Genomic DNA, 113,120 nt, shown 5'->3' on the forward strand with positions numbered 1-113,120 from the left:
CGGTGGAATCCGCCAAACGACGACGGGGCGGCACCGCTTTCACTCGCGGTGCCGCCCCGTCGTCGTTGCCCCGCAGGGCTCTCGCTTAGTGGTCGAGCAGGCGGAAGTCGCCGTGCTCGCCCTGGAGCACCCGGCCGGAGTTCAGCAGCCTGGTGAGGCTGAGCCGCACGACGGCGACTCGCAGCCCGAGGTCGGCCGCGAGCTCATCGACGGGCGCCGGGCCGGAGGCGAGGCCGGTGAGCACCGAGCGGTCGGCGTCGGTGTCGAGCAGTCTGCTCACACGGTAGAGGGCGAGGGCGGAGACGCCGCACGCGGTCAGTCCGACGGCGGCTCCGGCGTTTTCGTGGCCCAGACCGGCCGCGACGGCGATGGCGCCCGAGATGGTGGTGAGCGCGATGAACAGGACCGCAGCGCGGCGCAGGCCGCGGCGGGAGATGTTCGGGTTGGTGGTCACAGAGCCTCCTGGGGAAGTGGAGCGTAGCGGGATTGGGAGAAGAAGGTGCAGTCGGTGCGGGGCGGGCGGATCCGGCAGACCCGGCAGGGGCGTTCGGGGGTACCGGGGATGACGTGGTGGTGGCAGAAGGTCCGACCACCACCGTCGGCGCGCACCGGGTGGGCGACGACGAGTTCGGCGAGCCGGTCGGTGGTGCTCCACCCGCAGTGGCCCTCGCGGGAATGGGGTCGACCGTGTCCGCCGTCGATGCCGCCGACGGCCAGCAGGTAGCGGTCGGACGGGGCGAGGTAGGCCAGCACGTGGTAGCGGGTCCGCTCACCCGCACTGTTCGCGGGACCGTAGGCGGTGCCGAACGCGCGGGCGATGTTGCCGACGCGGTCGCCGAGCGGGTGGAGGGTTTCGGGTTCCAACGGGCCTCCGTGGTCGTGGTGCTCGACGCAAGGCGCGCGTCGATGACTGGGCCGCCGTGCCGGGCCACGGCGGCATGCGAGGGAGGCGAAGGTCAGTGGTGCGGGCGGCGCTGCTGGGGAATCCGGCCGGACGGCTCGTCAACGGCGGGGACACGTACGAGCAGGACCCGCGCGACGATCAGCTGGAGAACGATCAGGAGCAGGCCGATGCGGGTGGCGGCCTGTTCGTCGACCAGCAGGGCGTGGAAGGTGAGGCCCACGGTGGCGGCGCTGATCAGGTATTCGGCGAAGGTGAGGCGGCGACGGGCGGACAGGCGGGGAGCGCGGGGGATGGCGCGTCCTTTCAGGAGGTCGACGAGGTGGTGGTGGGCGGGCGCGGGGTGGAGCGGTTGACCATGGAGGTGAGGAGGTCGATGACCAGCTCGGCGGGGGTGTGCCGGTTGAACGTGGCGCGCCAGCCGGGCTGGCGGGCGGTGCCGTGCAGCGCGATGATCCAGGTGTCGACGTGCCGGTTGTCCGGCTGGTAGCCGACGTACACCTGGGTGCACGGCGACGCGGCGTGCAGGCCGCCCTCGGCGTCGATCACCCACGACCAGCCGTGTTCGTAGAGGAAGGCGCTGATGGCGTTGGGGTTGCCCTCGCCGAGCGGCCAGGTGCGGTGCGGGATGGCGTCGCCGGGACGGGGACCGCGGACAGCGGGGGCGGAGATCACGACGGACAGAGGGGGCCTCCTTCGGGCAGGCGCTGCGGGGTCGTCCATGTTGACTTGGACTGCCCCGATTTGCGTAGTCCGTTCGAGGGTTCGTCTGCCACAGGCGAACACGCCTGTGCCCGGACCGAGTTGGTCCGGGCACAGGCGCGTTGTGTCGGCGGGGGTGGCGCGGCGGAGGGTCGCCGGCCTGGTGGGGGAAGGAGAGCGCGGGATGGCCGGCCTCGGTCCGGACCGGGAGGCTGGCGAACCTGGTGACGAGGTCTGCCCGCCCCGAGCCCAACGCTCCAGTCGGCGGCTCAGCGTGTTTTGCGGATGGCGTCGGTGGCGGCCTGGGCGATGGCGGCAGGGGCACTGGAGGGCCGGGGCAGGTGGAGCAGGGTGGTCCCCGGCAGGTGTAGGGAGTTCGCGCTGAGGGTGAGCTGGAGTACGGCGCAGCCGGCGGTGGTGAGGCGGTTGATGCGGGTGAGCGCCTCGGCGGTCTCGTCCGGGTCGTAGTGGGCGTCAGTAACGACGACGAGAAGGCGGCCGGTGCCGGGGCGGCTGAGGTCGAGGCCGTGGTCGAGCGCGTCCAGGGCATCGCCGAGGTTGTGGCTGGCGCCGCGGGCGGCGAACGTTGTCACCTTGTCCGGAGCCCGGTGGGTGGGGCGGGTCAGCGCCGTCAAGTTGTAGTCGTACGCGACGGTGGCGGTGCGGGAGTCGGGGCCGGTCAGGGCAGCGGCACGGGCCACGATCCAGGCAGCGGACGCGACGGGTCCGCAGGCGGCCGACATGGAGCCGGAGACGTCCACCGCGATGCCCACCCGCAGCGGCGGGGTGGCGCTGCTGCGGCGGCGGGTGGCGGTGAACGGCTCTGCTGTGGGGATCGACCCGCTCGCGCGCTGGGCATCGCGGGCGAGGGCCTGGCGGACGTTGAGTCGGCCGGGCGGGGTGGGGCTGGTAGTCCGCTCTTCGGTCCGCTCTCGAAAGGCCGCAGCTCGCAGTGCGCGGCTCAGGTGCGCGGCGGCGGTCTGCTCGGCGGCGGTCGGCTTGCGGGTACCGGTCACCGGGCTGTGGGATGGCCTCGATGTGCCGCCGGGGCTGACGGTGGTGCCGTTGGGGTTGAAGACGGACCTCGCGGTGGCGGCGGCCTTGCGTCGCTGGCCAGCCTGCTGGGCGCGGCCCTGGGCCTTTGCCTCCGCCCGCGCGGCCAGGGCGTTGGTCGCGGCGGCCTGTGCCGCGGCGTCGGCGGCGTCGTTGGCGTCCATGCTGTCCATGACGACCCCCGCGGCGTCGGACAGTAGATCGGTGAGGCCCTGCGGCAGGGGCAGGGAAGGGGATGCGGTGTCCAGGGCGTCGCACCACGCTTTGCCGTGCGCGAGCATGGTGGCGTCGTCGTGGTCGGCGACCTGGTGGGCCGCGGTCCAGATGCCGGTGAGGGTGGCCAGCAGCTCGTCGCCCAGCACCCTCTCGCACAGGTCGGCGACGGCCCGGGTCTCGCCGGCATCGAGGATGCCGGCGTCCCGGCGGCCAAGGATCAGGGCCGCCACGCTGGCGGCGTGCCTGATGCCCTGGACGCGGGGGTTGGCAATGTCGGGCATGACCAGGGTCCGGGCGCTGGTGCGCAGATACCTGCGGTCGGTGGGCCGCCTGATCAGGTGGGCGCCCTCGACCCGGCTCTCCTCCAGCAGCAGCGCGGCCTCGACGACGCGGGGGTCCGCGCCGGCCGGCTGCTCCCATACGGAGTGGGCGGAGTGGGCGGCCTCGTGGACGAGCACTCCCCAGGCGGCGGGATAGCGCTCTTCGTCGCCCACGATCTGCGGGTGGATCTCGTGGGGCTGGAGGGGGGCGAACAGGCCGGAGTCGAACTCGATCTCCGCGAGACGGGGGTAGTAGGCGGCCGGCGCGCCGCTGCGGGTGCCGGGGCGGCAGGTGACCAGCAGATCCTGGCGGCCGGACAGCGCGACCAGCCGGTCGCCGAGCTCGGCACCCACACGCAGCCACGCGGCCGGGGAGGAGGAGGGCTGCGCGGGCGGGGCGCCGTCGTCGTCCCAGCGCGCGAGGTCGGCGTCGTCCTCGGGCGTGGTCGCGGGGGGCAGGACGTGGTGATGGGCACTCATCGCTGGCGGCCCCGGTTCTTGGTTCCGGTGGGCTGCTGGGCAGTCGGGGTGGTGGTGGCGGGCAGCTGCCGGCCGAGGGTGAGGGGTTTGACGTTCTTGACGCCGGCGATCTTGCTGACGGCGGCGGCGACGACGTCGCGGTCCTCCAGGGGAGCGATCCCGATCAAGTTCGCCCACGCGGCCGGGCTGCCGAGGACAGCCTCGGTCTTCTGGAAACTGAGCAGCTCCCGCAGCTGGGGGGCCCAGCCCAGCTCACCCAGTTCGACCTGGCCGGCGAGGTGCCGGGCGACGCGCACAGCCCGCGCATCGACTCGCAGCGCCTGGGCGAGGTCATAGTCCGTCCCGACCTGGATCTGCACCGAGAACCGGCTTGCGAGCGCCTCCGTCAGGACCGCCCCGTGGACGCCGGGATTGTGGCCCGCGACCACAAAGAAGCCGGGCTGGGCCGTGACGGTCTCGCCCCGGTGGGCCTTGACCTGGATCTGGCGTCGCCCGTCCATCGCCGGATACATCGCCGACAGGACCTTGGGCGAGATCAGGGTGGCGTCGTCGATCAGCAGGGCGCGGCCCTCGGTCATCGCGGTGACCAGCGGACCGTACTGCCAGACGTAGCCCCCGCTGTCGTCCAGCGTGTAGTCGCCGATCAGGTCGCCGACCGTGGTGTCGCCATCGCCGGCGATGGTGATCAAGTCGGGGAACGCAGCCTCCACCAGCGAGGTTTTGCCGGTGCCCGGGGGGCCGTAGAGCAGTACCGGCACGTCGGCGGCACGCAGCCGCGCCAGCGCCTCGACGTCGGGCAGGGAGGCCAACTCGCGGGGGTGGTAGAGCTGGCCGCCCGCGCGGCGGATCGGGCCGACCTGCTTGGGTGCCTTCGGTGCGGGCGGGGCCGTTCGGGCCGTGGCCGCCTGGGCCCGGGGAGAGTGGGTGCCCGGTGGACTGATCACCACGACTGCCGCGGCGAGGGCGGTCTTCCCGTTCGCGCGGAACTGCCTTCCGGTGCCGAGCTGGTCGGCCTCCCCGCGCTGGACCAGGGTGTTGACCGCCTGCTGGACAGCACCGTGGGAGTGACCCAGCGCCCGCGAAATCTCCCCGATGGTGAGCGGGTCCGTCGGCCGGTCAGCCAGCAGCTTGGCGATCTTGGCCCGCAGTTCGCCGGGCTTGGCGTGTGGTGGCGTGGCGGGCGGTGCGGGTGTGGTCAAAGCGAGGAACCTCCAACGGGTTCGCGGTCAGGCGGGGTTGGCAATGTGCCGGGATGGCGGGGCCGCTCCCGGAGCGGATCACGGGCGGGACGATCACCGGGGCGGTGGGGGCGCGGCCGGCCCGCTCACGGGCTCTGCCCGGACCAGTTCGCCCGGGGCCTCGGCCAGGTCAGGTGCCTCCTCGAAGCCAGCCCGGAGCAGGATCCGCAACGCGGCGGCGTTGTAGCTCGTGGTGGTGGTCTCGCCGTCGGCGGTGCGCCGGATCGGCACGAACTGCTGGGCTGTGCGCTCTGCGGGTGCCCCCGCCTCGTGGACGGGCGAGGGCCCCTGGGCGGAGTCGAGAGGATGCGAGGTCAGGGCTTCTCCGTGGTGTTCGGGTCGGGGTTTGGGCGGCGGGTGCCGGCCGTGTTCCGGGGTGCGGGACTCGACGGTCAGCGGGCGCGGCGCTGCTGCGGCAGCGTCCGCGGTGCAACCGAGGCCGGCTGCGGGGCTGGCCGCAGGCGCCTGGTCGTGGTGCGCGTACGGGCTGCGTCCGCACGGCGGCTCTCCGCCGGGGTGGTGAACAGCTCGTCGCTCGCGTAGCGGAACGCGCCGGCGGCGTCCTCCAGCAGCTCGGCCTGGATTCGCTGGGGTGCCTGGGCGGCGTCGGCCAGGATCTCGGGGATGCGTGCGTCCAGCAGGCCGGCCTCGCGGGGTAGCCCGTACGCGGAGGCGACGGCATGGCGGGCGGTCGCCTCGATCGTGGCGGACCACGCCGTCGGCAGGTTCGGGCCCTCGGGCACGATGCCGCGGACCGTCGGGCCCAGGTTGGCGAGGGCCCGAGGCAGGGGGCCTCGTCGTCGATGGCGGTCATGAGGGCCACCTCAAGGGCCGTGTACGATGCGGCCCCCAAGCGGGAGAAGAGGTGCCCGTTGTGTAGCCAGGCGACAGCCTGCTGCTGCGGGCCGGAGGTGGGGGCGGGCAACTCCGGTAGCTCGATCACCAATTCGTCGGGGCCGGCGGTCGTGGCGAGGGCCCGCCAGAAGCAGGCCAGCCGCGCCGTGCCCTTGATGGTGTCGGCGTTGGCCAAGGCGGTCAGCACGGCGGGGTCGAGCGGGTTCTGCGGACGCGGGTACACCTGCTGGGCGAGGCGGAAGCCGGCGTCGGCGAGGGCCAGGCAGCCCCTGGACGGCTCCAGCGTCCGGCTCGCGGCGACCAGCAGGTCGGCGATCGGGGCGCTGCCCAGGCCCTCGTAGGCGGCGTTCAGCAGACGGCGGCTGTCCAAGAGTGCGGGGTGTGGGGAGTCGGTCATGGTCGTCTCTACGTGGTGAGTTCAGCGCCGCTGGCTGGGGGCGGGGGCGCTGACCAGGGTGCTTGTGGTGGCGGCGGTGCCGGGCTCCGCACTCGAGCGGGGCAGCTGGGTGCCGTGGGCGAGGGCCGCAGTGCGCCGTTGGGCCGGAGCGGTGAGGGCCTCGGCACTCACCGGGGTGACGACGGCGATCTTCCGGTCGGTCGCGTCAAGGTGGAGGCCGGTGGTGCTGCGCAGCAGGGGCTCCGGGGAGGCGAGGTCGCGGCAGAGTGCGGCGGCGAGGCGGGAGGGGGTGTTCGCGCTGATCTCCGCCATCCAGTACCCGCGGGCCCGGTAGCAGCTGATTCGGGCGGCGGGCTTTCCGCGCAGGTCGTGGAGGGCACTCGGGACGTCGCAGTGGGCGTTGATGTAGCCGTCGGGCGAGCGGAAGGAGACGGAGCCGTGGGGCTCGACGGTGCTCTGCCACCCCGCCTCGGCAAGGGGCAGGAGACCGAGGGCCAGGACTCCGGCTTGGAAGGGCTGGCGGGAGTCCGGCCCGGCTTCGTCCAGCATGGCGTGCGCCTCGTCGACTACGCCGGCGATCAGCTCGGGCGGGGCCAGGTCGCCGCTGGTGATGCGCCAGGCGACGCTCGCTCCCCGGTGTTGGGCACCCCAGACCCGCCAGGCGGCGCTCTGCCGCGTCGGGGTGTCGGTACCGTCGGGCCAGGCGACGCCGAGCCTGCCGCACGGGCTGGTCATCGAGTTCGTGCCCAACGTCCAGCCCTGGGAGGCGAGATGGTCCTTGATCTGTTCGGCGCCGCCACGGCCGGGGCCGGCGTAGTGGCGGGGGGTTACGGTGACCAGCTCCGGTTCTGGTTCGGGGCTGAGGGCCGGTTCGACGGCGGTTCGGTCGGGGGTGGTCGGCAGCGGGTTCTCCAGGTCGGTCGGGGGCGCCAGCTGGGGGCGCCATCGCGGCAGGGTGGCGACGGCGGCGGGTTCGATCGTGACGCGGGCCAGGTGGTGGGCGGGGATCTCGCTGCGGCGGCGCAGCGCCGCGTCCGCGGCCAGCGTCACAGCGGCCATGCGCAGGAACGCCTCGGGAGCCCACGGCGAGGCGATGACCTCCCACGCCAGCTCGGAGCTGGTGTTGTTCATGCCGAAGGCGAGTGTGCGCTCCGGGTGGGAGGGCACCAGGAGGGTGGCGGCGCCGGGCGAGTGGATGAACGTCCGCCAGGGGCCCTGCTTGATCGTCCATCCGGCGTCGGAGAGTATCCGCGCGATGTCGTCACCGGCCCTGCGGTCGGCAAGGACGGTGGCCGGGTCGCTGTCGAGTCGGCCGGCCGCGTCCAGGACGAGGCCGTGGGTGAGTTCGTAGGGCGTCCTGGGGCTGAACCAGGCGCACCAGAGCTCCGTGGCGTCCGGCTCTCCGCTGTCGTAGGCGGAGAGCTTCCAGTGGTTCTGGAGGTTGCTGCGGCCGAGGGGGAAGTCGCCGCGCTCCAGGGCCATGCGGCGGCAGGGGCTGACGAGCAGGGGTTCTTCGGGGGTGCTGTCCGGGTCGTGCTCCCACCCGTACGCGGAGACGAGGTGGTCGCCCAGGTCGCTGGGCGCGGTGCCGGTGCCGGCCAGCTCCAAGGGGCGGACGGCGACCAGTTCGTCGGTGTCGGTGGGCAGGTCGGTCTCCAAGAACAAGGAAGGGGTGGGCCAAACGGTGCCGCGTCGTCCGGGGCGCCGTCGGCGGTCACCGCCGTGGGGCACCAGCGGTCGCGGGGTGAGCGGCGGCCGGGTTGCCAGCGGGCGCGCTGGTGCTCGTGGTGGACAGGCTGGGCAGGGAGCGGGTGATGGCGGCGGCCCGGCGGCTGGTAGCGGTAGTGAGGGACTGCGCGGTGACCGGGGTGACGACGACGACCTCCCGGTCGGTGGCGTCCAGGCACAGGTGGTCGGGATTGCGGATCAGGGGCCCGGGGTCGGCCGCGTCGCGGCACAGGGCGGCGGCCAGCCGCGAGGGGGTGTTCGCACTGATCTCGACCTCCCAGAATCCGAGCGCCCGTCGGCAGGAGATGCGGGCGGCCGGTCGGCCGCGGAGTTCGTACAGGGCGTTCGGGGGGCCGCAGCGGGCGCTGAGGAGTCCGTCGGGCGACTCGAAGGTGGCGGCGCCCTTGGGGGTGACCTCGCTGGTCCAGCCCGCGGCTGCCAGCGGTAGGAACCCCAGCGCCAGGACACCCGACTCGAACGGTGTCCGGCCGGCCTTGTCGGCTTCGTCCAGCATCATGGTCGCCTCGCCGATCAGACCCTCGATGATCTCCTGGGGGACCAGGCGCCAGCCGGTCACCCGCCAGGCGACGCCCGCGCCGCGGTGCTGGGTGCCCCAGACCCGCCACGGTGCGTACGACCGCTCGCGTCCCCAGCCTCGCGGCTTGTCCGACTCGGTGGGCCAGGCGACGCCCAACCGGCCGCACGCGCTGGTGAGGACGCCCTCCGCGCCGACCCATCCCTCGGCCTTGAGGCGGCGCAGAAGCTGGTCGACGGCGTCGACGCTGGGCCCGGCGTAGTGGCGAGGGGTGACCGCGACCAACGCCGGCGGTGGGCTGGGTCGTTCGGCACCGGCCTCGTCCGAGCCGGTGGGCGCGAGCGTCCCTTCGGCGCCGAGGCCGGGCAGCAGCGTCGTCCAGCGGGGCGGGAGGGCGGTGCTGGCCGGCGCGGTCGAGACCCGCCCGCGGTGGTGGGCGGGGATCTCGCTGAGACTGCGCACCGCCGAGTCCTCGACCAGCGCTGTCGCGACGACCCGCAACAGCGCCTCCGGTGTCCGGGGCGACATGGAGATCGACCAGGCCAGTTCGGAACTGGTGTTGTTCATGCTGAACGACAGGGCCCGCTCCGGAAGTTCGAAGGTGTGGGCCGCGCCGGTGTTGCCGGTGGGGGTGACCATGCGAACGCCAGGGAGAGGGTGGTTCTGCTCCAGCCAGCCGCAGGCGGCGAGCAGGTCGCCCGCGTCGTCGGCCACATCCCGGTGGACCAGGACGCTGTCGGGCTCGCTGCCCAGGCGCCGGGCGGTCTCCAGCACGAAGCCGTAGGTGAGTTCGTGCGGTGTCTGAGGGCTGAAGCACGCCCACCACAACCACGGCGCGAACGGGGACTCGCGGGCGGTGAGCATCCAGTTGTCGACCAGCGGGAGCTTGCCGGACAGGAAGTCGCCGTGCTGCAGCCGCAGCCGTCCGCAGGGGCTCTCCAACTGCGGGTTCTCGCCGTCGGAGACCACTCGCCACTGGTACTCGGCAGCGAGGTGGCGCAGAAGGTCGAATGACGCGGTGCCGGGGCCGGCGAGTTCCAGCGGGCGGACGGCGACCAGGTCGTCGGTGTCGGGGTCGGCAGGCAGCGAGGTCTCCAGGAGCGAGAGGGGCAAGGTCAGGACGGGCGGCGCCGCGGAGCAGGCACGGACGCGCTGCTGCCGGTGTGCGGCCGGTCGGACAGCGGCAACGCGGCGGACACCGGCCGGGCCGCGGTGCTCCGGGCGCGAGCCGCACCGGACCGTCCGGTGCGCGGCGGCCGTTCGGCGAGCGTCTGGGTGGTCAGCAGGTTCCGGTGGCGCGCCGGGAGCTGCCCGGCCCGGCGGACGACCGGGGCCAGAAGGGCGGCGGTCGCGGCAGTCAGCAGCGGCTCCGGGGCGGTCGCGCCGAACCGCACCGTCCAGGTGCCCTTCTCGGCGGCGCCGGTCAGCATCACCTCGCTGCCGGGGGCCTCCAGCGGGAAGGAGAGGGCGGCGCGGCGGTCGGGGGCGGAGACCAGCTCGTAGCCGTCCCGCTGATGGCCGGACCAGCCGGCCGCGAGCAGGGCCGCGCGGGCGTGGTGGCCGACGAGGCGGCCGGTGTCGGCGAAGCGGTCCGAACGGTGGAGGAGGCCGGTGGCGGCCTCGTCGAGCAGGGACTGGGTGATCTCGGCCGGCACCTGGTGGCAGAAGCCGACCGACCAGCCGATCCCGGTCAGGGACAGCGGGGCCGTGCCCGATCCGGTGGAGAGCGCGATGCCGGTGGTGCCGCTCACGAGGACTACATGGGTGGGCGAGTTGTAGGGGCGGAACCAGCCGTGCTCGGTGGTGAGGAGGGAGGGCAGGTCGGTGTCGCCGGGCCCGGCGAGGTGGGCGGGGCGGACGGAGAGGAGCGGGTCGGCGGACACAGGGGAAGCAGTGGGCACAAATCTCGTTCGGTCAGGGGGCCGGGACTCGGCCTCGGCCCGCAAGCGGGGTGGCTGGACGCAGGGGACCAGCGGAGTAGACGACGGCCGGTGGGGTGCCTGCTGGCACGCTCGTCCGGGCGGTGGCCGCGTGGACCCGGCGGCGCCCGTCGTCGGAAGGCGGTCCGGGATAGACCCCACGCTCCTCGGCCAGCAGCAGGGCGTAGTCGAGCCGGGGCAGCAGCCGGCGGCGGACCGCCTCGGCCGCCTGGGCCGGCGACCCGCTGACGGTGAGGCCGAACGGCGTCAGGTCCTCCACCGCGCCGGGGTCCGTGCCGGCCGGGACCAGCGGCGCGATCAAGTAGCGGCCTGCGCGGAAGGGACGGGGGACCACGACCAGCTCCCGGCCCTGGCCGTCACGCAGCATCCCGAGACGGTCGTTGACGAACTCCAGCAGGGCCCATTGGGTGATCCCGAGGTCCCAGAGCCGCTCGTACACCTCGGTCAGGGCCGCCGACGTGCGCACGTCCGCCAGCTCCGGCCGCCAGGCACCCGGAAGTCGGCCGGCCACCGCTTCGGTGAACGCCTCCAGGGCGCGGTCGTCCCTCACCGCCGCCGCCCCCGGTCCACGATGGCGGTCCGCAACGGGCCAGCCGGATTGGGCAGCGCGGCGCGGGGGGCGGGCGCGGTGCCCGAACGGGCGGCGTCGGCGCGGCCGGTGCCCGGCGAGACGACCTGCAGGAACGGCAGGTGCGTCTCGGGCAGCGACCGGCGGGCCCGTATCACCGGCACCGGGTCGACGGTGGCCAGCGCCGCAGCGGTGACCAGGTACGAGGGTGCGCCGCTGGTGAAGTCGGCGGACCAGGCGCAGAACCCGTCGTCGATGCCCGCAGTGAGTGTCCAGGAGGGAGGAGCTTGGCCCTCCAGTTCCTCGTAGCGGCCGAACTCGGCGGAGTTGTGCTGGAGTTTGACCTTCGGGTCCGGCGCGCTGAACACGGTCCACACGCCGGCGGTGAGACTCGTCCAGCCGCGCTGGTCCAGCTGGAAGGGCGAGGTGTACTCGGTGCCGGCCATCCCGTTGCTGCTGGTCTCGGCGACGAGCCGCGTCACCTCGCCGATGACCTCGGCCGGCGTCTTGTAGCTGAAGGTGGCCCTCCAGGTGGGCATGCCCAGCGGGTCGGCCAGCGCGGTGATCTGCCAGGCGTCCCGGGTCCGCTCCGGAAGGTGCGCGACGCGGACGGTCTGGCAGTCGCTCTCCCACAGCCGTCCGCTCCGGATGGCCACGGACCTCCAGCCGGCCTCGCCCGTCAGGGATGCCACCGCCCGCGCGACCGTGCCGGGCCCGGCCAGGTACAGCGGGCTCACGGCGACCGCAGCGTCCAAGCCGTTGCCATCGGCGAGGAGTTCGGCGGCGGTCGGCAGCGCTGTGCGGGCTTCTGCAGCGCGCCGGTCGACCTCGGCCTGCTCGGCGAGCGCTCGGGCGACCACCCGCTGCGGCAGGTCGTCGGTGGCGCGGACGACCGGGCTGCTGTCGGCGACGGCGCCGTTCACCGCGGCGATCAGGTGCAGCGGCGTACACGAGCTGAAGGCAGCACTCCAGCCCACGTCCGGGTCGCTCGGGGAGATGCGCCAGGTGAAGCCGCGCTGCACGTCGGCCGCCAGCTCGACTGGCGGGTCGACGAGCGGTGCGACGTCGTACTCGACCGCGCCGTCGCCCGACCTGGTCAGCCAGTGGCCGTCGGACCGGGTCGTCGGCCAACCTGCTTCGGCGAGAGACTCGTTGGCGTCTGCGAGCGTTCCCTCCAGCGACACGAAGGTGCCCGTGCTGTCGTCGACCTCGTCGTAGTGGAGGGAGTCGGCCAGCTGGCCGAGGAACGCTTTGACGATCTCCGGCGGGGTGGCCCGGCTGAATCCGCCGCGCCAGGCGGGGCTGGCGAACGGGTCCGGGGCTGCGGCGACCTGCCACGCCTGCGGCTGGTCGGGACGGTACCCGACACGGACACGGTGGCACGGGCTGGTGGCCATCACCTCGGTGAGGTACGGGCCGAGGGCCACGACCCGCCAACCGCGCAGCGGCTCGAAGGCGGTGTCGACGGACGCGCGGTCGCCGAGGCCGGCGAGGTAGCGGGGGCGGACCAGGGTTTCGACGTCGGGGTCGTGGTGCGGCAGGTAGGTGTCGGGCAAGGGCCAGAGCTCCAGAGTGGGGTGAGGGCGGTGTCAGCGACCGTGGGGGCGGCGGGGGAAGGGGGTGGCCGGCGGCGGTGTGGGGGTTTGCGCGGGCGAGGGCTGGATCGGTGCGGCGCGAAGCCGGGCGGCCTGGGCGCGGGCGGCGGCCGGAAGGGGCGTGGAGGTGTCCCGGGTCCACTCGTACGCGGCGTCGAGGTTGTCGAACTGCCCCCGGCGGACCGTGTAGGCGGGGCTCTTGTCGTCGGGCAGCCGCCAGAAGAAGACCTGCGCCGGGCCGGGAGCCTGCTCGTTGTCGGTGGCGATCACCCAGGTCTCGTACGGCGGTTCGTGGCGGCTGAAGGTGTCGTGGATCTCGAACCGCTCGCCGCTGCCGCGCAGGAAGTCCTCCAGCTGTCCGGTCTCGGCATCCAGCGGATCGCTCCACCCCTCCGGCTCCAAGACCTTGCCCGGGTCCGCTCCGCGGCCCACCAGCCAGTTCTGCGCGAGCGGGATCAGCGCGTGCGACGTCATGGTGGCCCGGACCGTGCGGGTGTCCGGGGCACGGTCGAAGTGGGCGGCGACGATCTGCGGCGCCCCGGGCCGCTCGTTGTAGGCGGCGTACGAGTCGAGCAGGAGGAAGTAGTCGTGCAACCGCGCCCCTGGGCGGCGCAAGGTGTCCGACGCCCACTGCTTCGCGATGATCCACAGCGAACTCTCGAAGTCGAAAAGCCGGTTGATGGTCCGGGCGGACTCGGGGTCGACCGCGTCGAACTCGTCGAGGTCCAGTTCGTCGCGGGCGTCGTGGAAGGAGGCGATGTACAACAGGCGGTCTTTCTGATCAGGTCAGTCGGCGTCGGTTCACCGGGTGTAGGTCGCGGCGGCGGCCCGTACCAGGGCCCGCTGCTGCTCGATCGGGAGGGCGTCGATCGCGGCGATCTTCGTCTTGATCGCCGGATCGAAAATGCCGCTGCCGGTGTCGGCCAGACCGGCCGCGGTGAGGACCCGGCCGATCACCTCGGCCTCGATCAGCCCCTCGCAGCTGTCGTGCACCTCGCAGTAGATCCGGACGTGGGTGGTGACGCCGACCAGGGCTTCGGACAGCGGTCCGCGGTGTCCCACCAGCAGGCCCAGAGCGGCCAGTACGTCTGCGGCGGCACAACGCAGCAGGTCGGTGTCCTCCGGGTGGGAGAGCCAGCGCACCCCCCTCATCTCGTACAGCTCCTGGGCCAGTTCGGGGTCGCCGGAGTGCTCGGCCTCGGCGGCCAGGCACGCGGCGATGCTCGCCTCGGTGGCGTCCAGGACGCCGACGACATGGTCGAGCATGGCCCGCAGCTCGCTCTCGTAGACGGGCAGCAGCGAGCCGGCGAGTTCGTCGGCAGCCGTCGCGGGGTCGGCGGGAACGACGACGGAGCTGAGCGGGGAGATGCTGGTGTACACGGGCACGTCGAAGGCGATGAGGGGGCAGATCAGGAAGGACCGGCCCGCTTCGGCCGCGGGCAGCACCAGGAGCCGGCGTCCGTCGAGGCCGTCGAGCACGGCAATCTCCGCCATGGTGTCGCGGTCCAGCCCCAGCTCCCGGGCACGGCGGCGGTCCCACACGCGGTAGTAGAAGTGGTGGCGAAGCTCGGCGTCGTCGCGCAGGTCCAGCTCGGTGGCCTCCCACCGGTCCGGGAGCCGCTCGGCCAGGGCGTGCGCGAAATCCGCCAGGGAGCTGAGGGGGTTCTGAGGGCTGGTCATGATCGGATTCCTTCGGCGGACTTCTTCGTGGACAAGTGGTGCAGGACGCGGGGAAGGGTCATCGCGGAGTCGAGGCGACCGGCGGCGAAGTGCACGGTCTGCCCTCCGGCGCCGACGTCACCGGGGCGGGCCAGGCTGTAGCCAGCGGCGGCGGCGTCGTCCTCGCCGCGCCGGACGCGGACGATGACCCCGCGTTCGGCCAGCGCGGCGAAGTAGCCGTCGAGGTCGGCCGCCTCGGACAGCGCCAGCTGCATCTGCCGCTGCAGCCACACGCGGGAGGGCTCGCTCCAACCGTGCCGCTCCGCCTTGATGATCTCGGCGGTGGTCGGGTAGCTCGTGCTGGTCCGCTCGCCGAGCCCGACGGGGCGCAACCCCCACTCGGCCTCGATGGCCCGGCACTCGGCCTGCGCCCGCATCGCGTCGCGGTGCATGCCGGGCCGGGCGCCGGAGGGCAGGACGGTGACGGCGGCGAGGTGGATGTGGTGGACGGCGTGGCGCACCGCCACCCACCGGCAGCCGGGGCCCTGTTCCGGTGCGAGGCCGGTGGCGCGGGCGACCCGGTGGGCCACCTGGGCCCACTGCTCGTCGCTGAGGAAGGGGTCCTCCGGTGCGGTGCGGACGGAGCAGTGCCACACCCGGTTCGGCGGCATCGTGCCCAGCTCGGCGGCGCGCAACTGGGCGTGCTGGTCGAGGCGGTCCGCGAGCCGGCCGACGCTCGCGCGCGGATGGCGTCCCGGGTCGGGGGCGCCGTGCAGGTCCCACGCGGCGACGAGGTGCGGGTCCTCATGTTCCTCGCGCCGACCGGGGCCGTAGAGGTAGGCCAGCAGCGGGCGGATGCCGTTGCCCCGGGAGACGTCGGGGATCACGACGACTCCAGCACGGTGTCCAGGACGGTGTACGTCCGCTCGGCGAGGACCGGCAGGAGGGCGAGCGCAGCCTCTCGCCCCGGCCCGTCGGCCGAGCTGCGGACGGTGGCGACGGCGGCGTTCAGCTCGCTCGCCACGCGGTCGAGGACTTCGACGAGCGGGCGGCGCGGGTCGCGGTCGGGCCGGTGGAGCGGGTCGCCGCACTGGGCGGCGGCCAGGGCGGCGTTGCCGATGAACCCGGCGATCGTGAGGCGCTCGGCGGCGGCGCGCTCGCCGATGGCGGCGATGGCGGCGGGGGTGAACCGCACCGTGGTCTGCACGCTGCGGCGCGCCGTCGTGCGCGGTCGCCGCTGAGGTCCGGCGGCGGACGGCGACTGGGCGCTGTCGGGCGAGGTGATACGCGGTCCTTCCAGGGAGTGAGGGGGCGTCAGCGGCGGTGCGGTCGAGAGGGGCGGCCCTCGGGCGTAGCGGGCATCGGAGTGGTGGGGGTCGACACGGTGACCGCGACCGAGCTGTGCGCCCCGGCGCCGGCGGCGCGGGCGCTGGGGGCACCGATCAGCGGTGGCAGCGGATTGTCCGGATGCCCCAGCCGGTCGACCCAGCTCCGGGCGGCCTCGACGGTGGCGAAGCCGCCCTGGCGCAGGGTGTACGAGTGATTCGCCGTGTCGATGTCCTCGTAGAAGACGCGGACGGGCTGCTGCCCCGGATCGGGTCGGTTGTCGGCGGCGATGATCCACGTCTTGTAGAAGTCCGGGCTGTCGTGGGTGTAGTCGTCCACGAGCCGGAAGCGGTCTCCCGATGCGGCCAGGAAGTCTTCCAGGCCCCGGGTGGCCGGGTCGGTGCTCATCGGGTCCTCGACGTCCACGATGAGCTGCTCCGGGTCGGCGCCGCGGACAGCGAGCCAGTTCTGTGCGAGGGAGGCAATGGGGTGGCGGCTGTAGTCGAAGCGGTACGTGCCGTCCCCGAGGTCGCGTTGGACGTGGATAGCCGCGTACTGGGCCAGGCCGGGGACGTCGTGCCAGGTCATGGTGCCGTCGTGCACGACATAGAAGCTGTCGCGGAGGAGCTCGGTGTGCGGATTCGTCGTGTGCTGGACCGCCAGGGAGGTGTACATGTCCAGGCTGAGGGAGAGGTGGTCGAGCTTCGACTCGTCGTCGGCGGTGACGGGCCGGAGGTCGTCGACGTCGAAGCGGGTGTCTTCGAGGGTTTCCAGGGTGGTGATGGGCGGTGTCCTTCTCGCGTCAGCGGCGGTGGGAGGGGAGTCCGGTGGTGGACACGGAGGAGGAGTCCTTACGGGTGGTGCGGACGGGTGGAGGAGGCTGGTGGTGCGGCTGTCGCCGGCGGCGGGCCTGCTTCGGCAGCGACCTGGGGTGCGGTCCGGGTTCGGGCAGCCGCCGTTCGGGCGGTACTGGCCTGGTCCGTCTGGGTGTTGACGGCGTACTCGTACCGGTTGGCCAGGTCCTGCAGGTCGCGGCTGGCGAGTGCGTAGCGGGCTCCGAGGGTCTCCAGTTCGACGCCGGTGAAGCGCAGGACGCCGTTGGTCTGGACCGCCGAGTGCTTGCCGTCGGCGACCTGGGCCAGCGTCTCGCCCGCGCGGGTGGCCGCCGAGCGCAGCTCCCGGTCGAGGGTGTCCACCTCGCTGGCCTGGCGCTCCAGCAGGTCGGCCAGAGCATGGGCCGTCGACCCCTTGGGATGCCGCTCGCGCAGGTCCCAGGCGTCCTCGACGCCGAACCGGTCCTGGAGGAGCTGCTGGCCGGCGAATACCTTCCGCTGCCGCCGGGGTGCCGCGGGCCCTGGGCCGGAGGCCGGGTCCACCAGGACGAGGCGGATCCGTTGCACGTTGCCGAGCCACTGCTCGCCTCGCTCCCGGACGTACCAGCGGTCCACCTCGGCATCGGCGTGGGCAAGGACGCGGTCGAGGGCTGCGGCAGCCTTCGGCCGGAGATCCACGGGCAGCGGAGGGACGGCCTCGCGTGGGCCGCTGCTGAGGTCGATGTCGCTTCCGCTCGGGCACTGCGAGGCGATGACGGCCGCGGCGGCGACGACCTCCTGGGCCGTGTCGGGGTCGAGCGGGCCCTCCGGCATGCAGACGGCGACATCGAAGAGGCGGTGGAGCCACGGCGGCAGCTCGCTGTCGAAGAGGCTGTCGAAGCGTTCGGCGGTGCCGACGGCGGCGTCGTTGTGGAACGGGCCGGTGTCCCAGCTACCGATGGAGGTCTCCTGAGTTGAGGTCTGAGGCGGGCCGGACGGGCGGGCTTGGGGTTGAGGGGCTGGTCAGCTTCGGGACCGGGCAGCTGGCGAGGACACGGCGACGGTGACGGCGGGGGCCGCTTCTGGGGCGGTGGGCAGGGCGACCGGCCGGGTGCGGGCGGCGGCCGAGCGGGCGGTGGGCCGTTGCAGTGCCTCGTACCGGGCCTGCCCCTCGGCGGTGAGGGTCAGGTCGTGGCCGCGGAACAGGTCCTTGCGGGCGTAGTGGTTCACCAGGCCCTTGCCGATCAGGGCATCGACGGTGGCGGCCTTGATGCCCGTGTCGGGGGTGACGATGATGACAGCCCCGGCGCGCATGCCGTTGTGGACGGTGACGGTGGTCGAGCCGATCTGCCGCAGCGCTTCCTCCTGCCGCGGCGGAAGCCGGGTGACCGCTGCTGCCGCCTTCGCCGTTGGCGCCGGGGGCGGAGGCGGGACGAAGGCGGGCAGTTCCTTGTAGATGCCGATCAGCACGGTGAGCGAGCGGTGCAGTTCGGTGCGGCGGGTGACCAGGAGGTCGATGTCGAGAGCGCTGTTGCGCAGGATGCCGTTGGTGACGGGCATGGTGGTGTCGTGGCCGGCCTCGATGCGCTGGAGGTCGTCGCGCAGGGGGGCTACGAGGGCGACCAGCCGGGTCTGGACGTCGTCGAGCTTGACGGCGGTGGTGGCGATCTGGTCGGCGACCGCGCCGTGGAGGGTCGCTGTGCGGAGCCCGGGCAGGTCGCGGACCCGCTCGACCTGGAGCTCGGACCACACCATCCGGCTGCCCAGGTCGGTGTTGCCGGGTACCCGGGGCCTCCACGCGGCGATCGGGCGTCCGCTGTTGGCGCTCACGCCGCGGCCAGCTGCCGCGAGGTGATGATGGCGATGCCGGTGGCGACGGCGTCCCGGATGGTGTCCACCAGCGGCACGCCGGCCGTGGCCAGGCGCTTCACGCCGTGCAGTCCTGCGGTGTGCAGTACCGGGACGGCTCCGACGGCGCGGGCGGCGACGGCGTCGTCCACGCTGTCGCCGATCACCAGGGTGCGGGCCGGGTCGACGGCCGGCCCGAGGGCCTGCAGGTGCGCGATCATGGCGGGCGCCTTGCTCGGAACCGCCGGCCCCGGCCGGCCGTCGACCCGCTCCAGCAGCCCGGTGATGCCGACCGACTCCACCTCGCGGACGAGCCGCTCGTGCGGCGCGAGCGACAGCAGGCTCTGACGTACGCCCTGTGCCCGCAGGCCCATCATCAGCTGCCGGGCCTCCTGTTGGAGCCGGACCGGCCGTCGGGCGAGTTCGGCGAGGAACGCCTCGTCGGCGCAGTGCCACTCCTCGTCGCCGAGCCGGCGGCCGAGCAGGTCGGCGTAGAAGTCGCGAATGGGCATCCGGTGGAGCGCCTGGTAGGTCTCCACGCTGATCGGCTCGCCGCCCAGGGAGGGCAGCGTGGCGTTGAGGGCGGCGACGTGGTCGCCGAGGTCGTTGCGAAGCGTCCCGTTCCAGTCCCAGACGATGGTGATCGGCGCGGGCTCGGCCGCCTTGGTGCGGTTGTGCAAGAAGTCCAGCTCCAGGAAGAAAGGGGAGAGATCAGGGAAGGGTGAGCCGACGTCGCCCCACACCGAGGACGGCGGCGGCCAAAGCCGCGCCGACCAGGGGGACGGCGGCCGTGGCGGCGTGGCCGGAGGCGGAGAGTTGGCCGGCGACGGCGGTGCCCGCGGCCTGCCCGAGACCGATCACCGCGATCAGCCAGGCGGCGGCCTCGGTGGCGGTGCCGCGGGGAGCCAGTGCGTCGCAGGCCACGAAGGCGGAGGCGAGCCACGGGGCGAGGAACAGCCCCGGCAGGACGCTCGCCGTGATCATCAGCCACGGCGGTGCGGGCAGCAGCAGGACAGCGAAGGCAGCGGCGTACGCGCCGCCGACCGCGGGCAGGGCTCGGCTGGGTGGCCACGGGCGCTTGAGCCGGGCCCACGCCGCGCCGCCGACGAGGCTGCCGAGCGACAGCGCCGCCGGGAGCAGGCCGGCGAGCCACCCTTCGTGGTGCCGGTCGGCGTAGGACAGCGCCAGGACGGTGAACGAGCCGAGCGTCACCCCGAAGAACACCGAGGCCGCGAGCAGGACCAGCAGACCGGTCGAGCGCAGCGGACCGAGCCAGTGCACCGCGCGTGCTACCGACCGGAAGCGGGCCGGAGGGCGGGCGGCGACGGCCAGGGTGCCCGCGCTGCCGGCCACCGCGCAGGCGACCAGCGCCACGTCGGGCGAGGCGAGCAGGCACACGGCGGTGGCCAGCAGCGGGCCGGCGACGAACACCACCTCCTGGGAGGCGGAGTCGAGGGCGAAGACCTTGTGATGACGGCGCGGTTCGACCAACCGGGTCCACATCGCCCTGAGCCCGGCCTCGAGCGGCGGCGTTGCCAGACCCGCGAGGACCGACAGCACGCCAGCGGCCAGCGGCTGTGCGGCACAGTCCACGAAGGCCACAGCGGTGAACGCTCCACCCGAGACCGCCGCGGCGGGCACGGCGACGGCGGCCAGGGTCGAGCGGTCGACCACCCGGCCGAGCAGCGGCTGACCCACCGCCCCGGCCACCGCGTACAGGGCAGCCAGGACGGCACCGAGCGCGGTGGAGGCGTGATCGGCCCGGGCCGTCAGGAGGATGGCGATCGGAGCCATCGCCGCCGGCAAACGGCCCACCAGGGTGCCTACCAACAGCGGGGTGACGTGTGGGGTTCGCAGAACGGACCGCTCACGGGACGGGCCGGCACCTACCGGAGACACCGGCTGGGAGCTGTCACCGTCGGCAGGGGTGGACGTGCTGATCGTGGGAACGGAGGACGGGGAAGACGTGATCATGGACCTCGGGTGGGATCGGCAGCCCGGTCGGGCGGGGGCTCGTCAGCGGCGGTGAGCCGAGGCGGCGACGAGCAGCGGAGCGGGCGGCTGCGGAGCCGGGGCGTGCGAGAAGGAGATGTGAAGGGTGATGGTGCGCAGGTCGGCCGCCGCCGCCCGGGCACTCACCGGGTGCTCGGCGCCCCGCGGCGAGGAGAACAGCTCGCCCTGCGCCGGGCTCTTCATGACGACGGCACTGGTGCCGGCGGCGGCCAGCGCAGTACCGGGCCGGGCCGGCGCGGCCAGGTGGTGAGCGGCGGAGGTCCAAGTCGACAGGTCGTTGTACACCCGGCCGACCGCCAGTCCCGCCTCGGTGGCGCTCCACCGGTAGACGCGGCGGGTGCCGCTGCGGGCCACGAGCCCGCGCTCCTCGAGGGAGAGCAGTCGCTGGTACGCCGCCGCCTTGTCGCGGGCATTGAGCGAGGTGACCAGCTGCGGGTAGGCCATCGGGTCGCTGCCGGCCAGCCCGCTCAGCAGCGGGACGGCGTGGGAGCTGGCCAGCAGGCCCAGAACTTCCTCGACCATCTCGGGCGCCTGCTCGCCCGCCACACCCGGACGGGGGTAGCGCTGGGCCCAGGCGAGGGCGGAGGCGTGCACGGGCGCCAGCGCCTGCCCCTTCGCAGTCAGCGCGACGTCGAACCGGGACGCGCCGGTCGCAATCCGCGTGACGACACCGGCCCCGGCGAGCGCACGGACGACCGCGTACGCGCTGCTCACCGGGATCATCGGGTCGGCCTCCAGGAGGTCGCCGCTGCTCGCCGCGCCCTGCCGCAGCGCGTGGACGATCCGGGTGGCCCACCGGATGGAGAGGAGCTCGGCGGCCCGCTGGACGGCGCTGGTGGAGGACTGCGACGTGACGGGCGTGGTGGCGGTGGCGGTCGACACTGGTTGATCTCCGATTCAGGCGTGCGGTTGGGCGGTTGGGCGACGTCAGCGCTGGCGGGCGGGCGGGGAGAGGGCGACGGCCGGTGACACCCCGGCCGGCGCGGAGACCGAGGCGGCGGACTGGGCCGGGGAGGTCCGGGTGGAGGCGGCGAGGGCGGCCTGGAAGCGGGCCGGCATCCCGCGCTTCACCTCGTGGCTGGCGGCCTGCCGCAGGCGGCGGGCCGCGGTCTCGTAGACCGCGACCCCCCGGCGCTCGCCGACGGCGACCAGGTGGATGCCCTGCAGGTGACGAGGGTTGTGGGGTGCGCGGCGTTCCACGTAGACGAGCCGGTAGTCCAGCGCCTCGTCGAGGTAGAGCTTCCTGGCGCCGCGCAGGTCGCGCTCGCCTTGCTCTTCGAGGAGGGGGCCGCGGACCTCTGCGCGCACCAGCCGGCCGAGGTAGCTCAGGGCGAGCATCCGCACGTGCTGCGGTACGGACAGAAGGTCGTCCAGAGCCTCGGGATGGGAGCTGAAGGCGGCGAGCGGCCGGGTGGTCGTCGTCACCGCGCGGCCCTTCGCGCAGCGGTCGTCGCCAGGGCGGTGACCGCGGGGGCGGGTTCCGTAGCGGCCGTCCGGCGCTGGCCGGATGCGGTGCGGGCGCGGGCGGCGTTGGCCTGCGGGCTGACCACGACGGCGACGGCTCCGTCGGCGACCGGAGGCAGCGACGTTCGCCGGTTCTCCAGCCACTGCTGGGCCTCCTGCGGCGAACTGAACGAGCCCTCGCGCAGCTTGTACCCGCGGTCCGGGTCGACGGTCTCCAGGTGCAGCAGGAAGGGTCGCTCGGCTCCGGCGGCGCTACCGTCGCGCAGCATCGCCCAGGTCTCACCGGGCTCGGCGCCGTGGTCGACGAGCCGGTAGCGGGAGCCGGACTCCAGCAGGCGGGCGGCAGCCGAGGCGCTGCGGGCGTCGGCCGGGGCGCCGGGGTGGCCGGACCGGTTGAGGAAGGCGTCGCTCTCCGCGCCGCGCTGGACGAGCCAGGCCGCGGCCAGGGCGAAGGTGGGCAGGGTCGCGGTGGCGAGGGTGAACGTCTCGCCGTCCTCGTCGTAGTGCAGGTGAGCGGTGACCGCGGAGTAGCCGGAGACGTCCTCGAAGAGGAGGAAGTCGTCCGAGTGGCCGTCGTGGTCGTGGTTGACCTCGGTCAGCAGCTCGTACGCATCCTCCGCGGCGAGGAACTGCACCTGGGCCTCGGCGGAGGCGGCATCCGCGGGACGCCATCCGGGCAGGTTGAAGTCGGGCAAGGATCGGCTCTTTCGGTCAGGTGAGGGGGCGGTCGGCAGGGGTGGTGTCGGTCAGCGCGGGGTGCGGCAGCACGCGGTGGCTGATGTGGCCACCGCTGCTGGTGCAGGCGGCGAACGGTCCGTCGGCGGACCGGAGCTTCATGAGCGCGGGTTCGAGGTGGTCGCGCTGCCAGGAACTCGGGCCGGCGGCTCCCGATTCGGAGTCGAGGGCGGCCTGCCAGGACAGCCAGAGGGCGTGCAGCCGGGCGACGGCCTCGGGGTGCTCCTTCCAGCGCGGGCACCAGGGCTTGCCGGCGGTGGTCTCGGGGCCGTAGATCTTGGTCCAGATTTCGTCTACCCATGGGGTCATCAGCTCCAGTTCCTGGTCGTACTGCGGGTCGTCGAAGGCGAGGATGAACAGCGGCTCTGCGCCGCCGATGGCGTCCAGATCGTCGCCGTCCTCTGGGGGAAGGGCGGTGGTCATGCTGGCCAGCTGCTCGGCCTGCAGGTCGAATCCCGCCGCGAGAGCGGACAGCTTCGCGGTCAGCACGTCGATCTGGGAGTTGGTGTAGCCGTCCGGCGCGGACGTGGGGTCGGGCTCGGGGGTGGTCAAAGGGGCGGGTGCCTCTCGTCGGCGGGTGATGACACGAGGATCTGCGCTCGACGGCCCGACGTATCGGGCCGAACTTGGTGTATAAGCCCCCTCCACTCACCGCCGCCCGCACCAGCGGGCGGCGGTGAGCAGATCGGCCACACCGAGCAACTGCAAGGCAGAGCTGGCCTGTTGGGGAACAACACCGTTGCCCAGTGCGGTCAGCTGTGCGGAGCGGGACAGACCCGGAACGGCTGTGACGTGGCCCTCACCCACGCCCATGATCCACTCGACGAAGGCGGGGGCGAGCCGGCCCCGCTCGTCGGTCGGCTCCGGTGCGGGTCGGGTGACGCGCTCCCACCGGGCGATGGCCGGCCCGTACGGGCCCCACCGGTTCAGTCCGAGCTGTCCTGCTCCCAGATCGGCAGGACCACCGCCGACAGCGGCGGACGGAACCCCGCCCCGGGTTTTCGTCCGGGCGTCCCGGTGTCCGAGGCCCTCGGCGTCGGCAGCAGCTGGGCCGCCGCCGACGGCAAGGTCAGATCGCCCTTGCTGCCACGGCTGTTGGGCCCGCCGTGCGTCCCGTCGGAGGCTTTCGGGGTCGGGAACAGCAGGTGCTCCACTTCGTCGCTCAAGTTCGGCCCGTGGCCGCCCTGGCGCCGCTTGTCCGGGTGCTGACTCCCGCCGATCACGCCCAAATTGCTGGTCGGGGTCTTCAGCAGGGTGACCGCATGCCCCAGGTCCTCCCGCTTCGCATCCGGCCCCTTCGCATCGCGGGCCTTCGGCGTCGGAAGGCCAGGCGACGAGGAACAGCCGCTCCCTGCGGTGGGGGGCGCCGACGGCGGCTGCGGGTAGCACCGTCCACCGCGCATCCATCCCGAGGTCGGCCAGGTCTCCGAGAACCGCGCCGAGTGCCCGCAGAGCAGGCTCACCTCCGCCGTCTCCCAGATCGCACCAGCCGCACTCCACGTCGCCATCGGCTGGCGAGGCAGCGGCTGCGCTGAGGATTCCGCGGACGTTTTCAATGATCACCAACCTTGGCTTGAGGACGTCGATCGCGCGGGCGATGGTCAGCCACAGTCCGGAGCGGGTGCCCTCCATCAGACCGGCCCTGCGGCCGGCGACGCTCAGGTCCTGGCAGGGGAAGCCTGCCGTGAGGACGTCGATCGGCTCGACGCTGCTCCAGTCAACTGCGGTTATGTCGCCGTGATTTGGCGTCTCTAGGCCAGTGGTGGGCGAGGATCGAGGCGGCGTTGGGGTTCATCTCGGCATGCCACGCCACGCTTCCGCCGACGACGGCCTGGACGCCCAGGTCCAGGCCGCCGTAGCCGGAGCACATGCTGCCGATACGCGGCCACCCGCCGCCCGGCGCCGTCATCGGCGGGCCCCGCTACGGGCGGTCGAGGCGCGCACAGCGGGCGCCGAGACCTGCACGGCGGCGCCGGGGCCGGCGGCCTTGCGAGACGTGACCGGCTCGGCCGGCCGCTGGTACAGGGAGGCGGAGCGGGTGAGGACGATCGCCTCCTCGCCGGTGAGGGTGAGGAAGTCCGGCTCCGGGCCGGTCAGGTCCGCCGCGACCTCCTTGATCTTCCAGACCGCTTCTTCGAGAACTCCCCGGGAGGACGACAGGGACTTGAAGTAGGCGGTGCGGTGCGGCCACCGGCCGGCCTCGGGGCTGATCCGCTTGAGCGTGACGGCGACCAGGGCGGGCTGGGCGCGCAGGATCGCCTTCGCGGTCAGCAGCCCGGCGTAGGCGTAGGCGAGCGAGCAGCGCCGCCAGGCGATGTCCTCGGGCCTGGTGGACTCGGCGGGGGCGTCGTCGAACTCGTCGACGGCATTCGCCAGCAGCCTCTTCTGTACTTCGGCCATGGAATCCAGGACAGTGCCGAGGCGGTCGGGGAGCGGATCGCGGTGGCAGTAGATGCTGAACAGCTCTTCGCTGAAGTAGTGCAGGTCAGCGGCGGTGCCGAGCAGCCACTGGGCCTGGGTCTCGGTGGAGGTGGTGGTCAGGGTGGGTCCTTGGGGTCAGCGGCGGGGCGCGGGGGCGCTGCTGCGCGGCAGCGCGGCGATCGGGAGGGGGGCGGTGCGGTGGCCGGGCAGGACGCGGCGAAGGCGCTGGGTGACGCTGAGCGCGGCGGACCGGCGTGGCTTGGCCGGGACGGCGGAGACGCCGGCGGAGGCGAGGTGGTCGGCGTCGATACGCAACTGCCCTGCGGTCCGACGCAGTTCTGTGGAGGCGGCACCGTAGACGGCTGCGGGGTCGACCGGCTGGGCGTCGGGCAGAGCCCAGACGTCGGCGCTCACGGCGTGCTGGAGCAGGTAGGACAGGTGCCGTGTGGCCTCGGTGACGCGGCCGTGAGCTCGGGCCAGCGACAGCGCGGTGAGCCGGGCCGCCGTCATGGTGGTGGGATGCGCCGGGAACTGGTCGGAGAACTCGGCCGCGGCGAGCGCGCTGGTCTGCAGCTCCTGCATCGCGCGTAGGTGCCCGGCGACGTCGCGGGCGTCTGGAACGCCGGCGGCGGAAGCGGCGCGAGCGGTGGGCAGCTTCACGGCGAGGGCCTCGGCCTGCTGCGCGACGTCGCGCAGGTGCCGCTGGTATGCCTTCACCTCGGAGGTGGAACGGGCGGTGGGCGTGGGGACTCCATCGGTTCGGGAGCTGCCGGGGCGGGCCGGCAGGTTCGGTGCGTCGTCGGAGGAGGCCGCAGTCGGAACTCGGGCGGGGCCGACGCGCGTGTCAGGTCCTCCGCAGCGGTACGACCGTCGCAGACGGAGTGCCGGAGCGGGCTGGCGGTGCGGGGGGTGAGGCAGGAGGGGAGAGCAGGACCAGGGCCGGCGAGCGGCGAAGGGCTGCGTCCACGCGGCGCTCGGCATCGCCCGCGGCCGGTGGGCGCTGCCCGGCCGGGATGACGGGGCGGCGGCGGGAGGCGAGGGCGGTGACCTCGGGAAGGCCGGAAGCGGTGTCCACCGCCTCGCCCAGCGCTTCGGCCGCCGAGCGGACGGTGCCGCGGGCGGTCGCGAGAGAGCGGCGGGCGCTGCTCAGCGCCTCGGGCGTCGGCGCCGGGTCGGCGAGCAGGCTCGCCGCCCGGGCCAGCGCGGCCTGGGCGAGGGTGAGGGCCGTCGTCGTGGCGGTGAAGACGCCGAGCCCGGCGTCGGGGCCCGCGGTGTTCGTCGCGCGGAAGAAGCTCTCGTCCAGCGGAACCGCGATCAGCTCGTGCAGGCGCACCATCGGCCAGGCCAGCTCCCTGACCTCGGGCAGCGGCTCGTGCGGGGCCGGCGCGGGGATGGCGTCGGCGAAGGCGGCCAGTTGCGCGGCGAGGCCGCCCAGCGTGTCGAGATCGTCCTGCCGTAGTCCGGCCGGGACGGGCGGCAGCGGAGGGTCGGTGCTCAACGGCGGCTCCTGGTAGGCGAGGTGAGGGGAGGAGCGGGAGCGTGTGCGGAGTCGGCGGGAGTCTCCGCCGGGACGGGCGCGAGTAGGTCGGTGAACGCGCGAATCTCCTCGGCTCCCTGGGCCGCGCACCGGTCCGCGGTCTCCAGAGCGATGACGGTGTGTTCGGCCTGGCGACGGCGCAGTTCCGCGGCGGGGCTGCCCGGTTTGGCCGGGGTGGCGGTCGCGCACTTGATCGAGAGATCGAGGGCGGCGCCCAGGTGCCGGTGGACGGTGGCGGCGCGGCTCATCGCGGCGTCGTACGCGCAGGCCAGCACGGCCGCGGACGGGTTGTCCGCCGGCGGCTGGCGGCGGTAGTGCTCGGCGTTGTCGCCGCAGTGCCGGATGAACGCAGTCGCCTGGCGGCACTGCTCCAGCAGGGCGTCGCGGTCGGGGATGCCGGGGACGGGCCCGGAGGGGGTCGCGGCGGCGTTGTGCCCGAGGGCGCGCAGCATCCCGGCGACCGCCGCCAGGTCGTTGCGGTAGGCGGAGGGAGTCGCGCCGGACACGGCGCCGCCGAGGGTCGACGGGCCGGCGGTGGGCGGCCTCACCGGCGTCGCCCTGCGACGGCGGCATGCTGTCCGGGAAGGGCGGGCAGCGAGGCGACCGTGCGGGCGCTCGGCCCGGCGGCGGTGCGGGCGGTGGCGGCGACAGCCCTCGGGGCCGGACGGCCGATGCCGGAGACGGGGCCGGTGAGCGAGCGGGCGTCGCGGCGCAGGTCCTCGCAGGCGCCATCGAGGGCGAGGCGGGTGCGCGAGAGCGCGAGGTTGAGCTGCTGGGAGCCGCGCTCGCGGACTTCCTCGGCGCGGGGGCCGCCGATGCCATCGACCTCGTAGAGGCGGCCGGCCATGGCGGTGGCCCGGCCGAGCGCGCTGAGCGCCTCGCCCAGCTGAGCGGTTGCCGAGGTCAGGGATCGGACGACGGCCCGGTCGGCGCTCTGGGCGTGGGGGTGGTGCAGGGCGGCGGTGACGTCCAGCAGGTCGTCCTGGCCGTCGCGGACCGCCCGGGTGTGCGCGGCCAGTTCCTCAAGGCCCGGCGGCCCTTCTTCGCGGTAGGCGAGCGGGAGTTGGTGCTTGAGGTTCTCGATGGTGTCGGCTGCCGTGCGGAGTCGGTGTACGGACTGGGCGCGGGGGGCGGTGGTGGGCAGGGTGGTCTCCGTGGGTCAGCGGCGGGGGCGGGAGGCGGGCTCGCCCGTACGGTCGGCGGTTCGCGCGGGTGGGGTGGCCGGCGGGGTGGGACTGCGGCTCAGGGCAGCGCCCTTGCGCCGGGCGGTGCCGAGAACGACCGGCCCTCCGCGCTCCGCGGGGGTGGCGGTCGCGGCGCGCAGTCGGTCCTGAACGCGGTCGGCGGGGGCCAGAGCTCGGACCGCCGATCCGAGCAGCGGGCCGGCGGCGATGGAGGCGTCCAGTGCCATCACCCGGACGATGCCGGCCGAGGTGGCGGCGGCTCGCAGCAGGGCGGCGCGTAGGACGTCCTCCGCCCAGTAATCCGGGTCGCCGGGCATCCCGTCCGAGCAGATCTCCCGGACCCCGGCCACGGAGATCACGCCGGCGGCAAGCGCCCCGCGCCGCTGCACTTCCCACAGCACCGTCAGTTCGTCCAACGGCTCGCGCCGGTGCGCGAGCGCGGCCATCGCCAGGTAGATGGCGCGGTGGCCGGGGTCGACGAAGTCCTCGCCGGTGAGCCAGGAAGCTACTGCGGGGATCCGTCCGGGCGTGCTGAGGAGGCTGGAGAGCAGCGCCTGTTCGTGCTGCCGGGCGGCCTCGATCGCGTTGGAGGCGTTCCCTGGCGACGGCGGAGTGGGCAGCGGGCGGCGGGAGCGCTGGTCGATCGTGCCCCAGGCGTCGCCGAGCCGTTGGATGACGGCATGCAGGGCGCCGGTCAGCTCGACGGTGGCCTCGACCGACTCGCTCTCGGCGGCGGCAAGCAGCCGGTGGGCGTGTTCCTCGAGCGCCCTCCGGACGGCGGTCTCCAGCACCATCCGGCCGTAGCTGGCGGCGTGCGCGGAGCGCGGGCAGGTGGTGACCAGGGTGTGGCCGTAGCTGGCGGTGACGCCGGGGACCTCGCTGGCGGCGGTGTTGATGGCCGTCAGGGCCCAGTCCTGCTTCTGGTCGTCCCCAGCATCCGGGACGAGAGCCGGGTGGCCGGCGGCGTGCTGGGCGAGCAGGATCGCGAAGAACCCCTCGTGGGCTGGACGGTAGAAGTGTCGGGGCTCCAGCCACCCGGCCAGCAACCCGACCTGGGACGGATCGAGCAGGCACGCGCCGAGCACCGCCTGCTCGGCCTCCAGTTGCGGGCTCATGTCACGGCTGACCGGTGTCACCGCGGCGCCACCTCCTCGCGAGGAGAGGCGGGGAGCATCAGGTCGCGCAGCCGGTCCAGGTCCTCGACGAGGGCCTCGTCGCGGATCCGGAGGCGGCCGGAGCCCACTGCCAGGTACCAGCAGCCGTCCGCGCGGCTGATCGGCAGGAAGGCCAGGTCGTTGCGGATGATGTCAACTCCGTTGCACAGAAGGGTGGTCGAGGTGGTCAGCGGGAGTGCCGTGCGGGCCGCCGGGGTGTGGCCGTGGCTGCCGTACCGGCAGCGGGTGGCGATAGCGCTACTGCGGTGCTTCCGGCGCGGGCCGCCTCCGAGCGGCTGGTCCTCCGGTTGCCCGGCGGGGCGCCGGCGCGGTCGGCTGGTGAGAGCGGGTCACGCGACCGCCTCACCGTGGCAGCTGAACGGGGAGCAGCCGCCCTCGGGCCCGTCCTCCAGCTCGTCCTCATCCAGGTCCAACTGCGGTTGCAGGGATCGGAGTTCGGCCCGGGTGAGCTTGTCGATCGGCGCCTGGTCGAGGGGCAGGCGCGAGCGGTGCAGGTACGCCTGCCCGAGCAGTGGCCGCCCGTCCGCGTTCGCCCGCGCGTTGCCGGCCCGGATCGCTGCGTCGAACTCCACGACGTCCGCCCACTCCTCGGGAGAGGTGTCGCGGATTTCCCGCCACTGGGCATTTCCGTGAAATGGGCAACCCAGGCAACTCGACTTCGGAGTGGCGCCCCATCCGTGCTCGGCAAGCAGCTTGAGGCAGTCCGCGCGGGACATGCCGAGCTCGATCAGCGGGAAGGTGTGGCGGGTGTACCGGACGTCGGAATCCTTGGCCCGGTGGAATTCATCGGTACTGATACCGATCCACTGCTCGGCATACACGCCGTTCGGCACCCGGGCGGGATGCGGGTACCCTAGGATCTGCCGCACCTGCCGCTTTATCGGCTTAATTTTATACTCGCCAGTACATTGCCGCCGAGTCATTCCCGGACTGCCGTCCTGGTTGAGAATATAGAGCGGCATCGACGCGAACCTGTGAGCGGGGTCGAGGGCGTCCTTGCGGATGTTTCCGGACGACACCCGCAGGATCGGTATGTTGGCCGGCCGGGCAATCTTCCGCTCCACCTCGTCCAAGTGTCGATAAACCTTCGACGGCTCCCATCCGGTGTCCGAGAAAACGGCGTAATCCAGTTTCGGAAGCTCACCGAGCGCCGACAGAAGGAGTAGCGTTGTGGATTGTACGCCAGCGCCGAGCGACAGAATTCGAGTGGCCGGTTCGGTGGTGTAAATCATTCGGCACCACCGGCCTTGGCCATCGCCCGCTCGGTGATCAGAGTGGTCTGCCGGGAGCTGGCCGCGCCGACCTCGGCAGCCCCAGGTTCCTTGTACCAGGGGCGAAGGGTCAGCAGTGCGGGCCGCAGGCCGGTCGCAAAGAGAAGCGCCGAGCCCTTTTTCAGGGCGCGGATCTGGTCGGGCGGAAGGATGCGCTCCTGGCGCATGCTGACGGAGGTGGACCGGCCCGATTCCGACGTGGAATGGGAAACCGTCTCCACGTCGTGGTCGCCGACCAGACGCGAGAGCTTGTCGGCGAAATCTGCGTCGTCGATGCCGGAGCCCACCAGTTTGATGGTGGCCGCGCTCCACATGGCGTCCATGCCCGCCTCGCCCCAGACTTTCTGTCCCTGGCGGTAGCTCTGCAGAATGGTGATCGGGATGACGCCGCGAGACCCAAGATGGGAATAGAGGTCGGGGAGGTCGCCGATTTTGCACACATTTGCGGCCTCGTCCAGAATGGCGAGGAGCGGCGGGTCGAGGCGGCCTCCGGCACGCTCAGCCTCGATGACCGCGGTGCGCATCACGGAATCCGCCGCAGCCGCGATCAGAGCCGATGCGGAGCCGCCGCCGTCCTTGGACAGCAGGAACAGGCTGTCCTTACGAGTGACGAACTCCTCCGGCTTGAACTCCGGCAGGTCAGGATTCGGCGTGACCCACTTGGAGATCTGCGGATCGAGAAGGCAGGCCGCATATTGACGGGCGGTCTCGAAAATACCGTCGCGCGTTTCAACCGCACCGGAGACGGTGCCCTGGAGCTGGTCCGCGATGGCGACCATCCCGTGTGCGCGGAGAAGGTCGACCGGGGTGCGGTCGCTGGGGACGGCGAGCCACTTCAGGACGTCGGTGATCGGCCGACGGTCGCAGCCCGCGGCCAAGAACAAGGCGCACAAGGTGTTCTGCGCGGCGGTAGACCAGAAGTCGCCCTGGCTGGACTCGTCGACGGCCGCCGCGACGAAGTGGCCGGCGAGCCGCCGCGCGCCGGGCAGGTCCTTGGCGTCGGCCAGGATGTCCCACCACATCGCCTGCGGGGTGTGGGCGATCTGCTGCGGATCCATCGTCCACACCCGGCCGACCTCGGAGCGGGCCTCCAGGCACGCCGTGTAGGCGTCGCGGGCCGCCTTGTTCGAGGTGAGCAGGACGGGGCCGGGGGCGCGCAGGATGGCCGGCACGGCGATTGAGGTCGTCTTGCCCGAGCGCGGCGCCATGATGGCGACCGCGACGTCTTCCCAGTTGGAGCGGACCTCGGGACCGCTCGGGGCGAGGTCGCCGAGCAGGATGCCGGTGTCGTCCGGGCTGATCTCGCGCGGCTTGGCCTTGGAGAGGCTGGGGCGCAGGTCCCGGGCCTTGGCGGTGATCTCGGCGGGCAGCAGCGGCGCCAGTTCACTGCGGCCCGCGAGGCCGGTCGGCTTGCGGCGGTGCTTGGACCACAGCAGCAGACCGGCGGCGGTGAGCGCGATCGACAGCAGTGCCGGGGTGATGCGGGTGCTGATCAGCAGCAGGAGCGGGCTGAGGTGCGGGAAGGCCCGGTCGGGGTGGAGTGCGGCGTCAACCGGCTGGAACGGGGCCCACAGGGCGTGGTCGGTGGTCGCGGCGGTGGCGGCGTTGCCGCCGAGCCAGGCGAAGGTGCCGAAGACGGCGACGGCGACGCCCGCGCCGATGAGCGCGTAGAGGAGGGCATCGGAACCGGGGCTGGCGGAAGGGGATTTGGGCGAGGCGGGCAGGAGCGGGTTCCTTGACGGGGGATTTCGGCCTGCCGGGCAGGGGCGCGCGACGGCAGGGGCCCAGAGCGGGCAGTGAGCGGGCGGCGATCACGGCGGGACGGAGGCCCGGGACATGGGTGATCGGCCCGTTGGCCGGCGGGTGGCCAGCCGGCGGGGACTGCGTGGTCAGCGGCGTGGGGGGTGGCCCTGGCCGGGGTGGCGGGGGTTGAACATGGCGCCCGTGTACTCGACGGCGGTGAACCGGCGGGTGGGATCGGCAGGACGGGCGGGCCGAGTGGCCAGCTTCGGCAGCGCGGCGGCGGACAGGGCGCTGCGGCGGCGGACCACGGGGGCGGGATCGGCGATGGCGGAGGCCAGGATCGCCAAGTACCGCACGGGGGTTGCGTGGCCGAGGACGATCGTCCACTGGTCGCTCCAGTCGGGCCCGAAGGAGGCGTGCGCCATCCAGGCACCCACGCCCTCGCCGCACCGGTCGTCGGTCGAGGTGGGTGAGTGGGTGAAGCTGGTGGTGCCGTCCGGCGACGCGAGGTGGACGAAGTCCGGGTCGTCCTTGAGCTGCCAGCCGGCCTTCAACAGCGGTCGCCAGGCGGTCGTCGGCGAGGCGGTCGGCTCGGCGACCACCTCCTCCGGCATCGTGTACCGGTCGGCGGCGATGGCCTGGACGAACGCGCCGACGATCTCCCCTGGCGTGTCCTTGGTGAACGTGGCCTGCCAGTAGGGCACTTGATCCGCCGGATGCTTGCGGACGCTGACCCGGTAGAGGTGGAAGACCCGGTGCGGTTCCATGGCGATCTCGATCCGCCGGCACGGGCTGGTGGCGACGACCTGGGCGAGAGACTCGTCGAATCGGTACGGCCACTCGTGGAGGTGGAGCAGCGGTGCCAAGACCGGCAGGGGCCCGGGGCCGGCGAGGTGGCGGGGGCGAACGAGCACCTCGTCCTGGGCCCCGGCCGGGGTGGACGTGGTCAACGGTGGGCTCCTCGGAGCGTCAGCGGTGGGGAAGTTCGACGATGCGGGAGTGCGGCGGTACGGCGACGGCCGGGGCGAACTGGACCGACGCCGTCGTGCCGGCGGCCCGCAGTGCCGGGGACTGGGCGGTGGCGGCCCGGCTGCGGGTGGTCTCGTCCGCGGCCTCGGCGATGGCGTCGGCGGTGGCAGCCGTGCGGAAGGCTGCGGCGGAGATGGCGGTGGCCTCCGTAAGCAGCGGCTCCCACAGGGGAGGCCGGTCGCCGTACTGCTGGGCGACCTGGCGGCCGATCTCCGTTACGGCATCGGAGAGTTGCTGCACTGCGCCGGGCATCAGGGTGAGGCCCAGCAGCACCTCGGCGGCCTCGTGGGCCGTCAGCGAGGGAGCGATCTCGACGATCTCGGAGAACGCGCGGCCGGCACGGGCGATGGCCTGGTTGGCGACATCGAGGGGCCCGGTGGTGCGGGCGTCGGTCAACGGTCCTGCTTTCTACGGGCGCGGCCCGGATCGAGCCGCGGCGGCGGGGACGGGAGAAGGGGCGGGGAGGAGACCGGGCCGGCGGCCAGGTGTGCCGGCCGCTGCCGCGTGGGGACGGCCGATGCTGGTACCGCGGCTCTCGGCGAGCTGGCAGATGGCCAGGGCGAGGGAGCGGTCGCGGCCGGTGTCCACGATGGTGCCGTCCGGGCGGGCGAGCGGCGCGACGAGGCGGGCCTCGTGGTCACCGACGCGAAGCAGCGCCCACCGGCACGCCGCCGAGGCGTCCTCGGAGGCGATGCCGGTAGCAGCCAGGATGCGCCGGGCGGTCTCCTGGAATCGGTGATCCGCGGGGCCTGCGGCATCGGGGTCGGTGCGCAGGGTGCACTGCCACACCAACCTGGTGCGCAGTGCCTCGGCGGGCCCGGCCGGCGGCGGCAGGTGCGCGGCCAGCACCGTGGCGAACGCCATCTGGTCGGCCGGGAGGTCCGCGGCGGGACGCCAGGCGTCGATGAGACGAAGGCGGTTCTGCTGCTGGGCGGCGGCGGCGGCCGTGGCGGAGGCGAGCAGGTCGCGGGTGGAGGCGTACCGGGCGATCGTGGGGTACACGTCACCGTCCCGGCGCCGGCGCGACCGTCCGGCCGACCGAGGCGAGCACCGGCTCCGCAGCCGGGGGCGTGCTGCTGCCCGGACGGGCGGCGGCCTGTTCGGCGCGCAGGACCTGCACGACGAGGGAGGAGGCTGCCGCGATCCGGGACGGGCCGACGGGGCCGGCGCTCAGTTCGGGTTCTCCGTGACGCGGTCCGCGCTGGTGGCGGCGGCGGCCAGCTCGGGCAGGTCGGCCGGCTCGGCCTCCCGCTGGTCGATCCACCAGCTGGCCTTATCCAGCGTGCGCAGCTGCTCCTCGACGGCCAGCCACGCCTCCTCGGGGAGCGCGCCCTCGACCACCAGGGCCTGGTAGGCGGTGGTCACCAGCTGGTGCCGGCAGCGCTCGCCCCACGCGATGGCCCGCTGGGCGCCTTCCAGCGGCGGCATGCCGAACTGGCCGGCCCACGCGGTGGCGGCTTCCTGCTCCTCGGCGCGGCGAGCTGCGATCCACGCCTCGCGCTCAGCGGTGTCCTCCTTGCGCTCGGCGAGCCAGCAGTCGCGGCAGGAGCGGGTGGCGAGCCAGCGGGCGTAGGAGGCGCGCTTGTCGGCGGCGCGGGAGGACAGGTCATGATCAACGGTGTGGCCGCAGTCGTGTTCGACAGACCACCGGGTTCGGACAGCTATGTCGGGTCTCCTGTGGACTCGGTTTGATGGGAAAGGAATTGGGTCAGATCAGCGGGATCGCCGTGAGTGGGAGGCAGGGGGAACCGGGGAAGTCGCCTCTGCTGTAGCCGGGCCAGGGCGCGGGGCGCGCGTGGACTGGAGCCGGGCGATGGTCGCGCGGGGGATCGGCTCGGTCCCGTTCCGGTCGTGCAGCGCCTTGGCGGTGCGGTCGACCTGACTCCCGAGGAGACGGGCGGCGCGGACGGCGGGCCCGAGCGCAGCGGGCTGGTCGAGTGAATCCGCCGCCAGTTGCAGGACTTCCTCGAGCTCGCGGATCACAGGACCGAGGTGGCCGAGGAGGTCGGCCACCTCGACCTCCTCGGCGGGCTCCGGCAGCAGCTGGCCCAGACGGCGCACCGCCCACGACCCGACAAGGCTCGCGTCGTGATCGCCAGGCTGGGCGCGGTTCAGGGCATCGGTGTAGGACAACGGCTCACCGGGAGTTCGGGCGTCCGGCGGCCCACGCGATCCGCGGGTCGACGGCCGGCGCGGACGCGGCGGTGGTCGCGGCAGCGGTGGCGTGCAGAGCAGCGGAGGAGCGGAGCCGTCCGCTGGTGGCGAGTGCGGCGCGGGCACGGGGGCTGGCGGGGACGCTCGTGCGCGCGGCCGGTACGGCGGTGGGGCGGGCCGCGACGGCGGCGAGGTCCCTGCCCGCGCCGGCGAGCACGGTGGTGGCCTCGCCGACCACGGCCTCGACCCGCGCCAGGTCGACGCTGCCCGGGTTCGTGCGGACCTGGTCCTCGATCGCCCGCAGCCTGGAAGCGATCTCTGCACTCAGCGCGGCCCGGTCGTGCAGCATGGCGTCCGCGCGCTGGTCGTCCCGGCTCGGCCCGGCCGACGGGTGGACGACCGTGTTGAACGGGTCCGGGGCCGTGGGAGTGACGGGCCCGAGGACGGGCGCCTTGAACACGCGGGTCTCGAACGGGTCGTCGTTCTGCGCGACCTGGGCCGGCGGCGCGGCGGGCGAGGGCGGGGTGCGGTTCATCTCCGCGATCAGCCGGGTGGCGAACGGGTCGGTGGACTCGTACGGGCCGGTGAGCGGTTCGAAGGCCAGATCGGAGGCGACCCGCAGCCCCTGGCCGCGCAGCTTGGCGACGGCGGTGGAGGCCCGCTTGTCGCCCTCGAACTCGGGCTCGTCCATGACGTAGAGGCCCGGGTGCCCGCCGGTGCGGGTGAAGCCGGCCTCGGCGAGCGCGTAGGCGGCGGTCTGGTTGCTGTGCGGGTTGGTGGCGACGATGCCCAGCTTCGGGTGGCGTCCGACGTGGACGTCGAAGCTGCGGGGCGGAGCCGGGGCGCTGGCCTGGACGACGGCGTCGGGGCCGGCGGCGCGGACGGCCGGGCTGTCGAGGGCGGGATTCGTCGCGTCGTTGTAGTCGAAGGCGGCGTCCGCACTGACCTTGACCCCGGCTCGGCGCAGGGCGGCGGCGGTCTGGCGGGCGTGCAGGAAGATGTTCTGCTCGCTGCGGTCGAGGGCGTGCCGTCCGTCGGCCAGCTGCCGGAAACCCGCGCGGGCGAGCAGCGTGTTGGCGGTCGGTGAGGCATCGGGGCCGACCTCGGCGACGACGCCGTACTGGGGGTCGCGGGTGATGGAGACGTGCTCGGGGGTGATGCGCTGCTCCTCGGGGCAGATGGTGGACGCGGTCAGCGGCGGGCGGCCGGTGCCGGCGGCGGGGACGTGGGCACAGCGGGTCGGGGCTGGTCGGATACGGCGGAGCCGGGCGCCGCGGTCGCGGTGCGGGCGGCGGCGGCACGTGCTGTTGCCGAGGGGGAGATGGCGACTGCAGCGCCTTCGAAGCCGGGCAGCGACGTTGGCCGGGAGGTGACCGGAACGCCCATCTCCCGCAGAGTGGATGCGAGTTGGGCTGCCGTCCTGGACTGCGTGATCGGGTCGCGCTCGGCCAGGGAGTAGCGCTCCGGAGCGTCCGGGAGGCCGAGGCGGAACCCGGCGGCGGCCAAGGCGTCGAGGACGGCCGGGTCGCGGCTGGCGGTGGTGGCGGTGATCCCGGCGGAGGCCAGGCGGCGGAAGGTGACGCCGACGGGCTGCTGGTGGGGCAAGCGGTGTTCTCCAGGAAGGGCTCGGTCAGCGGGAGGCGGAGCGGCGGGGGGTTGGTCCGGGAGGCAGCGGCGCAAGGGCGGGGGCGGCTGCCATCCGTGCCCGCCGTGATGGACGGGCGGCCTGGGCGCGGGTGGCCGGCGGGTGGGTGGTGTCCCGCAGCTGCGTGGCCCGGAAGTCGCGGCGAGCCTGCGGCCCGTAGCCGGTGGCCCAGTGGTCGGTGATGCCGAGGTAGCCGTTTGCGGTGTCGTGCCGCAGCATCACGTACGACGACAGGGAGTCGTCGTCTTCTGGTGCACTGCGGGCCAGCCACCAGCCGACGTCGTCGAAGGTCTGCATCGCTTCCACGACGATGTCGCCGGAGAGCACCGCGCGGGCGAGGCCCCGATCGGCTGGGATCAGACGCTCTGTGGCGAGGGCGGTGCAGACGATTGACCAGGCCGCCTCCGCGGCGCGGGCGGCGTCGGGGAACGGGCCCTCGTCCTGCAACCACCGGTAGTGCTCAGACAGGTCGCCGTTGCGCTGCTCGGGGCGGTGCCAGTTGGCGACCGGCACCCGGGCCGCGACCAGTCGATCGACGAGCCGCCCCGCCCTGCGGATCTGCTCGTGCGGTTCGACGCTCCGGCGCTGGTGCCAGCAGTCCAGCACATCGCCCCGCCTGGAGAATCCGGCCTGGTAGATCGCTTCGCGGGCGGGCTGGGGCACCTGGCCGTTCAACACGACGAACTCGCCGTGGTCGTAGTCCCAGCCGAACGCCACCAGCCCGCCGGTGGTGCCGGGATCCGTCGTCGTGGGCATCAGGCTCCCGATCAGCGGCGCCGTGCCGAGGCCGGAGAAACCGTCGCCGGAACCGGCGCCGGGCCGGTGGCCGGGGCGGCCTCGACCGCCTTCCGCTTCACCTCCTCCTCGCGAGCCTGGAGCAGCTGCACCAGGTCGGCCTCCAGCGCATCGCGCTCCTCGGCCGCCTCCTCCAGCTTCTCGAACTGCGCATCCAGCTCGTCGAGGACGGCGTCGTCCACGCGCCGCTGGGCGGTGGCGACGTTGACCAGCCGCACGCGCTGAAAGGACACCGCGGTCTCGGCGGCCACCAGCGCGCGGTGCGTGTCGAGCACCCGCGCGGTCTTCGCGTCGGCCCGCGCCTGGTTGGCGATCAGGGCGGTGATGCTCTGGCCGAGGGCGGCCTCCAGGCGGGCGTCCTGGCGGGTGAGCGTCATGGTCGACATGCGTCTCCAAGAGGTAGGAATAGCAGTGGAGTTGGCGAAACTGGAAGGTCAGAAGGGGGGCTCCAGGCCCGGCCCGGCGAGTCCGGCACTGATCACCGGGCGAGGCGGTCCCACGGGGAGTGCGCCCGGGCGGCCGAGCACCACGGGGGAAGTCCGGCGGGCGGCGGCGGCCCGCGGGGCACCGGGCGCCGGAGCCTCGGCCGCGTACCCGAAGGAGGTCCACTCCTCGCGTGCGGCGGCGAGGCTGGGGTGGCGGCTGGGGCCGTAGTGGCCGCTGTCCGGCTCGGTGTAGAACACCGCCGCCTCGCCGGCACCGGGGTAGTCGACCAGCAGCTCGATCGAACCCTCCGGTGCCTGGTGGTGCGCGTGGATCACCAGGTGGCCGGCGGTGACGTCCTCGCTCACCAGGTGAACCCAGACGGTGCGGTCGCCGAGCGTCCGCGCCGGGCCCGGGGGCGACGATGTCCCCAGCGGCGGCGGTGCCTTGGCGCGCAGGCGCTGCTCGTCCGCGCTGTACACCCGGGTGATCCCGTAGTCGGCGGCGGCCAGCAGGCGCCGGGCATCGCGGATCTGCCGCTCGGCGGTGGAGGCGCTCGTGTCCCGGCGGATGCGGTGCAGCCGCAGGGCGTCGTCACGGACGAACCCGGCCTGCTCCAGCCAGTACGCGCTGCGCCGGTCGGGAGGGTCGGCCACGATGGTCTGCCGGTCGGGCAGGTGGGCGATGGTGACGTGAGCGATGACGACTCCTGGGCGGTCAGCGGTGGTGGGTGCGGCTGGACCGGGCGGGAGCGGCTGGGATTGGGCCGCTGGGCTCGGCGCCGACGGGCGGAGCGGTGCGCGAGCCGCGGGAGACGGCGGCCTGGCCCCGCTGCTCGTGGGTGAGACCGGCTGGGCGCCGGTAGTTGGCTCGCTCGGGGGCCGGAGGGGTGGCCGTAGGTGCTGGCCCGCCGGGAAGAGGACCCGGAGCGTTGCAGGATTCCGCCCGCGCCGGGGCCGGCCTGTGCGACGATGGCCTTGCCGGGCTCGTTCACATCGGGGCGATCACCACGCGGAGCCGCAGGTGGTCGGGCGTGATCATGTCGCTTCCGGGGTCGCGTGCATCCGGGCGTCGGTGTCGAACAGGGCCAACTCCGCACGGTGCAGCAGATGTTGGACAACGAACGAACGCCCTGCCACCTTCCACAGGCCGCGGCCCTTGCCGAGGGCGGCGATGGCGGCGGTCTCGACGCCGCTGAGGCCGAGCAGTCCGGCGGTGGCGGCCAGCTGGTCGCTCTCCTGCCGGTAGATCACGCGGGTCGCGCAGTCGGTGAGCAGGCCCTCGGCGAGTGCCCGGGTCCGGGAGCCGGCGTCGCCGGCCGACAGCAGGTCGCTGAGGCGGTGGATGATCAGCATGTTCGCGATGCCCAGTCCACGGCTCAGCTTCCACTGGCTCTGCATGCGTTCCAGAAGTGCCGCGTGCCGCATGACGCGCCACGCCTCGTCGTAGATCACCCACCTGCGACCGCCGTTGGGGTCACTCAGTGCCGCTTCCATCCACGCGGACGCGCAGGTCATCGCGAGCGTCAGCGCGGTGTCGTCGCCGGAGGAGCCGAGCCGGGAGAGATCGATCGTCAGCATCGGGCTCTTCGGGTCGAACTCCGCGGTCGACGGCGCGTCGAACATCCCGGCGAGGTCGCCGTTGACCAGCCGGCGAAGCGCGTGGGCGAGGTCCTGGGCGGCGGCGCCGACCCGCCGGGTCGGGTCGCCGAGCGCGGCGTCCAGGACGGCGGCCTGCCCGAGGACGGCCGCGACGTCGCCCAGCAGCGGGACCTGGCCCGTGCGCGCGCTGCGGTCGACCACCGCGTCCAGGGCGATGTCCATCGCTGTGTACTCCATCGGCGCCAGGTCGCGCCGTAGCACGGTGCGGGCCAGCGAGCCGAGCAGCAGCAGTCGACGCTTGCGGACCTCGCCCGCCCAGTCCGCCAGGTCGACGCCCATCGGAGGGGCCGGAGCGTCAAGGGGGTTGAGCCGTCCCGGGAGCCCGGGGCCGAGGGCGATTGTGGTCCCGCCGATCGCCTCCGCGACGGACGTCCACTCCCCCTTCGGGTCGCACGGAACGTAAACGCGATAGCCAAATGCCGTGCTGCGCAAGGCAATTGACTTCGCCAGTGCGGACTTGCCCTGGCCGATCACGCCTGCGACCAGCGTGTTCGGGTTCGTAAAGTTTTCAACTTTCCCGTAGAGGGCGAAGGGGTCGAACACGAAGCTGGCCTCGGCGTGGACGTCGCGGCCGATCAGGACGCCAGCGGACCCGAGGCCGCCCTCGGCGAGGAAGGGGTACGCCGCGCTGGCCGTCGCGGTGGTCATGCGGTGCGCGGGAAGTCGCAGTCGGCCGCCGCGTAGGGAGGCGGGGCCGGGGCGTCCGGCGGCGGGGTAAGCGGGGAGGAGTTCGGCGTTCTCCTCGCGCCGGGTCTTCGGGCGCTGGGGGCGGCCGGCCTGGCGGGCGGTGCGGCGGGCGGCGGCGAGGTCGCGCTTGGCCTGGCGACGGGCGGCGCGGTCCAAGCGGGTCGGGGTGAACAGGGGGGTGGCACTGGCGGAGCGCAGAGGAACGTTTCTCCTGTCAGATGCGAGGGGCTGTGGTGGGGGTGCCGCGCAGCTCGGAGGGGGTGGCGATCACCCGGACACGGCCCGAGGTGGTGCTGTGGCGCTGGCAGATCACCATGTCCGGGGCGCCCTCCGGCAGCCGCAGCGCGCACGCCTCGCGGGTGGGGCGGCGCCCGTCGGCGCGCGGGGCGCGGTGGTAGGCGTCGTGGAGGGCGTCGCAGGTCTGCCACAGTCGGATACGGGCGGCGTGGAGGTGGCCGGCCTCGGCCGGGGCGAGCGGCCGGGTGGTGCCGGTGTGGGTGTCGAGCAGCGCGAACAGGGCGACGCAGTGGGCGTGGAGGGCGTCCAACTCGCCTCGGGAGACGGGTACCTGCTCCGGGATGGCGGTGTGGTGGTGGACGTCGACGCCCGCGGTCGCGAAGCGCAGGAGGCGGTGGTCGCCGGTGGGCGGGTGGTGCACGGCTGCCTCCCGTCAGGTCCGGGCGAGCGGCAGGGCGGCCTGCGCGAACGCCTCGGCCTGCTGCCAGCGCAGGAGCCGCGGGTCCAGGCCGGTGCCGGCGGCGGCGGTCTCGATCGAGGCGCAGGCGCGGCGCAGTTCCTCCGGGTTGTCGGCGCTGACGACCACCAGGCCGGTCAGGTCGACGTCGGCGTGGCCGGAGATCAGCTCGCGCTCGTGCTGCTTGGCATCGGCGTACTCCATCGAGTCGGCCTCGGAGTCGACCTGCCCCTTGCGCACGCGCTCGGCGGCGTCGGCGATGATGCTCGACTTGGTGCGCTGCACCGCCTTGAGCGCGGCATCCAGTGCCTGCGGGCCGTAGGTGAGGGAGAGGGTGCGGCGGGCGCCGCCGGCGAAGACCAGCGGGTGGAGGAACCCGTGGGTGACCTCGCTTCGGGGCCACTGCTCGATCCAGTACACCGCGTGGCAGGCGGTGTCGGTGGTGAGACGGCCGGGTTCCTCGACGACCACGACGGGGCCGGCGGCAGCCGGGTCGGCGGTGGCCTCGCCGGTCTCGGACCACTGCTCCAGGTTGGCGAGCGCCTTCGGGTCGTAGGCCGAGCGGATCACGGCGGCGATTTCGCCCGTGCTGAGCCAGCCCCGGGGGTTGAGCCCGGCGTTGCGCAGCGACTGCTCGAAGCCAGGCGTCAGCTGGGACAGGACGCTGAACGCGCCGCTCAGCCCGCCGCCGGCCTCGCCGATCAGGCGGCGTGCGCCCTTGAGATCGAGGCTGATGGCGATGTACGCCTCGTGCGGGGCCGCGGTCGGGCCGGCGGCGGCGAGGAGGTCCTCGTAGACGGGGCCCGCGACCGCAGCGTCGGGGCGGCCGTTCTCCGCCCAGTACCGGGCGAGGGCGTCGCCGCTGTCGGGGACGGTGCGCTCGATCACCTGGACGGTGGTGATGTAGCCGGTGCGGGCGAGCGAGGCCAGACACCGGCCCCAGGCGTTGACGTTGCCGGCCTGGGTGGAGGGGTCCAGCAGGGCGAAGGCCCGGCTGCTGACGCGGATGACGGCGGTGAGGGTGTTCTTCTGCGGGTTGTGGATCGCGCAGAGCGTGCCGCCGGGGGCGGTGACGGCTCGAAGGCTGGCGTCGGTGCCGGGCAGGTGGAGCAGGCCGTCGCGGCGGGGCCGGGTGGCGGGCCGGGCGAGCCAGACGAGCTGGCCCTTGGCGCGGCGCAGGTAGTACCTGATGAGGATCGGGGCCCAATCTGCCACGGAGCGGCTGTGGAAGCGGACGACGACGAGGGCGGCGGCCAGGGCCCAGAGCGGGGTGGCGAGGGCGGCCCCGGCGAGTCCGGTGGCGACCATGGTCGCCAGGAGCATCGCGCCGGCGGTGCCGACGACGGTGAGCTGGGCGGCGGTCAGCCCGAGCAGGACTCCCCGTCGGGATCGGCTGGGGAAGCGGACGGTCGGTGTGGGAAGGTCGGCCGACAGGGTGGGCGACTCCTTCGGTCAGGGCGGGGGCACCGGCCGGGGCGGGCGGTGGCCCCGGCCGGTGCTGGTCAGGAGGTCGGCGGCGTGGAGGAGCCGACGGGGCTGCTCGGTGCTGCAGACGTGCCGGTGGCGGCCACCGACGGGGTGGCGGGGCCGGCGGCGGACGCCGGCGGGGCGGCAGGAGCCTGGGCGCCGCTGCGGGTGGTGCGAGCGGCACTCATCACGACCTGCGGCGTGGCGGACCCGCCCGAGGCTGCGGCGGCAACTGCGCTCGTGGGCTTGGCGGTTGATCCCTCGCTCGCGCCGCCGGTGGCGGACTGGCCGGAGGCCGGGGCCCGGGAGATCAGCGGCTGGCCCTGGTCGCCGCCCGACTGGGCACGGCGGGTGATCAGCGCCTTTCCGACCGCGTCGCCGCCGCCTCCGGAGGAGGTGCCGGGGAAGCGGAAGGTGCTCTGCGACGGAGACGATGAGCCTTCGCCGGAGCCTGAGTTGCCGGAGCCGCCACCGGCCGGGGCGTCCTGGCCGGGCACCTGCGCCGGGCCCTGCGGGGCGGCTCCGCCCATCGCGGCTCCGCCCGCTCCGCCGGCACCCGCGGTAGCGGCCATCCGGGCGCCCTTCTGGGCGGTCGCGGCACCGACCTGCAGGCCGGTGGCGGTGCTGCGGTGCAGGTCGTGGGCCTGTCCGCCGTCGCCTGCCCAGTGGACGAACTTGTAGATCGCCATGGGGCTGAGCAGCACCAGCGCCATGACGACGAGGCCGGCGATGATGTCCGACAGCGCCTGGATGCCGTCCTTGGTGTCGGTCTGGCCGAGCGCGGAGACGCCGACGAGCATGATGATCGTCATGATCAACTTGCTGAACACGACCGTGGCGGTGGCCTCGATCCACTTCCGGCGCCAGTCGCGGGTGGGCTCCCAGGCGCCGCCGGCCGCCGCGAAGGGTGCGAGCACGACGAGCACGAGGATCGTGACCTTGCGCAGGACCATCGCGCCCCAGTAGAGGATCGCCCCGGCCGCGCAGCCGAGCGCTACCAGCGCCGGGATCGCCCAGCCGAGCGGCGTCGTGACGGTGATCATCGATACCTTCACCAGTCGCCTGACCGCGTCGTCCATGCTCGAGTTGGCGATCTGGAACAGTCCCCGGCTGAGGGCGTCGACGATGACCAGCGAGACGCCGGTGAAGGTGATCGCCGTCATCGCGAACAGGGTCGCCGAGACGGTTCCGGTGACGGCCTGGCCGAGCGCCTGGCCATCCCGCCTCCACGCGGCGCGGATCAGCTGGAAGATGAAGGTCATCACCAACATCACCAGCGCGATCGGCAGGATCGTCGCGTAGTTGGTGCGGAACCACTCCGCACCCAAGTCGACCGAAGTCGTCTTGTCGACGGCACGGGAGGCGAGGTCGACCGCGCTCTTGGCGAGGTCGCCGGCGGACTTCGCGACCCAGTTGCCGATGGAGTCGGTGACAGAATCGCTGACGCCACCGACGATGACATCGCAGAGCAGGCCGGATCCGGGTAGATCACAGAAACCGATGGGCGATCAACTCCTACGTTGGGGACCGGTGGTGTAGGTCAGGGGTAGACGGTGGTGGCGATGGAGGCCAGCGCGCAGTCGCGGCCCGGCCGGCACTGGACGGCCAGGGTGATGGCGCGGTCCTCGGCGCCCCGGCCGCCGTCGAGCCAGCTGACGGTCTGCTTGCCGGTGACGGTGACGGCGTAGATGTAGGCGACGGTCAGCTGCGTCGGGTCCTTGCCGATGGCCTGCTGCCACGCGGCGGGCAGGTGCGCCTCGGCTGCCTCGCCGACGGCGTGCTGGCCGTTGTCGCGCATCCGGCTCCACAGGGTCGGGTCCGGCAGCTGGGCGGCGAGAGCGTCCGGGTCGGCGTACTTGGTCTCGTAGGTCAGCCAGCCGCGGAGCCCGGCCAGCTGCTGAGGCTGGGTCGCCGTGCGGGTGTCGTAGCTCCACAGAGCAGCGGCGAACGCCTTCGCGTACGCGATCGGGTCGCTGGTGTGCGGCGGAGCGGCCACGACGGACACACCCGGTGTCGCCCCGACCGAGGGGGCGGGACTCGGTCCGTGCGGCGAGGCGGTCGAAGTCGCTGAAGTAGAAGGGCTGGAGGGTGAGTTGGCGGCGCTCGGGGTGCGGTGGCCGCCGCCCGCCAGCCGGGCGGTGAGCCCGGCCAGCAGGGCGACGACCACGAGCACGCCCAGGCCGATCAGCAGCCGGCGCAGCAGGGTGGACTGGCCGGTGAACGGCGAGGACTTCGGCATCAGTGGACGCTGGTCCCAACCGTCGAGAAGAACGACACGATCCCGTTCGCGGCGCCCAGCAGAAGCGCGCAGCCCGCGGCGACCAGGGCGCCCTGCTTGCCCTTCTGCTCGCTGCCGTGCGATCCGGTGTGGTGGCCCCAGGCCCAGACGATGCCACTGACGCAGAGCGCACCGACGACCGCGATGATCGCGAACAAGTTGATGCTGCCGACGGTGGACTTCAGAACGGACAGGCCGGGCAGGCCGCCCTCGGACGGCGAGATGCCGGGATCGTAGGCCAGTTGCTGGGCCTTCGTTGCGGCGTCGGCGAGGTAGGTGAGCAATCACACTCCACGGCTAGAGGGGCAGGAAGATGCGCGGCCGAGCCGCGCGGGAAGGGGAGAAGTGCGCGAAGTGCGCTGAGAAGGACGGCAGTTGCCGTCACGGGGCGATGCGGCGGACGGCGATGATGTCCGCCTTCCACGACGCGAGCGTGGCGATCTTGACGACATCGCCCGTCTTGGGGGCGTGCACCACGAGGCCCTGGCCAATCGCCATGCCCACGTGCTCCGGCCCGTCCGGGCCGGGCCGGGTGTACAGCAGGTCGCCCGGGCGGATGGCGTCGACGCTCACGCCGGTGCCGTTGTGGACCTGCTCGTAGGTCCGGCGTTCGATGGAGATGCCGCCGACCTTGTACGCCTGCTGCGTCAGGGACGAGCAGTCGCACCGGCCCATGGGGTCCTGGCCGTGCGCGTCGGTGCAGGTGCCGCCCCACTGGTAGGGCGTGCCTAGCTGACCGAGGGCGAACTTGATGGCGTTCTGCACGGCAGGCGGGACATCGGTCGGGATCTGGTACCCGGCCGGCAGGACACCGGGCGGGATGACGCCCCAGTTGGTTCCGTCGTCGCCTCCGGTGCCGCAGCCGCTCGGTGTGGCCGGTGCGGACGGACTGGGCGACGGGGTCGCGCCCGGCGAAGGAGTGGGCGCGGGCGTCGAACCCCTCGACAACACCTGGGAGATGGCCTGCTGGAGAGCGGTCGCCAGCGGCTCCCACTTGGCGTAGGCATCCGGGAATCCGGACCGCTGCACCTTCTGCGCTGCCACGGTGAGCGGCAGCTGCTCCCAGCCGGGAACCTCCAGCAGCGCCTTGTAGAACTTGGTCGAGGCGTACACCGGGTCCTGGATCTGCTCGGCCGTGCCCCAGCCCTGCGACGGGCGCTGCTGGAAGAGGCCAAGCGAATCCCTGTCCCCGTAGGACAAGTTGCGCAGGTTCGACTCCTGCAGCGCGGTCGCCAGGGCGATGACCTGCCCGCGGGCGGACACGTTCATCGAGATGCCCGTCGCCGTGATCGTCTTCGCGAAGGGGATCTGCACCGTCGGGCTATCCAGCCCGGCGACCGGGCCGACCTGCCCGGTCGCGTCGTCCAGGATCTTCTTGACCTGGGCGGCGACCGCCGCGCTGTCCACAGGTTGTGGACCGGGGCCGGGTGTGCAGGTGTCGGACTTGGTGGAGTCGTTGGCGCTGACCGCCAGGGCGGGGAAGGCGATGGCGAACGGCGCCAGGAGGAGGCCGGCGAGACCGCCGCCGACCCACTTCTGCCAGCTCATCGCGCCCCCCGATCGTCACCTCCGGCCGGGACGGAGGGAGGGTCCGGCGGGCGGGGATTGGGCATCCGCATCCGTGCGGTGAGGGCGAGCAAGGCGGGGGCTCCTGTCGGATCGTGTGGCCGGGTGCGGGGTGGGGCCCACTCCACCCGGGTGCGGGCGAGCGGGCCGGCGAGAGCGGCAGCAAGCCGCGCTCGTAATCTCGAAAAAGGCATGGGTGTCCCTTGGAATGGGTGGGGTGGAATTCGCTTGCGGTGGCCGAAGGTATCGAATCGAGGGCTCGCAACCTAAAACGGCGTGGGCCCTGCGGTCCGGGATAACCAGTCGGCAGGCCCGGAGGACGCTAATGCCTTCTCGACTCGCGACCAAAAACGGGCTGCTGGTCGTCGGTCAGGCATAAGCCGGTGTTCCTCCGGGGTGCCCCACCGTAGAACCAGACTGGCTCGGAACCTAAAACGGGATATCCGGGCCGGTCGCTCTCCGGGGGCGTGGCAGACGATAGGCGCAGTGCGACTCGCAACCTAAAACGATCTTCGCAGGGGTGGTCGGGGTGCGTTTTAGGTTGCGAGCCCTCTCTGGGCTAGGTTCCTGACGCAGCCGCAGGCCGAGCGTTTCCGGAGCCGCCTCGCCAGCCTCCGTTCACCAGCCGAAAGGCCAGGTCGCAACTCCGGTTGCCGCTGCTGCCCCCCATCCCCGACCAGGAGGTCAGTCCGCCCCTTGCCCTACGAAATCCACCAGGGCGACGCCCTCACCCGGCTCGCCGCGATCCCCTCGAACTCCATCGACGCCGTCATCACCGATCCGCCCTACAACTCGGGCGGACGCACCGCCCAGGAGCGGACCGGCCGAACGGCCCGGGCGAAGTACACCTCGAACGACGCCGCCCACTCCCTCGCCGATTTCCCCGGCGAGAACAAGGACCAGCGGAGTTACACGTATTGGTTGTCCCAGCTCCTGGCCGAGTCCTACCGTGCGACCAAGACCGGCGGCGTCGCCCTCGTTTTCACCGATTGGCGTCAGTTGGCTGCCACGAGCGACGCGCTGCAGGCCGGCGGCTGGATCTGGCGCGGCGCCCTCGCCTGGTACAAGCCCGCCGCCAGGCCGCAAAAGGGCCGTTTCACTCAGCATTGTGAATTCGTGCTGTGGGGGAGCAAGGGCCCGATCGACGGCGACGCCCACCCGGTTTACCTGCCTGGCCTGTACACCGCCTCCCAGCCGCGGGCGAGCCGCGTCCACATCACCCAAAAGCCCGTCTCGGTGATGCGGGAACTGGTCAAGATCTGCCGCCCGGGCGGCACGGTGCTCGACATCTGCGCGGGCAGCGGCAGCACCGGAGTCGCCGCCCTGCTGGAGGGCCGGAACTTCGTCGGCGTCGAGGTCACCCCGCACTACGCCGGCATCGCCGAGCAGCGTCTCGCGGAGACCGAGCGGCAGATCGCCGAGGGCACGACCGACCCCGAGGCCGCGGACGAGGAACAGGCCGAAGCCTGATCACCGACAGCCGGGCCGCCCCCGCCGGGGCGGCCCGGCCCCGCCCGAGCCCGAAGGAGACTCCCTGAGCACCCCCGCCCCCGACCTCGAAGTGGTGGTCACACCAGGCCACTTGGCCGGACCAGGCGACGCCGAGGCAGCCCTCGCCCACTTCCTCGAAACATCCCCCACCTGGGGCCGCTACAGCCCGGGGCAGGACACCACCGTCGCCCTGCACGAGTCCCTCCTCGCCGCGATCGAACTCGACCACGACACCACCACCGGGCCCCGCTGGAACATCGCCGCGTACGCCTCGCCCGTCGGCGAGCGAACCTGGAACGCCACCTTCTGCACCCGCACACCGGTCGAGGTCGTGACCGCGGTGGCCGAGCGACTCTCCCACGCCCTGACCGCGACCTCCGAAGCGGTGCGCGACGAACTGCTGTGGGGGCGCCGGTCGCTGGACAACACCATCGCGGCTGACCTGGAAGCCGCCGCCGACCCGTGGCAGCGGGAGACCGCCCCCGTCCCCGGCGTCTACAGCTACACCCGCCCCGACGACACCGCCGGCATCGCCGTCAACCACAACATCGGCGACATCCGCGGGATCGGGCCGACCGTCACCGTCTGGGGCGGCCCCCGCGGATACCCCAGCGAACGCTGGCACGCCGCCTTCACCGGCCACACCCCCAACGCCCTCATCAGCGCCGCGCTCGACGAGGTTGTCAACCCCCTGCCGGCGCTCCGCCAGCGTCGCCAAATCCCCGCCGCCAACCGCACCCAGGTCCACCTCGAACCGTGCCCCCGCCGCCACCTCCCACCCGGGACGGGGCAGCAGTCCGCCCGCGAAGGCCCGCCAGCTGAGCCCGGACCCTCCGGCCCCGGCCAGCCCGACCCGAACGCGGTCATCATCCGACGCACCGACGAGGGCGCGATCGTGGCGAGCGGCGGGGACGAGCACACCGCCTTCCTCGTCGGCACGACCGGCTTCGCACCCACCCCCGGCAGCCCGAACCACTACACCCTGCCCACCGGCCACGAGCACTACGAGGAGAACGAGATCGCCACCGACGCGGCCCTCCTCCTCGCCACCGCCGGGTACGACGTCACCCTCGACCCCACCCTCGGCAGCCGCCCAGCAGCACCACCCTTCATCGCCGTCACCGGAGACCGCCTACCGAGCAACGCCGCGGAACAGTTGGCCGAGCGCATCGACGAGGTCACCACCCACCTGCTGCACACCACCGACCCGGCCGAGGCACGCAGGGTGGCCGGCGTCATCACCGGCGAGGGCGGCGTGCTGGAACGCAGCGCCCGGGCCCTGCGCGCGGCCAGCGGCTGGGCCATCCACCACCGCGTCGGCGGAGACGCCGGTGAAGCGCTCCGGCTGACGGCCGAGATCATCGCCTCCGGCCGGGAGGCTGCCGACCACGCCGTCGGCCGCCTCGACACCGACCGCTCGCCGCGATCCGCAGCAGCCCGCACCCGCACCACGCCGGTCACCCCGACCGCACTTCCTCCGGTCGCCGGCCCGCTCGGCCACACCGGCGCGCCGGACCGCGACGGCCCGCAGCCGAGGTCCCACTGACCGCCCGCATCGCATGAAACCGCATACCTGGAACAGCAGTTGACCACGGCCAATCCCCACTGGACCAAGCGGGCCCGCGACCGGCCCTGGCAGCAGGTCCGCATCACCCCAGCCCTGTACGCCGGCCCCACCCCGGACACCGAGCGCGCCATCCGGCCGCTCACCGACGCGGGAGCCGTCCGTCTCGACGACGGCCGCGGCAACCAGCTGATCATCTCCACCGACGGCCGGGTCCGGCTCGGATTCGAGCCGGAGAACGGCGACGTGATGTGGAAGGTCGCCGTCCACGAACGCGCCTTCCTCCCTCCGCTGTGGACCGTCAGCCTCACCGAGAACACGCCGATCGAAGTCGTCGAGGCCATCACCACCGACCTGGCCAACCGGCTGCGGACCGGTGGACGGCTGACCGGGGCCGCTGCCGACGCCGAGTGGCGCACTCCCCTCCACGCCAACGGGTGGAGCCTCACCTGGGACGCCGCGACGGGCACCGAGACGGCGTGCTCGGAGTACAGCCCGCAGGACAAGATCGTCCTCAACACCCGGGCCTTCCCGGACCCCGACGAGTGGGAGGAGGCCGGGCAGGACGCCTTCTGGAGCGTTGATATCGCCGGCGACTTCGACGGCTGGTCCGCCGCGGCGAGCATCTCCACGCCGGACGGCCATCCTGCACACCATGGTCAGCGCGATGCTCGCCCCCGCCATCCGCGACATCGGAGACCTCGACGACCTGGCCGTCGGCGCGGCTGTCATCGGCGCCGCCGAACTGACCGAGATCCCCTCCAGCCCGACGCCGCTGGACGTCCACCGCGCCCAGGCCGCCCGCAGGACCTCCCCTGCTCGAGCCGCCGCCGACTCCACCCGGATCGCCGTCTCGGCACCCGCTCTCTCCCCGCAGCCGGCGGCCAGGCCGGTGCCGCGCCCCCGCTGAACACCGGGGCACAGCAGCGAGGGGACCAGCCAGCGGCCCCGCTGCCGAACCAGAACCCGCCGCCCGCGCTGCCACCGTCACCCACGGTCCCAGCCGTTGACAGCCCCCGAGGAACCGCCATCCCCGAAACCACGATCGACGTCACCCCGGCCTACCTCGCCGGGGCCAGCCACACCAACCGGGTCTTCGGCCGCCTCGTCCAGCAGGGCTGGGGCCGCAGCACTGACGACGACCTGGGCCAGGAGTTCGCCTGGAGCCCGAACCACCGCTTCCGCATCGCGGACGGCCAGCTCGACCCCGGCGCCGCCTGGCGGATCACGGCAGCACCGGAGCCCCTCGGCACGCCGAGCTGGATGACCGGCTTCTCGACCGAGACGCCGCCCGAGATCATCATGGCCGTCACCGACGTACTCGCCCGCACCGGAAGGAGCATCGACTGGACCGGCGAAACACACCCCGCTCTCCAGACCCCTACCGATCGGCGGACCCTGATCCGCACCCTCACAGACGCCGACTGGCGCAGCACCTACCGCGCGGGCGTACTCGAGCTCGAAGCTCCCGACGAACTCGCCCGCGTCCAGGTCCGCCTGGACCCGCCCGGCGATCCGGACGACCTCATGGCCCACCCCCACCTGTACGTGGAGATCGGGCCGCGGGGCTCCGGCGGCTACCCGCCCTACTGGCAGGCCATGGCCACCACCAACGCCCCCGCGGTCGTCGTCGACGCCGTCGTCCAGGCCCTCACCGACCCCACGCCCCTGCAGCGGGACCGGGACTGGATGGACGAGGAACTGCTCGCCCGCCTCGGCCACCGGATGGAGGCCGGCCCCGCCAACGTCAGCCCGTACACCGAGACGGACCTGCTCGAAGCGGCTGCCGAGCTGTGCGAGGAGGTCCTGGAGGAGATCGAGCACTTCGACTTCATACCCGAGTGGTACATCGTGGACCGGGTCATCCCCAGCAGCCGGAGCGGCACCCCGACGACGTGGGGCCAACTTCCCTCGGAGCAAAGGGCCCTGGCGTGCTTGCTGGTGGAAGACGTGGTCATCGCGGCAGCGGCGAGTTCGCCGGTGCTCCTCGACCTGGACCTGGGCGCCAACCTCGACCCGCGGACCGCAAGCCGAAAGCTGACACCTCCCCTCACCACGGCGCTGAACGAACTCCCCTTCAACATCGGCGACCTGGAGGACGCGGCAGCCTACGCCGCTGCGACGCTGATCAACCGGGTGGATCTCAGCGGGATCGCCGATATGCTGCACGACCGGCCGGTCGGCGACGGCACCACGTGGACCTGGGGATCGCTGCCGACCGCCGAGCACGAGCAGGCGCTCCACGCGATCGACCGTCTGCTGACCGGGGCCGCCGCGCGCACCCCGGAGCTCTTCACCCCGGACTTCAGGCCCGCGCCGCTGGCCCTCGTCGCCCCGGTCTACCTCGCCGGCCCCGGCCACGACCGCACCGCCGCGGCCAAGCCCCTGACCGACCGGGGCTGGACCACCGAGCAGCAGGGCAACACCACGGTGTACACCAGCCCGTGCCGACGGCTGCGCGCCGAGTCGGCCGTCGACAACGCGGGGACGAGCTGGACCGCCTCCTTCAACTACCTGCTGAGCGGTGAGGAGGTCTGGCGGGTCACCGCGGACCGCCGCACCCCGCCGGAGATCGTTACCGCCCTGCACGCCGCGTTGGCCGCCAGCCCGGGCGAGCTGATCCGGCCCGCCGGCAACGCCGAGGACGGTCTCGTGCCGATCATCGCCGCAGGCTGGCACGACAACAGCACCCGCGAACACCTGATGTGGGACGCACCGGACGCCGAGATGGCCAGCGTCTACCGCTGCACCGCCCCCGCCGGGCAGATGTTCGTCGGGGAGAGCCGCGCCTGGCAGATCAGCGGCGGCAAGCTCGGTCCAGGCGAAGTAGAGGGCTGGACCATCGAGATGTCGGAGAACATCCCGGCCCCGCTCCTGGAAGCCGTCACGGCCGCGATGGCCGACCCGGCGCCGGTGGCCCGCCTCGGCCGTGACCTCACCTCCGAGCACCTGCTGTACCTCGACGTCCACCCCCTCGCCCCCAAGGCAGCATCCGGCCCGTCCGCGCGGGCCCTGGCCGCCCGCACCCGCGTCGTCCTCTTGCCGCGGGCCCCGGCCGCCGGCCACTCGGCCATCGCCACCACCCCACCGGACCAGTTCCGGCAGCCGACCCGCTGAGCACCTCCAACGGCACGCGCTCCTGAGCACCAGATCGACGACCACGAGGAGCACCGGCCCCTTCGACAGCGACGCCGACCGAGCCCGCCCCCACCAGCGGCCGGGCCACTCCTCCAGCCGCCCACAGCGGCGCACCCCAGTTCCTGCGCCCCCTGCGAGAAATCCTGAAACCCACCCACGCCACCGTACTCACCGCCCTCGCACCGCTGGCCGACGGCACCGCCACCGGCCGGCAGATGATCGCACGCCGAGGCGGAGTGCTCGTCACCGCCGAGCTCGCTCACGCAGGCATCCGCGACGACACCTTCAACGGAATCCGAATCCGAGCCGTCGTGCGGGAGACCGGCGCCGAACTGGGCTCGAACCGCTTCGACTTCGACACCCACGCCACCGTCCCCAACCCCGGCTTCGTCCACCGCATCGATGACCTCGACCGGATGCACCGCTTCGGAGAACTCACCCCCGAACTCCTGCAAGACGCCATCGACCGGTACCTGGACCTCTACACCGACGCGCCGCCCGGTGCGCCGGGTCGGCACCGCGTCGCACCGGCCCTCCCTCGCGCTGACACTGCGGGACCGACCCGCAAGTCCGTCCAGGACCCATCCCCGGTGCTGGTCAGCCCGCTCTACCTCGCCGGTCCCGCCGGCCCCCGGGAACTGGCGACCGCACCCTTGCTGGAGCACGGCTGGAGCGTGCGCACCGACCGGTCGACGACGACCTACACCAGCCCGTCCGCTCTCCATCACGTCGTCGCCACCCCGGAATCCGCCATCTGGGCCTGGACCGTCACCGGGCTGCACCACGCCGGCGGCCCCCCGGCGTGGCGGGCAGCGGCCGACGCGAAGACGCCGCCCGAGATCATCGCGGCGCTGACCACCGCCGTCACCCAATTCCCCGGCCCACGTGATCCGCGCCGCGCGCTCCCACCGCCCACTGCCGCCCTGGACCAGCTGGCCGCCGCCGGATGGCGACGGCTTCCCCACCTCCCCGACGACATCATCTACGTCGAGCCCATCCACGGGCTCGCCCGCGTGTCACGCTCACTTCCCGCCGCGCACCACGCCTTCCGCCGGGACGACTGGCACATCAACGGAGGCAGGCTCAACCTCGGGCCCCGGGCAGGCTGGTACATCGAGATGGACTCCAGCATCCCGTCCCCGCTGCTCGCCGCCGTCACCGGCGGACTGCTGGACCCCACCCCAGTGGAGCGCCCCCGGCACAGCCTCGCCGACGAACACCTTCCCCACCTCGACATCACCACCGTGCAACCCGACCGGACCCTGGCGGCGAACCGCGCCAGCGCAGCCCGCCGCACCTCCTCGAACACCACGGTGTTCGCGACTCCTACGCCCGCCCCGCCCCAGCCAGCCGGCACCCGCCGAGCCCGCTGAACCGACCACCACCGCCACAGCACAGATTCCACAGGGAGCACGGCCTGACCACCACCGCCCTCGACACCATCGAACGGATCGCCCGCGCCACCGCCTACCCCACCACGCAGAAGATCATGATCCGCGGACTGCTCGACACCCCCGGCTCGTACGCGGCCCTTGCCGCAGCCGTCCACCGCGACGACCTCCGCCCGACCGCACTCGCCGTAATCCGTACCCTCGTCGAACAGGACATCGACGCGGGCCGACCCTGGCCCTCCGAAGCCGCTCGCTGGCTCAGCCGCGCCAACGCGGACTGGCAGACCAGCGCCGCCCTGGCCAACCACCTCGCCTGGTACGCCCGCAGCCAGCGCAACAGCGCCCTCGCCCACCTCACCGGCAACGACCACCTCACCCAGCCCGGCACAGACCGCACCCATGCCCAAGCGCTCCGGCACATCCACCTCGCCGCTCTCCGCTTCGACTTCCGGTGCCGCAGCATCCAGCAGCTGCTCGACCAGGCCCCTGTGGACGAGCGCACCCGCTGGGATCCGTACACCCGCGCCCTCGCCGCCTTCGCCCTCCTCGGAAGCTGCGCCCCCGGCGCCCTTGAAGCCCTGGACCGAAGTCTCGCCGAGGCCGGCGACAACCCCCAGGTCTGCCACGCCCTGCTCCACGGCCTCTGGCTCGGAGATGGACTGCCCGACCAGGCCGAGCGGATCCTCGAGCTGGCTGCCTGGCCTACCTTCGACGACGCCGACCCGATCATGATCTTCCGCACCGCCACCGCCTGGCGGAACCTCGGGCGCCGAGCCGAAGCCCTTGCGGCGATCGACAGCGCCCTCGAAGCCCTCGGCCCGAACCAGCCCGAAGTGCACGCCGACCTTGTCCGCGAACGCGCGCTGATCACCTCGCTGGCCCGAGAACCGCAGCACGACTGCGAACACTGACCCCACTCGACTTCGGCCTGCGCCCGGAGTCGCCACCCCTTGACGCGGAGGACCACCATCGAACAGCCGAACCCCCAGGATCGTCAGCCCGCCGCCCCTCACCCAAGCCTTGCCGGAGGTGAGGAAGGCCGGACGTACCAGCGAGACCTGAGCCGCTGGGCCGCCCGCCGGCACCACATCAAGCAGGCCCTCAACTCCCCCCCCCGCCGGGCAGGCGAGCGAACCGCCCGCCACCGCACCACCATCCCGCCCTCGCCGCCGCTGACCGCCGCCCGCACCCGCCCGGCTGACCACTGAACACCAGAGTCAGCACCCAGACCCAGCCCTCCGTTGAGCGGGCCGAACAACGGCGATGGGCCGTACCCCGGAAAGGGGGTACGGCCCATCGCCATTGCTGGACTACGCTGCAGCGGCGTAGCTCGTCCGCAGCAGCGCCATCGACCGGTCGAGATCCTCCACCGAGCCGATCCGGACCTCCAGCTCGCCCGTCCCGAGGTGCCCGATTCTCCGGACGTCCCGGGTCCAACCCGGGACCAACTGGACCGTCGTCGGGTCGACGCGCAGGAAGACGACCAGAGCCTGCGCCAGCACCCGGACGCAGGCGAAGTTCCGCCGTCGGCGGTAGGCAACGTAGTGCTGCAGCGACACCGCGTGGCCCTCGCCCAGGTCGAGCAGACGCGAGTCGAGCTCCTCGTACAGCCCGCGGATCTCGCCGCTGGCCTGCGCGAGCACGTCGGTGACCGTCCGACGGTTGGCCGAGACCGGCCGCGCAAGCTCCGAACGCCGTCCCGACAGGGTGCCGCACCCGCCGGCGACCGACGCCGCCAACTCCAGGGTCACCAGGTCGTCCCCGTAGCGCCGGTAGACCACCATGTCGATCCGGTGGTGGGACATCCCGGCCGCCACCAGGTCGTACCGGCTGAAGTCCGCCGCGATGCACACCACCCGCGGGTTGCTCCAGTCCACCTGCTCAGCGGCCTCGGCACCGAGCCGCTGCTCGACGAGCGCCTCGAACTCGGCGCGGTTCTCCACCAGCCACGAGAGGTAGAACAGCCCCTGCGCGAGGACCGACTCGCTGCGCTGGCGCTTGTACTCGATCAGCACCGGGCTGCCGTCCTCGTCCAGACCGAGGCTGTCGATCCGACCCCGGTGCACCGGGCCGGTGGAGTACTCGCTCGCCAGGAAGCGGACGCCGCCCAGCATCTCCTCCATGTTCGCCTCGACGAGAGCCTGGAGGTGACGCTCCAGCTCCACGGTGTCACCCTCGACACGACGAACATCCCCATCAGAAACGCGGAACACCTGCAGACCCGCCACGTACCCCCCAGCACACCATCCACCGGACCGCCCGGCGATGGACCGGACAACATACATGCCGGAAGCAGGACAATCTAGTGCTTGTTACGCTTATCGCACTTTGCTCCGGCGGGGAATAGAGGGGATCGCCGGTGAGCCGGTGTTCTCGGTGGCAGCTCTACTGGGGCAGTTGCGGCACCGGCAGCCCAGTAGCTGTCCCAATCCCGGTGAGGACCATGTTCTGAGTCACCGGGTTCGTCGCCACGTTCTGGACCACCGAGCCCACGCGCTGCAGGAACGTGTGGACGCGCCCCTGATCGGGGTTCCCCGTCGCCGCATCGGCCTCCAACGTCGCGACGTCACCCTCAACCGTTGCCTGCTGCTCTGCGGGAAGTCCGAGCATCGGGATGCTGAAGCGGATCATGGTGGCGAGGGTGGTGAGGTGCTCGCTGCGGAACTGCTCACTCAAATTCCTTGGCCGAAAGCTGTGTTGGCTCGCTCGGACGTCTGTGTTCGGTGCCGTGAAACCCCTGCTGCCGCGCACCGCGGCAGCAGGGGTCCGGATTCTCGGGCTAGAACCTGTGGTCGAAGACGGCCGTGACGGGGGCGTGATCGGACCAGCGCTCGGCGTGGGAGGCCGGGCGCTCCACGTATGCCTCCGTACAGCGGTTTGCGATACCCTCCGTTGTACAAATCAAGTCGATTCGCCAGCCGGAGTCGTTGTCGAAGGCGCGGCCGCGGTAGGACCACCAGGAGTAGGGGCCGGTGCGGTCGGGGTGGAGGGCGCGGACGACGTCGACGTAGCCGGCCTCGTCGTAGACGCGGGAGAGCCAGGCGCGTTCCTCGGGGAGGAAGCCGGCGGACTTCTGGTTGGCCTTCCAGTTCTTGAGGTCCTCGGGGCGGTGGGCGATGTTCCAGTCGCCGCAGACCACGACCTCGCGGCCGTCGGCGGCGGCGCGGGCGCGCAGGGCGGTGAGGTGGACGAGGAACTCCGCCATGAAGCGTTCCTTCTCCTCCTGGCGTTCGGTGCCGACCTCGCCTGAGGGCAGGTAGAGGCTGGCGACGGTGAGGCCCGGGAGGTCGATTTCCACGTACCTGCCCGAATTGTCGAATTCCTCCGAGCCGAATCCGATCACGCTGCGCTGCGGCTCCTTGCGGGAGAGGATCGCGACGCCGGCCCGGCCCTTGGCGACCGACGGGGCCCAGATCGCGTGCCAGCCGTCCAGGTCGCGCAGTTCGACGGGCAGTTGCCCGGGTTCGGAGCGCACCTCCTGGAGGCAGATCACGTCCGCCTCCGTTCCGGCGAGCCACTCGACGAAGCCCTTCTTGGCCGCCGCACGGATTCCGTTCACGTTCACACTCGTCACCACGATCACCCGGGCAGCCTACCCATTGGGCGCCCACGCACCGAAGCGTGACGCGCTGCCGCGGGCCGGTCGGGGGCGGTCGCGGACCGGTCCGGGCAGGCTGTCGTGAACGTGGCATGAATGTTCGCGACGGTCCCATCAAGCCCTGCCATTGGTCTTGACCATCTCCGGAGGGAGCACCTAGGGTCACTTACTGCAAGGACCTTTAATAAAGAAGGACGGATAAAGGCCCGCTCTCCCACCTGCCGCAACAGCGGGCAGCGGGCCCGGGATCCGCCCTCCTTGTCGTACGGCGGACAAGACCAGGTGGAGGACACGGTGGGGACGACAGGACAGCTTTCGGCGGTGCCGGAACCGAAGTACTGGCACCTGCGCACGGTGCTGCTCCGGGCCATCGACTCGGAGTTCTCCACCGGCCAGGTCCTCCCGAACGAGCGCGAGCTCGCCGCCCGCTTCGGCGTGGCCCGTGCCACCCTGCGCCAGGCCCTCGACCAGCTGGAGCTGGAGGGCCGCCTGGTCCGCCGCCGGGGGATCGGCACGCTGATCGCCGCCCCGCGGGTCGGCGTCCCGGTGAACCGGCAGGAGGAGGGCTGGCCCGGTGTCGGCCGCAGCCAGTCCTGGCGCACGGTGGACTGCACCACCGCCCCCGCCCCGGCGCAGCTGGCCAAGAATCTCGGCATCGCCGAGGGTGCCACCGTGCACACCGTCCGCCGGGTCCGCCTGGTCGAGGGCCGCGCGATGGCCACCGAGTCGCTGCACGTCCCCACCTCCGCCCTGCCGCACCTGCCCGGCTTCCGCGCCGAGAGCGACCGCGCCCGTTCGGTGCTGCGCCAGCTGGAGCGGCTGGAGGTCGACGGCGAGTCCCGGGCCGTGGAGCTCGGTGTCGCCGAGGCCGACGAGGCCGCGCTGCTGGAGCGCCCGCCGGGCACCCCGGTGCTGGTCATGACCACCCAGTACGCCGCCGCCGGCCGCCTGGTGGCCCTCGCCGTCGCCACCTACCGTGCGGACACCTGCAAGCTGACCTTCGGCGAGACCGGCCTGGTCGAGGTCACCCCGGTCGGCGCGACCCCCGAGGTCCGCACCGCCTCCTGAACCACTCTCCGACAACCCTCAGACCGCGACCCGGCCGCCGAACTGGCGCCCGGGTCGCGGCCGTTGGGGCCGATAGGGCCCAGGCTGATCACCGGCGGGCCGACGGTGACGAGCGGGGAGGCGGGGTGGATGAACCTGGTATTGGAGTTGTGGGCGCGGTCCGAGATCCCCGACTACGACGCGCTGTTCCGGGCGGACGGGACGGCCAGGGAGGCGTTCATCGACGGGGCGGACTCCCTGCGAGTGGAGCTGGGGGAGCCGTTCGAGGTCGAGGAGCCGGAGTACGCGCGTGAGATCACGGTGGAGAGCGAGGCGGAACTGCCGGACGGGCGGGGCTACGTCTGCTGCGGTGACGGGACTCAGGGGGACGAGGGGTTCTTCGCCCGGCTCGACGCGGAGCGGCGGCTGGTGTGGGTGCTGGCGTCGACGGGCGGCAATCCGTTCCTGCGGGCCTCCGTCGACTGGCCGTTGGCGCGTTTCGTCAACGACTGGGGGAACATCCTCACCATCGACCTGACCGACCCGGACTACGCCGCCCCGTAGCCGCCCGCCGTCAGACCCGGGGCGGGTCCACCGCGAAGAGCTGGTCCTCGACGTGGTCGAGGGCGACCCGCAGGGCGCCCATCGAGACGACCTCCGAGCCGAGGGCGGCCAGGGCCACCTCGGGGGCGCGGAGGGTGAATTGGGCGAGGCGTTCGCGCAGGGGTTCCAGGACGCCGTCGAGGCCCGCGGCCCAGCCGCCGATGACGACCAGCTGGGGGTCGATGGCGAGGACCAGGGCGGCGACGCCCTGGACCAGTCTGGTGAGGAAGCGGTCCATGGCGACCTTGGCGACCTCGTCGCCCTCGCGGGCGAGCCGCAGGACGCGGGCGACGGCGGCCTCGTCCAGGGGGTTGAGGGGCTTGCCGGTGGTGGAGAGGAGCTTCTCGGGGGTGACCTCCTGGCCGAGCAGGTGGAGGGCGCCGATCTCGCCGGCGGCGCCGCCGTAGCCGCGGTGGAGCTTGCCGTTGATGAGGGAGCCGGCGCCGGGGCTGAGGCCGGCCATCACGAAGACCACGTCGTCGGCGCCGACGGCGGCGCCCTGCCAGTGTTCGGCGATGGCGGCGAGGTTGGCGTCGTTCTCGATCAGGACGGGGCAGCGGAAGGAGCGCCGGAGCCGGGCGCCGAGGTCGAGGCCGGTCCAGCCGGGCATGGCGGTGCCGAGCTGGACGGTGCCCTCGCGGTCGACGATGCCGGGGGTGCCGATGCCGACGGACCACAGGTTGTCGCGGGAGATGCCCGCCTTGCGGAGGACCTCGGCGACGGCGGTGCGGACGGCGGTGAGCCGTTCCTCGGCGTCGAGGGTCTCGTCGACGGGCTTGAAGTGACTGCCCGCCACTTCGCCGGTGAGGTCGGCGAGGATGACCCGGATGTCGTGGACGCCGATCTCGATGCCGAGGATGTGTCCGGCCTCGGCCCGGAAGCGGAACCAGCGGGCGGGGCGGCCGCGGCGGCCGGTGCCGGACTGGCCGTCCTCCCGGGGTTGTTCGACCTCGGCGACCAGGCCGGTGTCGACGAGGCCCTCGATGACGCCCTCGACGGTGGGCCGGGAGAGCCCGGTCTCGCCGACGAGTTGGGTGAGGGTCACGGAGTGGCCGGTCCGCAGCGCCCGTAGCGTGACCGCGGCGTTGATCCGCCGCAGCAGCGAGGAGTCTCCTCCGGTGAGCCGATCCGCCAATGCGATGCCCTTCGCCGTTCGCGCGACTGCCCTGGCGCGCGGTGTCGAGTCCGCGGAGCCCACCGAACGGCCCGCGGGGGTCTGCCCCCCGGAACACGGAACACGGAACGCGGAACGGGCGGCGCACGGCCGCCCGTACGGAGGCCCGGAGGACAAGCCGGAGCCTACCGGGGGAGCGCCCCGGGCGGCGAGGATTCCCGCAGCTCACCTGGGCTTCGGTATCGAAATGGTACGGATCGGGTGGCGGTACGTGACCCGTGCTTCACCGGTCGGCCACGGACGGTCCGTGCCCGGGTCCGTGCCCGGGTCACCGCCTCGGTCCCCGCCCCGGGCGCCGGCCCCGTACGGACCACCGGGAGCGCACGGACAGCAGCGAGCCGACGCTCAGCCAGGAGCAGGCGGAGAACGCGCTGACCACGGACCCGGCCGAGCCGATGGACAGCACGCTGCCGACGGAGCCGATGGAGAGCACGGACCCGACGGATCCGATCGACAGCAGCGAGCCGATGGAACCGATGGAGCCGATCGAGCCGAGGGAGGCCCGGGAGCGGATCGAGCGCACGGAAGCGGAAACGGACACCGAAGCGGGAGCGGAACCCGAAGCGGAGACGGAAGCGGCCATGCGCCCGATCGTAACGGCGCCCGCGTCAGTCGACCCGGGCGACGAACAGTCCCTGCCCGAGCAGCCCCATCGGGTGCCCGGCCTCCGGGAGGGTGAGGACGGTGGGGCAGCCGGCGGCGGTGAGGGCGGACTGCCAGTGCTCGGCCGGGTGGGCGGTGAGGCCGCGCGGGTCGCCGGTGATCAGCAGGTCGAGCTGTTCGGCGACGGGGGCGAGCAGCAGCAGCCGGCCGCCGGGGGCGAGCAGGTCGACGAGGGCCGGGACCTCCTCCTCGGGCCGTCCGGCGGCGGAGGCGACGACGATGTCGTAGCGCCCGCCGTCGGGGGCGAGGTGGTGGTCGGCGTTCTGCCGGGGGCGGGCGGCGAGGGCGCGGGCGACGGCGGTCTCGGTGCCGTCGCGGTCGAGTTCGAGGACGCGCAGCGGCCGCGGCCCGTGGTGGGCCTCCGCGGTGGCGCGGACGAGGGCGCCGAGGGCGGTGCCGAGGTAGCCGCGGGCGGCGGCCCAGCGGACGGGGGCGGCGGCGGGGCGGGGGGCCTCGTCGCCGGTGAGGAGGCCGGGCAGGCGCAGGGCGCCGCGTCTGACCCGGTCGAGGACGGCGGCGCTGCCGAGGCCGTCGGCCCAGGTGTCGGCGGCGGGCCGCCAGGCCTCCCGGACCGCGGCGGGGCCGAGTTCGGGGGCGCCGTGGTAGAGCGGGCCCTGGGCGCCGCCGTCCCGGTGGGCGATCAGGCCGTGCCGGGCGAGGGCGTCGAGCCAGCGGCCGACCCGGGGGCGCTGGGCGGGGGTGACGAGGGCGGTGGCGAGGAGTTCGGCCTCGGAGCGCGCCGGGGCCTGGGCGGCGTCGGGACCCGGCCCCGGGGCGGTCCCCGGGACGGTCCCCGGCGCGGGTTCGATGAGGATCCCGGTCTGCTGGAGGGTGTGCAGCAGGGTGGTGAGCACGGCCCGGTCGAGGTGGGCGCCGAAGGTGCTGACCTGCTCGGCGGTGACGCCGATGCTGTGCTTCCAGGCGGCGGCCGTGGCGGTCCGGGCGTCGGCGCGCAGGCGGCGGTCGGCGGCCTCGGCCTGGCTGTGCGGGGCGCGGACGTGGGCGAGGACGGCCCCGAGGGCGTCGACGGCGGCGTAGACGTCGTCCTGCCGGGGTTCGGGGCCGACGTGGAGGACGAGCCGGAGCGCGCCGAGGTCGTGGTCGGCGAGGCCGGGGTGCCGGCTGAGCTGCCAGAGCAGGGCGGAGGGCAGGCTGAGGTGGGTGGTGCCGCCGGCGGCGAGGGCGGTGAGCTGCTCCTCGGGGGGCAGGGCCGGGTCGGGGCAGTGCACGGTGCCGCCGGCCAGCAGGGTGGCGAGGGCGAGTTCGACGGCGAGGTCGGTGACCGGGTGCAGCACGGTGTGCCGGATGGGCGCCGGGCCGAGGACGCCGGCCCAGTGCCGGAGCCGTTCCTCGGCGGCGCGGGCGGTGGAGGGCGGCAGGGCGGCGTGCGCGGCGACACGTTCGGCGAGGGCCCGGGGCAGGCCGCCGGGCGGGGAGACGCCGAGCAGCAGGCCGATGCCGCTGATCGCGCGTCCGTCGGCGACGACGGCGGGCCGGTCGCCGAGCTCGCGCAGCGCGCTGACCAGCGCAGGGGTCGAGGCCAAGGTGATCACTCCGGGGTGCGGGGGAGAAGCCGCACCACTGAACCATGGGTGCGGCCCGATGGGTGGGGCCCCCGGGTAATAGTTCCGTAATGATTTTCATATCAGCCAATCAAGCGACGGGGGTGAACCCGGTACGAACGCACCGGAACTGCACATTCCGGGAGCGCCGTGCGATCCCTTGACAGGTGGTTCGGGTGCTGGATTACTTGGCCTGGGCTTGTCCTGACCGAACGATCGGTAGGGCTCCCAGTCCCGTCCGACCTGCGAAGGAGCGACGATGACCGGCCGTGCGTCCGACCCCGACCGACGCCTGGGGGAGCCGATTCCGCCAGCGCTCCTGGATGCCGGCGAGCGGATGGGCGTCGACGAACTGCGCGCCCACCAGCTCGACCGGCTCCGGGCCACCCTGCGGCACGCCTACGACCACGTCGAGCTGTACCGCCGCAAGTTCGACGCCGCCGGGGTCCACCCCGAGGACTGCCGAACCCTCGACGACCTCGCCCGCTTCCCCTTCACCGCCAAGGCCGACCTGCGCGAGGGCTACCCCTTCGGGATGTTCGCCGTCCCGATGGAGCAGGTCCGCCGGATCCACGCCTCCAGCGGCACCACCGGACGCCCGACCGTGGTCGGCTACACCGAGAACGACCTCTCCGTGTGGGCCGACGTGGTGGCCCGCTCGATCCGCGCGGCCGGCGGCCGGCCCGGGCACAAGGTGCACATCGCTTACGGCTACGGGCTGTTCACCGGCGGACTGGGCGCGCACTACGGCGCCGAGCGGGCCGGCTGCACCGTCATCCCGGCCTCCGGCGGGATGACCGCCCGGCAGGTCCAGCTGATCCAGGACTTCCGCCCCGAGATCATCATGGTCACCCCGTCCTACCTGCTCACCCTGCTGGACGAGTTCGACCGGCAGGGCCTGGACCCGCGCGGCAGCTCGCTGCGGGTGGGCATCTTCGGGGCCGAGCCCTGGACGGAGGAGATGCGGCGCGAGATCGAGGACCGGCTCGACCTGCACGCCGTCGACATCTACGGCATCTCCGAGGTGATGGGCCCCGGGATCGCCCAGGAGTGCGTGGAGACCAAGGACGGCCTGCACATCTGGGAGGACCACTTCCTCCCGGAGGTGGTGGACCCGCTCGGCGACGAGGTGCTCCCGCAGGGGGAGAGCGGCGAACTGGTCCTCACCTCGCTCACCAAGGAGGCGCTGCCGATCATCCGCTACCGCACCCGCGACCTCACCCGGCTGCTGCCCGGCACCGCACGGCCGGCCTTCCGGCGGATGGAGCGGGTCACCGGGCGCAGCGACGACATGATCATCCTGCGCGGGGTGAACCTCTTCCCGACCCAGATCGAGGAGATCCTGCTGCGCACCCCGGGTGTCGCCCCGCACTTCCAGCTGCGGCTGACCAGGCAGGGGCGGCTGGACCACCTGACCGTCCGGGTGGAGGCCCGCCCGGAGGCGGCGGCCGGGCTGCGGGAGGCGGCGCGGGCGGAGGTCGTCCGGGCGGTCAAGGACGGCGTGGGCGTGACGGTCGAGGTCGAGGTGGTGGACCCGTACACACTGGAGCGCTCGGTCGGGAAGATCAAGCGGGTGGTCGACGAGCGGGGGTGAAGGGCCGCGGCGTCCTGCGGGGGCGGGGGCCTGCGGGGAGCAGGGGTCTGCGGGGAGCAGGGGTCTGCGGGGAGGCCGGAGGCGCACGGCTGTCCGGGGGGTGATGCCGTGCGCCTCCGACGTCTACAGCAATGTAGACGCTCAGTGGGCGGAGAGTCCAGCCGCCGCCCGACGGTGCGCCCGCGCGGCGAGCGCCAGCGACACCGCCATCAGCACCGCCAGGGCGAGGCTGACCGGGCCGGTGCCCAGGCCGATGCCGCCGCGGTCGGCGCCCACGCCCAGCCAGTCCGCGAAGGAGGCGCCCAGCGGACGGGTCAGCACGTACGCCCACCAGAAACCGGCCACCGGGCCCACCCAGCCGGACCGGGCCGCCACCGCCGGGATCGCGATCAGCAGCGCGAAGCCCAGCCCGGCCACCAGGTAGCCGAGGTGCAGGGTGGCCGCCGTCAGGTCGCCCAGCGCGGTGCCCAGGGCGAAGGTCACCAGCACGGCCGACCAGTAGAACAGCTCCCGGCGCAGCCCGGTCACCCGGTCGATCGCCAGCGAGCCCTCCACCCGGTGCCAGAGCAGGAACAGCACCGCCAGCGCCACCGCCAGCGAGCCGGCCGACAGCGCGTACGGGACGCCGAGCGCGACGTGCGCCACGTCGGCGACCATCGTGCCGAACACGCTGACCAGGACGACCACCGCCCAGTACAGCCCGGGCACGCAGCGCCGGGTCCGCAGCTGCACCAGCAGGGCCACGGCGAGCAGCAGCCCGGCGGCGGCCACCGCCAGGACCGGGTCGAAGGTCTTGGCGAGGAAGTCGGAGAGCGTCTCGCCCATGCCGGTGGTCAGCACCTTCACCAGCCAGAACCAGCCGTCCACGGCGGGCACCTTGTTGGCGTCGGAGCGCGGGGGCCGGCCCGGGGCGGGGCGGTCGGGGGCGGGGCGGGTCGTCGAGGTGTGGGCCATGTCAGCCCTCGGCGCCGTCGGCGGTGTTGCCGGTGGCGCCGGCGTTCCCGGCGGCGGCGTTCCCGACGGTGGTGTTGGAGGTCAGCTCACCGCTGGTGCCGTCCACCGTCACCAGGTGGCGCACGCCGTCCTGGCCGACGACCGACACGGCCCAGGCGGCCCCGCCGCCCTGCTCGGTGATCCGGCGCAGCGACTCGGCGCGGCCGCCCGGCACGGCGGCCTGGGCCTTGTCCAGGGCGGTGGAGGCGCCGACCGAGGGCAGCGGGGCGGGCGCCTGGCCCTGCATCCGGCCCTGGCCCTGCTGCTGGCCCTCGCCGCCGCGCTGCTGCCCGTGCCGGTGTCCCTGCTCCTGCCCGCGGCCGCGCTCCTGCTCCTGCCCGCGTCCGGCGCCGTGCCCGCCGCCGTGCCCGTCCCCGCGTCCGGCGCCGTCCTCGGCCGAGGCCGCCGCCTCGCGGTGCCCGCGGCCACCCTCCCCGTGCCCTTCGTGGGCCGCCACCGCGACGGCCAGCCCGCCCGCGCCGAGCAGCGCCACCGTCACCACCCCGGCGGCGAGCCGGCGCTCCTTGCCGCCCGCCCAGGCGCGCAGCCGCTGCGCGCGACGGCGCCGGGGCGACAGCGGCGGCAGTTCGGGGACCTCCGGCTCCTCACCGGACGACGGGGTGAAGGACGACTGGGGATCGGTCATCGGGCGTGCTCCTTGCCTGGGAAGTGCGGCGCTGCGCTCCGCGCCCGGCGATCATGGCGGACCGCACCTGAACCCACGCTTAAGCCGCCGCAAGATCACTCACGGCCGCCTGGCACCCTGAACGGATGCACATACTCGTCGTGGAGGACGAACAGCGGATGGCCACCGCGCTGCGGCGCGGCCTGGAGGCCGACGGCCACACCGTGGACACCGCCCACAACGGCCCCGAGGGCCTCGCCCTCGCCGAGCGCCACCCCTACGACGTGATCGTCCTCGACATCATGCTGCCCGGCCTCAACGGCTACCGGGTCTGCGCCCGGCTGCGCGAGGCCGGCTGCCGGGCCGGGATCCTGATGCTCACCGCCAAGGACGGCGAGTGGGACGAGGCCGAGGCCCTGGACACCGGCGCGGACGACTACCTCGCCAAGCCGTTCTCCTTCGTCGTCCTGCTCGCCCGGCTGCGCGCCCTGCACCGCCGGATCGACCAGCAGCGCCCCCGGCTGCACACCCTCGGCGACCTGGTCCTGGACGCCAACGCCCGCACCTGCACCCGGGCCGGCACCCCGACCCACCTGACCGCCCGGGAGTTCGCGATCCTGGAGCACCTGGCCGCCCGGGCCGGCACGGTGGTCTCCAAGCGCGAGATCCTCGACCAGGTCTGGGACGCCCACCACGACGCCGACCCGAGCATCGTCGAGGTGCACGTCCACGCCCTGCGGCGCAAGATCGACGCGCCCTTCGGCCGGGCCGCCCTGCAGACCATGCGCGGCGCCGGCTACCGGCTCGACCCGGCCGGCGGCTGAGGTGCGCCGCTCCCGCCGCCCCGGACCGCGGCAAGTCCCCTCCGTGCTCCGCCGGTTGCGGCAGGTCCCCTCCGTGCTCCGCCGGTTGCGCCGACTGCCCTCCGTGCTCCGCCGGTTCGTCCCGAGGACGGTGCGCGCCCGGGCCACCGCGGCCGCCGGTACGGTGCTGGCCGCGGCCCTCGTCCTGGCCGGGGCCGGACTGCTCGCCGCCGTCCGCGCCGACCTGGTCGCCTCCGCCACCTCCGCCACCCGGCAGCAGGCCGACTCGGTCGCCCAACTCGCCGCCCAGGGGCGGCTGGCACCCGTCCTGCACGCCGCGCACGGCACCGACTTCCTCCAGGTCGTCGACGCCCGCGGCAGCGTCCTCGCGGCCAGCCCCAACCTGGCCGGCCGCCCGGCGCTGTCCGTCGCCGGGCGTACCGGCTCGCACACCACCGACGACGTCGACCCGCTGTACGAGCACCACCGCCAGCGGCTCGCCGCCGTCACCGCCGACACCCCGACCGGCCCGGTCACCGTGTACGCGGGCGCCTCGCTGCGCGCCGCCGACGAGGCCATGGACATCACCCAGGCCGGTCTGGCCGTCGCCTGCCCGCTGCTGCTGCTCACCGGGGTGGTGGTCACCTGGAAGGTCACCGGGCAGGCGCTGCGGCCGGTGGAGGCGATCCGCGCCGAGGTCGACGCCATCACCGGCCAGGACCTGCACCGCCGCGTCCCCGAACCGGGCACCGCCGACGAGATCGCCCGGCTCGCCGCCACCATGAACGCGATGCTCGACCGGCTGGAGGCCTCCGGCCGGCGCCAGCGCGAGTTCATCGCCGACGCCTCGCACGAACTGCGCAGCCCGCTCGCCGTGCTGCGCACCCAGCTGGAGGTCGCCGACACCCACCCGGACCCGGCGGTCCGGGCCGAGCTGGTGCACGGCGCGCTGGAGGACACCGACCGGCTGCAGAACCTCGCCACCGACCTGCTGCTGCTCGCCCGCCTCGACGCCGGCGGCACCGACGACCGCCCGCACCGGCGGACCGACCTCACCGAGCTGGTCGCCACCACCGTGCTGGCCCGCCCGCCCGTCCCGCACCGCCGCACCACCGACCTCGCCCCCGGGGTCGCCGTCGACGGCATCCCGCTCTGGCTGGGCAGGCTGCTCACCAACCTGCTGGACAACGCCGAGCGGCACGCCGCCACCACCGTGCACGTCCGGCTGGCCGTCGACCCCGGGCGCGGCCTCGCCCTGCTGGACGTCGAGGACGACGGGCCCGGCATCCCGCCCGCCGACCGGGAGCGGGTCTTCGAACGCTTCACCCGCCTCGACGACGCCCGCTCCCGCGACCACGGCGGCAGCGGCCTGGGCCTGCCGATCGCCCGCGACATCGCCCGCCACCACCGGGGCACCCTCACCGTCACCCCGACGGAGGCCGGTGCCCGGCTCACCGCCGCGCTGCCGCTGGCGGGGGAGTAGCGACCGCACCGGGCGCCGACGAGCCGCGACCCGACGGGCGGCGGTCCGCTGAGCCGCGGTCCGCTGAGCCGCGGCCCGACGACTGTGGGCACGCCCGTTTGGCGCACCTGGGTCGTGGAGGCGCTGATGGCTTCCCAGACTCGGAGGGCAGGGGGGCGGATTCAATCGGAGAGGCTTCCCGATGAGCATCAGGCTCCGCCGCGTCCTCGCGGTGACCGCAGTGGTTTCCCTCGGCCTCGGCGCGGCGTCCTGCGGCAGCGCCAAGCAGTCCTCGTCGGGCGGCGGTTCGTCGGGCTCGGCCGCCGCGAGCGGCGGCGGGACGGCCGCGGTCGGTGCGGTGCGGATCGGCCTGCTGCTGCCGGAGACCAAGACCACCCGCTACGAGCAGTTCGACCGCCCGCTGATCGAGAAGAAGATCAAGGAACTGGCGCCGGACGCGCAGATCGACTACTACAACGCCAACCAGGACGCGACCCTCCAGCAGACCCAGGTGGACACCGCCCTCACCAAGGGCGACAAGGTGCTGATCCTGGACGCGGTGGACGCCAAGTCGATCCAGTCCTCCGTGCAGAAGGCCCACGACGCGGGCGTCAAGGTGCTGGCCTACGACCGGCTCGCCCAGGGCCCGGCCGACGCGTACGTGTCCTTCGACAACCACAAGGTCGGCGAGCTCCAGGGCCAGGCCCTGGTCGCGGCGGTCGGCGGCAAGGCGAACGCGGGCGAGATCTTCATGATCAACGGCTCGCCGACCGACCCCAACGCGGCCGACTTCAAGGCCGGCGCGCACAGCGCGATCGACGGCAAGCTCAAGATCGGCAAGGAGTACGACACCCCCCAGTGGGACCCGAACACCGCCAACCAGGAGGCCGCCGCCGCGATCACCGCGATCGGCGGGCCGAACGTGGTCGGCGCCTACTCGGCCAACGACGGCATGGCCGCGGGTGTCGCGACCGCGCTCAAGGCGGCCGGCCTGAGCGTCCCGCTCACCGGCCAGGACGCCCAACTCGACGGCATCCAGCGGATCGTGGCCGGGACCCAGACCATGACGATCTACAAGCCGTTCAAGCCGGAGACCGACATCGCCGGGCAGATGGCCGTCGCCCTGGCCTCCGGCAAGGCGCTGGACGCCAGCCTGGTCCCGACCACCGTGACCAACGGCAGCGGCAACAAGGTGCCCGCCAACCTGATCACCCCGGTCGTCGTCACCAAGGACAACATCAAGACCACCGTGGTCCAGGACGGCCTGTACACCGTCGCCCAGATCTGCACCCCGGACTACGCCGACGCCTGCAAGAGCGCCGGCCTCCAGTAGCAGGCGGCCAGTAGTAGGCGGCCCGTAGTAGGCGGCCCGGAATCCGAACCGCCCCGCCTCCACCGAGGAGGCGGGGCAAGGGAGTTGGTCACTGTGCCAGGTGAGACCGTACTGGCCCTGCGCGGGGTCTCCAAACGGTTCGGCGCCGTCCAGGCGCTCACCGACATCGAACTGGAGGTGCACACCGGCGAGGTGCTGGCCCTGGTCGGCGACAACGGCGCCGGGAAGTCCACCCTGGTCAAGTCGATCGCCGGGGTGCACCAGCCCGACGACGGCGCCATCGAGTGGCAGGGCCGGCCGGTGAGCATCCACCGGCCGCAGGACGCCCAGCAGTTGGGCATCGCCACGGTCTACCAGGACCTCGCGCTGTGCGACAACCTCGACGTGGTCGGGAACCTCTTCCTCGGCCGCGAGATCCGGCGCTTCGGCATCCTCGACGAGGTCGCCATGGAGAAGCGCTCCCGGACGCTGCTGGACACCCTCTCCATCCGCATCCCCAGCGTGCGGATCCCGGTCGCCTCGCTCTCCGGCGGCCAGCGCCAGGTCGTCGCCATCGCCCGGGCCCTGATCGGCTCGCCCAAGGTCGTGATGCTGGACGAGCCGACCGCCGCCCTCGGCGTCGAGCAGACCGCCCAGGTCCTCGACCTGGTCGAGCGGCTGCGCGAGCAGGACCACGGCGTCATCCTGATCAGCCACAACATGGCGGACGTGATGGCCGTCGCGGACACCGTCGCGGTGCTGCGCCTCGGCCGCAACAACGGCGTCTTCGACCGGCGCGGCACCAACCAGGAAGAGATCATCTCGGCCATCACCGGCGCCACGGACAACGCCGTGACCCGCCGCAGGGCCCGCGGCCAGGAGGGGTCCCAGTGAGCGACCACACCCCCGGGAACACCCCCGGCGGCGAACCCGAACGCCACCGCCCCCGGCTGCCCGAGGACGCCATGCCCACCGGCGGCGTCAACGCGCCCGTCCCGGTCGCCCCGGAGGCCACCCCCGCGGTCGACCCCCGGCTGATCGTCCGCCAGGAGGGCGTCAAGGGCTACCTGGGCGAGTTCCGCCGCCGGATGAGCAGCGGCGAACTGGGCTCGCTGCCCGTCGTGCTGGCCCTGATCGTGATCTGGGCGGTGTTCGGCAGCCTCAACAGCACCTTCCTGTCCGCGCAGAACCTCTCCAACCTGTCCCAGCAGATCGTCGGCACCGGCATGATCGCGATCGGCGTGGTCTTCGTGCTGCTGCTCGGCGAGATCGACCTCTCGGTCGGCTCGGTCAGCGGCCTGTGCGCGGCGATCTTCGCCGTCCTGAACGTCACCAACGGCGTCAACCAGTGGGTCGCCCTGATCACCGCGATCGTCGGCGGGGCGATCGTCGGTACGGTCCACGGCTTCTTCTTCGCCAAGATCGGGGTCCCGGCCTTCGTCGTCACCCTGGCCGGCAACCTCGGCTGGAACGGCCTGATGCTCCAGGTGCTCGGCGCCAGCGGCACCGTCAACCTCTCCGGCAAGGACATCGTCTCCCGGCTCTACAGCACCATCTACGGCCAGCAGATCGCCGCGTACGGCGCGGCGGCCGTCGGCGTGCTGCTGTTCCTGTTCGCCTCGCTGGTCGACGCCCGACGTCGGCAGGCCGCGGGCGTGCCGTCCCGGCCGGTCACCGACATCGTGCTGCGGACGGTGCTGCTGGCGGTGATCGCCTTCCTCGCCGCGTACACCCTCAACCAGTACAAGGGGCTGCCGCTGGCCCTGCTGATCTTCCTGATCTTCATCGTGGTGCTGGACTTCGTGCTGCGCCGCACCACGTACGGCCGCCAGGTGTTCGCGCTCGGCGGCAACATCGAGGGCGCCCGCCGGGCCGGCATCAACGTCTCGTGGATCCGGATCAGCGTCTTCGCCATCTGCTCCACGATGGCCGGGATCGGCGGCCTGTTCCTGGCCGCGCAGATCCAGTCCGCCAGCCAGACCTCCGGCGGCGGCAACCTGCTGATGAACGCCATCGCGGCGGCCGTCATCGGCGGCACCAGCCTGTTCGGCGGGCGCGGCAAGACCTGGTCGGCGCTGCTGGGCGCGCTGGTGATCGGCTCGATCCAGTCCGGGATGAACATCCAGGGCCTGAGCAACGCCATCCAGTTCATGATCACCGGCGCGGTGCTGCTGGCCGCCGTCGTGGTCGACTCGCTGGCCCGGCGCACCCAGCGGGCCGCCGGGCGGGCGTGAGCGGGTGTGAGCGGGCGTGAGCGGGGTCCGGCGGGCCCTATGCTGCGGGCATGCCGAGTGAGCTGCGAGTTCATCGACCGGACACCGATCAGGCGTTCATCCTGCGGGAGACCGAGCTGACGCCCGTCCCCTTCGTGCCCGAGATCCGCCTGCACATGGCGCAGGACGCCATCGCGCTGTGGGAGACCACCGAGAGCGAACGCGGCCGGGCCGGACTGCCGCCGCCGTTCTGGGCCTTCGCCTGGGCCGGCGGGGTCGCGGTCGCGCGCTACGTGCTGGACCACCCCGAACTGGTCGACGGCCGGGCGGTGCTGGACATCGCGGCCGGCTCCGGACTGGTCGGCGTGGCGGCCGCGCTGCGCGGCGCGACGCAGGTGCGGGCCGCCGAGATCGACGCCTACGCGGTCGCCGCCATCGGCCTGAACGGCGAGGCCAACGGCGTACGGGTGGACGGCGCGCTGGTCGACCTGGTGGACGGGGACGGCGCCCCGGCCGAGGTGGTACTGGCCGGCGACGTGTTCTACGAACGCGAGATGGCCGCCCGCTTCCTGCCCTTCCTGGAACGGGCCGCCGCCCGCGGCGCCACCGTCATCGTCGGCGACCCGGGCCGGGCCTACCTGCCCCGGGACCGGTTCACCGCGGTGGCCGCCTACCAGGTGCCGGTGGTGGCGGACCTGGAGGACGCCTCGGTCAAGACCACCACGGTGTGGCGCCTGGGCTGACCGCCGGCCGTTCCCACCAGGGGGCCGTCCACGCCCCGGAATTCCGGGCGGCCCGGCCGGACCCCCTGCTAGACAGACCGGCATGACCGAACAGAACGGCACCGCCGAACAGATCGTGCTGCGCCCCGCCCGGCCCGAGGAGATCCCCGCCCTGCTCGCCCTCTGGGCCCGGGCCGCCAAGGGCACCAGCATCACCGACGACGAGGCGGGCGTCGCCGCCCTGCTCGCCCGGGACCCGCAGTGCCTGATCGTCGCCACCGCGGCCGACGCCCCGGCCACCCCGCTCGGCACCGTCATCGCCGGCTGGGACGGCTGGCGGTGCCACTTGTACCGCCTCGCCGTCGACCCCGACCATCGCCGCCGGGGCATCGGCGCCGCCCTGCTGGCCGCCGCCGAGGAGCGCTTCGCCGCACTCGGCGGCCGCCGCGCCGACGCGATGGTGCTGGACGACAACGCCCTCGGCCACCGCACCTGGCAGGCCGCCGGCTACCACCCCGAACCGCAGTGGACCCGCTGGGTCAAGCCCCTTGCGGGCGGAGCGAGTTAGGGGTCATCGTCCCCGGCGGGAGGTTCGGGCGGATGCGGCCCCCGGGCGGTGCCCCCCGTCCGGCCCGCTGCGGCAGCTGTTTCGGCGACCCGGTCGACCGCCGGTCGGCAACCGGGGTTGAGCGGCTCGGGGGTGACCCGAGCGGACCACCGGACGGCCGTGGCGGGAACGCCGTCCGGACGGCCGCCGAGGGTTGGCGGCCGTCCGCCGGGCGTGGTCCGCTGGGGCCGGTGCGGATACGAACGGTCACGTTCCGGTACGCACCTCCGACCCCCCACCCTCCCGACAGGGGACCCCCATGACCATGACCGAGAACGGGCTCCGGCTCGACTCGCCCGAGGCCGCCGCCGACGTCCTGGCCGGCCTGACCGACTTCGAGCAGGCCCTCGCCTTCTACCACCAGCACCTGGCGTCGGACACCACGATCAACCTGTCCGTCGCGGAGAACGTCCTGCTGTACCAGCAGTCGATGGACACCGAGGTCTTCAAGAAGATCAAGCTGATCCCCGAGCGGAACATCCAGTACATGGCCCCGGCCGGCACCCCGCAGCTGCGCGGGCAGGTCGCGGAGCTGCTCGGCCGGGCGTTCCACGACACCGTCTCGGAGGAGGACGTCTTCGGCTGCGCCGGGGTCTCCTCCGCGCTGGAGTGCATCGCCTTCGGGCTGATGCGCAAGGGTGCGGGCACGCCGGCGCTCAAGCCGAAGGACGAGGTGCTGATCCCGGCGCCGTACTGGCAGGGCTTCAACTGGTCCTTCGAGGAGCGGCCCAAGCTCAAGTGCGTCCCGGTGAACCTGCCCACCGAGGGCGAGAACCGCTACCGGCTCACCCTGGACCTCATCGTCGAGGCCTACGAGGCACGGCAGAAGGCCGGCCACCGCCCCCGGCTGCTCGTCCTCACCAACCCGCACAACCCGCTGGGCGTCAACTACGACCGGGCGCTGCTGGAGCAGATCTACGCCTGGGCGATGGCGTACACCGACATGCACATCATCTCCGACGAGATCTACTGCCACTCCCAACTCGAAGGCTCCGCGACGCCGTTCACCAGCGCGGTGACGCTGGGGGCGTACGCGGGGTTCGCCGAGCGGATCCACGTGGTGTGGGGATTCGCGAAGGACTTCGGGCTGTCCGGCTTCCGCACCGGCTTCGTGGTCTCCAAGAACAAGGCCGTCCACCGGGCCATGCTGGGCAGCACCGACCCGGCCGAGCGGACCCACCCGCTGCCCTGGTTCACCCCGTTCGACTCGCTCAAGACCTACGTCATCGGGGAGTTGCTCAGCGCCCACCACAACGGCGAGCGCTACACGACGTACGCGATGAAGACCTACCCGGGGCTGCTCAGCGAGAGCTTCCGCGCGGTCAAGGGCGCGCTGGACGCCGCCGGGATCGAGTACGTGCACCGGGACGGCGACAACTCCGCGATGTTCTTCTGGCTGGACCTCACCGAGTACCTCGGCAAGCGTGCGGCGCGGAACCACCCGGAGCTGCCGGTGATCAGGGCGGACGGGCTCGACCCGAACGAGAAGTGGCTGTTCGAGTACCTCGCCGCCAAGCCCACCGAGGTCACCCTGCTGCCCGGCGGCGTCATGCACAATCCCGTGCCGGGGTTCTTCCGGCTCTGCTTCACCGCGAGCCCGGCCAAGGAGGTGGTGGACGCGGTGGGGCGGATGGCCGCGGCACTGGGCGCGTTGAAGTGACCGCAGTGCGGCCCCGGCGTGCTGCCGGGGCCGCACTGCGGTGGTCAGCCGCGCAGGGCGGCCAGCCAGGCTTCGACCTCGGTGGAGGCGCGGGGGAGGTCGGCGGAGAGGTTCTCGTTGCCGTCCTCGGTGACCAGGATGTCGTCCTCGATCCGGACGCCGATGCCCCGGTACTCCTCCGGCACGGTCAGGTCGTTCTGCTGGAAGTAGAGGCCCGGTTCGACGGTGAGCACCATGCCCGGCAGCAGCGTGCCGTCGACGTGCTCCTCGGTGCGGGAGTGGGCGCAGTCGTGGACGTCGAGGCCGAGCATGTGGCCCGTCCCGGCGAGGGTGAAGCGGCGGTGCAGGCCCAGCTCGTACACCTTGTCGGCGGTGAGGTCGCCGAACAGGCCCCAGGCGGTGAGGTGTTCGGCCAGTTCGCGCTGGGCGGCGCGGTGGAAGTCGCGGAAGTCCGCGCCCGGCTTCACGGCGGCGATGCCGGCCTCCTGGGCGGCGTGCACCGCGTCGTAGACCTTGCGCTGGATGTCGGTGAAGCGGCCGGAGACCGGCAGGGTGCGGGTCACGTCGGCGGTGTAGAGCTCGTCGGTCTCCACGCCCGCGTCGAGCAGCAGCAGGTCGCCGGGGCGGGCCTGGCCGTTGTTGCGCACCCAGTGCAGGGTGGTGGCGTGCGGCCCGGCGGCGGCGATGGTGCTGTAGCCGACGTCGTTTCCCTCCAGGCGGGCGCGGACGAAGAAGGTGCCCTCGATCAGGCGTTCCGGCGTCGCGGCGTCCGTGCCCAGGACGCGCACCACGTCCTCGAAGCCGCGGGCGGTGGCCTGGCAGGCGTGGCGCAGCTGGGCGATCTCGAACTCGTCCTTGACCAGCCGCAGGCCGGAGAGGAAGACCTCGAACTCGGCGTCCCGCCCGGGGTTCGCGCGCCCGCCGACGGCTGCCTCGACCCCGGCGTCGTGCCGGCGCAGCACCCGGACCGGGGCAGTGGTGGCGGCCAGGTCGGCGTGTGCGGTGCGGACGTCCCGGCAGGGCAGGCCGAACAGCTTCTCGCTCTCGGTGAGGCTGTTGCGGCGGCCGTCCCACAGTTCGCCGTGGCCGTCGAGCCAGAACTCGCCGTTCTCGATGTCGGAGCGGTTGCGCAGGTAGAGCACGGCGCGGTGGCCGCTGGCGCCGGTGGGCTCCAGGACCAGGACGGCGTCCTGGGACTGGTCGCCGGTCAGGTAGACGTAGTCGGAGGAGGGGCGGAACGGGTAGTCGGTGTCGTTGGCCCGCACCTTGGGGTTGCCGGACGGGACCACCAGCAGTTCACCGGGGAAGGCGGCGGACAGCGCGGCCCGGCGGCGCTCGGTGTGGGCGGCCTGGGGGATCGCTTCGAGGGCGTGGCGCTCGGTGTCGGCCCAGCCGCGCTTCATGCTCTCGGCGAGTTCCTCGGTCACCCCGCGCGTGAGGCCGTTCTTGCGGTACTTGATGGTCTCGGTGGCTTCGGTGGCGTCAGTGGGCTCGGTCACAGCGGACTCTCCAGAGGGGGCGGGGAGATGCGGCGCCTCGTCGCGCCGACCTGCCTGGCACATGGGTACGTAACAAGCGTTGTGTACCGTATATCGAACGGCGTCCGAAGAGAAGGGGCCGGTACCGAATCCGGTAACCGGCCACGGCCGTTCGCACACATCGCCTACCATCCCGGCGGGGGGAGGGACCGGTGTGCGGGAGCACGCCCGGGCAGCTCGCCCCTGCGGCGGCCCGGACCCGGTGCCGACCGCTCCGACGACCGGGAGTTGACTCGGTGACACTCACAAGACGCACCGGCCGGGGCCTGACGGCCGCGGCGGTGCTGGTCGGACTGGCCGTGGCGTCGGCGGGCTTCGCCGCCGTACCCGCCGTCGCCCTCACCTCCGTACCCGCCTCCGTGCCCGCCGCCGCACCCGCCGCGGCGCCTCCGGTGCCGGTGAACCTCACGGCCGCGGGCCCGTTCGCCGACTCGTTCCGGCAGAGCCCGGCGCTCAACACCGCGCCGCTGCGCGGGTTGAACGTCGGCCTGGACCAGCGCCAGCAGGGCAGCGCCCGGACGGTCTCCTGGACGAGGACCTCCGGCCGCTGGGACACCTCGGTGGCGCCGGACTCCTCGTACGTCCAGGTCAGCACCCCGGACCAGCCGAACCGGCTGGTGTTCACCACCGGGATCTCGGCGGTCATGCTGGGTGCTCCGGTGATCGCGGACACCGGCGGGACGTACACCGTCTCCACGGTGGTGGATCCGGTGGTGGGGGACACCTCAAGCGGTGACTGGGCCTCGCTGGTGCTCAGCCGCAGCCACCGTGCCAACGGGTACGTCACCAGCGGCGACGTGGACCTGGGGCTGACGGTCACCTCGGCCGGGAAGCTGGCGCTGTTCCACGGCGGCGGAGGCGAAACCCCCTTCTGGCAGGGCTCGGTGGCCCCGGCCGACCGGTACGCGGTCTCGGTGAAGGTGTCGACCGGCCCGGACAAGGCGGTGACCCTGACGGTCAACGGCACCGCGTTCACCGTCACCGGCCCCGGGTCGGTCAACCGCTGGCCGAGCAGCGCCTTCCTCTACCTGGGGGCGTACCTGTCCGGCCCGGGCGAGCTGACGACCTTCGGCGACGGCAACGGCACCGGTGTCAACGTCAGCCGGATCGACGCCGCCGCGACGGCCGGGGCGAAGCCCTTCGTGGACACCTTCGACGGCGCTCCGGCGGGCGGCGACGACGGGCTGAACGACGACCTGAGCGCCCGCCAGCCGACCCTGGTCTCGGCCAACTACACGGCGGTGTCCGGCACCAAGGGCCTGGCCGCGACACCCCCGGCGGGTTCGGTGCGGGTCAACAGCCCCGCCGCGCCCGACGCGCTGTCCTTCCCCCAGGGCACCGCCGCCGTCCGGTTGAACAAGCCCGCCACAGCGGACCTGTCCGGCTCCTACACGGTGCACGCCCGGCTGACCCCGGCCGTCGGCCGCACCAGCGGCACGGACGCCGCGACCCTGCTGGTCAGCAACGCCTCCGGCGCCACCGGCGCGGTGGACACCGACGACGTCGCCCTCGGCCTCAGGCTCCAGGCCGACGGCGCGCTCACGCTCTACCAGGGCGGTACGCCGCTGCCGTTGCTGAGCGCCGCCGTCCCGGCCGGCTCCGGCACCCACGACGTCGCGCTCACCCTCGCGGGCGGCGCCGCCCGACAGGCCGTCGTCACCGTGGACGGCACCACCGTCTTCGCCGGTCAGACCCCGGTCGCCCTGCCCCGGGACGGCTACCTCCACCTCGGCGCGCAGCGCAGCACCCCCGGCACCGTCACCACGGCCGACGACCTGCGGGTCAGCATGCTCGGCGGGCTGGACTACTACGGCTACTTCGACGTCATGGACCCGGACGAGCACAACCAGAGCGTCGACCACAGCTCCGAGCTGTTCCCCTGGACCAACATGAACAACTTCATCGGCCAGGACCTCAGCGACCCGCGCTACGCCGGCTTCCTGGACTACTGCCGCCCCGCCTCCTGCGTCATCGACGTCAGCATGCAGGTCGCGACAGCCACCCCGAACTGGCCGGTGAGCAAGCCCAACCCGGACGCCCCGGCGGCGCTGGCCGGGCTGGCCACCCGGGTCGGCGGCAACCTGGACAAGCTGTCCGCGATCTACACCCTGGACGAGCCCTACTACCACGCCTTCGACGCCGGCCAGGTGCAGACCCAGGTCAACCAGGTCCGGGACGCCTTCCCCGGCAAGATGCTGGCCTACACCACGGACACGGCCCACCTGACCTCGCCGGTGCCGAGCGGCGTCGACCTGATCGGCTTCGACGACTACTGCCCCGGCCGCGGCACCCTGGAACAGGAACTGGCCGCTCTGCAGGGCGCCCTGGCCTCGCCCGACCAGCACCTGGTGATGTTCCCGGAGTCGTTCAGCCAGGGCCTGGGGGCCTGCGGGCCGTTCTCGGACGCCCAGATCGCGGCCAACAACGCCGACTACCGCGCCATCGCCGCCCAGCACCCCCGGGTCATCTACCTCCAGAACTTCCGCTGGCTCAACTCCCAGCAGGGCACCGCACAGCCGCTCACCACCCAGCGCCAGCGCGCCATCGGCACGGCGGTGATCAACGCCACGCCGACCCCGGCCGCCTCCGGCGTCGGCATCTACCGGCCCGGCGACCGCAGCGTCAGCGAGAACAGCCACAACGACGTCTTCCTCGGCGCCTCCGGCACGTCCGCGCTGTTCACCGACGCGGACGACGTCCCGCTGACCGGCCACTGGAACGGCCCCGGCACCGACACCATCGGCGTCTACCACCGGGCGACGTCCACCTTCGTCCTGTCCAAGGCGGACGGCAGCACCAGCACGTACCGGTACGGCAACACCGGCGACCTCCCGGTGGTCGGCGACTGGAGCGGCACCGGCCGCACCACCGTCGGCGTCTACCGGCCCGGCGACCAGACCTTCTACCTCAGCGACGACAACGCGAACCCCACCTACTCGCTCAAGTTCGGCAACCCCGGGTGGACCCCGCTGGTCGGCAACTGGAGCGGCAGCGGCCGCACCACCATCGGCGCCTACGATCCCACCACCCGGACGTTCTACCTGCGTGACACCAACACGCCGGGCGGGCAGGCCGACCACACCTTCCAGTACGGCAACACCGGCGACATCCCGATCAAGGGCGACTGGGACGGAACCGGCACCGACACCGTCGGCGTCTACCGGCCCGGTGACCGCAGCTTCTACGGTTCGTCCAAGGAGGGCACCCTGACCGTCTACGGCACCCGCTTCGGCAACTGGGGCGACCAGCCGCTGGTCGGCAACTGGGGCTGAGCGTTTGTAGGCTGAACGGCGGGCCCGGCCGGACCACCACCGGACGGGCCCGTACGGAGCAGCGCGACGAGGGAAGGGTGCCGGTGTGAGTGGAAGGGCCGGAGGGTACTGGGCGTTCGGCTGCGCGGAGTGCTACGGGGAGGACCCGGAGGCGGTCTGGGCGCGCCAGCGGGAGGGCTTCGCGTACGAGGCGGCCGTGGTGGCCGACCCGCACTTCTCGGTGTCCATCCGCCGCTGCCTGTCCTGCGCGCAGCGGTTCGGCTGGATCCGCACCGAGTTCACCGACTGGTCGGGCGGTGACGACGCCTCCTACCTGACGGTCGTACCGCTCACCGGCCAGGAGTCCACCGCCCTGGCCGTCGGCACCCTGGCCCCGCTCGACCTCGGCCCGCTCGGCGAGGGCCGCCGCCACCTGCACCACGACCGGCCGAGCAGCGGCCCGGCGCGACTGCACTGGGCCACCGGGGCGTTCCCGGTCGAGGAAGGCCACTGAGCGGAGGCCGGCGAGCGGAGGCTGCTGAGAGCGGGCCGCCGAGGCGTTGAACACCGCTGAGGCGTCAGGGCGGGGATTCCCTGACGCCTCCGGTGCGGCCCGGTGCCGGGCTCAATGATCACGAGGGGCGGTAGACGGACTGCCAACGTCCGTCCGGGGCCGGCGGGGGCGGGGTGTTGACCGGCTGTCTACCGGGTGCTGCGAACGTGCGGGCGCTTGAGTCCAGCAGTCCCACGTGAGCGAGGAGCAGGAAGTGTTACGAAGCAGGGTGGCCCGCCGGGCCCGTGCCGCGGTTGCCGGTGCGGTGGTTCTGGCGGGGGTGTCCGGGCTGTTCGCCGTGGCGGCGGGGGACCCCGTACGGCACGGCTCGCCGGCCGCACCGCCGTCGGCCTGCGGGGGGTCGGCGGACGTGCAGTGCCTGGCGAACAAGGTCGCCTGGAACGGGACGGGGTTGATCATCTGGCAGAGGTGACCGCTCCGTCGGGGGCGGCCGATCCGTCGGCGGTGACGGACCCGTCGGCGGTGGCCAGCGCCGTCAGCAGCGACCGGGCGTCGGCGGACTCCGGGGCGCCCAGGCCGCTGAGCAGTCGGTGCGCCTGCGCCGCGTGAGTACGGGCGGTGCGGTGGTCGCCGCGGGCGGCCACCGCATGGGCCAACACCAGGTGGGCGAGAGCGCGTTCGCGCTGTCGCCCACCTCGCGTTGCGAGCCGCAGGGCCCGGGTCGCCTCGTCGACGGCCTCCTCGACCCGCCCGAGCAGGCGCAGCACCTCGGCCAGCCGGCTCCGGGCCGCCGACTCGCGGTCCTGGTCCCCGGCGTGGCCCGCGCGGTCCACGCAGGTACGTAACTGATCGGCGGAGTCGTCGAGTTGGCCCAGCTCCTGGTGGGCCAGGCCGAGGACGTAGTGCACGTAGGCGGTCATCGCCGCGTCGGCGCCGCCCGGTTCGGACAGCAGCCGGCGGCAGGTGTCCGCGGCCTCCTCGGCGTGGCCGCTGCGGACCCGGGACAGCGCGGCGTTCGCAGTGCTTGCCACCGCGCCGGAACGGTGGCCGAGGCGGTGGGCGAGGGCCGCCGCCGCGTCGAAGGCGGTGATCGCCTCCTCGTGCCGGGCCTGGGCCTGGGCGATCAGGCCCAGGTCGTTGAGGGCCTGCCGGAGCACGGCCGGGTCGTCCGCCTCCCGGCAGGCCCGGGCGGCCTCGCGGGCCTGCTCGGCGGCCTCGTCGAGGCGGGCCCGGCCGAGCAGGACGGTGCCGAGCGGGAACCGGGCGCGGCCCTCGGCGGCGCGGTCGCGGCCGTCCTCGGAGGCGGCGACGAGGAGGCGGGCCGCCTCCTCCGCCCGCCCGGCGAAGGCGCCCAGGCCCAGCGGGCTCAGGGCCACCAGCAGGTCGACGGCGGAGCGTACGGCGGTGACATCCGGGGTGCCCGAGGCGACGGCGGCGGCCAGTGCGACGGCGCCGGGGGTCTCCGCCCGGGCCCAGCGGCGGGCGTCCGGCAGGTCCGTGAAGACCGGGCGGGGAGCCGGTCCGCCGAAGACGTCGGCGACCGGGTCGCCGGGGACGGCGAGGGCGAAGGCCGTCCGGGCGCGGGTGAGCAGCAGGGTCAGCAGGCGGTGGTGGGCGGTGGTGCGTTCGGCCTCGTCGAGGCGCAGGGACGTCCGGCGGGCGAAGGCCCGTACCAGGTCGTGGAAGCGGTAGCGGCCGGGGCCGACCGACTCCAGCAGGGCCTGGTCGACCAGCGCCTCGGCGAGGTGCTCCGCCTCGCGCTCGGGCAGGTCGAGGACGGCGGCGGCCGAGGCCAGGGCGATGTCCGGCTCCACCCAGGCGAATCGGCGGAAGGCGGTGGCCAGGGGCGGGGGGAGGAGGCGGTAGCTGAGCGCGAAGACCTGCTCGGCGAGCCCCTCCCGGTCCTCGGCCAGGCATCGGAGGAGGTCGGCGATCGGCTGGTCCGGGGAGGCGGCGAGCCGGGCGGCGGCGATCCGCAGGGCCAGCGGGAGGCGGCCGCAGGCCTCGACCAGGTGGTCGGCGTCGGAGTGCTGGGCGGACCGCCGGGCGGCGCCGATGACCGAGTCGAGGAGGCCGATCGCCTCCTGGGGGCTGAACACGTCCAAGGCGATCCGCAGGACGGACGGGATGCCGGGCAGCGCGGTGCGGCTGGTGACGAGGACGGCGCAGTCGGAGGAGCCGGGGAGGAGGGGCTGGAGCTGGGCGTCGTCCCGGGCGTTGTCGAGGAGGATGAGCAGCCGCTTGCCGGTGGTGACGGTGCGGAAGAGCGCGGAGCGGCCGGGGAGGTCCTGGGGCACGGCGGACGGGCGGATACCCAGAGTGGTCAGGAAGTCGGCGAGGACGTCGGAGGCGCTGGCGGGGACGAGGTCGGCACCCCGCAGGTCGGCGTGGAGACGGCCGTCGGGGAAGTCCGGCCGGAGGGCGTGGGCGGCGCGTACGGCGAGGGCGGTCTTGCCGACGCCGGGCATGCCGGTGACGGTCACCAGGCGCAGGCCGGTGGTGGTGGTGCTGGTGGTGGTGCGGTCGGTCAGGGCGCGGGCGATGGCGGCGACGTGGGTTCGTCGGCCCGTGAAGTGGGCCGGATCGTTGGGGAGTTGATCAGGGTCCAACTCCTGGCGGAGGGCGGTGACGTCCGGCCCGGGTTCGATCCCGAGGTGTTCGACCAGGCGGGAGTGGAGGGAGGCGTAGACGGTGCGGGCCTCGGCGGTGCGGCCGCTGCGGTGAAGGCCGCGGATGAGGAGGGCCTGGAGGCGTTCGCGGAAGGGGTGCTCGGCGGCGAGCGCCTCCAACTCCGGGAGGTGATCGGCGGAGTGGTCGAGCGCGAACCGCTCCTCCTGGAGCGTGAGGCGGAGCTCGGCGAGGCGCTGGCGTTCGCGCTCCATGAGGGGGCCGGGCAGGTCGACGAGCGGCTCGCCGCGCCAGAGCGAGAGAGCGTCGGAGAGGTGTTCCCGGGCCTGGTGCGGGTGGCTCCCGGCGAGTTCGTGGAGCTGCCTGACGCGCCAGAGGTCGATGCGGTCCGGATCGACCGCGATCCGGTAGCCACCGGACTGGGAGAGCAGGAGGGAAGGCTTCCCGCGTACGGGCTCAAGGAGCTTGCGCAGCTGGGAGATGTAGGAGCGGAGGGCGACGACGGGAGATCCGGGCGGTTCGTCGCCCCATAAGTCGTCGACCAGTTGGTCGGTCGCGATGACGGCGTTCGGCCGCAGGAGGAGCGACACCAGCACCGCCCGCTGCCGAGGCGCCCCCAGCTCGATGGTCATCCCGGCGCGCTGCACCCGCAGCGCGCCGAGTAAGGCGAACTCCGGCGGAGCCGGATCAGCAACTGGCCGCAAGGCGTTTCCCCTGTGAGACGGCGGAGTCAGACGGAGCCGAACTCGCCGGACTTGATACCGGAGATGAAGGACTCCCAGGCGTCCGTCCCGAAGGCGAGTTGCGGGCCGTCGGGGTCCTTGCTGTCACGCACGGGGAGGACGCCCGGGTGGCCGGGGGCGACCTCGATGCACTGTCCGCCGCCGTTGCTGTACGAGGACTTCATCCAGGAGCGGGGCTTGACGGTCGTGGTGGGGATCATGGTGTGCAACTCCTCGAGGCGGCTGCGGATATGGGCGAGCGAGTCCGTGCAGGAGAGCGCCTGCACCTGCAACCAATCGTAAGTCCTCGAGAGAGAGCGGATCTTGGTTTCGTCATCGCGTTCCACATAGCCCCGTTGGACGGTTTCGAGGTAGACCATCCAGGCTCCCTTCGGGCTGGTCAGCAGCGTGAACGGCATGGTCGTCGGAAGGTGTTCGCCGAGGCTGCACGGCGCGATCTGCAACGTCACGTGCGGAAGGGCAGCCACGCTCTCAAGCCGTCGAAGCTGTTCCGCCATGACGAAGGGGCCGCCGACCGGTCGCAGACAGCTCTCGTCCATGACGATGTGGACGGAGGGGGCCGGGTCACGGTACAGAATGGCTTGCCTCGCCATGCGAACGTTCAGACGCTCAACGGCCTTTTCCTCGGGGATCTCACCCCGCTGAGCCGCAGCGTTGATGAGCGCGGACGCGTAGCTCCGAGTCTGGAGCAATCCAGGGATGACGTTCAGCTCGTGGATTCGGAGCGCGGTGGCCTTGGTCTCGTGCTCGATGTAGGCGGGGAATCCGCCGATCAAGGTGCTGCTCTTCGTGCTCCAATGCAGGAGTTCAAGCGCTCCACACGTCTCGAGCACCTTGTCGGCTCGTCGGAGGAGCTTGAGCGGGGCAGGGCGTTCCCCTGTTTCGATCAGGGAGATCAGCGAGTCGCTGTAGTTGATCAGCTTCCCGAGCTGGACCTGCGTGAGACCCCTCGCCTTGCGGAAGCGGCGCAGCTGTTCGCCGATGGCCTCGTTCGGGGTGGGGGTCTGCTCAAGTTCCTGCTGCGCCATGGTCATCACGCCATTCCACAGTGCCGGATGTCAAAGTGAACCTCTTCCGATGCTAAGCGCAATTGGCCACCCTTGGTGAGGAGTTAACAACAGAGAGGAGTTATTCCGTGGATATGACTAACGCTCAATCTGGCGAAAGCATCATCCTCCAGCGGAGCTTTCCGCCCTGCCGGTGTCCCCGGTGCGGTGATTCCATCCCGGAGGCCGGCTTGGCCGACCACGTCATCGCCCCGGCGGCGCCGCCCGTGCGACGGGTGGCGCCGCCGGTCGAGCCCTACCGCCCCTCCGCCATCGGCGAGCGGGTCTTCGACGTCCGCTCCGGGTGCTGGGCCGCCTTCATGGGGTGGCAGCACGGGAGCGTCTTCCTCCGGCCCCTCGGCGGGGGCATCGAGTGGGACACCGAAGCGCGTTGGATCACGAACACCGAACTGTGAGATGCCCCATGAGCAGCATGATCGACAAGATCACGGCCGAGGACCGTCGCAGCGCGGCCGACATTCTCGACGACCTCCAGGCCGTCCTGCACGCCGCCGAGGTGAAACTCCCGTCCCTCGGCATCGACTGGCGCCTTGTCAAGGAGACCGGCGTCCTCCTGATCGACCTCGGCGCGGCCCGGCCGGACGTCATCGAGCGCCTGGTCGTCGTCCTCCGCAGGGGTATGCGACCGTAGCCGCCGCCGGTGCCATCGCCGTCGGGAGCTTCCTCCTCGCGGGCCTCGTCCTCCTGGCGATCCCCGCCACCATGTCCTCGACGGCCGACGCCCTGGTGTTCGCCCTCACCTTCCTCGCCGCCTCCACCGGTGGATTCTCCATCGCCGCAGGATGGTTGAGGGTGCACGCCTAGCAACAACGGTGCGGGCTTCGAGCGCCGCTCGAAGCCCGCACCGAACGTCGGACGCCTGGGCCGCCTTTCATCTCATGGGACGACGGAGTCAGACGGAGCCGAAATCGCCGGACTTGATGCCGGAGATGAAGGACTCCCAGGCGTCCGTCCCGAAGGCGAGCTGCGGGCCGTCGGGGTCCTTGCTGTCGCGCACGGGGAGGACGCCCAGGAGGCCGGGAGCGACCTCGACGCACTGTCCGCCGCCGTCACTGTACGAGGACTTCATCCAGGAGCGGGGCTTGACGGTCGTCGCGGGGATCATGCTGTGCAACTCCTTGCGGTGGTTGCGGATATGAGCGAGCGAGTCCACGCGTGGGAGCGCCTGGACCTGCGACCCATCGTAAGTCCATTGCGAGTTCGAGCGCTGCTCGAAGCTCGCGCTCAACACCTTGACCGTTCAGGGGGGTTGGCGGATCCTCGGGGGCATGACTGTGCCTCCGCAGCCGTCGTATGCTCCTCGGTCGCGTCCCGGTGGGTCCCGGGCCAATGCTGTGGCGGTGTTGCTGCTCGCGGGTGGGGCCGTGGGCTCGCTGGCGCTGCCGTGGGCCTCCTACAGTGGGGAGAGCGGTGGCCTGTCGTGGTCCGGCTTCGACCTGCTGAACAGCCCGCGGTGGGTGGGGGAGTTGACCGACGGCGCCGACATCTGGATGGGCGCCTTGCAGTGGCTCGGCCTGGTGCTGGTCGGCCTGTCCGTGCTGCGCCTGCTCACGGGGGAAGTCCGGTTGGCGGGGCTGTCGTTGCTGCTGGCAGCCGGGGTGGCCGGGGCTGCCGTCGGCTCGCTGGTGCAGTTCCACAAGGTGCTCCAGGACGGCGGGGGCTTCGCCCCGTCCATGCAGGCGGGCCCGGTCGTCGCCGCGGTCGCCGCCGTCCTGTGCTTCCTGGTCGCCTGCTTCGGCCCCGCCACCCAGCGCCGCTGACCCGGGCCCGGGCCCGCCCGGCGATCGGTCATGCGCCCGGCGCGTCCTCCGCCGTGAGGAGGGCCAGCAGGCCGGGGAAGCGCTGCTCGATGTCGGTCCGGCGGAGGGTGGCCATCCGGCTGTTGCCCCGGTCGACCTGGCGGACGAGGCCGGCCTCGCGGAGGGTCCGGAAGTGGTGGGTGACCGTGGCCTTGCTGACCGGCAGCTCGAAGGAACTGCAGGTGCGGGCCCCGCCGTCGGGTCCGGCGGCCAGTTCCCGCACCACGCGGCGGCGTAGCGGGTCGGCCAGCGCGCTCAGCACCTTGCCGAGCTCGATCTCCTCCGGTGCGGGGTGTCCCTCGTCGTCGGGCATCGTGACCACCTCCAGGTACGGCTTGCATCGTACCTTGCTGCGGCCCTACCGTACGGGAGGTACGACGAACGTCATACCTTTGGATCGGAGACCCCTGTGGACCAGCCCTTCACCCTCGTCGGCACCGCCCGCCCCAAGCCCGAGCGCGCGGAGGACCTGCGCCGGCTCCTGCTCTCCTTCGTCGAGCCGACCCGCCGGGAACCCGGCTGCCTCGAGTACCACTTCCACGAGGACCGGGACGAGCCGGGCGTGTTCGTCTTCTACGAGGCCTGGCGCAGCCAGGAGGACCTCGACGCCCACCTCGCCCTCCCGCACCTCCGGGATTTCTGGGAACACCGAATGGACTACCTGGAGCGGGACCTGGAGATCCGCTACCTCACCATGCACAGCCCGTACGAGGAGCGTTCCGCCCTCGCCCGATGAGGGGGGAGCCGCCGGTCCCCGCTCGGCCGGTCAGACCACGAAGTGGTCGTGCCGGCGGTAGAGTTCCGCCCACTCCTCCCGGCTCAGCGAGCGCCCGGCCGCCGCCAGCTCCGCGATCTCCTCGAAGAACGCCCGCCGCGGCACGCCGGGGGCGAACAGCATCAGCAGGGAGGCGGGTTCGCCGGACTCGTTGCGGAACGCGTGCACGGCACCCTCCGGCACGTGCAGGCAGTCACCGGCCCCGGAGTCGACCCACCGTTCGCCGTCGTACAGGCGCACGGTTCCGGACAGCACGAAGAAGGTCTCGGACATGGTCCGGTGGAAGTGCGGCGCGGGGCCGTCCCGCCGGGCCCCGAGATCCAGCCGGTAGAGGCCGAACCGCTCGCTCGCCGCGGCGGTGTCGACCAGGTAGTGGACCGCCGTCCCGCCCGCGCCGATCCGCAGCTCCGGTGCGGCGGTGCTCGCCCGCAGGAACGCGGTGTTCTCGTCCGACGGGCCCTGGTGGCAGGTCTCCGGAAAGGTCACGGCCCCGACCGCTCCTCAGACGCCGTTGAGGGCGTAGTTGCGGAAGGTCGCCAGCAGCGGCAGCACCTCGGTCTTGTTGGGGTCCTCCGTCACGGCCCGCATGGCGTCGATGACGGTGTGGGCGATGACCTTGGTGATGGTGAGGTCGTCGGCGGGGGTGAGGGTGCCCCAGGCCTTGAGGGTCTGGGTGAGCAGGGCGCTCATCCGGGCGCCGATGTTGGCGCTGACGGCGTCCGAGAGTTCGGCGATCTCCTCGTCGCTCATGCTGGAGCGCAGCCCGAAGGCCAGGGCCATCAGCGTGTCCATCGCGTGCTCGCCGTACGCGGCGACCAGCGCCGGCAGCGACCGCTCCCCGGCCGTGCCCGACGCGAGGGCGACCAGCGCCTCGTCGTCGTCCTTCCAGGCCGCCTCCAGGGCGGCCAAGGCCCGGAGGGCCTCGTCCATGCTCAGCCCGTCTGTCATGCGGGCAACGCTATTGAGCATCCGGTGCCCGGATCTGCAATTCGGGCACCAGGATCACTCCATCGGGCGAAGTCAGGGCCGTTCCGGCCGATGGACGTGTGCGAAGTGCTCCGCGTTCCAGCGGCCGCCCAGCTCGGGGGCCAGGGAGGCGGCGGCGAGGGCCGCGAAGTCCGCGGCCGTACCGGCCCGCTCGGGCAGGGCGCCGAGCAGCGGGGCGCCGGCCGAGCGGGGCAGGTCGGCGAGGTTGCAGCGTTCGGCGAGGCCGGGCTCGGCGGGCCAGGAGCCGATGACGACGCCGGCGAGCGGGAGTGCGCGGGCGGCCAGGGCCTCGGCCGTGAGCGAGACGATGCTGAGGGTGCCCAGGCCGGCGGAGGCGATCAGCAGTACCTCGGCGTCCAGGCCCGCTGCCCGGACGGCCCGGGCCTGGTCGGCGAGCGTGCGGCCTTCGTCGTCGTAGCGGACGAGCAGGCCGCCCGCGCCCTCGACCAGCACCAGGTCGTGGGTGGCGGCGAGGTCGGCGACCTCGGCGACCACCTCGGCGGGGGAGAGGTAGGGCATCCCGGCCCGCCGGGCGGCGGTGTCGGGGGCCAGCGGCTCGGGGTAGCGCGCCAGCTCACGGATCGTCAGTTCGCCTGCTAGCCGCCGTACTTCGGCGGCGTCACCCGGCTCGCCCGGCGCGACGCCGGTCTGTCCGGGCTTGAGCACGGCGACCTTCCGGCCGCCGTGCAGGGCGGCCGAGGCGAGGGCCGCGGTGGCGACGGTCTTGCCGACGTCCGTGTTGGTGCCGGTCACGAACAGGATGCGCGCGGTCATCCGGCCACCGCCGCGGCGGTCACGGCGGCAGCGATGCGTGCCACGTCCTCGTCCTCCGTCACATAGGGGGGCATGGTGTAGATCAGGTCCCGGAAGGGGCGCAGCCAGACGCCCGCCCGGGCGGTGGCCTCGGTGGCCGCCGGGACGTCCACGGGGTGGTCCAACTGCACGACGCCGATGGCCCCTTGGACCCGTACGTCGCGTACGCCCGGCACCTGGGCCGCCGCCGCGAGGCCGTCCCGCAGCCCGCCCTCGATGCGCTTGACCTCGACCGCCCAGTCCTGCCCGAGCAGCAGGTCCAGCGAGGCGTTGGCGGCCGCGCAGGCCAGCGGGTTGCCCATGAAGGTCGGGCCGTGGGCGAGGACGGGCATCTCGCCGCGGCTGATGCCGTCGGCGATCTCGCCGGTGCACAGGGCGGCGGCCAGCGTGAGGTAGCCGCCGGTGAGCGCCTTGCCGAGGCACATCACGTCCGGGGAGACGCCCGCGTGGTCGGCGGCGAACAGGGTGCCGCTGCGGCCGAAGCCGGTGGCGATCTCGTCGAAGACCAGCAGGACGCCGTACCGGTCGCAGAGTTCGCGCAGCATCCGCAGGTAGGCGGGGGAGTGGAACTGCATGCCGCCCGCGCCCTGGACCACCGGTTCGACGATGACGGCGGCCAGCTCGTCGGCGTGACGGGCCATCAACTCCTCGAACTCCGCCGCGTATCCGGGGTCGAGCGGGGCGTCGAAGCCGGCCGGCGGCTGGGGGGCGAAGAGCTGCCCGGGCAGCACCCCGCCCCACAGGTGGTGCATCCCGCCGTCGGGGTCGCAGACCGACATGGGGTGGAAGGTGTCACCGTGGTAGCCGCCGCGCCAGGTCAGCAGTCGGTGCTTCCCGGGCCGGCCGGTGGACTGCCAGTACTGGAGGCACATCTTCATCGCGACCTCGACCGCGACCGAGCCGGAGTCGGCGAGGAAGACGTGCTGGAGCGGCTCCGGGGTGATCTCGACCAGGCGGGCGGCCAGCCGGACGGCGGGCTCGTGGGTGAGCCCGCCGAACATCACATGGCTCATCCGCCCCAGCTGCTCGCGCACCGCCTCGTCCAGCACCGGGTGGCGGTAGCCGTGGATCGCCGCCCACCAGGACGACATGCCGTCGACCAGTTCGCGCCGCCCGCCCGCGGCGGGCTCCGCCAGGCGCAGGCGGACGCCCGCGGCGGATTCGACCACGTACGGGGTGGCGGTGCCGGGCATCGGCCCGTACGGGTGCCAGACGTGCGCCCGGTCGAGGGCGAGCAGCGTGTCCGCGGACAGCTGGGACATGGTGGGTCTCTCCGGAGGGTGCTGGAGGGTCAGGCGGGTCGGGCGGGTCAGGCGTTGGGCGCGAGCTCGGTGCCGGCGCCGCGGCGGCGGACCTTGACCAGGTCGTCGCGCAGCTCGTCGTTCGCACCCTCCGGGGCGACCGTCGTGGCCTCGCCGAGGGGCGCGTGCTCGTGCCCGCCGCACGGCCCGCAGCCGCCGCCGCTGCCGCAGGCCGAGGCCGCGGTGCCGCAGCCCCCGCCGGACTGGGCGGCCTCCGCGACGTCCGCGCGGTGGCGGGGCAGGGTGGCCTCGCCGGCGCCCTCGACCTCGAAGCCCGCGTCCTTGATCATGTCGAGGTCGGTCTGCCCGGCCTGGCCCTCGCTGGTCAGGTAGTCGCCGAGGAAGATCGAGTTGGCGATGTGCAGGCCAAGCGGCTGCATGGTGCGCAGGTGGACCTCGCGGCCGCCGGCGATCCGCACCTCGGTGTCGGGGTTGACGAAGCGGACCATCGCCAGGATGCGCAGGCAGCGCTGCGGGGTGAGGTTCCACTCCTTGGCGAGCGGGGTGCCCTCGAAGGGGATCAGGAAGTTGACCGGGACGGAGTCCGAGCCGAGCTCGCGCAGCGCGAACACCACGTCGACCAGGTCCTCGTCGGTCTCGCCCATGCCGGCGATCAGGCCGGAGCAGGCGGACAGGCCGGCGCCGTGCGCCTTCTGCACCGTGTCGACCCGGTCCGCGTAGGTGTGGGTCTTGGTGATGGCCCCGTAGGTGTTCTCGGAGGTGTTGAGGTTGTGGTTGTAGGCGTCGGCACCGGCCGCCTTGAGCCGCTCGGCCTGGTTGTCGGACAGCAGGCCGAGGCAGACGCAGATCTCGACCTCGGGGTCGGCGTCCTTGATGGCGGCCATGGTGTCGGTGACCCGGTCGATGTCACGGTCCGTCGGGCCGCGGCCGCTGGCGACCAGGCAGACCCGCTTGGCGCCGCCGGCCACCCCGGCGCGGGCGGCGTCGGCGGCCTGGTCCGGCTTGAGCCAGGTGTACTTGAGGATCTCGGCCTTGGACCCGAGCCGCTGCGAGCAGTAGGAGCAGTCCTCGGGGCAGAGCCCGCTCTTGAGGTTCACCAGGTAGTTGAGCTTGACCCGGCGGCCGAACCAGCGGCGGCGCACCTTGCCGGCCGCGGCGACCACGTCGAGCAGCTCGTCGTCGGTGGTGGCGAGGACGGCCAGGGCCTCCTCGCGGGTCGGGACTTCGCCGCGCAGGCCCTTGGCGGTGAGGGTATCGAGCAGATCCATGGGGCCGATCCTGCCTGCTGGCGCTCGAATGGCGCCAGAGCAAACCCACCAGAAGATCCCCGGAAGGATGTGCCGATTGCCACAGTGTCGAAGCTCACGGCGTCGGCGCTGGTCACGCGCTTGACGGCGGCGTCGGCGGACGGTTACCGGCGGGTAGGTCGGAGGCGGGGCAGGCGAAGATCGACAAGCGCCCGACCCAGTGACCAGGGCCACTCGGCGGATGCTTAGAATCTGCGCCATGACCACGCAGGGGGAGCGCACCCCGACTCCGGGAGAGGGCCAGGACGGCCGGGCAGGACAGCGGACCGGCGGGGGCGCCGGAGGGACCGGGGGTACCGCGGGCGCCACGGCGGCGGCCCGCAGGCGCGGCCCGCGGCTGACCGGCCGCCGGGCGGTCGGCTGGGTCGTCGTGATCGGTGTGGTCGTGGCCGGCGGCTGGGTCATCACCCGCCCCACGCCCGGCGACTACATACCCGGCCTGGGCCCGTCCAAGGCGGACTCCGCCCGCACGCCCCCCGTCGTCGGCTCCCCGCCGCCCACCACCGACCCCGAGGGCCTCAACGCCGACAACCTGTTCCCCGCCCAGCGCCCGGTCGAGGTCGCCGGCTACAAGGCCCGGCGCGGCGGCATCCGGCAGGGCGAGAAGTGCGACGAGGTGCTCCAGGACCGTACCCAGGAGCTGCTCAAGGACAGCGGCTGCCAGGCCTACCTGATCGTCAGCTTCACCGGCGTCGACCACCCGGTGCTCTCCAGCGTCACCCTGCTGCGCTTCGCCGACCCGTCCACCGCCGCCAAGGCCGCCGACGCCCTGCGCTCCAAGCCCGGCGCGGTCGCCTTCATCCTCGCCGACACCAACATCGCGCCCGCGCAGTCCGGCGGCGGCAAGCCCGGCAGCGAGGCCCGGATCGAGGCGGTCGGGCACTACGTGACCGTCGCCAGCTCCCGCCCGGCCGGCGCCACCGCCCCCGGTGCCACCGGCACCCCCGGCGCGACCGGCCCGACGCCGACCTCCACCGGCAGCGGCGAACCGAACCTGGACGAGGCCACCCGCGCGCTGTCCTACGCGGCGGGGCAGCCGTTCGTCTGGATGTAGCGCGGCGGTGTGACGAACGGCCAGGGGCCCGGTACGCGGATCGCGTGCCGGGCCCCTGGCCGTTCAGGAGGCGGAGGTCAGCCGCCGAGCCGGTCCACCGCCGTGACCCGCACGACCGCCCGGCCCTCCTCGTCCGAGCCGTACAGGTCGACCTCGGCGCTGATGCCCCAGTCGTGGTCGCCCTCCGGGTCGTCGAAGATCTGCCGGACCTTCCAGGCGGAGTCCTCCTCCTCGATGATCAGCATCTTCGGGCCGCGCGCGTTCGGGCCGGTGCCCAGGTCGTCGTACTCGTCCCAGTACCCGTCCATGGCGTCCGCCCAGCGGTCCGCGTCCCAGCCGTACTCGCCGTCCAGCTCGCCGAGCGCGCCCCAGTGCTCCAGGGCGCACAGCTCCACCCGGCGGAACAGCTCGTTGCGCACCAGCACCCGGAACGCCCGGGCGTTCGCCGTCACCGGCGCCGGCTTGTCGTCCAGGGTGACCTCGGCGGTGGCCGCCTCGGTCGGGTTGGCCAGCTGCTCCCACTCGTCCAGCAGGCTGGAGTCGACCTGGCGGACCAGCTCGCCGAGCCAGGCGATGACGTCCTTGAGGTCGTCCGTCTTCACGTCCTCGGGGACGGTCTGCTCCAGCGCCTTGTACGCACCGGCCAGGTAGCGCAGCACGATGCCCTCGGTGCGGGCGAGTTCGTAGAAGCCGACGTAGTCCGAGAAGGTCATCGCCCGCTCGTACAGGTCGCGCACCACGGACTTCGGCTGGAGCTGGTGGTCGCCGATCCACGGGTGCGCCCGGCGGTACACCTCGTACGCGTGGGTGAGCAGCTCCTCCAGCGGCTTCGGGTAGGTGATCTCCTGGAGCCGCTCCATCCGCTCCTCGTACTCGATGCCGTCCCGCTTCATCTCGCCGACGGCCTCGCCGCGCGCCTTGTTCTGCTGGGCGGCGAGGATCTGGCGCGGGTCGTCGAGGGTCGCCTCGACCACCGAGATGACGTCCATCGCGTAGGCGGGGGAGGTGGGGTCGAGCAGTTCGAAGGAGGCCAGCGCGAAGGTGGACAGCGGCTGGTTGAGCGCGAAGTTCTCCTGGAGGTCCAGGGTCAGGCGGACGATCCGGCCCTCCGCGTCCGGCTCCGGCAGGCGCTCGACCACGCCGCCCTCCAGCAGCGAGCGGTAGATCGCGATCGCGGTGCGGATGTGGCGGCGCTGGGCCGCCTTGTCCTCGTGGTTGTCGGTGAGCAGCTTGCGCATCGCCTCGAAGGCGTTGCCCGGGCGGCCGATCACCGACAGCAGCATCGCGTGGCTCACCTTGAACCGGGAGACCAGCGGCTCCGGGTCGGCGCCGATCAGCTTGTCGAAGGTCTCCTCGGTCCAGCCGACGAAGCCCTCGGGCGCCTTCTTCCGCACCACCTTGCGCTTCTTCTTCGGGTCGTCCCCGGCCTTGGCGATCGCCTTGTCGTTCTCGATCACGTGCTCCGGCGCCTGGGCCACGACCTGGCCCACGGTGTCGAAGCCGGCCCGGCCCGCGCGCCCGGCGATCTGGTGGAACTCGCGGGCGCGCAGGATGCGCACGCGCTGGCCGTCGTACTTGGACAGCGCGGTGAACAGCACCGTGCGGATCGGCACGTTGACGCCCACACCGAGCGTGTCCGTCCCGCAGATCACCTTCAACAGGCCTGCCTGGGCGAGGCGTTCGACCAGCCGGCGGTACTTCGGCAGCATGCCCGCGTGGTGCACGCCGATGCCGTGGCGGACGAAACGCGACAGGTTGCGGCCGAACTTGGTGGTGAAGCGGAAGCCGCCGATCAGGTCGGCGATGGCCTCCTTCTCCGCCTTCGAGCACATGTTGATGCTCATCAGCGACTGGGCCCGCTCCACCGCTTCCTTCTGGGTGAAGTGCACGACGTAGACCGGCGCCTGGCCGGTCTGCAGCAGCTCCTCCAGGGTGTCGTGCATGCTGGTGCGCCGGTACTCGTAGAACAGCGGCACCGGGCGGGTCGCGTTGCGCACCACCGTGGTCGGACGGCCCGTCCGACGGGTCAGGTCCTCCTCGAAGCGGCGCACGTCGCCCAGCGTCGCCGACATCAGCAGGAACTGCGCCTGCGGCAGCTCCAGCAGCGGGATCTGCCAGGCCCAGCCGCGGTCCGGCTCGGCGTAGAAGTGGAACTCGTCCATGACGACCTGGCCGATGTCCGCCCGGGTACCGTCGCGCAGCGCGATCTGCGCCAGCACCTCGGCCGTGCAGCAGATGATCGGCGCGGTCGGGTTGACGCTCGCGTCACCCGTCATCATGCCGACCTGCTCGGTGCCGAACATCTTCACCAGGTCGAAGAACTTCTCCGACACCAGCGCCTTGATCGGCGCCGTGTAGAAGGTCCGCTGCCCCTCCGCCAGCGCCGCGAAGTGCGCACCCGCCGCCACCAGGCTCTTTCCCGAGCCGGTCGGCGTCGCCAGGATGACGTTGTTCCCGGAGACCAGCTCGATCAGCGCCTCCTCCTGCGCCGGGTACAGCGTGATCCCGCGCTCCTCCGCCCAGGCCGCGAAGGTCTCGTACAGCGCATCGGGAGTGGCGGGCTTCGGCATCAGATCAAGGAGGGTCACCGGGCTATCTTGCCTGCTGGCCGCCACCCCCGGCAAAGCCCGGCGGCGGGGCGCCGGGCTCGGTACGGGCCGCCGGGGTCAGAACGGCGCGGTGGGGGACTGCCCGGCGAGCCGGGGGTCGTTCGCGCAGCCCTGGGCGCGGACCAGTTCCCGCGCGGTGCGCAGCGCGGCGTCCACCCGGATCTGGTGGACCCTGGCGGCGGGCGTCTGCGCGGACCCGCGGTCGCCGGTGATCGTGATCTTGCGGTACGGGAGCGGGGCGCTGCCGGGCTTGCCGGCGGGGGCGGGGGCGGGGGCGGGGGCTGGGGCGGTGGCGGTGGAAGCGGGGGGAGCGGCGGTGGGCGGATCGCAGCGGACCATCAGCTGCACCGTGCCGTCGTGGAAGAGCCAGCCCTGCGCCCCTGCGCCGAACTCCAGCTGCGCGGGGCGGTCCGGCTCCCAGCCGGAGGCCTCCGCGTCGGTCTTCGCCCGCAGGAACCGCTCGTCCGCGTGCGCGACCTCGATCTTCGCGACCCAGTGGGTCCGGGCGTCGTCGCCCTCCCAGTCCACCGCACAGACCGGGTCGGCCTGGGCGTCCCGGGCGCCGAGCTGCTCACTGCCCTCCCAGACCACGGCCTGGTGGCCCGCGCCGGACAGCGCCGCGAGGTCCTCGTGGGTGAAGGCGTTCCAGCAGGCGGCCTGCGGGACCTCGACCGCCTGCGCGGACCGCCACCACCAGAACCCGCCGCCGAGACCGGCGGCCAGCACGGCCGTGCCGAGGGCGACCGGCAGCACGCGTCGGTGCGAGCGCTCAGCCATCGGCCTTCTCCTTTCCCTGCGTCCCCTGCGTTCCCTGCGTCCCCTGCTTCTCCGGCACCAGATCGGGGATCGCGGGCGCGGCGTCGGGCAGTTGGACCCGGTTGCTGCACCGGTACTCGGCGGCGGCGGCCCGGGCGATCTTCAACGCGATGTCGCCGTACGCCTGACGGCCCTTCGCCGCCGGGTCGGCGTAGACCCCGTCGCTCCCCACGTCCACCCGGAAGTACGGCGGCGCCTTGCGCTTGGCCGGGTCGCTCGCGGCGGGGACCTGGAAGTCGCACCGCACGTACAGCCGGACGCGGTGGCTCCCTTCCGCCGTGGCCAGCCACGCCGCGCCGGGGCCGCCGTCGAGCGGGGTGGCCGGGCGGTTGCGCGAGGCGTCCTGGGCGCGGTCGGCGTCGATGCCGCCCCAGGCCGGATCCACCCGGACGGCCAGCAGCTTGCCCTGGCGGCCGTCGTCCCCCTGCCAGGAGAGGCGGCACGCGTTGCTGCGGATCTCGGTCTCCTCCGGGGAGGTCGGCGTCTGGAGCCGGGGGTGCGGCCCGACCTCCGACACCTTTCCGTACGCGCCGGTGAGCGGCCTCAGGTCGTTCCCGGAGAGAGCGGACCAGCAGGCGCTGCGCGGGATCTCCAGCGACCGCCACGGCCGCCACACCCACAGCACGCTCCCGGCGATGAGGGCCACCCCGAGGACCCCCGCGGACCACGGCACCCAGCGCCGCCGGGGCGGGCGCGGGGCGTCGAGCGGATTCGGAACGAAGTACGGGACGTCGGCCATGTTCAGCTTTCCGTCCGTATCGGGGTTGCCAGGGCCCGGGCCGGGAATAGTCGTTTCGCTGCCCCGGGTGAATCGCCAGGTCCGGCCGAGGCCGGGCCGACTAAGGCAGTGCCGACTAAGACCGGGCCGACTAAGAGCCTGGTATTCATTCGACGATCGAATTCGAAGTTCGCCACGTGTCCGTCCTCCAGGTGGATAGGCACGGAGCGTACCGAAATCATCGACGCCCCGTCGGCGAATCCGGCGAATCCGGCGGGAACGGTTGAATGAGAATACGGAATGGGCGATTCGGCATTTTCGGTATTCACTTCCGGTGAACCCCGTGTGGACGGCGACAAGAAAACCCGGCTGAGCTGTGCGGAGTCGCACATTGCCCCGCTCTCGCCGCCCGTGCCAGAGTGCCGGGCATGGCCCACCCCCTCGCCTCCCAGCCCCGCCCCGCCGCCGGGCCCGCCCCCGCACACGTCTTCGACTGGCTCGACGAGGCCGCCGCGCTGCGCGCCGACGCCGGGCTGACCCGCACGCTGCGCAGCCGGCGCGCCGAGGACGCGGTCCTGGACCTCGCGGGCAACGACTACCTCGGGCTGACCAGGCACCCGGCGGTGACCGGCGCCGCGGCGGAGGCCGCGCTGCGGTGGGGCGGGGGGTCGACCGGATCCCGGCTGGTCACCGGGACGACCGCGCTGCACACCGAACTGGAGCAGGAACTCGCCGAGTTCTGCGGCGTCGAGGCCGCGCTGGTGTTCTCCTCCGGGTACACGGCCAACCTCGCCGCACTGACCGCGCTGACCGACCCGGACACCCTGATCGTCTCCGACGCCTACAACCACGCCTCCCTGATCGACGGCTGCCGGCTCGCCCGCGCCGACGTCCACCGCGCCCCGCACAGCGACCCGGCCGCGGTGGCCGAGGTGCTGGCCGGGCGGCAGCAGCGGCGGGCCCTCGTGGTCAGCGACTCGGTGTTCTCGGTGGACGGCGACGCGGCACCGCTGCGCGCACTCTCCGAGGCCGCCCGGGCCGGCGGGGCCGCGCTGCTGGTGGACGACGCCCACGGGCTGGGCGTGCTCGGCCCCGGCGGGCGCGGCGCACTGGCCGCCGCCGGGCTGGCCGGGCAGCCGGACACCGTCGCCACCGTCACCCTGTCGAAGTCGCTCGGCTCCCAGGGCGGCGCCGTCCTCGGCCCGCGCCGGGTCGTCCGGCACCTGACCGAGACGGCCCGCACCTTCATCTTCGACACCGGCCTCGCCCCGGCCGCCGCCGGCGCCGCCCTCGCCGCGCTGCGCCTGCTGCGCGCCGAACCGCAGCGCGCCGACCGCGCCCGCGAGGTCGCCCGCACGCTCTCCGCCCGCCTCACCGCCGCCGGCCTGCACGCCTGCGAACCCGACGCGGCCGTGGTCTCGGTCCGCGCCCCGGGCCCGGAGGCCGCCGTCGCCTGGGCCGCCGACTGCCTCCGCGCGGGCCTCGCCGTGGGCTGCTTCCGCCCCCCGTCCGTCCCGGACGGCATCTCCCGCCTCCGCCTGACCGCCCGCGGGGACCTCACGGACCAGCAGATCGCCGACGCCGTCCGCACCATCGCCGACCTGGCCCCGGCGGGCGCCCGGAGGGCGTAGATGGCCGAGTCGCTGGTCTGGGACGACCACGTCGCGTGGCTGCTCGACCCGTCCGGCGGGGGCCACCTGCCCGACGTGTACGTCGCCGACACGACGGTGGCGGACTGGCAGGCCCTGCTCGACCTGGTGGTGGAGCGGGGCTGGGGCTTCGAGTACGCCGAGGGCCGTGCGGTGCTTCCGCTCCCGCGGGCCGAGCCGGTGCTCTCCCGCCCGGCGGACGCCGAGTGCCCGAGTCTGAGGGTGTGGCCGGACCCGGAGGTCTGCGCGGTCTTCCGGTTCCTCGGGGACGAGCAGATCGACTTCGACGTCGACCTGCGGGAGCTCCAGGGCCAGGAGCGGCTGGACGTCCTGTGCGGCTTCCTGACGGCGATCGGGCGGCGGCTGGGCAAACCCGTACCGATGTATTTCGAGGGCGACACCAGGGCGCCCTTCCTCGGGTACGACCCCGAGGCCGACCGGGTCGTCCTGCTGCGCGCGGAGCACAGGGATGGCTGAGCCGCTGCGCTGGGCGGACCACGCCGGGTGGCTGCTCGATCCGGCCGCCGACGGCTGGCTGCCGGGCGAGGGCATCCCGGACACCACGGCGGCGGACTGGCAGGCGCTGCTGGACCTGGTGGTGGAGCGGGGCTGGGAGCGACGGTTCCTCGTGGGCTGCTTCGAGACGGCGCTGCCACGGGCCGAGGAGGTGCTGTCCTGGCCTCCGGGCGGGGCCGCGCGGCCGGTGCTGAGCGTGCGGCCGGGCCCCGGGGTGGGGGCGGTGTTCCGGTTCGGCGGCGCGGAGCGGATCGACCTGGACGTCGACGTCGCACAACTCCGCGACCAGGAAGGGCTGGACGTGCTGTGCGGCTTCCTGGCCGCGGTCGGGCGGCGGCTGGGCAGATCGGTACCGACGTACGTGACGGGCACCGGCCCGTTCCTCGGGTACGACCTGGCGGCCGACCGGGTCCTGGTGCGCTGACCCCGGGACCGCGTGCTACGGCTGCCCGAGCACCAGCAGGGCCTCCGCGCCGGCCGGGCGGTAGCCGGCGGCCTGGAAGGCGCGGACGCTGGGGGCGTTGCCGGGAGCCTGCTGGGCCCAGACGACCTCGCCCTCCGGCAGCAGGTGGCGGGCGGCGGTGGCGAGGGCGCGGCCGAGGCCCCGGCCCTGGGCGTGCGGGTCGACCTCGACGGCGGACTCCCAGCGGCCGGCCACGCCCCGGCCCAGGATGAGCACGCCGCCGTCGGCCTCGTACACCCGGACGTCCTCGCGGTAGCGCAACGCCCGGACCACGCGCGGGTGTTCGCGGTCCTCGACCGGGCGGAGCGGCAGCGGCGGACCGCCCGGGAGGCGGTCGGCGACGGAGAGCAGGTCGATGTTGTTGACGGTCCGTCCGGTGCGCTCGGCGAAGGCGGTGAGGAAGGGCGGGCAGAGCGGTGCGGACAGCGGGTCGCCCGGGGCGGCGGCGAGTGCGGCGCGCACCCAGTCCGGGTCCTGGTCGGTGAACACCACGGCGTGCGCGGCGAAGGCGATCACCCCGGCCTCGCGCGGCGAGGGCTGCGGCACCACCGTCACCGAGCCGTCCGGCGGCGGGAACACCCCGCCCGCCGCGTCCGCCAGGATCTCCGCCAGCCCCCGCGTCCCCATCACGCATCCCGTCCCGTCGTGGTCGATGATCGTCAGCGCCGTCAGCCTAGTCGCGCCGCCAGACCAACAGGTAGCGCCAGAAGAGCAGTTGCCGCAGCGCGTACCCCGGCAGCTCCCGGGCGGCGTACGCCCGCACCTCGGCGAGCGTGGTCCGCGGCCACATCACCGGGGCCGGGACGACCGCGGGCGGGGCGCCGCGTTCGCGCAGGTGGACGGCGAGGCGGCAGAGCGCGTTCACCGGGACGGCGGCCAGGCTGACCAGCCGGTCCCGGACGGTGGCCTCGCGGTAGCAGCCGAGCACCACCAGGACCCCGCCGGGCGCGAGCGCCTCGCGCAGCCGGGCCAGGGTGTCCAGCGGGAGGTGGTGGAGGCTGGCCAGGCAGGAGATGACGTCGTAGTGGCCGGGCGGCAGGTGGAGTTCGGCGAGGTCGCTCTGCCGGTAGTGGATGCCGGTCGGCCCGCCGGCGGCGCGGGCGGCCGCCAGCACGGCCTCGTCCCGGTCGACGGCGTCCACCTCCAGGCCCCGGCGGGCGAGCGCCCGGGCGAAGCGGCCGGTGCCGCAGCCGACGTCCAGGGCGCGGCGGGCGCCGGGCGGCACACGGCGCAGCAGCGGCCGGTGGTAGTGGTCGTTGTGGTCGAAGGGCATCCGGTCAGACTAGACGGGCCCGTGACGGCCCCTGGGCGCGTCAGGCCGGCTTCCTGCGGGCCCGGCTGGGCTGCACCCGGGGCGGTTCGCCGGCGGCCTTGGGGTGGTCGGGCGGGTAGGGGAGTTCGCCGAGGCCCTCGTCGTGCAGCTGCTTGTCGTAGAGCTCCAGCAGGGCTTCCAGCCGGTACGCGTGGTCCGCCATCTCCGCGTTGGGGTCGCCGAGTTCGGCGAAGCGGGCGGGGACGGTCCGCAGGTCGAAGTCCTCGGGGGAGGCGTCGTCGAGTTCGTCCCAGTGCAGCGGGGCGGAGGCGGTGGCGCGGGGGCGGGCGCGCAGCGAGTAGGCGGAGGCGATGGTGCGGTCGCGGGCCATCTGGTTGTAGTCGACGAAGATGCGTTCGCCGCGTTCCTCCTTCCACCAGGCGGTGGTGACCTTTCCGGGCATCCGCTGTTCCAGCACCCGGCCGAGGGCGATCACGGCGTGCCGCCCGTCGGTGAAGGTCCACTCGGGCGCCAGCGGGACGTAGACGTGCAGGCCGCGCCCGCCGGAGGACTTGGGCCAGCCGCGCAGCCCGTGTTCCGCCAGCAGGGCGCGCAGTTCGTGGGCGGCGCGGACGGCGTCGTGGAAGTCGGTGCCGGGCTGCGGGTCGAGGTCGATGCGCAGTTCGTCGATGTGGTCGGTGTCGCCGCGCCGGACCGGCCAGGGGTGGAAGGTGAGGCAGCCCAGGTTGGCGGCCCACAGCACGGCGGCCGGTTCGGTGGGGCAGATCTCGTCGGCGGAGCGGCCGCTGGGGAACTCGATCCGGGCGGTGGGCAGCCAGTCCGGCAGGCCCTTGGGGGCGCGTTTCTGGTAGAAGAACTCGCCGTCGACCCCGTCGGGGAAGCGCTGGAGGGTGGTGGGCCGGTCGCGCAGCCCGTGCAGCACCCCGTCGGCGACGGCCAGGTAGTACTGGGCGACGTCCAACTTGGTGAAGCCGCGCTCGGGGTAGTACACCTTGTCCGGATTGGACAGCCGGACGGTGCGCCCGGCGACTTCCAGTTCGACGGCTGTGCCCATGCCTCTCACGCTAAGGGCGCCGTGCCCGGCGCGCGCCCCGGGGCGAACCGCGCCAGGCTGGGACGCATGGACCTGCCCGTGATGCCGCCGGTGGCCCCGATGCTCGCCAAGTCGGTGGCGAAGATCCCGCCGGGGATGCAGTACGAGGCCAAGTGGGACGGCTTCCGCAGCATCGTGTTCCGCGACGGCGACGAGGTGGAGCTGGGCAGCCGCACCGGCAAGCCGCTGACCAGGTACTTCCCCGAGCTGGTGGAGGCCTTCCGGCGGGAGCTGCCGCCGCGCTGCGTGCTGGACGGCGAGGTGGTGATCGCCCGGGACGGGCGGCTGCGCTTCGAGGAGCTGCTGGAGCGGATCCACCCGGCGGCGAGCCGGGTGAAGCTGCTCGCCGAGCGGACGCCCGCCTCCTTCGTGGCCTTCGACCTGCTCGCCCTCGGTGACGATTCGCTGCTGGACGAGCCGCTGTCGGTGCGCCGCCCGGCCCTCGAGGCGGCGCTCGCACGGGCCGCCGACCCGGTGTTCACCGCCCCGGCCTCGACCGACGCCGAGCTGGCGCGGACCTGGTTCGCCGAGTACGAGGGCGCCGGGCTGGACGGCGTGGTGGCCAAGCCGCTGGACCAGCCGTACCGGCCGGGCGAGCGGACCATGTACAAGATCAAGCACGAGCGCACCGCCGAGTGCGTGGTGGCCGGCTACCGCGAGCACAAGAGCGGCCCGGTGGTCGGCTCGCTGCTGCTGGGCATCCACGACGACGCTGGCCGGTTGCAGCACGTCGGGGTGTGCGCCGCCTTCTCGATGGCGCGCCGGCGCGAACTGGTCGAGGAGCTGGCCCCGCTGAGGATGGACGACCTCGCCCAACACCCTTGGGGTGCCTGGGCGGAGGAGTCCGCGCACGCGGAGGGCCGGCTGCCGGGGGCGGTCAGCCGCTGGACCGGCGGCAAGGACCTGTCCTGGATCGCGCTGCGCCCCGAGCGGGTGGTCGAGGTGGCCTACGACCACATGGAGGGCAGCCGCTTCCGGCACACCGCCCAGTTCCGTCGCTGGCGGCCGGACCGCACGCCGGAGAGCTGCACCTACGCGCAGTTGGAGGAGCCGGTCTCGTACGACCTCGGCAAGGTGCTGGGGATCTGACGGTCGGTCAGGAGTGCGGAAGGCCCGACCCGTTCGCGCCGGGTCGGGCCTCCTGCTCTGTCCGCGCGCTGCGGTCAGGCCCGCACGGTGGTGGGGGCGTTGCCCGGGAGCGAGGGCGCGCCGCTGCCGGAGCTGCCGGCCGAGGGGGAGCCGGACACCGAGCCGGACGCGCCGCCCGAGGCCGGGGCCGACGGTGCGGCGGTCTCCGCCGGGAGCGCGTAGACGTTGTTCGGCGAGATGATCTTGGTGATCGCGTTCGCGAACAGCGTGGACGGCTCCTGGCCCTGGGAGATCACATCGGTGTTGAGCAGCAGCACCAGGGTGGCCTGGGTGTCCGGCATGTACACCGCGACGCTCTCGTAACCGGGCATCGAGCCGTTGTGCCCGATCCAGCCGTTGTTGTCGAACAGCCCGAAGCCGTAGGTGACACCCGCGTCGCCGGTGGGCAGGGTCTTCAACCGCTCGGTCTGGCTGGCCGGGCTGATGATGGCGCCGGTGGCCATGGTCTTGGCCCAGCTCTCCAGGTCGGCGAGCTGGGTGATGACGGCCCCGGCCGTCCAGGCCCAGGACGGGTTCCAGTTGGTGGCGTCCTGGATGTCCCCGTTGGGCGTCTGGTCGGTGTAGCCGTGGGCGTGCGGGTCGGGGAGCGTCCCGTCGGTGGGGAAGCTCGTCTTGGCCAGCGAGGCGGGCGTGAACACCTGGGCCTGGAGGAAGTCGCCCGCACTCTGCCCGCCGACCTTCTCGATCAGCTTGCCCAGGATGATGTAGTTGCTGTTGTTGTACTGGAACCGCTGGCCGGGCGGGAACACGGCGGGGTGCTTGTAGCCGTAGGCGAGCAGCTGGTCCGGGGTGAACACGTGGTTCGGGTCGCCGATCAGGGTGTTCACGAAGTCCGGGTCGGAGCTGTACGGGAACAGGCCGCTGCGCATCTCGCCGAGCTGGCGCACGGTGATCCCGTCGCCGCCGGGGACGCCGTCCACGTACTTGGAGATCGGGTCGTCCAGCGCCACCTTGCCCTGGTCCACCAGGCGCAGCACGGCGGTCGCGGTGAAGGTCTTGCTCTCGCTGCCGATGCGGGTGAACAGCCCGGGGTCCATCGGCGTGTTGGCGGTCTTGTCGGAGACGCCGAAGGACTTCTGGTACGTGCCGCCCGGCGTGATGATCCCGACCGAGATGCCGGGCACCGAGTTCTGCTTGAGTACCGACTGGATCGCGGCGTCCAGCTTGGCGCCGACGGCCGGGGTCAGCTGCACCACCGCGTTCGAGGAGGCGCTCCCCGAGGGGGAGTTGCCAGGGGACGGGCTGAGCGCGGCCGGTTCGGCGGTGACCGCCGGCTCGGCGGCCTGCCGGGCGGGCGTCGACTCTCCGGAGCAGGCGGTGGCGGCCAGCAGGCCGGCCAGTGCGAGGGCGGCTCCTGCGGCCAGCCGGGCGGAGCGGGGAGCGGCCGGGCGGGGCCGTCGGGTGTTGGTCATGGAGTGGGGCGCCTCTCTGCGGCGAAGGGCCCCGGAGCGCTGCTCCACGGGGCCGTGGGGGAGCGTCGCCACCGTAAGCACCGCCCTCGAACACCCGCGCGCCGGTGGCGGCCGGGCTGGCCCGAACGGACCCAACCCCACCCGACTGGCCCGCTCCCGCTGGCGGATCGTTGTCAAGTACCCCGCCGGTACGGCCGGTTGGTGTCGTCGCGGGTGCCGCGCGCTCGGCCGGACGGGTGAGCACCGGCACGCCGCACCCGCCCCCGGGCCCAGCTCGGGCACGATCGTTTAGCCCAGCTGTGGCCGCCCTTAAGAATTCCTCGATGGACCGCACCCCCTCCCACCAGGCAGATTTCTGCTTGCCGGAGCGTGCCCGTCAGGAGCGGCCGAACCGAGCCACCGGCCTGCCCGACCCTCGAAGGCCGTCCCCGATCAGCACGTCAGGAGCCGTCTCCCGTGAAGGCACTCGTCAAGCAGCATGCCGAGCCCGGCCTCTGGATGATCGACGTCCCGAAGCCCGAGATCGGCCCGGGCGAGGTGCTGATCAAGGTGCTGCGCACCGGCATCTGCGGCACCGACCTGCACATCCGCAAGTGGGACGGCTGGGCGCAGCAGACGATCAAGACCCCGCTGGTGCTCGGCCACGAGTTCGTCGGCGAGGTCGCCGAGCTCGGCACCGGCGTCGCGGACATCGCGATCGGCGACCTGGTCAGCGGTGAGGGCCACCTGGTCTGCGGCAAGTGCCGCAACTGCCTGGCCGGCCGCCGCCACCTGTGCCGCAACACCGTCGGCCTGGGCGTGAACCGGGACGGCGCCTTCGCCGAGTACGTGGCGCTGCCCGCCTCCAACGTCTGGGTGCACCGGGTGCCGGTGGACCTCGACGTGGCCGCGATCTTCGACCCCTTCGGCAACGCCGTGCACACCGCGCTGTCCTTCCCGCTGGTCGGCGAGGACGTGCTGGTCACCGGCGCCGGCCCGATCGGCATCATGGCGGCCGCCGTCGCCAAGCACGCCGGCGCCCGCAACGTGATGATCACCGACGTCTCCCCGTACCGCCTCGACCTGGCCCGCCGGGTCGGCGTGACGCTGGCGCTCAACGTCGCCGAGCACACCATCGAGGAGGGCCAGCAGAAGCTGGGCCTGCGCGAGGGCTTCGACGTCGGCCTGGAGATGTCCGGCCGCCCCGAGGCGATGCAGTCGATGATCGCCAACATGACCCACGGCGGCAAGATCGCCATGCTGGGCCTGCCGGCCGAGGCCTTCCCGGTGGACTGGGCCTCGATCGTCACCTCGATGATCACCATCAAGGGCATCTACGGCCGCGAGATGTTCGAGACCTGGTACGCGATGTCGGTGCTGCTGGAGGGCGGCCTGGACCTCAGCCCGGTGATCACCGGCCGCTACGCCGCCACCGAGTTCGAGGCCGCCTTCGACGACGCCGCGAGCGGCAACTGCGGCAAGATCATCCTCGACTGGACCGCCTGAGCACCGCCTGAGCACCGTCTGAGTCCTGCCCGAGCCCTGCCCGAGCCCTGCCCGAGCCCGCCGATCCGCCGCCCCGCCGCTACGACTAGGAGTCTGCCCGTGTTCGACAACGTGCGCGCCGACATCGCCACCACCCTCGACGAGATCCGCGAGGCCGGCCTGTTCAAGCCGGAGCGGGTGATCGGCAGCCCGCAGAGCGCCGAGGTCACCGTCACCTCCGGCGGCCGCCCCGGCGAGGTGCTCAACTTCTGCGCCAACAACTACCTCGGCCTGGCCGACCACCCCGAGGTGCTCGCCGCGGCCAAGGACGCGCTGGACCGCTGGGGCTACGGCATGGCCTCGGTGCGCTTCATCTGCGGCACCCAGGACGTGCACAAGGAGCTGGAGGAGCGCCTCTCGGCCTTCCTCGGCCAGGAGGACACCATCCTCTACTCCTCGTGCTTCGACGCCAACGGCGGCGTCTTCGAGACCCTGCTGGACGACCGCGACGCCGTCATCTCCGACGCGCTCAACCACGCCAGCATCATCGACGGCATCCGGCTCAGCAAGGCCCGCCGCCACCGCTACGCCAACCGCGACCTGGCCGACCTGGAGCAGCAGCTCAAGGAGACCCAGGACGCCCGCCGCCGCCTGATCGTCACCGACGGCGTCTTCTCGATGGACGGCTACGTCGCCCCGCTGCGCGAGATCTGCGACCTGGCCGACCGCTACGACGCCATGGTCATGGTCGACGACTCGCACGCCGTCGGCTTCGTCGGCGCCGGCGGCCGCGGTACCCCCGAACTGCACGGCGTGATGGACCGGGTGGACATCATCACCGGCACCCTGGGCAAGGCGCTCGGCGGCGCCTCCGGCGGCTACGTCGCCGCCCGCCGGGAGATCGTCGCCCTGCTGCGCCAGCGCTCCCGCCCGTACCTGTTCTCCAACTCGCTGGCCCCGGTGATCGCGGCCGCCTCGTTGAAGGTGCTCGACCTGGTCGAGCAGTCCAACGAGCTGCGCGAGCGGCTGGCGGCCAACACCGCGCTGTTCCGCTCGAAGATGACCGAGGCCGGGTTCGAGATCCTGCCGGGCGACCACCCGATCGCCCCGGTGATGATCGGCGACGCGGCGAAGGCCGGCCGCCTGGCCGAACTCCTGCTGGAGCGCGGCGTGTACGTGATCGGCTTCTCGTACCCGGTGGTCCCGCACGGCGCCGCCCGGATCCGGGTGCAGCTCTCCGCGGCCCACTCCACCGAGGACGTCGAGCGCGCCGTCGCCGCCTTCGTGGACGCCCGCGCCGCGCTGGAGGGCTGACCCCCGCGCGGGGCCCGAGCCCGACGAAGGGCCCGACCCCCACGAGGGGTTGAGTCCCACGAGGGGTTGAGTCCCACGAGGGGTGAGCCCCACAAGCCGCCCGCGGGGCCGAGCCGCTCGGAACCGGCCCGTCCCCGCGGGCTCACCACCGCGCTGCGGTGGTGGTGAATCGATTCGCCACCGCCGCGCGGCCCGAAGACCAACTGCCCCACCCTCCCGCCTCGGGGGTGGGACACCGGCTCGCACCGGTGTCCCACCCCCGTTCGCGGTTCCGCCGCCAGGTCACGTTACCGGCCAGTAATTTGGCTGATCACCACCTCCTCCGGGGCCGGCTGTGATCACTAGGCTCGTCGTGATCACATCAAGTGGACCGAGGGAGCAGCGCGTGATGGCACGACCCCACCGAACCGGCGGACACCGGGCGGCGAGCACCGCCCTGGCCCTGGCCCTGGCGCTCGGGGCCGGTGCGGTGGCCCAACCCGCGCTGGCCCAACCCGCGCCGGCCGCAACCGCGTTCGGGTCCGCCGCCGCGTCCGCGCTCGGCGGCTTCCGGCTGGCGGACATCACCGCCCGGGACGGCGTCGTGCTCAAGGCCGACGTCTTCACCCCGCCCGCCGGAACCCCGGGCGCCGACGCCCGCGGCCGCTACCCGGTGGTGGTGCAGCCCGCGAGCTGGGGGCAGAACGACCTGGAGTACGTCGCCCAGGGGCACCGGTTCGCCGCCGCCGGGTACGTCGTCGTGACGTACACCGTGCGCGGGTTCTGGGGTTCGGGCGGGGAGGTGGACGTCGCCGGGCCCAAGGACGTCGCCGACATCTCGACGGTGATCGACTGGGCCCTCGCGCAGACCCCGGCGGACCCGGACCGGGTCGGCATGATCGGCCTGTCGCTCGGCGGCGGCCTCACCCTCCTCGGCGCCGCGTTCGACCCGCGGATCAAGGCCGTCGCCTCGCTCAGCGGCTGGGCCGACCTGACCGACGCGTTGTACAGCGGGCAGACCCGGCACACCGCCGCCGCCACCCGGCTGGCCCGGATCGAGGGCCTGACCGGGCGCAAGAGCCCGGAGTTCGCGGCCGCCCTGGACGACCTGTTCGGCGACCACGACCTCCCCGACGTGATCGCCTGGGCGAAGCTCCGCTCGCCCGCGGCCTACCTGGACCGGATCAACGCCAACGGCGCCGCCGTCTACCTCGCCAACGGCTGGAGCGACAGCTTCTTCAACCCCGGCCAGATGACCGACTTCTACCGGCGGCTGACCGTCCCCAAGCGCCTCGAACTGCGGCCCGGCGACCACGCCAGCCAGGAGTTCACCGGCCTGCTCGGCTTCTCCAACGCCACCTGGGACGACGCCCGCGGCTGGCTCGACCAGCACCTCAAGGGCGTGGCGGGCGCGGGCCTGCCGCCGGGCGTCGGCCTGGAGGTCCGCCCGAGCGGTGCCCACGAGGCGTACCCGGACTGGGAGTCGGTCGCCTCCCGCACCGAGCGGCTGGACCTGGCCGGCACCGCCACCGTCCGCGGCGACCGGTCCTCCGGCGCGAGCGGCGGCACCGTGCTGCTCTCCGGCCTGGTCGACCAGTGGCTGCACCAGCCGCCGACCGTCCTGGTCCCGCTGCTGGACCGCGAGGCCGCCGCCGTGCGGCAGTCGGAGCCGTACGAGCGGGGCCTGTCCGTGCGCGGGGCCGTCCGGGTGCACACCACCGTGACCGGCTCCGCCCCGCAGGGCACCGCCGTCGCGTACCTCTACGACGTGGACGCGCTCGGCGTCGGGCGGCTGATCGCGCACGCCCCGCAGAGCTGGTCCGGCCGTACGGCGGGGCAGTCCTTCCCGCTGGACGTCACGCTGTTCCCCACCGCGTACGACCTCCCGGCCGGCCACCGGCTCGCGCTGGTGCTCGGCACCCGGGACGGCCTGTACGGCGGTGAGACGCCGTCGGACGGCACGGTGGCCTTCGGTCCGGCGGAGGTCTCGCTGCCCGTCCGCTGAGGCCGGCGCCGCCCCGCCCTCCCGCAGTCGGAGGGCGGGGCGGCGCCCGGTCGGACAGGCCCCCCCGGGCGGTCGGTCCGGGAACGAGCCAAGCGCCGGACGGCCCCCGGGTCAACAGCTGAGATGAATCCGGGCGGAAAATACGTCAACAGACGTAATCGGGCGGCGGGCCGTGCGGACAGGGTGGAGAGGGTGGAGAGGCCGGGCGCGGTTCAGAGGCGGCGGCGGAACACGTCCGTGACGGTGTTGGTGTCGCCCGGCACCAGGTTGCCGTCCTCGGCGTCGAACAGCACCGTGCCGCCCTCGGCGTCCACGTACGGGTTCTGCGCGGCGGCGGTGCTCTGGGAGCCGTCCGAGGCGAGGCTGACCCGCTCGATCCGGCCGGTCCACAGGTCGCGGCGGAACACGTCGGAGGACTGGTTGGTGTCGTCGGCGACCAGGTCGTCCGCGGCGGAGTCGAAGTAGACCCAGCGCCCGTCGGCGGTGATCGCCGGGTCGTAGGAGCCGTCGGTGGGCGTGGTGCCGGGCAGCGGGGTGTTGACCAGGGTGACCTTGCCGGTGACCAGGTCGTGGACGTACAGGTCCATCCGGAGGCCGTGGTTGCCGGGGCGGGGGCCGACGCCGTAGGTCGGCATGCCGTACAGCGCGTAGCGGCCGTCGGGGCTGATCCGGGCGTCCATCAGGCCGACGCCGCGCTCGGCGCCGGTGGTGTCCACACCGGCGACGACCGTCCGGCCGGTGGCGGCGGACCACACGTAGTACGGGTAGAAGCGCGGGCCGGCCAGCTCGGCGTCCGCCGCCGCCGGGGCCGCGGGGGTGCCCGGGGCGGGGTCGGTGAGGTTGTAGGCCCGGGAGACGAAGCCGACCGTGCGCCCGTCCGCGCTGATGGTCGGACGGTAGGAGTGGTTGTCCGCGCCGGTGCCGCCCGCCGGGCCGGTGGTGACCAGCTGGGTGGTGTGGGTCCAGCGGTCGGTGACGTAGATGTTGATCTTCCCGCGGCGGATGCCGGTGGTCAGGTCGGTGCGGTTCGAGGCGTAGGCGACGTAGCGGCCGTCCGCGCTCAGCGTGGGGTTGTCCGCGCTGCGGATGGTCTCGTCGTCCGGGGTGGCGAGCAGGCCGCCGGTGATCAGCTCGGTGCGCCCCGTCCAGCGGTCGCGGACGAACACGTCGTTCTCGTGCTTCGCCTGGCCCGGGACGACGTTGGTGGCGGCGGTGCTGAACGCCACGAACCGGCCGTCCGCGCTGATCGAGGCGTCCGTGGTGGGGGCGTTCAGCTGCGAGCCGTCGTCGGCGACGCTGACCCGCTCGATGTGGCCGTTGCGCAGGTCGCGGACGTAGACCTCGCCGGAGTTCGGGGTGCCGGTGGACGGCAGCAGGTCGGTCGCGGCCGACGAGAACAGCGCCGAACGGCCGTCCGCGCTCAGCCCGAGCCCGGTCGAGGCGCCGTTCAGCTGCTCCCCCTTGAAGCCCTCGCTGACCCGGGCGGTGTCGCCCTTGGGCGGCCGGGCCTCGGCGGCGGGCATCACGGCGCCGACCGCGAGGGCGGCCACCAGGACGCAGCCGGCGCGGGCGAGCCGGCGGCGGGAACGGGCGGTGATCATGGACATCCTCCCCAGATGACGAGTACCGGGCCCCGGAGTCCCCGGCCCGGTCCGTTCCCGAGCCAAGCGCCGTGCGGACCGGGCGGTCAACGGGCCGAGACGATCTCGGGCCGAAATACGCCACCGGTGGTACTGCCCCGGAAACCGCCCTGCGAGCGGCCCTGCCGACGGCGCCCCGCAGGCCCCGCAGGCGGCGTCCCGGAAGCCCCGGACGGCCCCGGGAGCGGCACCCCGGACGGCCCGCTCCGCCGCGCTGGCAGAATTGACGTGTGATCGACGCACGACGGCTGCGGACCCTCCGGGCCGTGGCGGACCACCGCACCGTGACCGCCGCGGCGGCCGCCCTCTACCTGACCCCCTCCGCGGTCTCCCAGCAGCTGGCCGCCCTGGAACAGGAGACCGGCCACCACCTGCTGGCCCGGGAGGGCCGGGGCGTGCGGCTGACCGCCGCCGGGGAGATCCTGCTCGGCCACGCCGACGCGGTGCTCGCCCAGCTGGAGCGGGCCGAGGCCGACCTCGCCGCGTACAGCGCGGGCGTCGCGGGCGAGGTCACCGTCGCCTCCTTCGCGACCGGCATCTCGCACGTGCTCGCCCCGGCGATCGGCCTGCTGGCCGGTCGCGCCCCCGGCCTGCGGCTCAAGGTGCTGGACGCCGAGGGCGACGCCAGCCTCCCGATGGTGCTGGACGGCCGCGCCGACCTCGCGGTGGCCGTCGAGTACCGCGGCGCCCCGCGCGCCGACGACGCCCGGCTGACCAGGGTCCCGTTGTACGCCGAACCTTTCGAGGCCGTGCTGCCGCTGGCCCACCCGCTGGCCGCCGAGGCCGGGCCGCTGGCGGTGGCCGCGCTGGCGGACGAGCCGTGGATCGGCCCCTACCCGGGCAACCCCTGCCACGACGTGGTCCTGCTCGCCTGCGAGCACGCCGGCTTCCAGCCGCGCCTGCTGCACTCCTCCGACGACTTCCGCGCCGTCGTCGCCCTGGCCTCGGCGGGCGCCGGTGTCGCCCTGGTGCCGCGCTCCGCGCTCCGCGGGGTGGACCTGGCCCGGGTGGCGGTCCGCCCGGTCGACAGCGACCTCGCCACCCGCCGGGTCTTCGCCGCCGTCCGGGCCGGCGCCGACGGGCACCCGCTGCTCCGCCCGGTCCTCGACTCCCTCGCCGAGGCCGCCGCCGCGGGCGCCTGACCCGCCGACGGAAGCCGGCTCACGGAAGCCGCACCCGCACCCGGAGCCTGCCCCAGGGCCCGTCTCAGGGGCGTCCCGGCGGGCGGTGGCCCGCCCGGCGCGGTGCCGTCGCGCCCTCGGCCGGGCGGGGCATGCGCTCGATGGCGGAGATCAGCGAGGAGCGGGCCACGCCGTGGGCGTCGGCCACGGCGACCAGCTGCCGCAGTTGTTCGGACAGGCCCGCGACGTCGCCCTGCGCGGCCCCGGAACGCGCCACGACGATGATTCCGCGACCGCGGCCGAAATCGATGAGTCCTTTGGCGCGCAATTTCCGCAGCGCGCGCAGAACGGTGTTCCGGTTGGCCCGGAAATTCGCGGACAAGTCGCTCGCCGGGGGCAGTGACTCGCCTTCGGCATATTCCCCCCGCTCGATCGACCACTGGATCTGACGCTCGATCCGGACGTGCAGTGGCGATGGTGAGCCCGGCATTGCAATGCTCATGTCGGCAATGTTAACCGACTTGGTCAACGGGGAGTCAAGCTTCGGCTGTGTCAGGATCGCCGGAAGGGGGTCCGCCCGGTAACCGGCGGGTCGAATTCCGGATTCCCCGCGCCGGTTTCCGCCGATCGCCGCACCGGGCACCGTCGAAGGCCTCCACGGACGGTGAGAATGGTGCCAATGGAACCATCCCCGCCGAATGGCGGGGGTTTCGCCGGAGCGCCGCCTTCCGCCTGTGCGGGGAGTCCCCCGGTGCCACCGGACACCGCCGCCGGAGGCCCGGACGCCACGGTCCGGCGCCGTCCTGACGCTCCGTAGCCAACGGCGGAACACGGTTGCTTCCGGTTCGAACAGTGCCTACGTTCTGTCCTGTGCGGCCCGGACGGAGCCGCCCCACCGAATCCGTCGGATGGACAACGGGGAGATGACGTGAATGACTTCGCGACCACGACGGCGGCCGCCTCAGGCGGACCCGCCTGGACCCACGCACTGGACCGTGTCGGCCGACTGACACCCCGTGAGCGCGAGGTTTTCGTGATGCTCGCCGAAGGCCTGACCAACCAGCAGATGGCCGCCCGGCTACAGGTCACCGAACGCACCGTGCGGGCCCATCTCACGGCCGTCCTGGAGAAACTCGAACTCGAATCCCGGCTCTCCGGCTGCCTGGCCTCCTACGCCCACCTCATTGCGCCGGACCGCACCCCCAGGGCGCCCGCCGCCTGAATCACGGAAAGCCGCCGGACCGTCGCCGGACTGTCGCCCGCGACAATAGGCACGGAAAGCCCGCCGGGACATCATCGAATCACGGGGGAGGCACCCCCGAACCCGCCCGGGAAACCGGAACGGGACGATTCGAAGGGAATTCGCGATGTCCGACAACGCATTCGACCTGGACGCCCGCATCAGCTCGCCGGTCCAGGGCGGCGGCCAGCTGCCGACGCCGTCGATCAGCACCCTCGCCACCCGCACCATCTGCACCCGGATCGGCTGCAAGGTGACCTCGACCTGTGTCTGCACCACCCTGTGCACCTCGGGCATCTGCTCGAACCCGCAGCAGGACTGACCTCCGGTGAGGTGACGGGTGCTGCCGTGGATACAGGACACGGCAGCACCCGTCCGCCCATTCTCGCGCCGGGCCGCCGCGAACTCCACAGCCGCCGCGAACTCCAGGGCCGCCGCGGACCCCCGGCCCGCCGCGAACTCCGGGACCGTCACCAGGCCGGGGCCGCCACCGCCCCGGCGCCACCCTCCGAGGGAGAACACATGTACACCGTCCGGGAAACCGGCGAACCGTCCGTCCGCACCCCCGACGCCCCGCTCGCCGA

General features: G+C 73.2%; 114 protein-coding genes and 1 pseudogene (1 of these 115 running past the window's edge). 36 read left to right on the forward strand and 79 right to left on the reverse strand.

Translation table 11 applies throughout. The features are described from left to right. Nucleotides 1-85: 85 nt before the first annotated feature. The 41 genes from ACFC1T_RS10580 to ACFC1T_RS10780 all read right to left on the reverse strand — a co-directional run bounded on the left by ACFC1T_RS10580 (nt 86) and on the right by ACFC1T_RS10780 (nt 35,590). A complete protein-coding gene (locus ACFC1T_RS10580) occupies nt 86-454 on the reverse strand; it encodes a hypothetical protein (protein ID WP_375886215.1) in 369 nt (122 codons plus the stop codon). Then, entirely contained in the window at nt 451-864 is a 414-nt protein-coding gene (locus ACFC1T_RS10585; RefSeq protein WP_375886218.1) for a hypothetical protein, read from the reverse strand. Before ACFC1T_RS10585 ends, ACFC1T_RS10580 begins: the two co-directional genes overlap by 4 nt. A gap of 92 nt (nt 865-956) precedes the next feature. Continuing rightward, nucleotides 957-1,124: a hypothetical protein gene (locus ACFC1T_RS10590; protein WP_375886220.1), complete on the reverse strand. Its 168-nt coding sequence runs from the start codon at nt 1,122-1,124 to the stop codon at nt 957-959. Nucleotides 1,125-1,207: 83 nt separating this feature from the next. Then, the gene (locus tag ACFC1T_RS10595; protein WP_375886223.1) at nt 1,208-1,576 is read right to left on the reverse strand and encodes a DUF317 domain-containing protein; all 369 of its coding nucleotides are present in this window, start codon (nt 1,574-1,576) and stop codon (nt 1,208-1,210) included. A 296-nt stretch (nt 1,577-1,872) separates the two neighbouring features. Then, a complete protein-coding gene (locus ACFC1T_RS10600) occupies nt 1,873-3,672 on the reverse strand; it encodes a hypothetical protein (RefSeq protein ID WP_375886226.1) in 1,800 nt (599 codons plus the stop codon). After that, a complete protein-coding gene (locus ACFC1T_RS10605; RefSeq protein WP_375886617.1) occupies nt 3,669-4,808 on the reverse strand; it encodes an AAA family ATPase in 1,140 nt (379 codons plus the stop codon). The genes ACFC1T_RS10600 and ACFC1T_RS10605 overlap by 4 nt, the downstream gene beginning before the upstream one ends. 156 nt (nt 4,809-4,964) lie before the next feature. Next, a complete protein-coding gene (locus ACFC1T_RS10610) occupies nt 4,965-5,141 on the reverse strand; it encodes a hypothetical protein (protein ID WP_375886228.1) in 177 nt (58 codons plus the stop codon). 161 nt (nt 5,142-5,302) lie between these two features. Further along, nucleotides 5,303-5,653, reverse strand: coding sequence for a hypothetical protein (locus ACFC1T_RS10615; protein ID WP_375886231.1), 351 nt, complete (start codon nt 5,651-5,653; stop codon nt 5,303-5,305). A gap of 530 nt (nt 5,654-6,183) precedes the next feature. Then, nucleotides 6,184-7,821, reverse strand: a complete 1,638-nt coding sequence (locus ACFC1T_RS10620) for a DUF317 domain-containing protein (protein WP_375886234.1) — start codon at nt 7,819-7,821, stop codon at nt 6,184-6,186. 55 nt (nt 7,822-7,876) lie between these two features. Beyond that, nucleotides 7,877-9,538, reverse strand: a complete 1,662-nt coding sequence (locus ACFC1T_RS10625) for a DUF317 domain-containing protein (RefSeq protein WP_375886237.1) — start codon at nt 9,536-9,538, stop codon at nt 7,877-7,879. A 2-nt stretch (nt 9,539-9,540) separates the two neighbouring features. Continuing rightward, the gene (locus ACFC1T_RS10630; RefSeq protein ID WP_375886238.1) at nt 9,541-10,308 is read right to left on the reverse strand and encodes a hypothetical protein; all 768 of its coding nucleotides are present in this window, start codon (nt 10,306-10,308) and stop codon (nt 9,541-9,543) included. Between the two features lie 31 nt (nt 10,309-10,339). Then, a complete protein-coding gene (locus ACFC1T_RS10635; protein WP_375886240.1) occupies nt 10,340-10,915 on the reverse strand; it encodes a hypothetical protein in 576 nt (191 codons plus the stop codon). After that, entirely contained in the window at nt 10,912-12,489 is a 1,578-nt protein-coding gene (locus ACFC1T_RS10640) for a DUF317 domain-containing protein (RefSeq protein WP_375886243.1), read from the reverse strand. Before ACFC1T_RS10640 ends, ACFC1T_RS10635 begins: the two co-directional genes overlap by 4 nt. Nucleotides 12,490-12,522: 33 nt before the next feature. Then, entirely contained in the window at nt 12,523-13,293 is a 771-nt protein-coding gene (locus ACFC1T_RS10645; protein ID WP_375886246.1) for a hypothetical protein, read from the reverse strand. 36 nt (nt 13,294-13,329) lie between these two features. Continuing rightward, a complete protein-coding gene (locus ACFC1T_RS10650; RefSeq protein ID WP_375886249.1) occupies nt 13,330-14,208 on the reverse strand; it encodes a hypothetical protein in 879 nt (292 codons plus the stop codon). After that, a complete protein-coding gene (locus tag ACFC1T_RS10655; protein WP_375886252.1) occupies nt 14,205-15,074 on the reverse strand; it encodes a hypothetical protein in 870 nt (289 codons plus the stop codon). Before ACFC1T_RS10655 ends, ACFC1T_RS10650 begins: the two co-directional genes overlap by 4 nt. Next, nucleotides 15,071-15,394, reverse strand: coding sequence for a hypothetical protein (locus tag ACFC1T_RS10660; RefSeq protein WP_375886254.1), 324 nt, complete (start codon nt 15,392-15,394; stop codon nt 15,071-15,073). Before ACFC1T_RS10660 ends, ACFC1T_RS10655 begins: the two co-directional genes overlap by 4 nt. 107 nt (nt 15,395-15,501) lie before the next feature. Then, the gene (locus ACFC1T_RS10665) at nt 15,502-16,188 is read right to left on the reverse strand and encodes a hypothetical protein (RefSeq protein WP_375886256.1); all 687 of its coding nucleotides are present in this window, start codon (nt 16,186-16,188) and stop codon (nt 15,502-15,504) included. A gap of 176 nt (nt 16,189-16,364) precedes the next feature. Continuing rightward, a complete protein-coding gene (locus ACFC1T_RS10670) occupies nt 16,365-17,285 on the reverse strand; it encodes a DUF4259 domain-containing protein (protein ID WP_375886619.1) in 921 nt (306 codons plus the stop codon). Nucleotides 17,286-17,348: 63 nt separating this feature from the next. Next, nucleotides 17,349-18,155 (reverse strand): hypothetical protein, encoded by an 807-nt coding sequence (locus tag ACFC1T_RS10675; protein WP_375886259.1) that lies wholly within the window; start codon nt 18,153-18,155, stop codon nt 17,349-17,351. Beyond that, a complete protein-coding gene (locus tag ACFC1T_RS10680; RefSeq protein WP_375886261.1) occupies nt 18,152-18,853 on the reverse strand; it encodes an HAD family hydrolase in 702 nt (233 codons plus the stop codon). The genes ACFC1T_RS10675 and ACFC1T_RS10680 overlap by 4 nt, the downstream gene beginning before the upstream one ends. A 31-nt stretch (nt 18,854-18,884) precedes the next feature. Continuing rightward, nucleotides 18,885-20,147, reverse strand: a complete 1,263-nt coding sequence (locus ACFC1T_RS10685) for an MFS transporter (RefSeq protein ID WP_375886263.1) — start codon at nt 20,145-20,147, stop codon at nt 18,885-18,887. Nucleotides 20,148-20,189: 42 nt separating this feature from the next. Next, nucleotides 20,190-21,068 (reverse strand): winged helix-turn-helix transcriptional regulator, encoded by an 879-nt coding sequence (locus tag ACFC1T_RS10690; RefSeq protein ID WP_375886266.1) that lies wholly within the window; start codon nt 21,066-21,068, stop codon nt 20,190-20,192. A 45-nt stretch (nt 21,069-21,113) separates the two neighbouring features. Beyond that, nucleotides 21,114-21,611 (reverse strand): hypothetical protein, encoded by a 498-nt coding sequence (locus tag ACFC1T_RS10695; protein WP_375886269.1) that lies wholly within the window; start codon nt 21,609-21,611, stop codon nt 21,114-21,116. Further along, nucleotides 21,608-22,345 carry a hypothetical protein gene (locus ACFC1T_RS10700; RefSeq protein WP_375886271.1) on the reverse strand — a complete coding sequence of 246 codons (738 nt, stop codon included), beginning with the start codon at nt 22,343-22,345 and terminating at the stop codon, nt 21,608-21,610. The genes ACFC1T_RS10695 and ACFC1T_RS10700 overlap by 4 nt, the downstream gene beginning before the upstream one ends. Nucleotides 22,346-22,361: 16 nt before the next feature. Next, a complete protein-coding gene (locus ACFC1T_RS10705; RefSeq protein WP_375886273.1) occupies nt 22,362-22,937 on the reverse strand; it encodes a DUF4913 domain-containing protein in 576 nt (191 codons plus the stop codon). Between the two features lie 96 nt (nt 22,938-23,033). Continuing rightward, on the reverse strand, nt 23,034-24,116 hold the full coding sequence (locus ACFC1T_RS10710) for a DNA cytosine methyltransferase (RefSeq protein WP_375886621.1): 1,083 nt from the start codon (nt 24,114-24,116) through the stop codon (nt 23,034-23,036). A gap of 174 nt (nt 24,117-24,290) precedes the next feature. Beyond that, the gene (locus ACFC1T_RS10715; protein WP_375886276.1) at nt 24,291-24,785 is read right to left on the reverse strand and encodes a hypothetical protein; all 495 of its coding nucleotides are present in this window, start codon (nt 24,783-24,785) and stop codon (nt 24,291-24,293) included. Between the two features lie 156 nt (nt 24,786-24,941). After that, complete coding sequence (locus ACFC1T_RS10720; protein WP_375886279.1) at nt 24,942-25,523, reverse strand: hypothetical protein; 582 nt, start codon at nt 25,521-25,523, stop codon at nt 24,942-24,944. A gap of 127 nt (nt 25,524-25,650) precedes the next feature. Next, nucleotides 25,651-26,304, reverse strand: a complete 654-nt coding sequence (locus tag ACFC1T_RS10725; RefSeq protein ID WP_375886282.1) for a hypothetical protein — start codon at nt 26,302-26,304, stop codon at nt 25,651-25,653. Then, nucleotides 26,301-26,891, reverse strand: coding sequence for a hypothetical protein (locus tag ACFC1T_RS10730; RefSeq protein WP_375886283.1), 591 nt, complete (start codon nt 26,889-26,891; stop codon nt 26,301-26,303). The genes ACFC1T_RS10725 and ACFC1T_RS10730 overlap by 4 nt, the downstream gene beginning before the upstream one ends. Continuing rightward, nucleotides 26,888-27,190: a hypothetical protein gene (locus tag ACFC1T_RS10735; RefSeq protein ID WP_375886286.1), complete on the reverse strand. Its 303-nt coding sequence runs from the start codon at nt 27,188-27,190 to the stop codon at nt 26,888-26,890. Before ACFC1T_RS10735 ends, ACFC1T_RS10730 begins: the two co-directional genes overlap by 4 nt. A gap of 312 nt (nt 27,191-27,502) precedes the next feature. Then, nucleotides 27,503-28,663, reverse strand: coding sequence for a DnaB-like helicase N-terminal domain-containing protein (locus ACFC1T_RS10740; protein WP_375886288.1), 1,161 nt, complete (start codon nt 28,661-28,663; stop codon nt 27,503-27,505). A gap of 368 nt (nt 28,664-29,031) precedes the next feature. Further along, nucleotides 29,032-29,934: a hypothetical protein gene (locus tag ACFC1T_RS10745; protein ID WP_375886290.1), complete on the reverse strand. Its 903-nt coding sequence runs from the start codon at nt 29,932-29,934 to the stop codon at nt 29,032-29,034. Further along, on the reverse strand, nt 29,931-31,697 hold the full coding sequence (locus ACFC1T_RS10750) for a type IV secretory system conjugative DNA transfer family protein (protein ID WP_375886624.1): 1,767 nt from the start codon (nt 31,695-31,697) through the stop codon (nt 29,931-29,933). Before ACFC1T_RS10750 ends, ACFC1T_RS10745 begins: the two co-directional genes overlap by 4 nt. A 165-nt stretch (nt 31,698-31,862) precedes the next feature. Continuing rightward, nucleotides 31,863-32,666 (reverse strand): DUF317 domain-containing protein, encoded by an 804-nt coding sequence (locus tag ACFC1T_RS10755; protein ID WP_375886292.1) that lies wholly within the window; start codon nt 32,664-32,666, stop codon nt 31,863-31,865. 19 nt (nt 32,667-32,685) lie between these two features. Beyond that, nucleotides 32,686-33,141 (reverse strand): hypothetical protein, encoded by a 456-nt coding sequence (locus tag ACFC1T_RS10760; protein WP_375886294.1) that lies wholly within the window; start codon nt 33,139-33,141, stop codon nt 32,686-32,688. 12 nt (nt 33,142-33,153) lie between these two features. Further along, nucleotides 33,154-33,747 carry a hypothetical protein gene (locus ACFC1T_RS10765; RefSeq protein WP_375886297.1) on the reverse strand — a complete coding sequence of 198 codons (594 nt, stop codon included), beginning with the start codon at nt 33,745-33,747 and terminating at the stop codon, nt 33,154-33,156. Nucleotides 33,748-33,915: 168 nt separating this feature from the next. Next, on the reverse strand, nt 33,916-34,173 hold the full coding sequence (locus ACFC1T_RS10770) for a hypothetical protein (protein WP_375886299.1): 258 nt from the start codon (nt 34,171-34,173) through the stop codon (nt 33,916-33,918). Between the two features lie 285 nt (nt 34,174-34,458). Next, a complete protein-coding gene (locus tag ACFC1T_RS10775) occupies nt 34,459-34,878 on the reverse strand; it encodes a hypothetical protein (protein ID WP_375886302.1) in 420 nt (139 codons plus the stop codon). Nucleotides 34,879-34,882: 4 nt separating this feature from the next. Next, nucleotides 34,883-35,590 carry a hypothetical protein gene (locus ACFC1T_RS10780; protein WP_375886305.1) on the reverse strand — a complete coding sequence of 236 codons (708 nt, stop codon included), beginning with the start codon at nt 35,588-35,590 and terminating at the stop codon, nt 34,883-34,885. Between the two features lie 15 nt (nt 35,591-35,605). Between ACFC1T_RS10780 and ACFC1T_RS10785 the strand changes: the two genes are divergently transcribed. Next, on the forward strand, nt 35,606-35,986 hold the full coding sequence (locus ACFC1T_RS10785) for a hypothetical protein (protein WP_375886308.1): 381 nt from the start codon (nt 35,606-35,608) through the stop codon (nt 35,984-35,986). A 104-nt stretch (nt 35,987-36,090) separates the two neighbouring features. Here the strand turns inward: ACFC1T_RS10785 and ACFC1T_RS10790 are convergent, their stop codons facing one another. The 11 genes from ACFC1T_RS10790 to ACFC1T_RS10840 all read right to left on the reverse strand — a co-directional run bounded on the left by ACFC1T_RS10790 (nt 36,091) and on the right by ACFC1T_RS10840 (nt 45,662). Then, complete coding sequence (locus ACFC1T_RS10790; RefSeq protein WP_375886311.1) at nt 36,091-36,504, reverse strand: hypothetical protein; 414 nt, start codon at nt 36,502-36,504, stop codon at nt 36,091-36,093. A 25-nt stretch (nt 36,505-36,529) separates the two neighbouring features. Continuing rightward, a complete protein-coding gene (locus ACFC1T_RS10795; RefSeq protein WP_375886313.1) occupies nt 36,530-37,300 on the reverse strand; it encodes a hypothetical protein in 771 nt (256 codons plus the stop codon). Nucleotides 37,301-37,311: 11 nt separating this feature from the next. Continuing rightward, nucleotides 37,312-37,725: a hypothetical protein gene (locus tag ACFC1T_RS10800; protein WP_375886316.1), complete on the reverse strand. Its 414-nt coding sequence runs from the start codon at nt 37,723-37,725 to the stop codon at nt 37,312-37,314. A gap of 48 nt (nt 37,726-37,773) precedes the next feature. Then, nucleotides 37,774-38,418: a hypothetical protein gene (locus ACFC1T_RS10805; RefSeq protein ID WP_375886318.1), complete on the reverse strand. Its 645-nt coding sequence runs from the start codon at nt 38,416-38,418 to the stop codon at nt 37,774-37,776. 381 nt (nt 38,419-38,799) lie between these two features. After that, entirely contained in the window at nt 38,800-40,266 is a 1,467-nt protein-coding gene (locus ACFC1T_RS10810) for an ATP-binding protein (RefSeq protein ID WP_375886321.1), read from the reverse strand. Between the two features lie 58 nt (nt 40,267-40,324). Then, the gene (locus tag ACFC1T_RS10815; RefSeq protein WP_375886323.1) at nt 40,325-40,768 is read right to left on the reverse strand and encodes a DUF6238 family protein; all 444 of its coding nucleotides are present in this window, start codon (nt 40,766-40,768) and stop codon (nt 40,325-40,327) included. 12 nt (nt 40,769-40,780) lie between these two features. Further along, nucleotides 40,781-42,238 (reverse strand): SCO6880 family protein, encoded by a 1,458-nt coding sequence (locus ACFC1T_RS10820; RefSeq protein WP_375886627.1) that lies wholly within the window; start codon nt 42,236-42,238, stop codon nt 40,781-40,783. A 68-nt stretch (nt 42,239-42,306) separates the two neighbouring features. Further along, entirely contained in the window at nt 42,307-43,599 is a 1,293-nt protein-coding gene (locus ACFC1T_RS10825; RefSeq protein WP_375886326.1) for a type IV secretion system protein, read from the reverse strand. Nucleotides 43,600-43,811: 212 nt separating this feature from the next. Further along, the gene (locus ACFC1T_RS10830) at nt 43,812-44,510 is read right to left on the reverse strand and encodes a hypothetical protein (RefSeq protein ID WP_375886328.1); all 699 of its coding nucleotides are present in this window, start codon (nt 44,508-44,510) and stop codon (nt 43,812-43,814) included. Next, nucleotides 44,510-44,833, reverse strand: coding sequence for a DUF6112 family protein (locus ACFC1T_RS10835; protein ID WP_033820884.1), 324 nt, complete (start codon nt 44,831-44,833; stop codon nt 44,510-44,512). The genes ACFC1T_RS10830 and ACFC1T_RS10835 overlap by 1 nt, the downstream gene beginning before the upstream one ends. A 97-nt stretch (nt 44,834-44,930) precedes the next feature. Then, nucleotides 44,931-45,662: a C40 family peptidase gene (locus tag ACFC1T_RS10840; RefSeq protein WP_375886331.1), complete on the reverse strand. Its 732-nt coding sequence runs from the start codon at nt 45,660-45,662 to the stop codon at nt 44,931-44,933. A gap of 18 nt (nt 45,663-45,680) precedes the next feature. Between ACFC1T_RS10840 and ACFC1T_RS10845 the strand changes: the two are divergent. The 6 genes and pseudogenes from ACFC1T_RS10845 (at nt 45,681) to ACFC1T_RS10870 (ending at nt 54,610) form a co-directional block, all read left to right on the forward strand. Beyond that, nucleotides 45,681-45,784 (forward strand): annotated as a pseudogene (locus tag ACFC1T_RS10845). A 1,027-nt stretch (nt 45,785-46,811) separates the two neighbouring features. After that, on the forward strand, nt 46,812-47,585 hold the full coding sequence (locus ACFC1T_RS10850; RefSeq protein ID WP_375886334.1) for a DNA-methyltransferase: 774 nt from the start codon (nt 46,812-46,814) through the stop codon (nt 47,583-47,585). A gap of 112 nt (nt 47,586-47,697) precedes the next feature. Continuing rightward, on the forward strand, nt 47,698-49,152 hold the full coding sequence (locus ACFC1T_RS10855) for a DUF317 domain-containing protein (protein ID WP_375886337.1): 1,455 nt from the start codon (nt 47,698-47,700) through the stop codon (nt 49,150-49,152). A gap of 39 nt (nt 49,153-49,191) precedes the next feature. Beyond that, on the forward strand, nt 49,192-52,287 hold the full coding sequence (locus ACFC1T_RS10860; RefSeq protein WP_375886339.1) for a DUF317 domain-containing protein: 3,096 nt from the start codon (nt 49,192-49,194) through the stop codon (nt 52,285-52,287). 236 nt (nt 52,288-52,523) lie between these two features. Then, nucleotides 52,524-53,681, forward strand: coding sequence for a DUF317 domain-containing protein (locus ACFC1T_RS10865; protein WP_375886342.1), 1,158 nt, complete (start codon nt 52,524-52,526; stop codon nt 53,679-53,681). Nucleotides 53,682-53,797: 116 nt separating this feature from the next. Further along, nucleotides 53,798-54,610 (forward strand): hypothetical protein, encoded by an 813-nt coding sequence (locus tag ACFC1T_RS10870; RefSeq protein WP_375886345.1) that lies wholly within the window; start codon nt 53,798-53,800, stop codon nt 54,608-54,610. Between the two features lie 399 nt (nt 54,611-55,009). Here ACFC1T_RS10870 and ACFC1T_RS10875 read toward each other — a convergent pair whose 3' ends face one another. From ACFC1T_RS10875 to ACFC1T_RS10885, 3 genes are all read right to left on the reverse strand, one after another. Then, the gene (locus ACFC1T_RS10875; protein ID WP_375886347.1) at nt 55,010-55,864 is read right to left on the reverse strand and encodes a DUF5655 domain-containing protein; all 855 of its coding nucleotides are present in this window, start codon (nt 55,862-55,864) and stop codon (nt 55,010-55,012) included. A 220-nt stretch (nt 55,865-56,084) separates the two neighbouring features. Next, nucleotides 56,085-56,375, reverse strand: coding sequence for a hypothetical protein (locus ACFC1T_RS10880; protein WP_375886349.1), 291 nt, complete (start codon nt 56,373-56,375; stop codon nt 56,085-56,087). Between the two features lie 103 nt (nt 56,376-56,478). Then, a complete protein-coding gene (locus ACFC1T_RS10885) occupies nt 56,479-57,282 on the reverse strand; it encodes an exodeoxyribonuclease III (protein ID WP_375886352.1) in 804 nt (267 codons plus the stop codon). Between the two features lie 309 nt (nt 57,283-57,591). Here ACFC1T_RS10885 and ACFC1T_RS10890 point away from each other — a divergent pair, with 309 nt between their 5' ends. Then, nucleotides 57,592-58,365, forward strand: a complete 774-nt coding sequence (locus ACFC1T_RS10890; protein ID WP_375886354.1) for a GntR family transcriptional regulator — start codon at nt 57,592-57,594, stop codon at nt 58,363-58,365. A gap of 129 nt (nt 58,366-58,494) precedes the next feature. Continuing rightward, nucleotides 58,495-58,908 (forward strand): hypothetical protein, encoded by a 414-nt coding sequence (locus ACFC1T_RS10895; RefSeq protein WP_375886357.1) that lies wholly within the window; start codon nt 58,495-58,497, stop codon nt 58,906-58,908. Between the two features lie 10 nt (nt 58,909-58,918). Here ACFC1T_RS10895 and ACFC1T_RS10900 read toward each other — a convergent pair whose 3' ends face one another. The 3 genes from ACFC1T_RS10900 to ACFC1T_RS10910 all read right to left on the reverse strand — a co-directional run bounded on the left by ACFC1T_RS10900 (nt 58,919) and on the right by ACFC1T_RS10910 (nt 62,328). Further along, a complete protein-coding gene (locus ACFC1T_RS10900) occupies nt 58,919-60,082 on the reverse strand; it encodes an ROK family protein (protein ID WP_375886360.1) in 1,164 nt (387 codons plus the stop codon). Nucleotides 60,083-60,389: 307 nt separating this feature from the next. Beyond that, nucleotides 60,390-60,704, reverse strand: a complete 315-nt coding sequence (locus tag ACFC1T_RS10905) for a hypothetical protein (RefSeq protein ID WP_375886361.1) — start codon at nt 60,702-60,704, stop codon at nt 60,390-60,392. Between the two features lie 25 nt (nt 60,705-60,729). Then, the gene (locus tag ACFC1T_RS10910) at nt 60,730-62,328 is read right to left on the reverse strand and encodes a hypothetical protein (protein ID WP_375886364.1); all 1,599 of its coding nucleotides are present in this window, start codon (nt 62,326-62,328) and stop codon (nt 60,730-60,732) included. A gap of 277 nt (nt 62,329-62,605) precedes the next feature. On the opposite strand from ACFC1T_RS10910, the gene paaK reads away from it, so the two are divergent. Beyond that, nucleotides 62,606-63,940, forward strand: coding sequence for a phenylacetate--CoA ligase PaaK (gene paaK / locus ACFC1T_RS10915; protein ID WP_375886367.1), 1,335 nt, complete (start codon nt 62,606-62,608; stop codon nt 63,938-63,940). Between the two features lie 141 nt (nt 63,941-64,081). On the opposite strand, the gene ACFC1T_RS10920 is transcribed toward paaK, so the two are convergent. Both ACFC1T_RS10920 and ACFC1T_RS10925 read right to left on the reverse strand, forming a co-directional pair. Further along, nucleotides 64,082-64,894, reverse strand: coding sequence for a hypothetical protein (locus tag ACFC1T_RS10920; RefSeq protein ID WP_375886370.1), 813 nt, complete (start codon nt 64,892-64,894; stop codon nt 64,082-64,084). 1 nt (nt 64,895) lies between these two features. Next, nucleotides 64,896-65,579, reverse strand: a complete 684-nt coding sequence (locus tag ACFC1T_RS10925; RefSeq protein WP_375886372.1) for a PepSY domain-containing protein — start codon at nt 65,577-65,579, stop codon at nt 64,896-64,898. Nucleotides 65,580-65,704: 125 nt separating this feature from the next. Here ACFC1T_RS10925 and ACFC1T_RS10930 point away from each other — a divergent pair, with 125 nt between their 5' ends. From ACFC1T_RS10930 to ACFC1T_RS10965, 8 genes are all read left to right on the forward strand, one after another. Beyond that, a complete protein-coding gene (locus tag ACFC1T_RS10930) occupies nt 65,705-66,382 on the forward strand; it encodes a response regulator transcription factor (RefSeq protein ID WP_375886375.1) in 678 nt (225 codons plus the stop codon). Between the two features lie 73 nt (nt 66,383-66,455). Next, nucleotides 66,456-67,844, forward strand: a complete 1,389-nt coding sequence (locus ACFC1T_RS10935; protein ID WP_375886377.1) for a sensor histidine kinase — start codon at nt 66,456-66,458, stop codon at nt 67,842-67,844. A 181-nt stretch (nt 67,845-68,025) separates the two neighbouring features. Then, on the forward strand, nt 68,026-69,156 hold the full coding sequence (locus tag ACFC1T_RS10940) for a sugar ABC transporter substrate-binding protein (RefSeq protein WP_375886380.1): 1,131 nt from the start codon (nt 68,026-68,028) through the stop codon (nt 69,154-69,156). 93 nt (nt 69,157-69,249) lie between these two features. Further along, nucleotides 69,250-70,029 carry an ATP-binding cassette domain-containing protein gene (locus tag ACFC1T_RS10945; protein ID WP_375886383.1) on the forward strand — a complete coding sequence of 260 codons (780 nt, stop codon included), beginning with the start codon at nt 69,250-69,252 and terminating at the stop codon, nt 70,027-70,029. Between the two features lie 71 nt (nt 70,030-70,100). Beyond that, nucleotides 70,101-71,369 (forward strand): sugar ABC transporter permease, encoded by a 1,269-nt coding sequence (locus ACFC1T_RS10950; RefSeq protein ID WP_375886630.1) that lies wholly within the window; start codon nt 70,101-70,103, stop codon nt 71,367-71,369. A 50-nt stretch (nt 71,370-71,419) separates the two neighbouring features. Beyond that, the gene (locus tag ACFC1T_RS10955) at nt 71,420-72,091 is read left to right on the forward strand and encodes a methyltransferase (protein ID WP_375886386.1); all 672 of its coding nucleotides are present in this window, start codon (nt 71,420-71,422) and stop codon (nt 72,089-72,091) included. Between the two features lie 82 nt (nt 72,092-72,173). Next, the gene (locus ACFC1T_RS10960; protein ID WP_375886389.1) at nt 72,174-72,638 is read left to right on the forward strand and encodes a GNAT family N-acetyltransferase; all 465 of its coding nucleotides are present in this window, start codon (nt 72,174-72,176) and stop codon (nt 72,636-72,638) included. 298 nt (nt 72,639-72,936) lie between these two features. Continuing rightward, nucleotides 72,937-74,337 (forward strand): pyridoxal phosphate-dependent aminotransferase, encoded by a 1,401-nt coding sequence (locus ACFC1T_RS10965; RefSeq protein ID WP_375886392.1) that lies wholly within the window; start codon nt 72,937-72,939, stop codon nt 74,335-74,337. Nucleotides 74,338-74,381: 44 nt separating this feature from the next. Here the strand turns inward: ACFC1T_RS10965 and ACFC1T_RS10970 are convergent, their stop codons facing one another. Beyond that, on the reverse strand, nt 74,382-75,899 hold the full coding sequence (locus ACFC1T_RS10970; protein ID WP_375886394.1) for an aminopeptidase P family protein: 1,518 nt from the start codon (nt 75,897-75,899) through the stop codon (nt 74,382-74,384). 212 nt (nt 75,900-76,111) lie between these two features. Here ACFC1T_RS10970 and ACFC1T_RS10975 point away from each other — a divergent pair, with 212 nt between their 5' ends. Next, entirely contained in the window at nt 76,112-79,147 is a 3,036-nt protein-coding gene (locus ACFC1T_RS10975; protein ID WP_375886397.1) for a hypothetical protein, read from the forward strand. Between the two features lie 85 nt (nt 79,148-79,232). Continuing rightward, nucleotides 79,233-79,640, forward strand: a complete 408-nt coding sequence (locus tag ACFC1T_RS10980) for a hypothetical protein (RefSeq protein WP_375886400.1) — start codon at nt 79,233-79,235, stop codon at nt 79,638-79,640. 455 nt (nt 79,641-80,095) lie between these two features. Here the strand turns inward: ACFC1T_RS10980 and ACFC1T_RS10985 are convergent, their stop codons facing one another. Beyond that, nucleotides 80,096-82,900: a BTAD domain-containing putative transcriptional regulator gene (locus ACFC1T_RS10985; RefSeq protein WP_375886402.1), complete on the reverse strand. Its 2,805-nt coding sequence runs from the start codon at nt 82,898-82,900 to the stop codon at nt 80,096-80,098. 98 nt (nt 82,901-82,998) lie between these two features. Further along, nucleotides 82,999-84,045 (reverse strand): Scr1 family TA system antitoxin-like transcriptional regulator, encoded by a 1,047-nt coding sequence (locus ACFC1T_RS10990; RefSeq protein WP_375886405.1) that lies wholly within the window; start codon nt 84,043-84,045, stop codon nt 82,999-83,001. A gap of 203 nt (nt 84,046-84,248) precedes the next feature. On the opposite strand from ACFC1T_RS10990, the gene ACFC1T_RS10995 reads away from it, so the two are divergent. Both ACFC1T_RS10995 and ACFC1T_RS11000 read left to right on the forward strand, forming a co-directional pair. Then, the gene (locus ACFC1T_RS10995; protein ID WP_375886408.1) at nt 84,249-84,473 is read left to right on the forward strand and encodes a hypothetical protein; all 225 of its coding nucleotides are present in this window, start codon (nt 84,249-84,251) and stop codon (nt 84,471-84,473) included. An 8-nt stretch (nt 84,474-84,481) separates the two neighbouring features. After that, nucleotides 84,482-84,709, forward strand: a complete 228-nt coding sequence (locus tag ACFC1T_RS11000; protein ID WP_375886410.1) for a hypothetical protein — start codon at nt 84,482-84,484, stop codon at nt 84,707-84,709. Between the two features lie 261 nt (nt 84,710-84,970). Here ACFC1T_RS11000 and ACFC1T_RS11005 read toward each other — a convergent pair whose 3' ends face one another. Then, nucleotides 84,971-85,183, reverse strand: coding sequence for a DUF397 domain-containing protein (locus ACFC1T_RS11005; protein ID WP_375886413.1), 213 nt, complete (start codon nt 85,181-85,183; stop codon nt 84,971-84,973). 235 nt (nt 85,184-85,418) lie between these two features. Between ACFC1T_RS11005 and ACFC1T_RS11010 the strand changes: the two genes are divergently transcribed. After that, complete coding sequence (locus ACFC1T_RS11010; RefSeq protein WP_375886416.1) at nt 85,419-85,838, forward strand: hypothetical protein; 420 nt, start codon at nt 85,419-85,421, stop codon at nt 85,836-85,838. Nucleotides 85,839-85,866: 28 nt separating this feature from the next. On the opposite strand, the gene ACFC1T_RS11015 is transcribed toward ACFC1T_RS11010, so the two are convergent. Then, on the reverse strand, nt 85,867-86,190 hold the full coding sequence (locus ACFC1T_RS11015; protein ID WP_375886419.1) for an ArsR/SmtB family transcription factor: 324 nt from the start codon (nt 86,188-86,190) through the stop codon (nt 85,867-85,869). A gap of 96 nt (nt 86,191-86,286) precedes the next feature. Here ACFC1T_RS11015 and ACFC1T_RS11020 point away from each other — a divergent pair, with 96 nt between their 5' ends. Next, on the forward strand, nt 86,287-86,613 hold the full coding sequence (locus tag ACFC1T_RS11020; RefSeq protein WP_375886422.1) for a putative quinol monooxygenase: 327 nt from the start codon (nt 86,287-86,289) through the stop codon (nt 86,611-86,613). Between the two features lie 30 nt (nt 86,614-86,643). Here the strand turns inward: ACFC1T_RS11020 and ACFC1T_RS11025 are convergent, their stop codons facing one another. The 5 genes from ACFC1T_RS11025 to bioB form a co-directional block, all read right to left on the reverse strand. Continuing rightward, nucleotides 86,644-87,138 (reverse strand): cupin domain-containing protein, encoded by a 495-nt coding sequence (locus ACFC1T_RS11025; protein WP_375886425.1) that lies wholly within the window; start codon nt 87,136-87,138, stop codon nt 86,644-86,646. A gap of 15 nt (nt 87,139-87,153) precedes the next feature. Beyond that, the gene (locus ACFC1T_RS11030) at nt 87,154-87,600 is read right to left on the reverse strand and encodes a hypothetical protein (protein WP_375886428.1); all 447 of its coding nucleotides are present in this window, start codon (nt 87,598-87,600) and stop codon (nt 87,154-87,156) included. A 72-nt stretch (nt 87,601-87,672) separates the two neighbouring features. Continuing rightward, the gene (bioD, locus tag ACFC1T_RS11035) at nt 87,673-88,413 is read right to left on the reverse strand and encodes a dethiobiotin synthase (RefSeq protein ID WP_375886431.1); all 741 of its coding nucleotides are present in this window, start codon (nt 88,411-88,413) and stop codon (nt 87,673-87,675) included. After that, a complete protein-coding gene (locus ACFC1T_RS11040) occupies nt 88,410-89,714 on the reverse strand; it encodes an adenosylmethionine--8-amino-7-oxononanoate transaminase (protein ID WP_375886434.1) in 1,305 nt (434 codons plus the stop codon). The genes bioD and ACFC1T_RS11040 overlap by 4 nt, the downstream gene beginning before the upstream one ends. Nucleotides 89,715-89,761: 47 nt before the next feature. After that, on the reverse strand, nt 89,762-90,982 hold the full coding sequence (gene bioB, locus ACFC1T_RS11045) for a biotin synthase BioB (RefSeq protein WP_375886437.1): 1,221 nt from the start codon (nt 90,980-90,982) through the stop codon (nt 89,762-89,764). Nucleotides 90,983-91,220: 238 nt separating this feature from the next. On the opposite strand from bioB, the gene ACFC1T_RS11050 reads away from it, so the two are divergent. Then, nucleotides 91,221-92,075: a hypothetical protein gene (locus ACFC1T_RS11050; protein ID WP_375886440.1), complete on the forward strand. Its 855-nt coding sequence runs from the start codon at nt 91,221-91,223 to the stop codon at nt 92,073-92,075. Nucleotides 92,076-92,152: 77 nt separating this feature from the next. Here the strand turns inward: ACFC1T_RS11050 and ACFC1T_RS11055 are convergent, their stop codons facing one another. The 3 genes from ACFC1T_RS11055 to ACFC1T_RS11065 form a co-directional block, all read right to left on the reverse strand. Beyond that, nucleotides 92,153-94,645 carry a DEAD/DEAH box helicase gene (locus ACFC1T_RS11055; RefSeq protein WP_375886633.1) on the reverse strand — a complete coding sequence of 831 codons (2,493 nt, stop codon included), beginning with the start codon at nt 94,643-94,645 and terminating at the stop codon, nt 92,153-92,155. Between the two features lie 96 nt (nt 94,646-94,741). Beyond that, the gene (locus ACFC1T_RS11060; RefSeq protein ID WP_375886443.1) at nt 94,742-95,461 is read right to left on the reverse strand and encodes a hypothetical protein; all 720 of its coding nucleotides are present in this window, start codon (nt 95,459-95,461) and stop codon (nt 94,742-94,744) included. Then, a complete protein-coding gene (locus tag ACFC1T_RS11065) occupies nt 95,454-96,239 on the reverse strand; it encodes a hypothetical protein (protein WP_375886446.1) in 786 nt (261 codons plus the stop codon). The genes ACFC1T_RS11060 and ACFC1T_RS11065 overlap by 8 nt, the downstream gene beginning before the upstream one ends. 407 nt (nt 96,240-96,646) lie before the next feature. Between ACFC1T_RS11065 and ACFC1T_RS11070 the strand changes: the two genes are divergently transcribed. The 3 genes from ACFC1T_RS11070 to ACFC1T_RS11080 are packed head-to-tail and all read left to right on the forward strand — an operon-like array spanning nt 96,647 to nt 98,807. Continuing rightward, nucleotides 96,647-97,849 (forward strand): 8-amino-7-oxononanoate synthase, encoded by a 1,203-nt coding sequence (locus ACFC1T_RS11070; protein WP_375886449.1) that lies wholly within the window; start codon nt 96,647-96,649, stop codon nt 97,847-97,849. Beyond that, the gene (locus ACFC1T_RS11075; protein WP_375886452.1) at nt 97,850-98,344 is read left to right on the forward strand and encodes a hypothetical protein; all 495 of its coding nucleotides are present in this window, start codon (nt 97,850-97,852) and stop codon (nt 98,342-98,344) included. Continuing rightward, nucleotides 98,337-98,807, forward strand: a complete 471-nt coding sequence (locus ACFC1T_RS11080; protein WP_375886454.1) for a hypothetical protein — start codon at nt 98,337-98,339, stop codon at nt 98,805-98,807. Before ACFC1T_RS11075 ends, ACFC1T_RS11080 begins: the two co-directional genes overlap by 8 nt. Before the next feature lie 15 nt (nt 98,808-98,822). Here ACFC1T_RS11080 and ACFC1T_RS11085 read toward each other — a convergent pair whose 3' ends face one another. Genes ACFC1T_RS11085 through ligD form a run of 3 tightly spaced genes read right to left on the reverse strand, consistent with a single transcriptional unit; the run spans nt 98,823 to nt 101,173 of the window. Further along, nucleotides 98,823-99,473, reverse strand: a complete 651-nt coding sequence (locus ACFC1T_RS11085; protein WP_375886457.1) for a GNAT family N-acetyltransferase — start codon at nt 99,471-99,473, stop codon at nt 98,823-98,825. A 46-nt stretch (nt 99,474-99,519) separates the two neighbouring features. Beyond that, nucleotides 99,520-100,119 (reverse strand): class I SAM-dependent methyltransferase, encoded by a 600-nt coding sequence (locus ACFC1T_RS11090; RefSeq protein ID WP_375886459.1) that lies wholly within the window; start codon nt 100,117-100,119, stop codon nt 99,520-99,522. Between the two features lie 40 nt (nt 100,120-100,159). After that, nucleotides 100,160-101,173, reverse strand: coding sequence for a non-homologous end-joining DNA ligase (gene ligD, locus ACFC1T_RS11095; RefSeq protein ID WP_375886462.1), 1,014 nt, complete (start codon nt 101,171-101,173; stop codon nt 100,160-100,162). 66 nt (nt 101,174-101,239) lie between these two features. Here ligD and ACFC1T_RS11100 point away from each other — a divergent pair, with 66 nt between their 5' ends. Continuing rightward, the gene (locus ACFC1T_RS11100) at nt 101,240-102,301 is read left to right on the forward strand and encodes an ATP-dependent DNA ligase (RefSeq protein WP_375886463.1); all 1,062 of its coding nucleotides are present in this window, start codon (nt 101,240-101,242) and stop codon (nt 102,299-102,301) included. A gap of 74 nt (nt 102,302-102,375) precedes the next feature. On the opposite strand, the gene ACFC1T_RS11105 is transcribed toward ACFC1T_RS11100, so the two are convergent. Continuing rightward, nucleotides 102,376-103,773 carry a serine hydrolase domain-containing protein gene (locus ACFC1T_RS11105; protein ID WP_375886466.1) on the reverse strand — a complete coding sequence of 466 codons (1,398 nt, stop codon included), beginning with the start codon at nt 103,771-103,773 and terminating at the stop codon, nt 102,376-102,378. 456 nt (nt 103,774-104,229) lie between these two features. Here ACFC1T_RS11105 and tdh point away from each other — a divergent pair, with 456 nt between their 5' ends. The 3 genes from tdh (at nt 104,230) to ACFC1T_RS11120 (ending at nt 108,535) form a co-directional block, all read left to right on the forward strand. Beyond that, nucleotides 104,230-105,258, forward strand: a complete 1,029-nt coding sequence (gene tdh / locus ACFC1T_RS11110) for an L-threonine 3-dehydrogenase (RefSeq protein ID WP_375886469.1) — start codon at nt 104,230-104,232, stop codon at nt 105,256-105,258. Between the two features lie 99 nt (nt 105,259-105,357). After that, the gene (locus ACFC1T_RS11115; protein WP_375886472.1) at nt 105,358-106,551 is read left to right on the forward strand and encodes a glycine C-acetyltransferase; all 1,194 of its coding nucleotides are present in this window, start codon (nt 105,358-105,360) and stop codon (nt 106,549-106,551) included. A gap of 388 nt (nt 106,552-106,939) precedes the next feature. Beyond that, nucleotides 106,940-108,535 (forward strand): CocE/NonD family hydrolase, encoded by a 1,596-nt coding sequence (locus ACFC1T_RS11120; RefSeq protein ID WP_375886474.1) that lies wholly within the window; start codon nt 106,940-106,942, stop codon nt 108,533-108,535. A 212-nt stretch (nt 108,536-108,747) separates the two neighbouring features. Here ACFC1T_RS11120 and ACFC1T_RS11125 read toward each other — a convergent pair whose 3' ends face one another. Further along, complete coding sequence (locus ACFC1T_RS11125; RefSeq protein WP_375886476.1) at nt 108,748-110,136, reverse strand: TolB family protein; 1,389 nt, start codon at nt 110,134-110,136, stop codon at nt 108,748-108,750. 269 nt (nt 110,137-110,405) lie between these two features. On the opposite strand from ACFC1T_RS11125, the gene ACFC1T_RS11130 reads away from it, so the two are divergent. Then, nucleotides 110,406-111,317, forward strand: coding sequence for a LysR family transcriptional regulator (locus tag ACFC1T_RS11130; RefSeq protein WP_375886478.1), 912 nt, complete (start codon nt 110,406-110,408; stop codon nt 111,315-111,317). 64 nt (nt 111,318-111,381) lie between these two features. Here ACFC1T_RS11130 and ACFC1T_RS11135 read toward each other — a convergent pair whose 3' ends face one another. Next, nucleotides 111,382-111,798: a GntR family transcriptional regulator gene (locus ACFC1T_RS11135; protein ID WP_375886481.1), complete on the reverse strand. Its 417-nt coding sequence runs from the start codon at nt 111,796-111,798 to the stop codon at nt 111,382-111,384. 426 nt (nt 111,799-112,224) lie between these two features. Here ACFC1T_RS11135 and ACFC1T_RS11140 point away from each other — a divergent pair, with 426 nt between their 5' ends. From ACFC1T_RS11140 to ACFC1T_RS11150, 3 genes are all read left to right on the forward strand, one after another. Beyond that, nucleotides 112,225-112,518: a helix-turn-helix transcriptional regulator gene (locus ACFC1T_RS11140; protein ID WP_375886482.1), complete on the forward strand. Its 294-nt coding sequence runs from the start codon at nt 112,225-112,227 to the stop codon at nt 112,516-112,518. Between the two features lie 145 nt (nt 112,519-112,663). Next, nucleotides 112,664-112,858 (forward strand): FDLD family class I lanthipeptide, encoded by a 195-nt coding sequence (locus ACFC1T_RS11145; RefSeq protein WP_375886484.1) that lies wholly within the window; start codon nt 112,664-112,666, stop codon nt 112,856-112,858. Between the two features lie 200 nt (nt 112,859-113,058). Continuing rightward, nucleotides 113,059-113,120 carry the 5' portion of a lanthionine synthetase C family protein gene (locus tag ACFC1T_RS11150; RefSeq protein ID WP_375886487.1) on the forward strand. It continues 1,267 nt past the right edge of the window, so 62 of the gene's 1,329 nt are visible here — the first part of the coding sequence; it begins with the start codon at nt 113,059-113,061; its stop codon lies beyond the right edge, outside the window.

Origin of the sequence: Kitasatospora sp. NPDC056076 (assembly GCF_042266305.1) — a bacterium.
Classification (GTDB): Bacteria; Actinomycetota; Actinomycetes; order Streptomycetales; family Streptomycetaceae; genus Kitasatospora.

Bases quoted from the DNA above. Each gene is read 5' to 3' on its own strand.
- ACFC1T_RS10600 (WP_375886226.1), bottom strand. From the start codon at position 3,672: ATGAGTGCCCATCACCACGTCCTGCCCCCCGCGACCACGCCCGAGGAC.
- ACFC1T_RS10650 (WP_375886249.1), bottom strand. From the start codon at position 14,208: ATGACCAGCCCTCAGAACCCCCTCAGCTCCCTGGCGGATTTCGCGCAC.
- ACFC1T_RS10665 (WP_375886256.1), bottom strand. From the start codon at position 16,188: ATGTACACCTCCCTGGCGGTCCAGCACACGACGAATCCGCACACCGAG.
- ACFC1T_RS10685 (WP_375886263.1), bottom strand. From the start codon at position 20,147: ATGATCACGTCTTCCCCGTCCTCCGTTCCCACGATCAGCACGTCCACC.
- ACFC1T_RS10715 (WP_375886276.1), bottom strand. From the start codon at position 24,785: ATGGCCGAAGTACAGAAGAGGCTGCTGGCGAATGCCGTCGACGAGTTC.
- ACFC1T_RS10735 (WP_375886286.1), bottom strand. From the start codon at position 27,190: ATGGCCGGCCGCCTCTACGAGGTCGATGGCATCGGCGGCCCCCGCGCC.
- ACFC1T_RS10745 (WP_375886290.1), bottom strand. From the start codon at position 29,934: ATGATTTACACCACCGAACCGGCCACTCGAATTCTGTCGCTCGGCGCT.
- ACFC1T_RS10770 (WP_375886299.1), bottom strand. From the start codon at position 34,173: ATGCCGCCGCTGGAAGGCGCCCAGCGGGCCATCGCGTGGGGCGAGCGC.
- ACFC1T_RS10780 (WP_375886305.1), bottom strand. From the start codon at position 35,590: ATGGACGAGCCCGAGTTCGAGGGCGACAAGCGGGCCTCCACCGCCGTC.
- ACFC1T_RS10795 (WP_375886313.1), bottom strand. From the start codon at position 37,300: ATGCCCACGACGACGGATCCCGGCACCACCGGCGGGCTGGTGGCGTTC.
- ACFC1T_RS10800 (WP_375886316.1), bottom strand. From the start codon at position 37,725: ATGTCGACCATGACGCTCACCCGCCAGGACGCCCGCCTGGAGGCCGCC.
- ACFC1T_RS10830 (WP_375886328.1), bottom strand. From the start codon at position 44,510: ATGCCGAAGTCCTCGCCGTTCACCGGCCAGTCCACCCTGCTGCGCCGG.
- ACFC1T_RS10865 (WP_375886342.1), top strand. From the start codon at position 52,524: ATGATCGCACGCCGAGGCGGAGTGCTCGTCACCGCCGAGCTCGCTCAC.
- ACFC1T_RS10870 (WP_375886345.1), top strand. From the start codon at position 53,798: ATGATCCGCGGACTGCTCGACACCCCCGGCTCGTACGCGGCCCTTGCC.
- ACFC1T_RS10895 (WP_375886357.1), top strand. From the start codon at position 58,495: ATGAACCTGGTATTGGAGTTGTGGGCGCGGTCCGAGATCCCCGACTAC.
- ACFC1T_RS10905 (WP_375886361.1), bottom strand. From the start codon at position 60,704: ATGGCCGCTTCCGTCTCCGCTTCGGGTTCCGCTCCCGCTTCGGTGTCC.
- paaK (WP_375886367.1), top strand. From the start codon at position 62,606: ATGACCGGCCGTGCGTCCGACCCCGACCGACGCCTGGGGGAGCCGATT.
- ACFC1T_RS10920 (WP_375886370.1), bottom strand. From the start codon at position 64,894: ATGGCCCACACCTCGACGACCCGCCCCGCCCCCGACCGCCCCGCCCCG.
- ACFC1T_RS10925 (WP_375886372.1), bottom strand. From the start codon at position 65,579: ATGACCGATCCCCAGTCGTCCTTCACCCCGTCGTCCGGTGAGGAGCCG.
- ACFC1T_RS10930 (WP_375886375.1), top strand. From the start codon at position 65,705: ATGCACATACTCGTCGTGGAGGACGAACAGCGGATGGCCACCGCGCTG.
- ACFC1T_RS10940 (WP_375886380.1), top strand. From the start codon at position 68,026: ATGAGCATCAGGCTCCGCCGCGTCCTCGCGGTGACCGCAGTGGTTTCC.
- ACFC1T_RS10950 (WP_375886630.1), top strand. From the start codon at position 70,101: ATGCCCACCGGCGGCGTCAACGCGCCCGTCCCGGTCGCCCCGGAGGCC.
- ACFC1T_RS10955 (WP_375886386.1), top strand. From the start codon at position 71,420: ATGCCGAGTGAGCTGCGAGTTCATCGACCGGACACCGATCAGGCGTTC.
- ACFC1T_RS10960 (WP_375886389.1), top strand. From the start codon at position 72,174: ATGACCGAACAGAACGGCACCGCCGAACAGATCGTGCTGCGCCCCGCC.
- ACFC1T_RS10965 (WP_375886392.1), top strand. From the start codon at position 72,937: ATGACCATGACCGAGAACGGGCTCCGGCTCGACTCGCCCGAGGCCGCC.
- ACFC1T_RS10970 (WP_375886394.1), bottom strand. From the start codon at position 75,899: ATGTGCCAGGCAGGTCGGCGCGACGAGGCGCCGCATCTCCCCGCCCCC.
- ACFC1T_RS10985 (WP_375886402.1), bottom strand. From the start codon at position 82,900: ATGACCATCGAGCTGGGGGCGCCTCGGCAGCGGGCGGTGCTGGTGTCG.
- ACFC1T_RS10990 (WP_375886405.1), bottom strand. From the start codon at position 84,045: ATGACCATGGCGCAGCAGGAACTTGAGCAGACCCCCACCCCGAACGAG.
- ACFC1T_RS11000 (WP_375886410.1), top strand. From the start codon at position 84,482: ATGAGCAGCATGATCGACAAGATCACGGCCGAGGACCGTCGCAGCGCG.
- ACFC1T_RS11005 (WP_375886413.1), bottom strand. From the start codon at position 85,183: ATGATCCCCGCGACGACCGTCAAGCCCCGCTCCTGGATGAAGTCCTCG.
- ACFC1T_RS11015 (WP_375886419.1), bottom strand. From the start codon at position 86,190: ATGCCCGACGACGAGGGACACCCCGCACCGGAGGAGATCGAGCTCGGC.
- ACFC1T_RS11030 (WP_375886428.1), bottom strand. From the start codon at position 87,600: ATGACAGACGGGCTGAGCATGGACGAGGCCCTCCGGGCCTTGGCCGCC.
- bioD (WP_375886431.1), bottom strand. From the start codon at position 88,413: ATGACCGCGCGCATCCTGTTCGTGACCGGCACCAACACGGACGTCGGC.
- ACFC1T_RS11040 (WP_375886434.1), bottom strand. From the start codon at position 89,714: ATGTCCCAGCTGTCCGCGGACACGCTGCTCGCCCTCGACCGGGCGCAC.
- bioB (WP_375886437.1), bottom strand. From the start codon at position 90,982: ATGGATCTGCTCGATACCCTCACCGCCAAGGGCCTGCGCGGCGAAGTC.
- ACFC1T_RS11050 (WP_375886440.1), top strand. From the start codon at position 91,221: ATGACCACGCAGGGGGAGCGCACCCCGACTCCGGGAGAGGGCCAGGAC.
- ACFC1T_RS11055 (WP_375886633.1), bottom strand. From the start codon at position 94,645: ATGCCGAAGCCCGCCACTCCCGATGCGCTGTACGAGACCTTCGCGGCC.
- ACFC1T_RS11060 (WP_375886443.1), bottom strand. From the start codon at position 95,461: ATGGCTGAGCGCTCGCACCGACGCGTGCTGCCGGTCGCCCTCGGCACG.
- ACFC1T_RS11065 (WP_375886446.1), bottom strand. From the start codon at position 96,239: ATGGCCGACGTCCCGTACTTCGTTCCGAATCCGCTCGACGCCCCGCGC.
- ACFC1T_RS11070 (WP_375886449.1), top strand. From the start codon at position 96,647: ATGGCCCACCCCCTCGCCTCCCAGCCCCGCCCCGCCGCCGGGCCCGCC.
- ACFC1T_RS11075 (WP_375886452.1), top strand. From the start codon at position 97,850: ATGGCCGAGTCGCTGGTCTGGGACGACCACGTCGCGTGGCTGCTCGAC.
- ACFC1T_RS11080 (WP_375886454.1), top strand. From the start codon at position 98,337: ATGGCTGAGCCGCTGCGCTGGGCGGACCACGCCGGGTGGCTGCTCGAT.
- ACFC1T_RS11085 (WP_375886457.1), bottom strand. From the start codon at position 99,473: ATGGGGACGCGGGGGCTGGCGGAGATCCTGGCGGACGCGGCGGGCGGG.
- ACFC1T_RS11090 (WP_375886459.1), bottom strand. From the start codon at position 100,119: ATGCCCTTCGACCACAACGACCACTACCACCGGCCGCTGCTGCGCCGT.
- ligD (WP_375886462.1), bottom strand. From the start codon at position 101,173: ATGGGCACAGCCGTCGAACTGGAAGTCGCCGGGCGCACCGTCCGGCTG.
- ACFC1T_RS11100 (WP_375886463.1), top strand. From the start codon at position 101,240: ATGGACCTGCCCGTGATGCCGCCGGTGGCCCCGATGCTCGCCAAGTCG.
- ACFC1T_RS11105 (WP_375886466.1), bottom strand. From the start codon at position 103,773: ATGACCAACACCCGACGGCCCCGCCCGGCCGCTCCCCGCTCCGCCCGG.
- ACFC1T_RS11120 (WP_375886474.1), top strand. From the start codon at position 106,940: ATGGCACGACCCCACCGAACCGGCGGACACCGGGCGGCGAGCACCGCC.
- ACFC1T_RS11125 (WP_375886476.1), bottom strand. From the start codon at position 110,136: ATGATCACCGCCCGTTCCCGCCGCCGGCTCGCCCGCGCCGGCTGCGTC.
- ACFC1T_RS11135 (WP_375886481.1), bottom strand. From the start codon at position 111,798: ATGAGCATTGCAATGCCGGGCTCACCATCGCCACTGCACGTCCGGATC.
- ACFC1T_RS11145 (WP_375886484.1), top strand. From the start codon at position 112,664: ATGTCCGACAACGCATTCGACCTGGACGCCCGCATCAGCTCGCCGGTC.